This window comes from Ruegeria sp. J8 (genome assembly GCF_056531925.1).
The window spans coordinates 57,672-173,014 of record NZ_JBQFMR010000004.1 but is presented as its reverse complement, the minus strand read 5'-3'; the positions used below and the strand labels follow the sequence as shown (position 1 = coordinate 173,014).

The following is a 115,343-nucleotide window of genomic DNA, read 5'->3' as shown; positions in this document are numbered from 1 at the left end:
CAACCGCGTTCTCAGAAGCCTGGGCAGAGCTACCTGTTGGTGTCGATCGTAAGGCCCCGCTGGGTGATCTGTACGAACAATCCATGATCGACGAAATCGTTGGCGGCCTGGATGTGGCACAGCGCTGGGGTGTGGCTGAAGGCCAACTGGCGTTGGCGTCGAAGATGATCAACAGCCAGGCCATAAACCGCGTCGTGCGCCAGTATATCGACGACGAGATCGACGCGGCCGCAGCCATCGCGGCAATGAACGACGAGTTGGGCAAGGTTCAGTAACCACCCCGGCACCTGCAGCGGCGTGCGCGCCGCTGCCCCTAAACCCTTCGAGGTAAACTATGACTTCGGCCACCCCACCGACCGGAACCGGGGCGTTAGCCAAACGCGAGGCGCGTCTGGCCTGGACGCTGCTGGCTCCGACCATCATCAGTGTGTCGCTGGTTGTGATCCTGCCCCTGCTGGCGATCTTCTGGATCAGCTTCAAACCCTTCACCCTTTCTGACCTGCGCCCTCCTGCGCCGGTCGTGCGTGAAAGCCTGCGTGGATCGGGTGATGATCTGCGGATCGAATACCGCCTGCGCAACTCCAGTCAGGATATTGCGATTGATGGCGTGACCGTCCGGGATGTCCTGCCCGATGGCGTGATGCCACTCGGCGACGTTGCAGCCCCTTGTGCGTTAACCGGGCAAGAGCTGTTCTGCGACTTTGGTACGCTGGAAGGTGGCCAACGCGAGCGTATTCGCGTCCCTGTTGCGGTCGATGGTGACCCGGACGCGTTCGAAGATCTGGTTGAAGGGTCAGAACCAACAGTCACTGGCAGCGGCCCCAGTGTTTTGACGAATTTCGAGTTCAGCCTGGAGAACTTCGCCCGTGTGTTCGACGGCGACGAGTTCTGGGGCGTGCTGTGGGTTACGCTGTTTTACACGGTTTTCGGCACCATCGGCGCACTTGTCATGGGGCTCTTTGCAGCCCTGCTACTGAACAAAAGTTTCAAGGGACAAGGGTTCATCCGGGGTCTTTACCTGTTTCCCTATGTGGCCCCCGTAATCGCCGTGGCGTTTACTTGGGTAACACTGTTCGACCCCTTCTCAGGCTCGGCCAATGCGCAGCTTGTGCAGATGGGGCTAAGCAGCGAGCCGATCAACTTCTTCGGGGAACGCCCGCTGGCGCTGATCATGGTCACCGTCTTTGAAATCTGGCGCTACTTCCCGCTGTCCTTCCTGTTCATTCTGGCGCGGATGCAGTCCATCGATAGCAGCATGTATGAGGCAGCGGATATGGATGTCGCTTCACCGTTCCAGAAGTTTTGGCTGCTGAGCATCCCGCAACTGCTGGGCATCTTGTCGGTCCTGTTCCTGCTGCGCTTCATCTGGACGTTCAACAAATTCGATGACATCTTCCTGTTGACCGGTGGCAATGCAGGAACCCGCACGCTGACTGTGAACGTCTATGAACAGGCCTTTGCGGTGTCGAATATCGGGGCGGGCGCGGCTGTGGCCGTGGTCATATTGCTGTGCCTGATCACCTTCAGCTTAGTCTTTTTCAAGTTCATTAGCCGTGAGGAGGGTCTGTGATGCGACAAGGTTATTTCACTGGCCCGATCCTAGGCGCGCTTTGGCTGGTTGTAATCGCTACCACCATCGCGGTCACAATGTCCTTCGCCACGGGTGCTGCTTTCCGTCCGCAGGTTCTGCTGAGCGTCATCTGGGGCGCACTTGCGGGTTTGGCGTATGTCCGCTTTCCGGCCCGCCATGCCTCTGCGCGTCTGGGCGTGTCGGCTCTGTTGGGTCTAACCTGCCTGACCAGTTTTGGCCCGGTTCTGATTGGCTCGGACACCACATTGCAGGCCGTGCTGGTCACTGTGGTGGCGATTGCTGCCGTCATGCACCTGTCGATGGCGGAAATCCTGAAAGAACTGCCCTTTGGCGAACTTACCCGTCATGAATATGAAGACGCTGTGATCCGGTTCTGCACTGGTTTTGGATACATCTTCTTCACGGCCATCGTCGTCTTCCCCTTCTACGTGATGGTGATGACCAGCCTCAAATCTCAACAGGCCCTGTTGCAGAACCCGCTGGATTTCTCGCTGGATTTGGATCAGGGCTGGGCACTGTTTCGCAGCTACACAGAACTGTTCCGCGACTTCAATTTCGGCTCGTACCTGTGGACGTCCTTCTACGTCTCGGTGCTGACGGTCTTCATCACACTGGCTTTCAGCATTCCAGGGGCCTATGCGGTCGCGCGGTTCCGGTTCAAGGGCCAAAAGGCATTCTCACGCTCGATCCTGCTGATCTACATGGTGCCGATGATCGTTCTGGCGCTGCCGATTTATATAGCATTCTCGCTCACTGGGTTGCGGAATTCGATCCTTGGCATCGTCATGATCTACCCGGTCACCACTATCCCGGTCGCGCTATACATGCTGCAGGGGTATTTCCGCGGTCTCCCGACCGAGGTGGAAGAGGCCGGTCTGATGGATGGTCTCTCGCGCCTGGCAGTGATCTGGAAGATCACCCTGCCGCTCAGCCTTCCTGCGCTTGCTTCGGTGTCGCTCTATGTCTTCATGATCGCTTGGAACGAATTCCTTCTGGCCTTCATGCTGCTGGACGATCCCTCGAAATTCACCCTAACCCGAGGCGTCACAATGCTGAACTCCTCGGAAATCCCACGCCAACACCTGATGGCCGGCGCGGTGATTGCCACCGTTCCGATTATGGCCCTGTTTCTGGGGCTTGAACGTTTCATGACCAAGGGCCTGACTGCAGGTTCGGTCAAAGGATGACAGACATGAACCACTTTACTTCGCCGACGGATTCCGCGCGCAATATCCTGATTGCCAACGATCGGGGCGGCTATACGATCCCAACCAGCGGGCTCTATCCCTACCAGTGGAACTGGGACAGCGCGGTCGCCGCGCTGGGTTTTGCCGAGTTCGATATCGACCGTGCCTGGACTGAGCTTGAGACGCTGTTCTCGGGCCAGTGGGATGACGGAATGCTCCCACATATCCTGTTTCACAAACCGGATCCGGGCTATTTTCCCGGGCCGGATGTCTGGGGCGGAACTGGGCCAATTGCCTCGTCTGGCGTAACCCAGCCACCGCTGGCGGCCACCATGGCGCGGCGGATATGGGAGAAAGACCCCGCGGCTGGTGAAGACCGCCTCCGCGCCCTGTTCCCGGCCATGTTGGCTTGGCATCAGTGGTTTATGAGATGGCGTCTTGATGATCAAGGCGCGGTCTGCACCACCCACCCGTGGGAGGCAGGGCGTGACAATGCACCGGACTGGGATGGCGCGATGGCGGGCATTGATGCCTCGGACGTGGGGGAATACCAGCGCCGCGACACCAGCCACGTGAACAGCGCCGACCGGCCCACCAAATACGACTATGACCGCTACATCAAACTGGTGCAGATTGGGCGTGAAGCGGGCTGGGATCAGCAGCAATTGCTGGAGAAGAACCCGTTCCGTGTTGCCGATCCGACCATGAGTTTCACAGCCCTACGTGCCGCCCACGATCTGCTGGCGATCAGCAAGGAATTGGGGATCAGGGCTGAAGGCCTTAGTGCTGACGTGGACCGGCTCGACGCCGGTGCAAAGTCACTATGGAACGAAACGTTGGGAGCCTTTGATGCCCGAGATGCGCATACGGGCCAGTGGGCTGAAAGCGTCTCAAATGCAAGCTATCTGTGCTGGTATGCAGGCATCGAATCCCAGCAAATGTTGGACCGGTTGAAAACTGTTCTGACTACGGTTCCGCACCCGATCCCCAGCTATGATCCCACATCGCCCAAATTCGATGAACGTCGATATTGGCGCGGGCCAACATGGGCGTTCATGAACATGCTGGCGGGGTTCGGTCTGAAGGATATGGGCCACGGGGTTGAGGCCGAAGCGCTGCGCCTGAAAACCGGTCGTCTGATCGCAGGCCACGGGTTTGCCGAATACTACGATCCGATTACCGGGAGTCCTGCCGGTGGCAATTCGTTCACATGGACCGCCGCCGTCTGGCTACATTGGGCAGGGAGAAACTGATGGGCAGCATCGAACTCAAATCCGTCGAGAAATGGTTCGGCGAAGTGCAGGTGATCAAAGGCATCGACCTAAAGATCGAAGAGGGCGAGTTTGTCGTCTTCGTTGGCCCGTCGGGCTGTGGTAAATCAACCCTGTTACGGATGATCGGTGGGCTCGAGGACATCTCGCGTGGGTCACTTTTGATCAATGGGGATGACGTCACCGATAATCCACCTTCAAAGCGTGGGCTGACCATGGTGTTCCAGTCCTACGCACTTTATCCGCACCTGACCGTGGCTGAAAATATGGGGTTCTCGCTTAAAGTGGCTGGCGTATCCAAGAACGAGATTGCCGAACGTGTGGGAAAAGCCGCCGAGGTCCTCAAGCTCGAATCCTATTTGGAGCGCAAACCCAAAGACTTATCCGGCGGCCAGCGTCAGCGAGTGGCGATCGGTCGGTCGATTGTGCGTGACCCCACCGCCTTCCTGTTCGATGAGCCGTTGTCAAACCTGGACGCGGCCCTCAGGGTCGAAATGCGGTATGAGATTGCCAAGCTTCACCAGAGCCTCAACCGCACCATGATCTATGTGACTCATGATCAGGTCGAGGCGATGACACTGGCTGATCGCATCGTGGTGCTGGAATTCGGCAAGATCGCACAAGTCGGTACTCCACGCGAACTATACGAACGCCCCGCCAACCTGTTCGTGGCGCAGTTCATCGGCAGCCCGAAAATGAACGTCATTCCTTGCACTGTGTCCGGCGATCAGTTTCAGCTGGAAAACGGTGGAGGCGGCCCGTTTGATCGGACTGGTACAGCTACGATGCTGGGCATCCGTCCGGAACATATAAGTGTCGTCGAACCTGGCTCTGGTCACAGCGACGGCAAGGTTGAGGTGGTCGAGTATCTTGGCGCCGATATGTTCATCATCGTCGATTGCGGGTTTGAAGAGAAAGTGACGGTTCGCCTTGGCGGGGACACACAGATTAGGGCCGGATCACAAATCGGCTTACATTTTGCACCCGAGAAACTGCAATTTTTCGACGCGGCAGGGCAGACGATCAGTCCCGATGACCGGACGTAGCAATTCTGAGGTGGTCAGTCCGGGTCGGCCAAAAGATCGCTCTGCCCGGTTGTCAAGCCGATGCAGTCAATAGGCCGTTCCTGGCAGAATCAGAGATCTTCAGGCTGCCCGGCGAAGGGTTTTGTCGCGAGTTTCTTCGAAGGCAATGTAGGTTGAGCAGGAAAGGTGACTATCCTGCCAATTGCGCGAACCGTTGAAACGGATGATATCCGGGCGTGGATTGACCTTTGCGGATCATGTTGACCAAGTCTATGACTGTCATTCCTAAGCTTAGCATTGGAGGCGATAAGGTAGTTGGTATTGTCGATCTCGATCCAGTGGCCGGCGAAATAGACCAACACCGCATCGGCCCCCGCCGCCTTGTCGGAAAAATCACGAAGAGCCAGCCGCATGTGGCGATAGTCCAGATCGTAGAGCTCGGTCACATCAAAGTGGATACGCCCCAGTGCTGCGGCGACGTCCTGCGCGTTATTGGATGTGTTGGGAAGGTTCGAAACATAGTCATATTGTGCGTTTCTGATCACAGGCGCCATGCATTTGGCGCCCAAGATTTCCGCCAACGCAATAACCGGTCCGCATAACAAAAAAAGGCCCAGCAAAAGCGCGAGCGGCGAAAATCCAGAAAAAGCAATACGCAGCAACCAAGGTCCTGACCCTAGCACAATTTGCACCGCCGCGCGACCTTGGCGCGATGCTGCCTTGGGCGGTTTGACCAGCAAGAAGATGCGCTACCAAAACCGATCAGCGATTACTGTTTATCAAGGTTTTCACGCGCTTTTCCGGACAAAGATGCTGCGCGCAGACAAAAATGACGGGCCTAGAAGTTTTAGCGACTACGAAAGGCTCCGTTCTGTCGCCCAGCAATTCGCCCCAAAACAACCGCGCTCAGCAAGCCATTTCCTGACAGATATCCGCTGTCGCCCGTACCCGAGACACCGCAGGCGGCGCCTCCTCCAGCATAAAGGTTCTGGATCGCAGCACCATTTGCACGAAGCACCCGAGCTGAGGCGTCGATCTTCAAACCACCTTGAGTATGAAACAAGGCACCGGTGACACGTACGCCCTTGTAGGGCGGGGTCAGAGGGGGTGAACTGAAAGTGCGGCCAAACCTGTCTGTACCGCCTTCCGATATGTCCCGCAGCGTTTGTGCCAGGGAGTCAGCAGGCATGGCGAGGCGGGTCGCGAGGTCCTGAATTGAATTTGCCGAATGGATGGCCCCAACTGCCTCGGCTTGTTTGAAATCCTCAAACTGGCGCGCTATCGCCGCGATGCGCTCGTCGAAGATGGCAAAGGCTTCACCACCGGGTTGAGACAGCACAGCACGGGCGGCTTCGGAATAGCCCTGCGCCTCGTTCCAGAAGCGTTGGCCGTCGCGGTTCACCTGGACGCCACCTTCGGTGATGACGGCCCAGGTTATCAGGATGCCATGTGGATGGGCGACATTGCCGTGGCCCTGAAAGGCACCGAGGTTCTGCAAGTCGGCCCCCATTGCTTCACCCCACAAAACGGCCTCACCCCGGTTGCCGCTGTGGCCGAACCACAAGGCTTGTTCGATCTGGGGCATATGTTGGGCGACCAGTTCGCGATTGCCGCCGTACCCGTTGCAGGCAAGGATCAGACGGTCGCATTCGATGGTTTCGACGAGGTCATCCGGGCCGGTGACAGCGATACCGAGGATCTGGTCGTCGTCTCGATACAGCACCGTTGCGCGACGGTCGCAGATGATGTCCAGACCCGCGTCTTCGCAGGCGCTGCGCAGGGCATTGATCAGTTCCTCGCCCGAGCGGGTCGGAAGGCCGTGCATCCGTCTGCGGGAATGTCCGGGATAGTCGAAATCCGTCACAACCGAAAAGGGTAGGCCGTACCGATCGGTCAGCCAGTCAATGACCTCTGCGGCAGTCCCTGCCAGCAGATCCACCAGTGCCTGATCGTTCTGATGATGGGCTTTTGCCTGAATATCGTTTGCAAACAGCGCGGCAGAATCGGTGATCCCCGCGGCCTGTTGCAATCGGGTGCCCGCAGCTGGGATCAACCCCGCGGATAGGGCGGTTGAGCCGCTGGGGACCGGGTCAGCCTCGATCACTAACACATCTTGCGCCTGTTCAGCGGCAGACAGGGCCGCGACCATGCCGCAAGCGCCAGCGCCGACAATCAAAGTGCCGGTCTTCAGATCAAATTGGTCGGGCAGGGCGCTTTCAACTCTGGGGGTCGTCATAGCGCGCCCCGGCTTCCAGCATATCGGCGGTTCCGATAACTTCGTTCAAGCCACCGAAGTCGAACATGCGATCCGCAAAGGGTTTGTTGGAGCCGTTTGCGGCAAGGCTTTGGTAATAAGCCTGTGCCGTCTTGGCCAGCGCCCTTACGATACCGCCAGGGAAGATGACGATGGAATAGCTCTGCTCCTCCAGATCGCTGGCCCCGAGTATGGGGGTCGCGCCCCCCTCGACCATGTTCGCCAAAAGGGGCACGCGGTGGGCGAATTGGTCGGCAATGGCGGTGAGTTGCTCTCGGCTCTGCGGAGCCTCGATGAACAGCACATCCGCGCCTGCCTCAAGATAGGTTTCGGCGCGGTCGGTCGCGGCGGAGAAGCCTTCGACCGCGATAGCGTCCGTTCGCGCGATGATCAGCGTATCGGCACTGGCGCGTGCATCGGCCATGGCGGCGATCTTTCCGGCCATCTCCTGCGCCGGGATCAGCGATTTGTCCGACAGGTGCCCGCAGCGTTTGGGATAGGTCTGGTCTTCAACTTGTAGGGCCGAGGCTCCGGCGCGTTCGTAAAGCCGCATGGTACGCTGTGCGTTTAGCGCGTTGCCAAAGCCGGTATCCGCGTCGATTATAACCGGCAGCCCAACCCGATCCGCGATCAGGGTCATGGTGTCGGCCATTTCCGAGGCAGTGGACAAGCCGATATCGGGACGTCCAAGCCGCGTATAGGCCACGGCGGCCCCGCTGAGATACAGCGCCTCGAACCCCGCCTTTTCGGCAAGCGAGGCGGTCAGCCCGTCATAGACACCGGGCGCGACAAGAATTTTTTGCTGTTGCAGGCGGGATTTCAGGTTCATGCTGCGCCCTCCAGCCAGTTCAGTACCTCGGCGCAGGTGCGTTGATGTGTGACCGTGCCCAGTGACAGGATCGTGGCCTTATGAACTTCATCCCGGAAGGCCGCACAGCCGTCGGTCAGCATCACAGTTTCAATATTGCGCAGATGCGCGTCGCGCAGGGTCGAGGCAACGCCGCCGTTGGTAACTATCCCGCCAACGATCAGGTTTTCGATCCCCACGGCGCGCATCAGGTATTCCAACCGGGTCTGGTAGAAGGCAGAGTAGGCAACCTTTTCGATGACGAAGTCGCAAGGTTGCAGCGCGTCGACCAATGCGTGACCGAACCCGTTGGGGGCAAAATCGCCCTTGGTCAGAAAGGGGCGCAACTGTTTCAGGTGTGGGGCGATCAGCGGCTCGCCATTGCGATCGGGCACCAGCGTGAACTGGGCCGAGAAATAGCGCCCTCCGGCCTCTTGCAGCCGCCGTGCCAACGGCGCGATGCGGTCGGGCAAAGCCGCAATGGCGGGGGCCGATTGCCCGGCGCGACCGTATGCGCCCTCGGGATGCAGGAAGTCATTTTGCAGGTCGATGGTCAGAAGGGCCGTCTTTTGCGGGTCCCAGGTGATTGGATCGCTCATTCACTCGGCCTCCTTCGGTTCAATGATCGTGTTACCATAGGCATCCACGCAGCCTTGCAGATGCGGTTCGATCAGTACGGTGGTGTCGGGCTGCGTCAGGATCGCAGGCCCCTTGATGACAGCCCCGACTGGCAGGGACAGACGGTCAAAAATGGCCGTGTCGTACCAGTTTTGTGCAAAGTGAACCTTTCGTGTTGCCATTGGTTCTACCGGGCCTCGCGTTGAAGGGGCCAGCGTGGACAGTTCGAATTTGGGCCGTTTGCCTGTAACCGCGCTGCGCAGGTTCAGGATGCGGCGCATACCGTTTTTCAGAAGTCTGCCATAGGTGGCGTTGTAGGCCGCGTCAAAAGCCTGTTCTATGGCCGCGCTGTCCGGCGGATTGACCTTTCCGTCCGACACGGTGACAGTCAGCGGCACCGGTACCGTGTGCGTTTGTCCCACATAGGCCATGTCGAGCTCGAACGAGATTTCGCGTGCCTCGAACGTGGTTCGGGCGGCGTCCAGCAAGGCCATACCCTGATCGACGTGATCCTGCATGAAAGCCCCCATCGCGGTGCTGTCCAACTGCGATACCAGCGTGTTGATCGTTTGTACGAAATCCTGCCGCATATCCGCAATCACGCAGCCCATCGCCGAGGTTACGCCGGGATAGCGCGGAACGATGGCGCGGGCGATGCCGACCTCAGCCAGCATGGCCCCGGCATGCAGTGCTCCACCACCGCCGAAGGGCATAAAGACGAACCGCTTGGGATCAAACCCGCGTTCGATACTGACCAGTCGGATCGCGCCTGCCATGCGAGAATTGGCGACACGCAGGATGGCCTCGGCGGCCTCAACCGTGGACAGGTCAAGTGGCTGACCCACATGAGTGTCAATCGCCTGACGGGCCGCCTCGACATCCAGTCTTTCCAGTTTGCCGCCAATGGGATTGTCAGGGTCGATCCGGCCCAGCACCACGTTAGCGTCGGTCACAGTCGGGCGGTCATTGCCCAGCCCATAGGCCACCGGGCCGGGGTTCGAACCGGCACTTTCCGGGCCGATATTCAGCAACCCCCCCTTGTCGACCCAAGCAATTGACCCGCCGCCTGCGCCGATGGTCGTGATCTCGATCATCGGGTTGCGCACGACCATGCCAAAGTCGATTGAAGTCTGGGCCGACAGCATCGTCTGCCCTTCGGCAATCAGCGAGACGTCAAAACTAGTGCCGCCCATATCGCCGGTGATAACATTGTCGAACCCCGCCGATTGCGCGATGTAACCGGCTGCGATGACCCCTGCGGCTGGGCCAGACAGGGCGGTGCGCACCGGCAATTGGCACGCGGTACCAACGCCCATGACACCCCCGTTGGATTGCACGATCATGAACTCACCATCGAACCCGCCCGAGTGCAGTGCGTTCTCAAGCCGGTTCAAGTAACCCGAAACCTCGGGCTGAAGATAGGCGTTCAGCGCGGTGGTCGAAAACCGCTCGAATTCCCGGATTTCCGGCAGGATTTCGGATGAGGCCGAAACATGCGGGTTAGGCCAGATGTCGCGCACCGCTGCCACGGCGGCGGTCTCGTTTTCGGGGTTGGCATAGGCGTTGGCGAACAAGATCGCGACGGCCTCGCATCCCTGATCGCGCAGTTGATTGGCCGCCGCGCGCACGGCGTCCAGATCGACCGGGGTGCGGATGCTGCCGTTGGCTAAGGTGCGCTCGGACACTTCCAGCCGGTCGCGCCGATCCACGACGGGTTCGAAATCACCGCGCAGGCCCCATGTGCGGGGGCGGTCGCGGCGGCGCATTTCCAGCACGTCACGCAGGCCGTGGGTGCAGATCACGCCGGTTTTTGCGCCCTTGCGCTCCAACAAGGCGTTCGTGCCCGCGGTGGTGCCATGCACGACCACTGCAATTTCGGACAGATCTGATACCTCGCGTCCGATCCCGTCTAGGAAACCACTGGACTGATCCGGTCGGGTGGTGGGCACCTTGGCGACGGTTGCGGTGCCACCTTCTTCGTTCAACACGAAGACATCCGTGAAGGTACCGCCAACATCGACGCCAATCATATGTCCGGTCATTGCACCACCTCCCGCCAGGCGGAACCATAGGCCTGATCCGCCTGATCGGGGCTGACCAAACCGCGAGAAACGTCTTTGGCGATGTCTTCCGGCGCACGGCGTTTCGTGGCACCATATCCCCCGCCACCGGGGGTTTCCAACCGGACGGCTTGCCCTTGGCGCAACTTGATCCCTCGCATTTTCGACACCAAAGGCGGCGCTTTCCAACCATCATCCTGTTCGTAAGTGAAGACGTTCATCGCGCCATCCTGACCTTCGACGATCCCCTTGGGCGCAAAACGTCCGCGTTCTCCGAACAAAAATGCCTCGGCCCCGTTTTCTTCCAACACTTCGATTTCATAGACAGCCCCAAGACCGCCGCGATGCGCCCCGGCCCCGGCGCTGTCCGGGCGCAGGGCCCATTGCCGGAACATAACGGGATAAGCGGCTTCAAGGATTTCCATCGGCGGGATCGTGGCGGTGGAAATTGGCGCATTGCCGTGATTCAACCCGTCGCTTTCGATCGAGCCGCCGTGCCCACCCCCGTAAAAGCTGAACATTACCCAAGGCTGCCCGTTCGACCGTTTGCCCGCAATCGACAGAGCGTTGATCGTGCCATAGGCATTGGCCACCACCCGGTCCGGCGCGGCCTTGGCGAAGGCGGAAAAGACCACGTCGATCATTCGTAAGATGGTTTCAGTATATCCGCCGGTCGGGGCCGGGAACTTGGCCGAAAGCAGACTGTCATCGGGCACAATGACCTCGATGGGCCGCATCACCCCGGCATTGGCGGGCAGGGATGGGAAGACATGCTTGATGGCGACATAGGCCGTTGCGACAGTCGTCGGCAGAGCGATATTTACCGGCCCTGCACATTGCGGCGAGGAGCCGCTGAAATCCAGAACCATCCGGTCGCCCGATATCTCAAGCGCCATATTGATGCGCAGGGGCGTGTCCGTGATGCCATCATTGTCGAGGAAATCCTCGGCCTCCCACCGGCCATCAGGCAGGTCCTGCAACTCGGCTCGCATCAGTGCCTCGGCCCGATGGCCGAGCGCATCCAGCGCGGCTGATACGGTGTCCGCGCCGTATTCGTCCAGCAGCTCATCCATTCGCCGAACGCCCAGATCAAGCGCCCCCAACTGGCCGTTTAGATCGCCCATGGCGGATTGGGGCAGGCGGGTGTTGCGTAGCAGGATGTCGATGATGTCCTGATTGACCTCGCCCTTCCGCGCCAGTTTGACTGGCGGAAGAACGAACGCTTCCTGAAATACATCCGTTGCGGCGGGGTTGTAGTTTCCGGGAACCGCTCCGCCCACGTCATGCCAGTGCCCGACCGAGGCGAGATAGCAGAATAGCTGACCATCGCGAAAATAGGGCCGCACCAATCGCATGTCCGACAGATGCGTGCCGCCGATATGCGCGTCGTTGAAGATATAAATGTCGCCGTCTTCCAGATCGCCATCTGCAGCAGCTTTTTCGATCACAGCCTTCACCGCAAATGACATCACGCCCACAAAGATCGGCAGGCCGGATTTGCCCTGAACCAATGTGTCGCCAGTTGTGGCCGAATATAGCCCGTGGCTGGCGTCATGCGCCTCGGCAATGATGGGGTTGAAAGCCGCGCGGAACAGGGTTGCGTCCATCTCATCTGCGATCTGTTCCATGCGACCTGCCAGAACCGAAAGAGTGATCGGGTCAATCTCGCTCATGCCTGTGCCCTTGTTTCTGCGATGTCGTTCCAGACATCCTGCTGCGTGATCAGATTGTCGGCGACCTCGAACCGGTCGATAAAGCGGATGCCTTCGAAAGGGGTCCCATCGGGCCATTGCCCGGACAAGGTGCCCCGGCAATAGACAATCGCGGCGTCGCTTACGCCTTGCATTGCATCGAAGCCTTCATAGCTCTTGGCGATGCTGCGATAGCGCGGCGCCGCCCAGTCCATCAACTCGGACAAGTCGTGCATCGGTTGTGCTCCGGGGAAGTGCATCACGAAACCCGGTGCCAGTCGGGTCTTCGCTTTGTCGAACGCGCGTTCACTCATCTCCGCCAGAAAAGCCCGGACGATCTTTTCGGGGTCATCCTTCGCTGGCGCGGGCTGTCTGGTCTGGCCACCCCGGTAATAGTCTTCAGGTGGGAGGTCATGGATAAGCACCGTGACGAGATCAGGCGGAGCAGGCACGACGAATCGCACTGCGTCAGTCAATGCTTGGCCAAGTCGTTGTTTTTCCTTGGCGCTATAGCCTTCTATCACATGTAGCTCGACAATTGGCACGCCGCTTACCCCTCACAATTGGTATTATTTGTAATACAGCTTTGCCATCAATGGTAAGACTATTTTTGAAAGACCCATAATACTAAAGCTTGATTTTCGAAGTGTCCCTCTTACGATTGCCAATGCTGGGAAAGGGGAATCATCGGGTGAACCAGATCAAAGCGGCCAATCTTCCGGACGGAACCAAGGCGCAGCGCGTCTACCTGTCTCTGCGCGATCAGATCACCGAGGGGCAGTTGTCGGCAGGGGAGACCCTGCCGGGCGAACAGCGTCTGGCTGAGAAGTTCGGCGTGTCCCGCGTAACCATCCGGCGTGCGCTTGAGGCGCTGGCAGGCAACGGCCTGATCGAACGGCACGCGGGCAGTGGCACACGGGTATCGGGCCGGTCGCCGCATGGGGCGCGGGCGGCGATGGACTTCAACACCTTGATGCCGCAGCTTGTGGAAATGGGCCAAAGCACGACGGCCCGGCTCTTGTCGTTTTCCTATGGGAAAGCGCCCGAGGCGGTGGCGACAGCGATGGGTCTTCAGGACGACCGGCAGGTGCAGATTGCTACGCGGGTCCGCCTGACAGACGATGTGCCGTTTTCTCACCTGACAACATATGTTCCTGCTGAAATTGCCCGGAATTACTCGGAAAGCGATCTTGCCACGACACCGTTGTTCAAACTGCTGGAACGGGGTGGCGTGCAGATCGAAGAGGCGCACCAGACGGTGTCGGCAACGCTTGCGGGCCCTGACGTGGCCGAGGCTTTGGGCGTCGCGGTTGGCTCGGCGCTGCTGTCGTTGAAACGGATTGTGCGGGATGTCGAGGGCAATGGGGTCGAATACCTGTCTGGTCTTTACCGGCCTGACATGTTCCGCCTTGAGATGCCTCTGGCGCGGGTCGGAACCGGGTCAGCCCGTCATTGGGAACCCGCCATCGGCCGCAGCGAGGCCGAGGAATGACCGCCCCGCGTACAATGCTCGACAAGCTATGGGCCTCGCATGAGGTGCTGCGGCGCGATGATGGCGTGTCGCTGCTGTGGGTGGACCGACATCTTGTGCATGAAGGCTCGCACCATGCCTTTGCCAAGCTGGCAGAGCGCGGGTTGCACGTGGCCGAACCGGATCTGACCTTTGCGGTTGTCGATCACTATGCGCCGACGCGCGATCGAGGCCAGATTTCTGATCCAAAGATTGCCCGCATGATCCAGACGTTGCGCAGCAACGCTGCCCGGCACAATCTGCGGATTTTCGATCTGGATGATCCGACACAGGGTATCGTGCATGTGGTCGGGCCGGAACTTGGGCTGACACTGCCGGGTCTGCTGATTAATTGCGGAGACAGCCATACATCTACGCACGGCGCCTTTGGGGCTTTGGCTTTCGGGATCGGCGCGACCGAGGTTGCGCATGTTCTTGCGACGCAAACCGTCTGGCAACGCAAGCCCAAGGCGATGAGGATTACATTGAATGGTCAGTTGGGTCCGGGTGTCTCGGCCAAGGATATCGCGCTGAACTGGATTGCGATGCTGGGCACAGGTGGTGCGCAAGGTCACGCAGTGGAATATGCGGGGCAGACGGTGCGGGACTTGTCCATGGAGGGTCGCATGACCCTGTGCAATCTGTCCATCGAAGGAGGCGCGCGTTTCGGCATGGTGGCCCCTGATGAGGTGACGTTTGCCTATCTCGAAAACCGCGAACATGCGCCGAACGGCCCGGATTTTGAGGCGGCCTGCCGGACGTGGCAAAAGCTGCCCACTGATGAAGGTGCGGTATTCAACAGCGACGTTGCGCTGGATGCGTCCGGCATTGCTCCGACCGTGACATGGGGCACAAGTCCGGAACAGGCACTACCTGTATCAGCATCGATCCCGAATCCGGACGTGATGGACCCTGCTAAGGCAAATGCCGCCCGCGATGCGCTGGACTATATGGGATTGGCAGCGGGGCGCGCGCTGGACGGCATCCCTGTAGATCAGGTGTTTATCGGATCCTGTACAAATGGCCGCATCGAAGACCTGCGAGAGGCCGCGTTGGTCTTGTCCGGACGCGGTGCGAAAGTGCCGGGTTTGGTCTCGCCGGGATCTGCGCGTGTCAAAGCACAGGCCGAAGCGGAAGGGCTGGACCGTGTTTTCATAGATGCCGGATTGGAATGGGCCGCATCCGGCTGTTCCATGTGTGTCGGGATGAACGGCGATCTGGTAGGCGAGGGCAAGCGCTGCGCTTCGTCGACCAACCGTAACTTTCGCGGCCGGCAGGGGCGCGGTGCGCGTACGCATCTGATGTCTCCGGCAATGGTGGCTGCAGCTGCTGTGACAGGTACGATCACGGATGTTCGACCATTTTTGCAGGGCAGGGCTGCGTGATGGCCGGGTGGAGCAAGCATACGGGCCGGGCCCTGGCGTTGGCTGTTGACAATATCGACACCGATCAACTGATCCCAGCGCGGTTCATGTCGGTTCCGCGTAGCGATGGGTACGGAGGGTACCTGTTGCACGATATGCGGCGCAACGCTGATGAAGAATTGCACCCGGACTTCCCGCTCAACCGGCATGAAGACATCAGTATTCTGGTGGCAGGTCAGAATTTCGGTAGCGGTTCATCCCGCGAGGCAGCGGTATACGCTCTGGTCGATGCTGGGATACGCGCCGTCATTGCGCCCAGCTTTGGCGACATCTTCGCCAATAATGCAATCAACAACGGTTTACTACCCGCACGGGTAAGCAATTCGACGCACGAACGCCTTGTTCAGACACTGACAGACGCGCCCGCAGAGCTTTCGGTTGACCTGCCCGAAGGCCGGTTCACTTTGGAAGGCCGCACTGAGAAATTTGAACTGGACGAAGGATGGCGCGTCAAGCTGATCAATGGCTGGGATGACATTGACCTGACCCAACAGCACGCGCAGACAATCCGTGCTCACCGACACCACCGCAGTCAGACCGCGCCTTGGGCATGGCCTGCACTTTGCGAATAAGCCACGTCGCGCAAAGACGACGCAACAGGCCAAAAGGCCACGAAAACAAGGGGCGCATTCAGAAAACTGCCCCAACAACATGTGGAGGAAGAACCATGAAACTGAACTCATTGGCTGGCCTGTTCGCCGGAGCCGTGATGGTTGCCGGAGCAGCCAAAGCGGAAGAAACAATCTCTGCCGTGCACGCCTTTCCTGAAACTCTGATCTACACCCAGAGCTTTCTGGATTTTGTTAATAAAGTGAACGAGGCGGGTGAAGGTGTCATTCAGATTGACGTGCGCGGTGGCCCCGAGGCCATCGGCATGTTCCAGCAACCCGACGCGGTGCGCGATGGCATTGTCGATATGGTTTATACGCCGGGCTCTTTTTACGGCGGTGCGCTGCCTGAAAAAGACGCGATGGTAGCCTCAAACCTGACCGCGATTGAGACCCGCCAGAATGGCGGGATAGCGCTGATCGATCAGATTCATCAGGAAAAAATGGGTCTGAAGTATCTCGGCTGGTTCGACAGTGGTGTTTGCTACAACCTCTGGACCCGGAATGAGCCCAGCTTTGACGCCGATGGCAATCTTGAGGTCGAAGGGCTAAAGCTGCGCGGCAACAACGTGTATAATGCGTTCTTCACCAACTATCTGGGCGCGCAGGTAATCGACTTGCCAACGGGTGAGGTCTATTCAGCCCTGCAACGCGGCGTCGTGGACGCGACCGGCTGGACCCAGATCGGTCTGATCGACCTGAAATGGAACGAATTTTTGAACTACCGGATCGAGCCCTGTTTCTTCTCGACCGATCTGGGCGTCATTGTGAATCTGGAGCGCTGGAACTCGCTGTCGGATGAGGCCAAGACGATCCTTCAAGACGTGGCGATCCAGCATGAGAAAGACAGCGTCGAAGCCCTGCGCAGCAAACGGGATGATGATTTCGCCGCACTGGATGCTGCAGGCATGACCGTAGTCAGCTTGGAAGGTGAAGCCAAGGCGAACTACCTTGCCGCTGCGCGCGAAAAAACGTGGGAGCGGATGAATGGCCTTATGGCAGAACAGCCGGGTGGAACCGACAACTATGATCGCCTGATCGAGTTGTTCTACGATCTCGACGCAGCAAACTAAGACCAAGGACAGGCCCGCGGAAACCCTGCGGGCCTGACCGGAATTCGGGGCAATGCAGGCATGACCATGAAAAAGGCCTATGATGCGGTGCTTTTTGGCATGGCCATTCTGGCGGGGCTGTTGCTGGTCTGGCTTATGCTGTCTGTTATTACCTCGGTGCTGATGCGCAATGCAGGGCTTCAGCCTTTTGCGTGGCTGTTCACCTCGGCCGAATACGGGCTGTTGTATATGACGATGCTGGGCGCTCCCTGGCTGGTGCGCGAAAAGGGCCATGTACATATCGAGCTGGTTACGGCTGCTCTGCCATTGCACCTGCGCCGGATCGTCAGCCGTTCGGTCGCAGCTGCCTGCGTGCTGGTCTGCCTGATCCTTGCGTGGCAGGGGGGCGATCTGGTTCTGACTAATATCGAACGCGGGGACTATGATACGCGCGCCTACTACTTCCCCCGCTGGATGCTGACCATCGCCTTTCCTCTGTCCTTTGGGCTGATGGCGATTGAATTTTCACGCTTTGTGTTTGGCCCTAACCTGATGCACAGCGGCGAAGCAGGGATACATGAATAATGGAATGGTACGAGGCCCTTGCCCTGCTGTTGGGCTCGATCGTGTTCCTGATGGCCATCGGAATGCCGGTTGCGCTGGCCTTTCTGGCCGCGAATATTCTGGGGGCGTGGGTATTCATGGGCGGCGAGCGCGGGGTGACACAGCTGCTCAACAACGGGCTGGGGGCGTTGACGAAATACGCCCTGATGCCCATCCCGCTGTTTCTGCTGATGGGTGAGATTTTCTTTCACACCGGCCTTGGTGGGCGAATGTTCAACGCAATCGACAAGCTGCTTGGCCGATTGCCCGGGCGGCTCAGCTATGTGACTGTTCTGGGGGGAACGGCCTTTTCTACTTTGTCCGGGTCGTCGATGGGGTCCACCGCGCTGCTGGGGTCGCTGATGGTGCCCGAGATGAAGCGGCGTGGTTACAAATCGCACATGAGCATCGGCCCCATTTTGGGCACGGGCGGCCTTGCGATCATCATCCCACCCTCGGCGCTTGCGGTTCTGCTGGCCACGCTGGCGCAGATCGACGTCGCTGCGTTGCTGATCGCGGGTGTCATTCCCGGCCTGATCCTGGCCGGGTTCTATATCGGAACGATCTGGCTGCAGACCCGGATCGACCCGACCGCCGCACCGGCTTATGACGTCGAACCGATGTCGATGGGGTACCGCCTGAAATTGCTGATGACCGAGGTGGTTCCGATGGTCGGCGTCATGGTCGTGATCATCGTTCTAATGATCAAAGGCTTTGTCACCCCGTCCGAGGCGGCGGCTTTCGGGGCATTGGGTGTACTGATCCTCGCTGCCGTTTTTCGCTGCCTGACATGGGAGGCGATGAAGAAGTCCGTCATTGGCGCGCTCAAAGTAACGCTGATGGCTTACCTGATCGTCTTTGGTTCGGCGACGTTCAGTCAGCTCTTGGCCTTTTCCGGCGCGTCCCGAGGGCTGGTCAATTGGGCGATTGCGTTCGATCTGGCCCCTCTGGCGATGCTGACGGTGATGTTCGCCGTCCTACTGCTGCTGGGCATGTTCATGGAGCAAATCTCGATCATGCTGCTGACGGTACCGATCTTTTTCCCGCTGGCCCAAACGCTCGGGTTCGATCCGATTTGGTTCGGCCTGATCATGTTGTTGTCGCTGGAAATCAGTTTTACGACGCCGCCCTTTGGGCTGCTGCTGTTCGTGATGAAAGGCGTCGCCCCACCAGGCACTACGATGCGCGAGATCTATACCTCGGCCTTCCCGTTCATTTTCTGCTCGCTATTGCTTGTGGTGCTGCTGATCGCCTTCCCAGGGATCGCGTTGACCTTGCCGTCCTTGTGACATTTTGCGCGTAGGCTGACACTGTTTTGCAGGGCGCAATCACATAGATCACATCATCTCGAATCCGGTATCGGTTTGCCCCACAACCAACATTGTCGAGGTCTCGGCAACTTCGGGAAGGTTTTGAACCGTGGTGGTAATGAACAGACGCAGGTCCTCGATATCCGGAAACCAGGCTTTCAGGATATAATCCGCCGCACCGGTCACCATCAGGCATTCCGAGACCTCGGAACTCTGTTTTACAGTTTGTTGAAAAACCGCATGGCCGTCTGGGTTGTGTTTCGCCAGTTTCACTGAAATCAGCACACAGATTTGTTTCCCAAGATTTTCCGGCGAGATGTCTGCGTGATACCCGCGAATAATCCCGGCCTGCTCAAGCTTTCTGACCCGGCGGGCGCAGGGCGTCGGTGAAAGCCCAACAATTTCGGCAAGATCACTTATGGCAAGGCGCCCATCGCGCCGTAGTTCCGCCAGTATGCGTTTGTCGATACTATCCGGGTCGAACATTAACGTTTTCCTCTATTTTAATGCTAAAAATTAGCATAAATCATCAATATTGACAGGGATAAAAGCGAAGAACGCCGAGAAAGCGCGCGCGACTTTGGCTATCCTTCCGAAGAACCGATCAGGAGACTTAATGTGAAGTTGGAAAACAAACTGGAACGTGTGGGCGAGCCGGTTGTCGAGCCCGCAGCCTTTGCCGGTTGGTTGTCTGAGACAAATGAAATCACACGAGCTTTTCTCGCGGCCGGTCAAATTCCCGGTCTGCTCAACATAGCTGGGGGGCTACCTGAACCTGCGACCTATCCCGGTCCCCAGATCGCAAAATTGGCCCAAAGGGTTATTGAGACCCACCCGACCGAGACACTGGGATATGGTCCGATCGAAGGCCTCCCGGAATTGCGCAATGCCATTGCGCACCGGTTTTCTACCAAAAACGTAAAACTGACTGCCGCAAATGTGTTGATAACAACTAGCGGCATGCAGGCGCTCGACCTGTTGGGAAAGGTCTTGCTGAACGAAGGGGATCTGATTGCGGGGCAGTTTCCGACCTATCTGGGAGCTCTTGACGCATGGCGACCCCGTCGCCCGCGCTTTCGAAACATGGATCTGAATGCCGCCGCGTTCGACCCGTTTCAAGCCATGAAAGGCGCAAAGTTTGCCTATACTGTGCCCAATTTCTCTAACCCGACAGGACGATTGGTCGGATTGGAGGCGCGCCGCACCTTGCTGGCCGCGTCCCGTCAAACCGGGGCATGGCTTGTCGAGGACGATCCCTATGGCAGTCTTTGCTACGACGGTCCTTTGCCCCCGAACCTGCTTGATCTAGCGCTTCAGACTGGGGAATTGTCCAACACCGTCTATCTGGGCACGATGTCGAAGCTGATCTCCCCTGGTTTACGCGTGGGCTGGGTGATTGCGAGGCCCAAGATGATCTCCGCACTGACACTTGCCAAACAAGGGTCGGACATGTGCACAAGCGGTATCACCCAGCGTATTACGTATGAAATCCTGAAATCCGACTTGATCAAGGCAACACAATCGCAGGTCCTGGACATGTATTGCAGGCGACGAGATGCCCTGTGTGCGGCTCTGAATTCCTATCTGGCGGAGTGGTTCGAATGGGAGGTGCCCGCAGGCGGCATGTTTGTCTGGGCTCGTGCGCGGGATGAGAGTATCGACACGGACCGCTTGTTTGAAATTGCGCTGGACGAAAAGGTTTGTATTTCGCCTAGTAGCGTTTTTGATGCCCATGGGGAAAACAGGCAGGGGATCCGTCTGAATTTCACCTTAAACGACGAGGCCAAACTGACCGAAGCCGTCCAACGATTGGCGAAAGCTGTTCAGCGTCAACTTGCCGAGAAAGGGTAAAGAATGTCGGTAACCATACATCCCGAAAACATTCCCTTAAGTCAGGACCAAGTCGAGGCGTGGCGGGGTGTGCCCGCCAGTATCGTGGCCGACTTGCAGCCTTCCAGTCTGATCGATCCGGCGATTCAGGTAAGAAACTTGGATGCCGGGCCACTGCATCTGCTGGGGCGGGCCCGGACTGTCTCGGTTTCGCCACCTGATTTCGGGGGCGTCATTCACGTTTTAGACCATGCAAAGCCCGGCGAAGTTGTTGTGATTGCCGCCAACGGTGAAACAGAATTCGCCATGATAGGTGAAATTCTAGGCGGGCACCTGAGGGACCTCGGCTGCAAAGGGGTTGTTGTAGATGGGGCCGTACGTGACATAGACACGCTGGGTTCATGGGAGGATTTTCCTGTCTTCGCCCGAAGCATTACGCCCCGTGGCCCCACCAGCGCTAACGATGGAGAAATCAATGCATCAGTCTCTTTCGGCGGATGCAAAATAGCTTCGGGTGACCTGATTTTGGGTGACCGTGACGGACTTGTGGTCCTTTCTCCGGTTTCTGCCCGTGATCTTCTATCCGACGTGAAGGACAAAATCGGCAAAGAAGCGGAATGGGTCGCAGGGCTCAAGGCGGGTAAGAACGCCATGGATGTGTTTGGCCTTTGAACTTCTGGGCCGTTCCGAAACTGAGACGCTCAAACGGCGTCGCGAAGACGGGTTCAATCTAAGGAATTTTATCTCTCTAACTCGTTATCTTATGAAAGGAGACGCATGCGCTCGTTAGCGCGCCTTGCTTCAGTAGTAGATCTTGTAATCCATGTTATGTTAAAAACATTGTGTTATTTAACGCCAGCAAAAAGTTCACTGGTCAAACAGCTGAACACGACCTTACTGATCTTATCTTCAGGCTCTCAGCGACAATACCCGTGTCAGTCAGTGGCGGTGAAAATGGTAGTATCCGTTTCCATAGAAGGGATGATGCGGTTCAGGCTGATACAACCGGTTCGGATCATGCGGTGGATAGTGACAGGCTGGGTCTTGTGGTGAATGGTAGCAATACGGCCCGGGGACTGGGTGATAAGGATGGTAGTAGCGGTTCCAATACGCAAACCAGGGATAGGCTTGATAGTGGTTTTCCCAATAGGCCTGGCTGAACTCTACAATGGCAATTCCCAATGCGGCTGCGATGACGGGGTTCATCACCTTGGTCTGTCCCTCGCTATCAACCAAAATGTAGTTCGAAGCGATCCAGCCGCGCGCCGAATTCCAGGAGACGTCGCACCAAGTATAGCCCGGTTGACAGCCATAAAGCTCGATCGTTGCGTCTTGCGGTAATGTAGCCACCACGGGATAGTTTGTGCCTGGCCCTGCGCGCATATGAACTGAGGTGGTTGTGTGCGCTTGAGTTTCGGCAAGTGCCGCGCTCAGCGAGAATGCCAGAAAGAAAGTGGCCGCCAGAAAAGGCACAAAAATTCGCATAATTCGATCCAATCCAAATTCGTCTTTTTGCACTACAACCGTCAAAAAGACGCTCGTCAAGTTAACCTTTCAGGCGATCACGAAAGCGGATTTTCTCAAGGTTCGGACCCCGTATTTACGCCTGTCCTTGCAGACAAGTTTGAGTCTATTCTGCCGAGCGCAGTAACTTACCAATTCAATTGATCGGACCTGTTTATGCCAACGCTTTTTCATGCCCCATTCACATGTTCATTGGCTGCGCGGTTCGCCGCAGCCGAAGCAGGTGTCGAACTGGAAATTGAACCGTTGCACCTGCGCAGTAAAAATCTGGCGGCAGGTGGTTCACTCTATGACGTGAACCCCTTGGGGCAAGTGTCGGTTCTCAGCTTTGACGATGGAACCAAACTAACCGAAACCTCGGCAGTCATTGCCTGGATTCAGGCACAGTCCAAAGACAATGATTTCCGGATATCGCCTGACAGCCCGGAGTATTTTCAGATGCTGCGCTGGCTGGCTTTCTGCGCGACGGAACTGCACAAGGGGCTGTTTCGTGTGGTGTTCTACAAGGAAGCCACGGATGAAGTGAAAGATCGTGTACGAGCTCTGGCACCGCTCAGGTTTCAGATAATTGAGGATCATTTGAACGGGCGCGATTATCTGTTGGGTAACAGGTTTTCGGCGGCGGATGCCTATCTGACGTGGTTCTTCGTTTTGTCGGATCATGCAAAAGTTGATCACTCGGCCTTTCCAAATCTCAACGCCTATCGAGCCCGTGCCTTGTCGCGCCCGACTATTGCCGCTTTGATCGATGACGACCGGGCGCTGGATCGCAGGCTAAAAGAACTGTTTTCCGCTTAAGTCTCCAAGTTTGAAACCAAGGGAAATTGGTTAAATTGCGAGCGAACTGAATCGAAACCAATCTGGTCTTGGCAAAAGCCAGTCAGGAGTTATGAAAACCCCATCCCCGACCAGAAGGCGTACTTCAATCAGGACCAGCTCATAGCCTGCAGGGCAACTGATCCAAGATCATGAAGGTGATCGCCAGAAGTCGGGGATGGGCATCGCGTCAGCCGTTATTAGGGAAAACTTCGACGCGATATCGCTTAGATTGACGAGGAATTTTCAAACGTGTTCGGTCGACCCCATTCTGTGAAGCAACCTGTCGCTAGTTGACCGGAGAGCCACATCAACCGAAGGTGCCAAGTTAAAGACGAGGATATACAAGCCAAGTCAACTCGACAGAACATTGGCCTGCCAGTACGTCTCAATTGCCTGACAAAACGTGTCAGAACCAAGATCTGATCAAGGAATTTAGGATAGAAAAGGTCTAGACGCCGCTGTCTCGATATGCCGATGCTGTCATTCCGGCCTGCTCGCGGAAGAACCGACCAAAGGATTCCGGGGTTTTATAGCCGCAAAGATGGGCCACGATCTGGATCGGCATGTCTGGCTGGTTCACCAAATAGGATTTTGCCAGTTCGAATCTTGCGCGACGGATATGATTGCCGAACGTGTCGTTGTGGTCTTGAAACGCGCGAAACAGGGACGATCTGGAACATTGGATTGCATCCGCGACCGAGTCGGCCCTCAGATTTTCGTCCCCAAGATTTAATGCGATGTAACGCGTCGCAGCAGTATGAAGGGCGTGCGTTTGCGCAGGGGCGCTCGCAGGTGGCGGATCAGAACCCAGGCGCGACAAGGCCCCCAGAGCCAGGCTTTGCAACGAGTCAATCAGATGCAGAGTTTCAACTTCAGAAAGCTTGGTGCACTCCTTGGCCATCATATGCAACTGACTTTCCAGGAAGGGGGCCAACCCATTGGGTGCCATTTGGGCAACCCCCCTGCCCGCGGGACGGACCTCGCCCCCTAACTGATCCCGGATCAGCTCCATCGGAAGGGTCATGTAGACATGCGAATGATCTCGCGTGCGGGTTGAAACTGGGACTGAACCGTCCAGAACAACCAGGTTCGACCCCGCCGTGACCGTCTGGCCGTCGCCATCCTTGGTTTCAAGACGAACGGCCCCGGAAATTGTCGAGCTAAGAACCAAATAGTCCCCCGTCGGTTGACCGAAATAAGTGGTCGTATCGTCTGAACGGGTAAATCCGAAGGTCGCGCCCGAGGGCGCGCTAAAATAGGAAAGCTGGCCTTTATAGTTGGCCTCGCGCGATCGGTCCGACGCGTCCATAGAAACCCACGGGTGCAGGCTGCGCCAGAATTCAAACTTTTCCTTGGGGCGGAATTTTTGGGTCGAAAGATGGACGAACCGATTTTCGGCTGCGTTGGCGTTTCCGTCTGAAATGGCACGCTCCTTCGATCCTGCGGGTCGAACCGGGGATCGACCAAATTACCTTTGCGAATTCCCAAAAGCTAGGCTGCGCAACAAGAGGTTGTCTACCCTTTGATACCGGGTTCGAAATTCAAAATAGCTTTCTCACAACTATGATTTAGTCGTTCCAAAAACCTCAAACAGAACTCGGTCGGGCGGCACGTCCGCGTTCTCAAGCCCCGATTTCAGATCGGTTACAAACCCAGATGGGCCGCACAGCATGTAGTGGGCATCGCGTCCGACACCCAACGCCAGAAGGTCGGTGGCCGAAATCCGACCTGTCGCGTCAAAGTCCTGTCCCAGCTGGTCTGTGCTGTCGGGTGTGCTGTAGAAGATGCGTTTTCTAAGGGTGCGGTTTGTAGCCACAAGCTGTCCAACCTCGTCCGCCATGGCGTGGTGGCGCCTGTTGCGCGCGGCATGCACGAACCAGACCGGGCGTTGGCTCCCCTGCCCCGCGAGCTGGTGCAGTATCGCCAGCATCGGCGTTAAACCGACGCCTGCGCTGACCAGAACCAAAGGCGCATCACCTTGGGGAATGATGAAATCCCCGGTGGGCGGCTTGGCTTCGACAACATCTCCGATGGCCACGTTATCATGCAAGAAACGTGAGGCGACACCACTGGCCTCGCGTTTGATAGTTATCCGGTAGTGGTCGCCTCCTGCTGTTCCTGACAGGGAATAGGTGCGGCGGACCTTTTTGTCATGCGACGGGATATCCAATGCGATGGGCAGGTGCTGACCGCCTTGAAACAACTTCAGCGGATCGCCGTCGGTTGCCGCAAGATGGAAGGACGTGATCCCCTCAGCCTCGACAACCTTGTTGGTGACGATCAATTTCCGGGATGGTGTCGGTTGCGCTGACCATCTGAGCGTCAGCGCCTCGGGCCGGTCGATCACGGCGTCGAGCTCGACTTCTATCATGCGCAGAATGTTCGGATCGCGCGCTTCTTCGGGAGACCAGTCAATCGTGGCGCGCCCGGTCAGATGCAACAGTCCACCGGTTTCGAAATCGACAAACAGCAACCCGACGCGAGGGTCCTGCAGCAAGTTGCCAATCGTATTGAAAAAGTTGTTGCCCGAGTAATCGGGGATGCGCAGACGGTTTGGGCTGATCACGCGAACAAATCCCGGCTCGCCCCCCCTGTGAGACGCATCATACCCGTTCGAGGCCGCCCCTTGTTGTCCTTGCTGACCAGAGCCAATGAACAAAGTGTCGGCGGCTTCAATCCGCTTGATCTGTGCGGAATTGAGGCTTTCCGATGTTAGTGGCCGGACGGGCTGGTTGCGTTGAACCCGCCACCAGTCCCGTTCGTTGATATATTGGGGGCAGTTGCCGAATGTCTGACGGATATCTATGGCGAGCCCACTATCGGTTGGCCGCGTTCTGCCGCTGAACCGGTTGCGTCGCCTTGTTGCAAGCTCGATCCCGACCACGCCAATATCGGTTCCGGCTGTCAGTGTCTGCGCCAGCGGGTCAGATGGATCCGGGGTTGTGTCCAAGGTTATTGTGTGGGCGTCAGGGGACCGGACAAAGCCATCGCGCCCTTCGATAATACTCGCCCAGACCCGGCCTTTTGTGTCTGCGGACGCAGCAACCAGAAAGGGTTGCGCCTGATAAAAGGTGCGGTGCTGGTCGGGCATGAACTCTCGGATGAAAGGCGCACCTTTTGTGGCGATATAGCCAACGCCCGCGCGTTGCTGCGCGGCAAGTTCGCCTGCGTGGAACGGAGTTGCGGCATCGGTCATCGTCCTGATCCCTTCGGTTGCTAAAAGTCCCAAGGCCAGACATGCCGACCTTGGGGCGGGTTTGGTTCAGGCCACAAGGCCAGCGGCGGTTGCGGGCATGGCTTCGAACCCGTTCAGCGCCTCGAACCGGGCAATCCAAGCGCGCACGTTCGGATAGGGTTCAAGCGAGACATTCCCCTCGGGCGCATGGGCGGTGTAGGAATAGGCGGCGACATCAGCGATGGTGGGTCGATCCCCGACCAGCCAATCGCGGCCTTCCAGACCCGTTTCCAGCTTTTGCATCGCCTTGGCAGCGGTGGTTGCCGCGAAGTCAACGTCCAGCGGGGCGCCAAAGACAGTAATCAAGCGCGCCGCGCATGAGCCAAAGGCGATTTCGCCCGCAGCCAGGGTCAGCCATTTCTGGACTTCAGCTTCCCCGACCGCATCGCTGGGCATCCAGTCCGGCGCGTATTGACGGGCGAGATACACCAGAATTGCATTCGAGTCCGAGACAACCACATCGCCATCTTCCAAAACCGGTACTTGGCCGTTGGGGTTCATCGCCAGAAACTCGGGCGTCTTATGCGCACCAGCGACCAGATCGACAAAGACAGCCTCATGCGGGATATCCGCCAGCTTGGCGAAAACCAGCGCCCGGTGAGCATGGCCTGACTTTGGGAAATGGTGAATGCGAACTGGGTTAGACATGTTGTGGCTCCGATCATTGAATAACTGTGAACTGGAGCGACAGATAACGCTTGCACGGGTTGATGATAATTGCCACTTTTGGTGGATGATTAAGCCCTGAGAGGGCGCAATAACCATGGATAAGATAGACCGAATGCGCGCATTTGCGCTGGTGGCCAAGAACGCCTCTTTCACCGCCGCCGCCCAGCGGTTGGGCAAATCTGCGCGACTGGTCAGCAAATACGTGGCTGATTTGGAGGACGCGCTGGGGGTGCAATTGCTGAACCGGACCACACGCAGCGTGTCTCTGACTGATGCGGGCGCGACCTATCTGACTATGTGTGAGCCGCTACTGGACGGGTTTGACGAGTTGGAGGAAACGGTCAGAAATGCCCAGACATCCTTGCAGGGCGTTATTCGAATCTCGGCGCCGACCGGGTTTGGCTCTGTCCGTCTTGCGCCGTCTCTGGCTGCTTTCGCCACCCTACATCCCGAGGTCGAGATTGATCTGCAACTATCCGACCGTCGCGTGTCGATCATAGAGGAAGGGCTAGATCTGGCCGTCCGCATCGGTCCGATGCGCGATAGCTCGCTAAAGATCCGGCAGTTGGGGCCGATGCCCCTGATCATCTGTGCGGCGCCCGCGTATCTGGCGCGTGCTGGCGTGCCTCAACATCCATTGGAGTTGGCAAACCATGATTGCATTCTGGACGGCAACATGTCCGAACCCGCCTTGTGGCCGTTTAGTATTGATGGAGAGGATGTGGCAGTACAGGTGAGTGGGCGGTTGAAAGCGAATGCTCCGGCCGCGTCAGCACAGCTTGCGGTCTCTGGCGCGGCAATCGCGCGATGTCCGGCCTATACGGTCGCCAGAGAACTGCAATCAGGTGCATTGGTCGAACTGTTCTCCGACCATCGCGTCACCCCCTATGTCGTCGCCGCCTTGTTCCCTCAGAACCGCCGCCTTACCACCCGAGTCCGTGCTTTGATCGATCACCTTGCCGGTGACGAGTTGATCTGCAACGCGGGCGTCTGACAGGTTGCAGATCGCTACTTCGACATCGAGTTCGACAAGATGCGCCTTTTTTCCGCCATGGCTTCTCGACGCCGCCTTTCCAGACCGAGTTTGAAGGATTCCTCGACGAAATCGATGTGATCGTGCGCGGCTTTCTGTGCACGGGTTTCGTCGCCGTCTATGACGGCCTGCCCCAGTTCGCGATGCTGTTCCATCAACTGTTTGCCGGTTCCGTCGATGGTTTTCAGAAAATCGCGATTGTAAAAGACGCCTTGGCGGGTCAGTTCATAAATTGACGCCATCATGTGGATCAACGTTGCGTTCTGGCTTGCGTCGACAATGGCTGCGTGCAGCGCGAAATCCGCCTCTCGCGAAGCCAGAGCATCCCCTTCACGCCAAGCGCGTTCATCCTCGGCCAGGATTTCAGAGATCCGCTCCTTGTCTGCCGAGGTTGCACGACGCGCGGCCAGACGGGCGGCAAACCCTTCCTGTTCGCGGCGGTATTCCAGATAATCAAAAAATGCCGGTTCGTGCCGTTCATAGAGCGCCAGCAAAGCGGGCAACATGGCGCTTCCGGTCAGGGCGGCGACAAAAGTGCCTTCTCCGTGCTGCGTGGTGACAAGACCGCGTTCTTCCAACGTATGCAGCGCTTCGCGCAGTTTTGGGCGTGAAACCCGCAGCATTTCGGCCAGCTCTCGCTCGGATGGTAGCCTGCGACCCTGTTTCAACACGCCCGAGGCAATCAGATCTTCAATCTGCGCAACCACCGCGTCCGCCAGTGATTCGTGGCCAATCGGTTCAAAAATCGCAGTTGGGGTCATGTCGGGCCGCCTTTCTGATCAGGGTCCTGTACATAGCACTTGGTAAAATAAGTTAACCTTTGAAACCTTAGTATTCAACTTAATATTTGCCGCCAGGTTGTATTCCCGGAAAGTACACTTTTCACTGTTTTGAAAGAGAAAAATCGCAAAGAAACTGAAGCCGGGTGCTCTTGCACTCTTTCCAGTTGTGAAAAATTTCAAACCGATGGGCAGTTGCGTGACCAAACCAGTGGTAAATAAAGTTGTTGACTGATTGCTATGGTAAACTTTATTGACCACTCAAGGCGCCAGACAACCTTGCGTCACAGATTGATTGGACGTTGCGTCCGAAACATCCCGGAGGAGAATTCATGAAAAAGACCCTGACGAGCCTTGCGGTTGCTGCCAGCCTGATGGCTGCACCCGCGCTTGCCGCTGATAAGTTGCTGTTGAAAACCCCGATCGCATTCTCGACCGAATTGCCCGGTCTGGGCTCGCCTATTCCGCGCGTGGCCGAACAGCTTGAGCTGATGTCGGGCGGCACGTTGAAGATGAAGGTCTATGAACCCGGCAAACTGGTCCCGCCGTTTGAAATTCTGGACGCGGTGTCGACTGGCAAGATCAACTCGGGCTACACAACCGCCGGCTACTGGGCGGGTAAAATCCCGGCTGCACCGCTGTTCTCGGCGGTACCTTTCGGCCCCGAAGCCGGCGAATACATGGCGTGGCTCTACTATGGCAACGGTATGTCGCTGTATCAGGAAATGTACGACCAGGCGGGCTATAACGTCCACGTCATCCCCTGCGCCGTTATCGCGCCTGAAACATCAGGCTGGTTTGCATCCGAGATCAACAACCCCGAAGACCTGAACGGCCTGAAGATGCGCTTCTTTGGTCTGGGCGGCAAAGTCATGCAGAAACTGGGCGTTGCCACTTCGCTGCTGCCCGGTGGTGAGATCTTCCCGGCGCTGGAAAAAGGCGCGATTGACGCGACCGAATTCTCGATGCCTGCAATTGACGCCCGTCTGGGCTTCCACAAGCTGGTCAAGTACAACTACTTCCCCGGCTGGCACCAGCAAGCGACTGTGTTTGAGCTGATGATCAACAAGGACGTTTGGAACGAAGCCAGCGATCAGCACAAGGCGATCATCGAAAATGCCTGTAAGGCCTCGATGACCGACAGCTTTGCCGAAGGTGAGGCCATTCAGCACGCCGCACTGATCGACAACGTTGAAAACAACGGTGTCACCATCAAGCAATGGTCGCCCGAGATGTTGGACACGTTCCGCGCGACCTGGGAAGAGGTTGCCGCTGAAGAGGCTGCGAACGACGCCTTCTTTGCCAAGGTCATGGATGACATGACCCAGTTCCGCGATGGCTATGACCTGTGGAAAACCAACGCGTTCCTCCCCCGTCAGTAAGCTGAATTGCTGACGCTGCCGGGGCGGCGGCCTTCCTCTGCCGCCCTGGTTCTCTCAGGATTTATACCTGCAATCCCTTGACCGCGGTTAAGCCGGTCAACCGAGCGAGGATTACACATGGCCACGCCTAAAGACCTCAATGATCCGGTCGAAGCCTATGAAGGCCTCCTGGAGCACCCCGATACAGACCGCCAGAAAATTGCCGTTGCCATCGACTCGGGCGTAAAGGCCGTTGGGCATGTCGTGATGTGGGCGAATGTGCTGCTGGTGGCAGCGATCTTTTCACAGGTTTCGCTGCGCTACCTTTTCAGCCAGAACTATCCCAAGCTGGATGAGATCCAGTGGCATTTCTACGGCATCGTCACGATGATCGGCATTTCCTATGCCCTGATCACCGACAGCCATGTGCGTGTGGACGTGCTGCATATGCAGCTTTCCCGACGCGCCCAGCGAGTAATCGAAGTCATCGGCATCCTGACCCTGCTGACCCCGTTCATCTATCTGATGATCGACCAGGGGTTTGACTATTTCTACGAAAGCTTCCGCGTCAACGAACGCTCTGACAGCCCGACTGGCTTGCCGGCACGGTGGGCGTTCAAGGCCGTCATTCCGATCAGCTTCGTGCTGCTGGCGCTGGCCGCCCTCGCTCGGCTGATCCATGACGGCCACGCGCTGATCTACGGCCCCGAAAGCGAACGTGAGGGCGCTTCCCTGCGCCGCATTCTGCTGGTACTGGCCGTCTTTGCCGCCGTCTGCGTTGGCCTGACCTTCCTGGTGGAGACCACCGAAGAAAAGCTGGTCATCGCCATGTTCCTGACCTTCATCGCGCTGCTCTTCACCGGCTATCCGGTTGCATGGGTGCTGGCGGGTGTCGGTGTCGCTTATTGCGGGCTGGCTTATTTGTTCGACAACGACCTGATGCTGTGGACGGGGCTGGAAAGCACCTTTACCGGGCTGGACTATCTGACGCTGGGTGCGGTGGTGAACCGGGTCTACGCGACCATGTCCAATGCGGTTCTGGTCGCCTTGCCGATGTTTATCTTCATGGGTCTGATGCTGGACGAATCCGGCGTGGCCGAGCGCCTGATGTCTTCGATGCAGCGCCTCTTTGGCACAGTACGCGGAGGTTTGGCGATCACCGTGACCCTGATCGGGATCATCCTTGCGGCTTCAACCGGGATCATTGGTGCGTCTGTCGTGTTGCTGGGCGTGCTCTCGCTGCCCTCGATGATGCAGCAGAAATATCAACCTACGCTGGCAGCGGGCGTCGTTTCCGCGTCGGGCACGTTGGGTATTCTAATCCCGCCCTCGATCATGCTGGTCATTATGGCCGACCAGATGGCCCTGTCGGTGGGTGATTTGTTCATGGCCGCCGTCTTCCCCGGAGTGATCATTGGTGGCCTCTACCTGACTTACATCTTCATCTTGGCGCTGGTGAAACGCGACGCGGCCCCTGTCCCCGAGGGCGCTACGGCCCCCGATTGGGCAGCCGTCAAAGACGTGTTGATCGCTGTCATCCCGACGCTGCTGCTGATCCTCGCGGTGTTGGGTTCGATCTTTGCAGGCCTGACCACGCCAACCGAGGCCTCAGGCATCGGTGCATTGGGTGCGACCCTGCTGGCCTTGGGCTATCGCAAGCTGACCTTCCAAAAGCTGTGGAACGTGCTGGTGTCGACCTTCAACACCACCGCCTATATCTTTGCAATCTTCCTAGGCGCGACCGTGTTCTCTTATGTACTGCGCGAACTTGGCGGCGATGAACTGATCGAACATGTGGTTCAGTCCACCGGCTTTGGAGCCAATGGCACGATCCTGTTCATCCTGTTCATCGTTTTCCTGCTGGGCTTTGTGCTGGACTGGATCGAGATCACGCTGATCGTCCTGCCCCTGATGCGCCCGATCGTGAATGGGCTGGGCATCGACATCCCCGGCTTTGGCGTTTTGGACGAACCCGCGCTGGTCTGGTTCGTGATCCTAGTGGCAGTCACGCTGCAAACCAGCTTCCTGACACCTCCGGTTGGCTTTGCCTTGTTCTATCTCAAAGGCGTTTGCCCGCCAGAGATTAAACTGACCGACATCTACAAGGGCATCATCCCGTTTGTCCTGCTGCAACTGACCGGGCTGGCGTTGGTCTTCTTGTGGCCCACATTGGCCACCTGGCTGCCATCCGTCGCGTATTGATAGGAGGAAGAGACATGCGTCTGACCGATTGCCATAACTTCCACGATTTCCGCCAACTGGCCAAGCGCCGCCTGCCGGGACCGATCTTCAACTATATCGACGGCGGTGCCGATGACGAGGTGACGTATCGCGAAAACACCAACGCCTTTGATCGCTGCGATCTGCTGCCATCGGTGCTGCGCGGGGTGAAAGACGTGGACATGTCCGTCACCGTCATGGGGCAAAAGCTGGATATGCCGATCTATTGCTCTCCCACCGCACTGCAGCGCCTGTTCCACCATCAGGGCGAGCGCGCGGTGGCGGCGGCGGCCGAGAAATACGGGACTATGTTCGGCGTATCCTCGCTGGGCACCGTTTCGCTGGAGGAACTACGCCAGAAACACAAAAACCCGCAGGTCTATCAGTTCTATTTCCACAAAGACCGGGGCCTGAACTCGGCCATGATGCAGCGCGCCAAAGAGGCGGGCGTCGAGGTGATGATGCTGACCGTGGACTCCATCACCGGCGGCAATCGCGAACGTGATCTGCGCACGGGGTTCTCGATCCCGTTCCGGCTGACGCTGGGCGGCATGATCCAGTTTGCGATCAAGCCGATGTGGGGCATCAACTATGTCACGCACGAGAAATTCCGCCTGCCGCAACTGGATGAACACGTGGACATGAGCGGCGGGGCTAGTTCCATCGGTGGCTATTTCACCGAAATGCTGGACCCGTCGATGAACTGGGACGATGTGGCCCAGATGGTGCGCGAATGGGACAGTCAGTTCTGCCTCAAGGGGATCATGACCGTCGAGGACGCCCGCCGCGCGGCCGAGATCGGCTGCACCGGGATCATCTTGTCGAACCATGGCGGACGTCAGCTGGACGGCTCGCGCACACCTTTCGACCAACTGGCCGAGATCGTGGATGCGGTGGGTGACAAGCTGGACGTGATGATGGACAGCGGCATTCAACGCGGCACTCATGTGCTGAAGGCGCTGTCTCTGGGGGCCAAGGCGGTTGGTGTCGGACGGCACTATCTGTATCCGCTGGCGGCTGCTGGACAGCCCGGTGTCGAACGCGCGTTGGGGCTGATGCGGGCCGAGATTGAGCGCGACATGAAGCTGATGGGCGTCACGCGGGTTGATCAACTGTCGCGCGCCAATCTGCGGTTTCGTGACCCGGTGACGGTTCAGGGGTTGGCGCATCGGAACGCGGCATGACCAACGATGCCCTCATATCCGACTTCCGCGCAATCGTCGGGTCACGCCATGTGCTGACCGGCGCACGCGCCACCGAGCGGTTCCGCCGTGGGTTCAGGTCGGGTGAAGGCGAGGCGCTGTGCGTCGTACAACCCGGCACCCTGCTGGAACAGTGGAAGGTGCTACAAGCCTGTGTTGCAGCCGACAAGATCGTCATCATGCAGGCCGCCAATACGGGCCTGACCGAAGGGTCAACACCCTCAGGCCGCTATGACCGCGATGTGGTTCTGATCAACACCCGCCGCATGGATACTCTGGTGCCGCTGAACAACGGCGAACAAGTCGTCAGCTTTCCGGGTGCCACGCTCTTTGCATTGGAAAAGTTGCTGGACCCAATGGGGCGTGAGCCGCACTCGGTGATCGGATCCTCGTGCATCGGGGCGTCGATTGTGGGCGGGGTCTGCAACAACTCGGGCGGTTCATTGGTTGAACGCGGGCCGGTTTACACCGAGCTGTCGGTCTATGCCCGCATCACCGAAGACGGCACGTTAAAGCTGGTCAACCACCTGGGCATTGATCTGGGTGAGACACCGGAACAGATACTGTCAAATCTCGATACTGGTCAGTTCGAGCGCAATCCGGGGGCCACGAATAAACGCGCCTCGGCCAGTGACTATGCGCAGATCGTGCGCGACGTGGATGCCGAAACGCCCGCACGATACAATGCGGATAAGGCGAAGCTGTTTGAAACTGCGGGTTCAGCCGGAAAAATGGCTGTGTTTGCCGTGCGTCTGGACACTTTCGCCAAGAACGAGGCTGAACAGGTTTTCTATATCGGAACCAACTCCCCAGACGATCTGGCCGAGTTGCGCCGGCATATCCTGTCGCAATTCGCGTCCCTGCCAGTCTCGGCCGAGTACATGCAGCGCGACGTGTTCGACATCACTAAGGCCTACGGTAAGGACACGGTGTGGATGATCGACAAGTTGGGCACAGATCGCTTGCCGATGTTCTTTGCGCTGAAGGGCGCAGTGGATGCACGTTTACGGCGCATTCCTTTTCTGCGCAATTTCACCGACCGGTTCATGCAGGCCGCAGTCAGCCTCCTGCCGCAGGTCCTGCCCAAGAGGATGATCGAATACCGAGAGGCCTATGAACATCATCTGATCCTGAAGATGAAGGACGATGGCATCGAGGCGATCCGCAATTGGTTGCCCGGCTTCTTCGAAGGGCGCGATGCAGGTTTCTTCGAATGCACCCCCCGCGAAGCCAAGATCGCGGGTCTGCACCGGTTTGCAGCCGCCGGTGCTGCGGTGCGCTACATGGCGATTCACGCAGATGAGGTCGAGGACATCATCGCGCTGGACGTAGCCCTACGCCGCAATGATCGTGATTGGCTTGAGGTTTTGCCGCCCGAGATCAGCGATCAGATTGTTCACAAACTCTACTATGGCCACTTCATGTGTCACGTGATGCACCAGGACTATGTGGTGCGCAAAGGGGCGGATCCCAAAGCACTGAAGGCTGCGATGCTGAAGCTGTTCGACGCACGTGGTGCTGAATATCCGGCGGAACATAATGTCGGGCATCTCTATAAGGCCAAACCCGACCTTGCGGCGCATTACACGTGTTGCGATCCGACAAACTCTTTCAATCCGGGGATCGGCAAGATGTCAAAATCCCGCAACTATGGCGAAGGGATCAAGTAAATCGCCCAAGGCTATGCGTGGCGTTTTTCAGATAGTTTAACGTTAAACTTTTCCTGAGACGCATAGCTGGTATTCCGCTCAGGCCTATCCGTACGCTGAAAATTACGCTACGTAACAAAGTGAGTTAGGTCAAAGTTTCTGACTAATTGGAGGAATTGAAAATGACACGTACTGCACTTGTAACCGGTGGTAGCCGGGGTATCGGCGAAGCGATTTCCAGAAAGTTGAAGGCTGAAGGATATAATGTAGCCGCGACTTATGCAGGCAACGATGAAAAGGCCGCCGCCTTCACCGCCGAGACAGGTATCAAGACTTACAAGTGGAATGTTGCCGATTACGAAGCCTCGGCCGCAGGTATCGCGCAAGTCGAAGCGGACCTCGGACCCATTGACGTTGTCGTGGCCAATGCAGGCATCACTCGCGACGCACCATTCCACAAGATGACCCCGGACCAGTGGAAAGACGTGATCGACACCAACCTGACCGGTGTGTTCAACACCGTCCACCCCGTCTGGCCCGGTATGCGCGAGCGCAAGTTTGGCCGTATCATCGTCATCAGTTCGATCAACGGTCAGAAAGGTCAGTTCGCGCAAGTGAACTATGCCGCAACCAAGGCGGGCGATCTGGGTATCGTCAAATCTCTGGCGCAAGAGGGCGCGCGGGCTGGCATCACCGCCAACGCGATCTGCCCCGGATATATAGCAACCGAGATGGTCATGGCTGTACCCGAGAAGGTGCGCGATTCGATCATCGCACAAATCCCGGCGGGACGGCTGGGCGAGCCTGAGGAGATCGCCCGCTGCGTGGCCTTCCTAGCCTCGGATGACAGTCAGTTCATCAACGGTTCGACCATCTCTGCCAACGGCGCGCAGTTCTTCGTCTAACGCGCGGACACACACAAAAAAGGACCCTGCCACATGAAAGACCTTGAACCCGACATCGACCCAATCGAGTCTCAGGAGTGGCAGGACGCCATCGAAGACGTCATCGAACGGGACGGCGCCAATCGCGCGCATTTCCTGCTGGACAAAGCGGTGCAAAAGGCGCGCGCCGCCGGGGCGACTCTGCCGTTTTCGGCAACCACGCCATACCAGAACACCATTCCTGTCGATGATCAGTATGCCTTTCCCGGCGATCAGGACATGGAATGGCGCATTCGGACGATCAACCGCTGGAATGCGATGGCGACCGTTGTGCGGCGTAATAAGGTCAGCAGCGAATACGGTGGGCACATCGCCTCATTCGCCTCGTCGGCGGTCATGTATGACATTGGCCTGAACCACTTTTGGCGGTCGAAATCAGCGATTCATGGCGGCGATCTGGTGTTCTTTCAGGGCCACGTGATCCCTGGCATCTATGCCCGGTCCTTCATGGAAGGTCGCATCAGCGAAGAGCAGTTGGAAAACTTCCGCTCGGAAGTCAGCGGAGGAGGTCTGTCCAGCTATCCGCACCCGTGGCTGATGCCCGATTACTGGCAGTTCCCAACCGTTTCGATGGGTCTGGGCCCGTTAATGGCGATCTATCAGGCGCGGTTCATGAAATACATGCACAACCGGGGCCATATCGACATGGCCGACCGCAAAGTGTGGTGTTTCCTGGGCGATGGTGAAATGGACGAACCCGAAAGCCGGGGCGCTATTGACCTTGCCGTGCGCGAAGGTCTGGACAACCTGATCTTTGTTATCAACTGCAACCTGCAACGCTTGGACGGCCCTGTGCGCGGCAACGGAAAGATCGTGCAAGAGCTTGAGGGCGACTTCCGCGGCGCAGGTTGGAACGTGATTAAACTGCTCTGGGGTAAAGGCTGGGATCAGCTGTTGGAGAAAGACACCACCGGTCGTCTTCGCCAGTTGATGGATGAGACGGTCGATGGGGACTACCAGACCTTCAAATCCAAGGACGGCGCTTATATCCGCGAACATTTCTTTGGCAAATACCCCGAAACCGCCGCTCTGGTCGAAGACTGGACCGACGATCAGATCTGGGCGCTGCGTCGGGGCGGGCACGACCCCGAGAAGGTCTTTACCGCGTTCAAACGCGCAACCGAGAATGAAGGCACGCCAACTTGCCTTCTGGTTAAAACAGTCAAAGGCTATGGCATGGGCTCGGCTGGTGAAGGTCAGAACACCACGCACCAGCAAAAGAAACTGGCCGAAGATCAACTGCGCGCCTTCCGCGACCGGTTCCAGATCCCGGTCAGCGACGAAGATCTGCCAAACGCGCCGTTCGTGTCGCTGAACAATGCACAAAAGGCGTATCTCGCAGACCGGCGCAAAGCGCTTGGGGGTGAGTTTCCCAAACGCGACAGCACCGCACCCGCGCTGGAAATCCCGGACCTGTCCAAATTCGAAGCGCAGCTCAAAGGCACCGGGGATCGTGAGATTTCGACCACAATGGCCTTTGTCCGTATCCTGACCACGCTGCTGCGTGACAAGGGTATCGGCAAGAACGTGGTGCCGATCGTACCGGATGAAAGCCGTACCTTCGGGATGGAGGGGCTGTTCCGCTCGGTCGGGATCTATAATCCGGCGGGTCAGAACTATACCCCCGAAGATGCCGATCAGATGATGTTCTACAAGGAAACGACCAACGGTCAGGTCCTGCAAGAGGGCATCAACGAGGCCGGGGCCATGGCCGACTGGATTGCGGCGGCGACGTCCTATTCCAACCACGGCGTGGCGATGATCCCGTTCTTCATCTACTACTCGATGTTCGGGTTCCAGCGGATTGGCGATCTGGCCTGGGCCGCAGGCGACAGCCGCGCGCGGGGCTTCATGCTGGGCGGCACTGCCGGTCGGACCACGTTGAACGGCGAAGGGTTGCAGCACGAGGATGGGCACAGCCATATCCTTGCGGGCACCATTCCGAACTGCATCACCTATGACCCGACCTTCAGCTATGAGGTCGCGGTGATCATCCAGAACGGCCTGCAACGGATGTATGGCAATCAGGAGGATATCTATTTCTACCTGACCCTGATGAACGAAAACTATGCCCATCCCGATATGCCGATGGGCGCCGAAGAAGGCATCATCAAGGGGCTCTACCGGTTCCAGGAGGTCAAAAAGCCGGGCAAGAAGCACGTCAATCTGATGGGCTCGGGCACCATTCTGGTGCAGGCGATGAAAGCGGCCGAGATGCTGAAGAAAGATTTCGGCGTGACCTCGGATATCTGGTCGGCAACCTCGTTCAACGAACTGGCTCGCGATGGTCAGGACGCGGCGCGCGCGAACCGTCTGGACCCGCTGGCCGAAGAACGTGTGCCGTATGTGACCGAGCAGCTGTCCAAAGCCAAGGGCCCGATCATCGCGGCCACCGACTATATGAAGAACTACGCCGAGCAGATCCGCGCCTTCGTGCCCGGTCGCTACACCGTGCTGGGCACGGATGGCTATGGCCGCTCGGACAGCCGGGTGAACCTGCGCCGGTTCTTTGAGGTCGATGCCAACCACATCGCGGCGGCCGCCATGGTCGATCTGTACCGTGAAGGTGCTGTGACCAAGGCCGAGCTCGAGAAAGCGCTCAAGACATATGAAATTGACGGCGACAAGCCGAACCCCCGGTTGGTTTAAGGCCACGGGGCACGAGGAGATATAGAAATGGCAATCGAAGTAACAGTCCCGGATATCGGGGATTTCTCGGACGTTCCCGTCATCAGCATTTTGGTTTCGGTCGGTGACACCATCGCCGCCGAAGACCCGCTGATCGAGTTGGAAAGCGATAAGGCAACGATGGAGGTTCCCTCCCCGGCCGCTGGTGTCGTCAAGGAAATCAAAGTGGCCGAGGGCGACAACGTGTCTGAGGGCGCGCTGATCCTGCTGCTGGAAGGCGAAGGGGCCTCTGCCGCCCCGGCCGAGGCTGCGCCCGCACCTGCTGCCGCTCCGGCACCGACCGCAGCGCCTGTTGCCCCGGCACCTGCGCCCGTTGTGGATGGGGGATTCGGCAAGGCCCACGCCTCGCCATCGGTGCGCGCCTTTGCGCGCCAGTTGGATATCGACCTGTCCAAAGTCAACGGTTCGGGCCGTAAGGGTCGCATCCTGCGCGAAGACGTCACCAAGTTCCTGAAAGCCTCAACCGCGGCGGCCCCGGCTGCTGCCGGTGCGGCGGGCGGCATGGGCATCCCGCCGATCCCCGTTGTCGATTTCTCGAAATTCGGCCCCGTGGAAGATGTTGAAATGCCGCGGATCAAAAAGCTGTCGGGCCCCGCCCTGCATCGGTCCTGGCTGAACATCCCGCATGTGACGCATAATGACGAGGCGGACATCACCGATCTGGATAAGTACCGCAAGGAAATGGACACGATGGCCAAGGAAGAAGGCTATCGCGTTACACTGCTTAGCTTTGTCGTCAAAGCCTCGGTCAGTGCGTTGAAACAGCATTGGGAATTCAACTCGTCCATCCACCCTGATGGCGACAAGTTAATCCGCAAATCCTACTACAATATCGGTTTCGCCGCGGATACGCCCAACGGGCTGGTGGTTCCGGTCATCAAGGATGCCGACCGTAAGGGGATTGTCGAGATTTCCAAGGACCTGATGGAGCTGTCCGGCAAGGCCCGGGCGGGTGAGCTGAAGTCAAACGATATGCAGGGCGCGACCTTCACGATTTCGTCGTTGGGCGGTATCGGCGGCACGCATTTTACCCCCATCGTCAATGCACCCGAGGTGGCAATCCTGGGCCTGACCCGCTCGAAAATGGCGCCGGTCTGGAATGGCGAGGAGTTTGTGCCGCGCCTGATGCAGCCAATGTCGCTCAGCTATGACCATCGTGCCGTCGATGGCGCCTTGGCCGCGCGCTTCTGCGTGACGCTCAAGACGCTGTTGGGCGATATGCGCAAGCTGATGTGGTAAGGAGAGATCAGATGGACGTCAAAGTACCCGATATCGGTGATTTCTCCGATGTACCCGTGATCAGCATTCTTGTCTCGGTCGGCGATACTGTCGCCGCCGAGGACCCACTGATCGAACTGGAATCCGACAAAGCTACGATGGAGGTCCCCTCCCCCGCCGCAGGCAAAGTGGTCTCGATTGCCGTGTCCGAAGGCGATAACGTCTCAGAAGGTGCGTTGATCCTGACATTGGAAGCCGCCGATGGGGCCGCGCCCGAAGCTGCCCCGGCAGAAGCACCCGTCGCCGCGCCGCAAGCCGTGGCCGCCACCGGCACGGCGACTGGTCAGGGCGATGTGCATGCCGAGGTGGTTGTGCTGGGCTCTGGCCCCGGTGGTTACACCGCCGCTTTCCGTGCTGCCGATCTGGGCAAGAAGGTTGTCATGATCGAACGCAACCCGACGCTGGGCGGCGTCTGCCTGAACGTGGGTTGTATCCCTTCAAAAGCCCTGCTGCACGTAGCCAAAGTTATCACCGAAGCCGAAGAGATGGGCGCACACGGCGTTAGCTTCGGGAAGCCCAAGATCGACCTGGACGAGCTGCGTGCCTTCAAAGACAGCGTTGTCGGCAAGCTGACCGGCGGTCTGGACGGTCTGTCCAAAGGCCGCAAGGTTCAGATCGTGCGCGGCTATGGCCGTTTTTCGGGCCCCAACATGATCGAAGTTGTAGGTGATGATGGCATGACCACCGTTTCCTTCGACCAGTGTATCATCGCTGCGGGCTCTGAACCGGTTGAATTGCCTTTCATCCCGCATGACGACGATCGCGTGATCGACTCGACCGGGGCGTTGGAACTGGCGGATGTACCCAAGCGGATGCTGGTTCTGGGCGGCGGCATCATCGGTCTGGAAATGGCCTGTGTCTATGACGCTTTGGGGTCGAACATCACCGTGGTCGAACTGATGGATCAGATCATCCCCGGTGCCGACAAGGATATCGTCAAACCCCTGATGAACCGCATCAAGGGCCGGTATGAAAACATCTTCCTCAAGACCAAAGTGACCGCGATTGAGCCTCAGAAAAAGGGCCTCAAGGTCACGTTCGAGGATGACAAGGGCCAAAGCTTCACCGACACGTTCGACAAGGTGCTGGTCGCCGTGGGCCGCAAGCCCAATGGCAAGCTGATCGACGCAGAAAAGGCGGGTGTTGCGGTGGATGAACGTGGCTTCATCGCCGTAGACAACCAGCAGCGCACAGGCGTGCCGCATATTTTCGCCATCGGTGATCTGGTCGGCCAGCCCATGCTGGCACACAAGGCAGTGCATGAAGGTAAGGTCGCCGCCGAAGTGGCCGCCGGTCACAAACGGTTCTTCGACGCCAAGCTGATCCCCTCGGTCGCTTATACCGACCCCGAGGTGGCATGGTGCGGGTTGACCGAGACCGAGGCCAAGGCCAAAGGGATCAAGGTCGAGAAAGGCGTGTTCCCTTGGGCTGCATCGGGCAAATCCCTCTCCAATGGCCGGTCCGAAGGCATCACCAAGCTGCTGTTCAATCCCGAAGATCAGCGCGTCGTAGGGGCATGTATCGTGGGCACCAATGCAGGTGATCTTATCGCCGAAACTGCGCTGGCCATCGAGATGGGTGCAGACGCAGTCGATCTGGGCCACACGATCCACCCGCACCCGACGCTCAGTGAGACGGTGAACTTTGCCGCCGAGATGTTCGAGGGTACGATCACAGATCTGATCCCGCCCAAGAAACGTCACTAAGACCCGGGCAGCGAGGTCAAAAAGAAGTTGAGCGGTATGCGCTCAACTCCCTCCCTTTGCCGGTAGGTGCGTGGCTAGAAAAGCGGTTAGTGCCGCCCAGTATTCGGCCCCATCCGCACTGACGAGAGCCGACGCCCCGTGCCGACCCCGCCCGTCTGGTTGAAACCCGGTGACGGGACCGGCGATTTTGGACGCGAAGGGCTTCCACTGACCGGCCTCATTCCGGGCCGAGGTCAGAAAGACCGGATCTTTTAAATCACCCAGCCGTTTGGTGACATAGGTCTTGCCACCGAAATACTCACCCGGCGAAAAGGCCATGACAGCATCGGCGAATTTGCGATCCTGCGCGGCGAGGACAAGAACCAAACCCGCGGAATACGAGGACCCGAGAACTCCGACGTGACGCGCGCCCGCGTTCTTACGCGCCCAGGCTGACGCCGCCTGCATGTCGGGGATCGCTTCGGTGTATGCCACGTTGCCGCCTGCCTTGGCGGCGGTTTCGTTCTTTACGCCGTTGAACTTGCCGCCCGAGCGTTGATCGACGGCCAGCGATGCATAGCCAAGTTCGTTCAGCCGCTTGGCAATATCACCATATTCGCCCCGGCTGGCCCCGGCCATGTGATAAAGGACAAGGACGGTGTCATAGGCGGCACTGGGCTTTTGAAAATCGGCGGTGACAACAACTCCGTCCGCCGCCGTGAACCGCACGGTTTCGGCAAACGCGGCGCTGGTGGCAAGAAAAAGGGCTGCAAACGCAAGAAGCAGTCTGGTCATGGAATTCTCCCAACTCGGTCGCGAGAACTCTAACACCCCTGCCCCATGCGCTGCGGTCACGTTTTCAGGATCAGGCTATTCGACCGCGAAGCAATAGAACAGGCCAGCGCCGCCAGACCGGGGCAGATCGCCCTCGCCACACCCGCGCGAGCCGTGGGACGAATTCCACGACACCATGTTGCGCGCATCGTTCAGCCCAACGCGATCATGATGCCCGACAATGGCCGATCCGTCGGGGCTGTTGCTAGTCCAGTTGCTGCATGTGCTGTCTCCACCCGAGGTCGAGAAATGCCCCGCACTGTCCGAGCCGGTCAGAATGTCATGCCGGTTGGGCTTGCTGCCCCGCCCGTTCACCGGATTGCCGTTTTCATCCAGCGCGGTTTGCAGGCTGATATTGACCGCGTCCGAATGCAGGCTGTCGACATCCTGCGCAATCATTTCCCCCTTGGCATTATACCACGGGCCAGTCCCGATCCGGTCCCGCGCCGATATACCGTTGGTGATGGTCATCGGGTCGGTGCTGCGGTCGATCATCATGCTTGTGCTCAGATATGCCGCCCAAGTCTTAGATGAACCGGCAGCGTTGGCCAATGCGTTGCAATGGGCATCAGCCCCTTCCAGACCGCCAAGATTGGCACCATCCCCTTTCCCGACGCTGGTGATGAAGAATGACATCTTTTCGGTATCGGTGTCGTCTGCCTGAACGGTCCCCGCGATGGCGGTCGATGCGATCACAAGAAGCGGGAGGATGGATTTACGGTCTGGGAACATTGCATTTCACCTTTTCTGTAAATTTCTACCCCATGCTAAAATTGAAACTGCCGTGGGTCTATGCAGTTAATCACACGAAAACGTCATCATCGCCTTTAGCGACCCCACACCCGCCGTGGCTTGCGGATGGACGCATTGTCGGGAATGCTCTACCACCTTTCCAACAACAGCCCGGATCCGAATAACCGGGCAACGTGTCAGAGGAGGAGCATCATGGCTGCGCAGGGTCAGCAGATCTCGGTACAGGAGGCGTTTTCGTTGGCTATGGCGCAGTACCAGAAGGGTGCGCTGGCACATGCCGCGCCGCTTTTATCCAAAATCATTGCCGCCGCCCCCAAACATGCAGACGCGCATCACATATTGGGCCTGATCGCGTTCCAGACCGGACAAACCGTTGCAGCCATACAGGCGGTTGAGCGCGCGGTTCAACTGCGCCCCGACAGCGTTCAATACCTTGCCAACTACACAGAAATTCTGCGGAGTGCAGGGCAATTGGATCAGGCCCGCGCCGCCGGGGAACAGGCAGTCCGTCTGGCGCCGGGGCATGCGGCGGCGCAGTCCAACCTTGGTCTGGTTTTTTATGACCTTGAAGACCTTGAGAAAGCCCGCGCCGCACAAGAACGGGCGTTGGCTCTGTCTCCTGATTTGGATAGGGCTTTGAACAATCTGGGCAGCATTGCTCGTGATCAGGGGGACCGCGCCAAGGCAGCCAAGCTTTACCGTCAGGCGCTTCGGCTTCAACCAGCATCGTCCGAGACCGCCAACAACCTGATCTCGGTCCTGATTGAGCTTGAAGATGTCGCCGCCGCCCGCTCTGTGGCAGAAGCACATGCCGAAACTGCGCCGCGCGATGCTGAGCTGCGCCGCAATTTTGGCCGTATCGCGCTGTTGGAATGCAATTTGGATGAGGCCGAGAAAGCCTTTCGCGCCGCCATCTCTTTGGATGGGACAAAGACGGAAAGCTACGTGGGTTTGTCGCAGGTCCTGTTTGAAAAGAACCACCCCAAACTGGCGTTGATCGAGGCTGAACAAGCCTTGAAGCTGGACCCCGAAAGCGCGGTGGCTTGCCATCAAATGGCGTTGGTCCAAGCGCATTTGGGGGACGAGAATAGCGCACGTGCGCTTTATGCCAAAGCGCTTGCGATCAAGCCGGACATGACCTCCAGTCGGTTGGCGCTGGGGCATCTGGCGATGGAACAGGGCGATTTCGACGCGGCGCGGGATGCGTTCACCGCCGCCGCCGAAACCTCGGATGATCCGCTAAGCGCGCAAATCGCCTTGGCGCGGCTGAATAAGATCACCGAGGATAGTCCGGTGTTTCAAGCTTTGGAGGCGGCTTTGACAAAGGCCGCCGAGATGTTGCCGCAAAAGGCGGTCTCGTATCGGTTTGCGATGGGGGAATGCTACGAGAAGCTACAACGTTATGACGAGGCCTTCGCGCAATTCGAGGCAGGCGCGCAGTTGAAGCGGTCTTTGATCTCCTACGATGCGGCCGAGACGGACAAGCTGACCGACGATCTGATTGCTACCTTTACAGCCGACCGGATCGCGCAGCTTCGCCGCCACGGCGTTTCTAGCGCAAAACCGATTTTCGTGCTGGGAATGCCTCGGTCGGGCACCACGCTGACGGAATCCATTCTGGACGCCCACCCGCTGGTGGCCGGGGCCGGAGAGTTGAATGAAATGCAACAGCTCTTTGGCGCGCTGCCTGACGGGCGCAACAACGTACCGCACGCCCTTAACGGTCTGTCGAGCGCCGATCTGACCCGCCGCGCCGAAGACTACGTGGCCATTCTGTCCCGTTTGGGCGGTGAAGCGCCCCATGTGGTCGACAAGATGCCAGCGAATTTCCAACTGGTGGGCCTGATACATGCGTTGATGCCCAATGCCCGGATCATTCACGTTACCCGCGACCCGCTGGATATCTGCCTGTCCTGCTACACACGCCTGTTCGAACGCAGCCAGTTGCACAGCTATGACCAAGTCGAGTTGGGGCGTTACTACAACGCCTACACGCGGTTGATGAGGCATTGGCAGACGGTGTTGCCGCAAGGTGCCTTTCATACGATCCGGTATGAGGCGCTAGTGGATGATATCGACACAGTCGCGCGCGGGCTCATCGACTATTGCGGGTTGGACTGGTCAGAAAGTTGCCTTGAATTCTATACCGGCAAACGCCGGGTCCGCACCGCCAGCGTGCAGCAGGTGCGTCAGCCTCTCTATGCGACGTCTAAAGAGAAGTGGCGCCGGTACGAAAAACACCTGCAACCTTTGATCAAAACGATCTTAGAGAACCGCCCCTGAACGACCCTGTCCGCAACTCTTGTGGTTCGCAACAACGCATTGGGCTAAACAAACTATGAACAGTCGCAAGTTCTGCGGCACCGGCGGCGCCCCAAATAACGATCAGAGATCATGCTAAAACAATCTATTGGGACTTTTTGCCTTTTTGTCTGCATGCTTTTGGTGACTTCTGCGCAGCCGCGCGCAGATACGGATGCGCTGTTTAATTCCATCAACGACCGTCTGTCATGGATGAAGGGTGTCGCCGCGTGGAAGTATCGAAACGAGGTCGACGTGGAAGACCTCGCGCGTGAAGCGGTGGTTCTGCAAGCCGCTGTGGAAGCTTCCCAACAGGCCGGTCTGTCCGGCCCCAGTGTCCAGATGTTTTTTCGCGCTCAGATCGAAGCAGCGAAGGCTATCCAGCGGTGCTGGATCAGCCAGTGGCAAGGCGGCGACTCTCCGGTACCAAACCCGCCTGATCTTGTGGCTGATATCCGTCCTGAATTGCTGCGGTTAGGTCAAACTATCCTGATCGAATTGGGCAACGAAGTTTCTAAAAACGGTAAAATTGACGATACAGACCACGCAGATTTTGATATGGCATTGTCCGTTCCCTGTCTGAGTGAAAATGCGAAATCTGAAATTTTCGACGGGCTCAAACAAGTGACCTTGGCGCAGTGATCTAACCGTCGGCGATCTGCCTGCTATTGGACAAACGATCCCATGCGTACTTCCGGTTTCACGCTTGATACGACTGGCTCAGAGGCAACATTGCTTTGATTCTTGCAAACAATGCAGCCGCCACAGCCCTATCGTCGCCGAAATCCGGAGTAATCAGCTGAATTTCAAAGGTTTGAGAGTCAGGGCACAACAAAACCACCACATCTGCGCTGGTAGTTTGCTTCGTGGCCAAAAGGCTGCGGAGTCTTTTTTGGAAAAGCTTCTCCAATCGCGTGCAAATCGGCGTAACATCATGATTAAAAGGCCATTTTATAAACCTGAGTGTTGACCTGCTGCCAAGCGCAAACAAGGTTCCAGCAACCTTGCGTCTACTTCAACGACTATTTCAAATTAACGATTGTGGCCAAATCTTGTCGGAATTTGTTCATTTTGGGTTCATCATTGGTTCATTTTGGTGTAAAGTTCTGTTTGTTTTCGACGTTTCAACGGTTCCAACACTTAATGAGTTGTTCAGGTGGGTATGAGTTTTGAGGATTTGAACGAAGGGCAAAACAGAGCACCTTCACACAAGAAACCACACTGCGATCTAATGAATTCCGGTGGCCTGCCTGAGCGGTTTCGGCGCGACACCAGAGGCGGTGTTTTGGTTCTGGTTGCGATAATGTTCATCCCGATGATGGCCTTCATCGGATATGCCTTCGAATTAGCGCTGACCGAGGACGCACGGGTTAAGCTGCAAAACACAACCGATGCAGCCAGCCTGGCGGCAGCTGATTTGGAGCAAACGCTCGATCCCGAGGATTTGGTCGAAGATTTTTTCGCCAAGGCAGGTTTGGCAGACAATCTGGATAACGTAACTGTTGTCAGCGGCATTGCGGAGAGAACCGTATCGATCGAAGCCAGTGAACGTCTCCCGGCATACCTGTCCCGTGTTGTCGGCAACGAAGCTTGGGATGTGGCCGTCGCCGGCGCCGCTACGGAATCGCGTCAGGATTTGGAAATTGCCGTGGCGCTGGACAACTCAGGATCAATGTCTTGGGCACCGGGCGCGACGTCCGGCCCAGCGTCAACGCCGTCTCGGATGGATCTTTTGATCCCTGCTGCTCAGGCTTTTGTTGATGCGGTGCAACCCAGACCTGGACAGCCGGGGCGAACAACGATATCGCTCGTACCCTTTGCGACACAGGTTTCGGTTGGCGAAGCCCTGTTGGGCAATTTCTCGGTTACGGCAGAGCACAACCTGTCCCATTGCGTGACGTTCAGCGACGAGGTTGATTATCAGACCACGGCGATTTCAACGACGGATTTGTTGAACCGGACAGCACATCATGCTCCAAGTACGGGGGCTCGTTCGGTCACCAGTGGTACGGTCGCCTGCCCTACAGATTCGGCGACCCGTGACATTGTACCGTGGTCAGAAGACCCCGAAGTCTTGAAAGCGCGCATCAGAGCAATGCAGCCGGGCGGCTTTACCTCGATTGAAATGGCGACGAAATGGGGGGCCGCTTTGTTGGACCCTACGTTGCGACCGGTTTTGTCATCTCTGTCGACTGAGCCGGGGTTTGAATATCTGTCTGGTCCGGCCGTGCGCGGTGTCCCCGACGAATTCACCAGCGATGAGACAGTCAAGTATCTGATCGTCATGTCGGATGGAGAAAACACGCAGAGCTATGACGTCAAGCCGCCGTTTAGGACCGGTAATTCACCTGTGGTCCAGGTACGTGGAACAAACAGGTTCTATTATTTCCAGAACCGCCCCAGAACCCGCAACGATTTTTTCGAAATATCTACAGCCCGGTGGGTGAGCCGACCGAACGGAACGCTGGTTCAATTGACTTGGCCAGAGGTATGGGCCCAATTCCCGGTATACAGATTTGCCGAGCTTGTTCTCGCCAGAGTTGACAGACGCAGGAGCGCTGTCGGCCACTACAACCGGATTATCGACCAAACGGTAAACACCTCGAAAAACCCGCGCACGTCGGCAATCTGTCAGGCAGCGAAAGATAACGGCATCACTATCTTTACCATTGGTATGGATACCTATGCCCAGGGTGACGCAACTTTGCTGGATTGCGCTTCGTCCCCTGCCTTTTTCTATGACGTAAATAGCTTGGACATCGACTCGGCGTTTCAATCGATTGCGCGTCAAATCAACCGCCTGCGCCTTACGCAGTAGTTGAGTTGGAGTGTTTGAATCATGATGAATTTCGCAAAAATCCCCACCCCTTCTGCTGCAACGCACGGGCGTGCAAACGGGACCTTTTTTCAGCGCATCCGGGTCTGGCGCAAAAACGAAGATGGTGCAGTCCTGGTCGAATACGCGCTCTGTCTGCCATTGCTTTTGCTGATGCTCTTTCTGACGCTTGAGTTTGCCCATCTGAAGATGCGGCAGATCTCTCTCGATCGGGTAACCGACCAGACATTTCGCGAATTGCGACTGGGTCTGATCCCCAACCCAGACCACGACAGCGTCAAAGATGCGATGTGTGCCAAAACGCTGGCCCGGATCATTCTCTGGGATTGCTCGGAAAGCCTGTTGTTGCAGGTGCGCGAAGTTGAAAGATCGGTTTGGAATCTGGATCTGGGTCAAACCAATTGCCTGGATACGACTCCCGAGGACGGCTATATGCCGCCGATTGATTTCACGGCAGGTATCGAAAATCAGTTGATGATTGCACGCGCCTGTTTGATCCAGCGCTCTCTGTTTCCCCCGATAAACGCTTTGCGGTCTTTGCCACGCTATGATGAGTTCGGCAATTTCGCCCTTGTTTCAAAATCTGCCTTTGTGAACGAGCCCTTCTGATGTTTTCCAAACTCAAGACACATGCCCGCGCTATTCATTGTGCAATCCTCCGCTTTAAAGATGACACAAGCGGCGCAGCACTTGTGGAAATGGGGATGGTGCTTCCTTTTTTGATTCTACTGACCTCTGGCGGCCTTGTGGTCCAGGACGCGATCCGGGTGTCTTATATCCAGTCGAAGGCGACCTATACGGTATCCGACATGGTTAGCCGTGAAGACAGTTTTATTGATGCCAACTATTTCGACGGGATGGACAGTGTCTTCAGGTTCCTGACTGATAACGGCTATCCAACCGAGCTGCGCATATCGACGGTCGAATGTACCGAAAATTGCGCGGATGAATCGCAACGGGTGCTGGAGTTCTGTTGGTCCGAATCCACTGACGGGCTGTTGGACCTGACAAATGACGAAATAGATTTGTACGCAAGTCGCATTCCGTTATTCGCGCAAGGCGACACGATGCTGATGACCGAGTCTTTTTTGGACTACACTCCTTTGCTGGGTGATTTTATCATCTCGCCAAGCAGATACGCCTCGATTGCCTTCACGCGCCCCCGAATCGCGCCTCAAATCAAATTTGATGTAGGCGCTGTAGATGTGGACGGGAACCCCATTGTTTTGGATTGCTTCAACAACTAAAGACGTATTCGACAACTTGAAGTGGCCTTTGTTCAGCCGTTTTCGGACCGCAAGCAAACACACAAGCCATGCCCTTGGCTTTTGTTTTCAGCTGCTTGTGTGGGCTCGATGACGAGTAAGGAAACCCGAAAAACGTTCCAGCCCCAGCTTCAGATCTGCCGTCGGATTAGTATAGCCCAGCCGCAGCCAGCCTTCCATTTCCAGCGCGCTGCCTGGGGTCAGCATCACGCCTTCTTCTTGCAATAGCGCGACGCATAGATCGCGCGATGTCATCGGCAGATCGTATTTTAGCAGCGCGGTGGTGCCGGACATAGGCTTGACCCAGCTCAACAGAGGTTCCGACGCGATCCAGTCCTTTACAATCTGAAGGTTCTCGCGCGTGATCCTTTGGCTGCGGGCCAGTATCTTGTCACGGTTTTCCAGCGCGATCGCGGCCAGAAACTCGTCCACGACACCGACCGAGATGGTGTTATAGTCGCGATGGATCATCACCTGGTTCAGCATGTCTTTTGGTCCGGCAATCCAGCCCACGCGCAGCCCCGCCAATGAAAACGTCTTTGAGGTGCTGGCTGTGCTGATCCCCTTTTCGTAGATATCCGCGACCGATGCGGTAAACCCGTCGCCGGTCTGGTCGGTGCCGCGATACACCTCATCACATAGCAGCCAGGCGTCCACGCTTCGGGCGATATCCACGATTTGGTCCAGCAACGCACGATCCATCAGCGCGCCGGTTGGATTGTTGGGGTTATTGATCGCAATCAACCGCGTATCTGGGCGGATCATCGCGCGCAGCTCGTCCAGGTCGGGCAGGAACGCGTTTTCTGACCGCAGGTGCAACAGTTGGATGTCTGCGCCAATGCTTTCGGGTATCGAATAATGCTGCTGATAGGTCGGAATGACCGAAATCACGTGATCCCCACGCGACACCAGCGTTTGATGTACCAGTGCATTGGCACCGATGGTGCCATGGGTGGTCAGGATATTGTCACGGTTCAGGGTTTCGTACATGCCGCTGATTGCATCGCGCAACCGATCCGACCCTTCGATTGCGCCATAGGACATCTTCATCGCCGACAGGTCATTCAGAATGCTGTTGTGTTGACTAGACATCTCAAACAACTCGCCCAACGTGATGGATTCCACACAGGTTTCGGCCAGGTTGAGCTCGCAAGTTGTCTCGAACTCGTTCATCCACATTTCAACGCCGAACGGTTTGATGTGCATTGTCGCCTCGTGGTTTTAGTTCGTCGCTGTCCAAGGGGCGCGTTGCGCGGCCCCTATAGTGGTTACTCATCGGCCTTGTAGTAGCCGATGACATCATTCTCGGTCGTTGCACCAAGCCCGTTGAGCAATCTGTTGGAATAGTTGAAATAGGCGCAGACCTGATTGACCTCGAGGATCTCTCCGTCAGAGCAGCCTGCGATTTTCAAAACCTCAAAGTCCGATTTCACCATTCGGCCGACATCGGTGGTCAATTTGCCCGCGTATCGCAGCAACGCCAGTTCTTTGCCCTCGAACTCATCCTCGGGGCGGTGCGCCTTCAGGGCAGTAAAGATGCGGTCGCTGCGGGGTTGGTCTTTCAACAGGTTGCGCACATTCATGAAGTGATGGGTCAGCGAATAGGTGCAATCGTTCAGTATCGAAGTATAGCTGGCCACAATCTCAAGAAACCAAAACGGCAGCTGGTTGTCGTCGGAATGCAGAACCGAGCGGTACAGCGTGACATGCCCGTTCATCGTTTCGGGCCGCAGGGAATGGACGCGCATGACGGTGTCGACCGTGCCATGCGGGGTGCGAGCCTTGTCCAAAAGCTCTTTCAACCGGCCTTCGGCCTGATCATCCGAAACCATTTCGATCCAAGCGCTCATGCCGGGGCCTCCTGTCTAGAACGACCTCAGGTTATGGGCGAAGGCAACGCGGGTGTCAGCAGATATTTTTCCTGCACAGTCATTTTTGCTAGATCACAGGATCGTGAGCGGGATAGTCTGCACTGTGACATCGCGCAGGAGCCACCATCATGATTCGTCCGAACCAGAAAGCGGGCGCTGAAAACCTGTTGTTCAACTGCGCCGGGCTGTCGTCAGGCGACCACCTTCTTGTGCTGCGCGAAGACCCCGACTACGCCTATTACGATTCCGAGATCGCTGATGTTATTGTGGAATGCGCCCGTCAGAACGGCGTCAGGGCGTCGGTGCAAACCATACCCTTTGACCCGATGAAAGCGCGATTGCCGCAGTCCGTCGTAGCTGAAATGAAGGCAGCCGATCGCACATTGTTCCTGTCGCGCACGGGTGATCAGCTTCGCTTTAATCCCGAGATTTCGAATATCCGGCCTATCATGTCCTATGCGCTGGATGTCGAGATGTTGGGATCGGGATTTGGCTCGGCCGATTACGCGGGGTTTGTCGCGCTCAAGAATGCGGTGAACACAGCGCTGGCGGATGCGACGCACATTCATGTCACCTGCCCGCTTGGCACCGATTTCTGCGGACCGGGCGCTGCATTCCCGACCGCCAGTGCGGCGGATGTCAGCGTGACCCGCTTTCCAATGTCGGTCTTTGCGCCGGTACCTTCGGCGGGGTTTTCGGGCGTGGTCATACAGGATGGGTTTCTGGTCGGGACCGGGTCGAAATTCTACGAGCCATATGGCTGCGATTTGCAGGAACCGCTTGCGGTCGCGTTTGAAGACAACAGGTTAACGGGCTTCTCGGGCCATCCGATGGACGTGCATTGCGCGCAGATGCACTACGAGAAGGTCGGCCAGATGTTCGACCTAGACCCGATGACAATGCATTCCTGGCACGCAGGCATTCACCCTGGCTGCGCCTACCCCACCCCCGCGCATGAGAATTACGAACGCTGGAGCGGCTCGGCCTTTGGCAACCCCCGTTTGATGCATTTCCATACCTGCGGAAACTATGCGCCGGGTGAGATCTGCCTGAACGTGCTGGATCCCACAATCCGCGTCGACGGCGTGGCCGTGTGGGAGCACGGCGTATTCCGGCCCGAGCTGATTGAGGGCGGCTCCGATATTCTTGAGGCCTATCCCAGCATCCGGGCCGTGTTCGACGCCCCTGCGCAACAGGTCGGTCAAGGCCCGAACGGCCGGTTGTCAGCCGGCTAGTCGCGCGGCCTCTTCCCCGGCGATCAGTTTGGCGACACGGGCCCGGAACCGCATGGCGCCTGCGTCCAGCCCCAGATTGATATACCCTGTCTTACGGCGCGCCATGCCGGTCTGGACATGTTCCAGAACCTCTTTGTCCTCGTTGAACGCCATGACTGCACCGTCAAACATACGCTGAGACATGGCCGCGTCATCCGCATGCATGTTGCGATGCTGGAACCAGAAATAGCGTGAGTTCTCACCATCGACCGGCGTGATGAAGTTGTACGAAATATTGACAAACGCGTTTGCTGAAAAGGGTCGGTCCGCCCCGCCCTCGCCCATTGGAGTATAGACGGACATATTAATCGCCGTCGCGGGCAGGCGGCATTCATAGTGCTGCTTGCGGTCACAGCTTGGACCAAAGGGCAGGATCGGCGCGTAATAGGGTGGCGCGGGCTCATCCGCGATCCAGCGCGAGACGATGACTCCGTTCTCTGTTTCCTCCAGATCCAGCGGGCGGTTGTCGGTTCCGGCCCCGGCGAATGAGGTCAGGTGCACCCAGGCCACATGGCTGGGGTCAAGCAGGTTGTCGATAATATACAGGTAGTGACATGCCATCTCCATCGCGCCCTTTTGGGTTTTGCCCCAGTCCGGGTTGTCGAAATTGGGGATGTCGATGATGTCATCTGTGCTGGCCTGCTCCGGGTTGCCCATCCACAGCCACAGAAAGCCCCAGCGATCCTCGGCTGGATAGGCATGCACTGCGGCACGGCGGGGTGGATTGTCCAACTGGGTTGGCGCACTGACGCATTCGCCGCCACAGCCGAAGGTCAGCCCGTGATAGCCGCAGACCACGTGGTCGCCCTCGATTGTCCCTTGGGACAGGGGCAGTTTGCGGTGTGGGCAGGCATCTTCCAGCGCGATGGCTTTGCCAACGGTGTCGCGGTAGATGACAATCTCTTCGTCCAACATACGCAGGGCGGTCAGGTTGCGCCCAAAATCTTCGGACCGTCCGGCGACATACCAGGTGTTGCGAATGTAGCCTTCAGCTCCGGCCAGATCAGGGCGCATGGGGGTTACTCCGAAAATTCGTCAAAGGCTTTCAGTGCTTTGGCACTGTAGGCAAAGGATGGGCCGCCGCCCATATAGGTGGCCATGGACAGGGCCTCGCACAGTTCGTCGCGCGTGACCCCCAGACGGACCAGGGACTTGACGTGGAACCCGATGCAACTGTCGCAGCGAGTGGAGATGGCAATCCCCAGAGCAATGAATTCCTTCGTCTTTTCGCTGAGGACGCCGTCGGTTTTCGCCGCCTTGCCCATGATACCGAAGCCGCGCACGGTGTCGGGGATTTCTTTTGACAGGGTGCCGATATTGGCCTCGGTCTCGGCCATGAAGTCTTTCCAGTCCATTACTGTTTCTCCTTATCCGCGCTCATCCGCGCCCATGCGGCGTTCCAGCCAGCGTACGCCCGCGCTGATGATCAGAACCAGGATCAGGTATTCGAAAATCAGCAGCGTATAGATCTCCAGCGGGCGGTATTCCGTCACCACCAACTCATTCGCGCGGCGGGTCAGTTCCTGCATCCCGATGACGCTGGCAAAGGCGCTCATCTTGACGATGTAGATGAACTGGTTGGCCAGCGGCGGCAGAATGCGCCGGATCGCCTGCGGCAGGATCACATAGCGCATGGTCTGCACATAGTTCAGCCCGATGGTCTGCGCCGCCTCGCGTTGGCCGCGCGCGATGGATTGAATGCCCGCGCGGTAAATCTCGGCCGTAAAGGCGCTGTCGGAAATCGCCAGCGTGATAATCGCGCCCCAGAAAGGATCGATTGGGATGTTCAACCCCATGGACTGGAACACGATGGGCAGGCCGTAAAACACCCAGAACAGCATCGGCAGCAGAGGAATCGCGCGAACGAATTCGACATAGATCCGGTTGACCCAGCGCCAGCCGCGTTTCTCTGACAGGCCGGGCAGCGCGACCATCAGGCCGAGTACGATCGACAGCACGGCGGCGATCAGCGAGATCTGGATCGTCGCCCACATGCCCGAGATCAGGAATTTCACATTCGTCCAGCCCGATTGCGTGGTCGGGTCGATCACATACCAGCCCCAAGTCTGGGACGAAGAACAGCTCGCCAGCAACAGCAAGGGCACGATCAGCAGAAGTTTTTTCATCGGCCTCTCTCAGTGCTGTAGAATCTGCGACAGGAATTTGCGGCAGCGCTCGGATTGCGGGTTGGTGAAGAAATGTTCGGGGTGCCCTTCCTCAACAATCTCACCGGCATCCATGAAGATCATCTTGTCGGCCACTTTGCGGGCAAAACCCATCTCGTGCGTGACGACAACCATGGTCATCCCCTCTTGCGCCAGTTCGACCATGACGTCCAACACTTCGGAAATCATCTCGGGGTCCAGGGCCGAGGTCGGTTCGTCGAACAACAATACGCGCGGCTCCATGCACAGAGAGCGGGCAATTGCGACGCGCTGTTGCTGGCCACCCGAAAGCTGAATGGGGCGCTTGTCGGCCTGATCGGGGATATGGACGCGGTCCAGATAGTGGCGGGCTTTTTCCTCGGCTTCCTTGCGGGACAGGCCTCGCGCCTTGATCGGGCCGAGGGTCAGGTTTTCAAGCACGGTCAGATGCGGAAACAGGTTGAATTGCTGAAACACCATGCCAACCTCGGACCGGATCGTGGCGACGGATTTGGGATCGTCGGTCAGCTCGACCCCATCCACCCGGATCGCGCCTTTCTGGTGCTTTTCCAATTGGTTGATACATCTGACAACCGTGGACTTGCCCGACCCGGAAGGGCCGCAAATGACGACCTTTTCCCCGGCATTCACGGTCAGGTTGATGTCTTTCAGAACATGAAAGTCGCCGAACCATTTGTTTACGCCCGCAAGTTCTATGGCGGCTTCTGACATTGGCCGACCTGCCCCTTTTTGTTGATATTAGAATATTTTCTTGAGGTTATCTTTGGCTTTGCGCTTAAATCAACCACGAAAGCGGCCACGAAGTCGAAACACCACCAACAGGAGAAGTCCATGAAGAGTATATGCAAAGCCGCCGCCATTGCGGCGCTTAGTCTGGTCGTGACGGGTGCAGCCAACGCGCAGTCGGCCCTGAACGAGGTGCTGGATTCCGGCGTGCTGAAGGTGGGTACCACGGGGGATTGGAACCCTATGTCGCTGCGCGATCCGGCGACCAATAGCTACAAGGGCTATGACATCGACATCATGAACGAACTGGCCGCCGATCTGGGGGTTGAGGTCGAGTATGTGCCGACCGACTGGAAAACACTGGTCAATGGCGTCGTGGCAGGCAAGTACCACCTGACGGGCTCGGCCTCGATCTCACCGCCGCGCATGAAGGTCGCGGGGTTCTCGGACAGCTATATCTCGGTCGAACTGTTCCCCTACACAACCAAGGACAAGGCTGACAAGTTCGACGGGTATGACTCGATCAACCAGTCGGGCGTCAAGGTCGCCACCACTTTGGGCACCACCTTTGAAAAACGTGTGCGTGAATGGTTCCCGAATGCCGAGATCAAAGTGGTCGAGGCCCCGGCCCGCGGCTTTCAGGAGGTGATCGCCGGGCGTGCCGACGTGTTCATCACCTCGAATATCGAAGGCTCAACGTTGGAAGAAAAATTCCCGGTTGTGCGAGTCAAGAATGCGGGCCCACGGTCACCCTCGCCGATTGCGATGATCCTGCCGCAGGGCGATCAGGTCTGGATCAACTATGTGAACAACTGGATCGAAGTCAAAAAAGCCCAAGGGTTCTTCGACCAGAACCGCGAGAAATGGGGGCTTTGAGCCGCTCATAACTCAAAAGCCCGGCTGCATAAGCTGGGCTTTTGTTTCGGTGCGCGCTCGGCGCTGGCAACGCCAGAAGCCGGGCATTGATTGTTTGAGGTCAGAGGCCGATCGCGTCGAGTCCGGCCTTGGCGCATTGCACGTCCTCTGGCCCTGCTGCGCCAGATACGCCAATCGCGCCGATCAGAACTCCATTCTCGTGAACCGGTATCCCGCCCTCCCATGCGCAAATATTGGGGCGATTGACCATTCCCAGTTGGAGCTCTGGCCCGGACAGCATGCGTTTTGCGAAATCCTGGGTGGATTTGCCAAGAACCGCGGTTCGGGCCTTGTCCAATGCAAATCCAGCAACAGCCGCAGGCGCGTTGTCCATCCGCCCCGCCGCCAGCATGTGACCGCTGGCATCAACGACGATTGCGGCAACTGCCCAGCCATTTTGCTGAGCGTACCCTATGGCCGCCTGAACGGCTGTGGACGCCGCGCTGCACGTGATCATCTTTTTCGAGATCGAAACCGACATCTCTTCCCCATCTATAAGTCAAAGATCAATTCGTTGGTACCCTGCTGAACCCGCTGATCATCCTGGTTCAGAACATCGAAGTGGAACGCGATGATCCCGCGCTTGCCAGACGCGGTGATGCGTTTTGCCGTCACCGTCAGAACGGCTCGTATCCTGTCGCCCGCAAATACCGGGTTTTCAAAACGCCAATCCCAACCCAATGAAGCAAGACCACCCAGTTTTGCTTCGGCCTGGAACTTCAGCCCATCGACCACCGAAAGCACCAAAAGTCCATGGGCCACCCGAGATTTGAAGCCGCGAGCGCGCGCGACGTCATCATCCAGGTGCAGCGCGTAACGGTCCCCGGTCAGGTTCGCAAAGCTCGTGATCAGGTCCGCCGATATCTCGGCCGTTTCGGTATGTATAAGATCACCGGTTTCCAGGTCATGAAACCCGTAGGTGCCGGCCTTTAGGAGCCCAGTCATGCGGGAACCGGAGCGTCCTCGCGCAGCAACCCTTTGGTTTTCAGATCGGCCCAGAAATCGGATGGAATGTCGTGGCTGAACCAGTTGAGGTTCTGGTCCAACTGCTCGACCGTCCGTGTTCCAGCCATGAAGGTCGGTACCGCCGGGTGGGCGACGACAAATTGCAGCGCGGCTGCCGGCAGTGGAACATCATACTCGGCGCAGACGGCTTCGATTTTACGGACCTTTTCCATTATGTCTGCCGGGGCTGGCGCATAGTTGTACTTGGCCCCTTCTTTGGCGCCGGTCGCCAGAATGCCTGAGTTGAACCCCCCACCCACGACAACGGCGGCGCCGCGCTCTTCACACATGGGAAGGAATTTATTCAAAGCATCCTGTTCCAGTAGCGTATAGCGTCCGGCCAGAAGAAAGCAGTCAAAGTCGCGCTGTTCCAAGGCGGCGTGGCAGACTTCCCATTCGTTGACGCCTACGCCAATCGCCTTGACAATGCCTTGATTGCGCAGGCTTTCCAGTGCCTTCCAGGCCCCATCCATTGCCTGCTTGAACACTTCGGGCTGTTCGTCGCCACGTGTGAACACGTCGATATCGTGGATAAAGCAGATATCCATCCGTTCCAGCCCCATGCGTTGCAGACTGTCCTCGAACGAGCGCATCACACCGTCATAGCTGTAGTCGAAATGCATGGTGAAGGGGGCAGCATTGGTCCAAGGTTCAAAGTTGATATCCTGACGGCGCGCCGGTTTCAGAACACGCCCAACCTTGGAGGACAGGATGAAATCGTCCCGATTCTTCCAGCGCAGGCTTTGACCGGTGCGCAATTCGGACAGGCCGTGGCCGTACATTGGTGCCGTGTCGAAATAGCGAACACCAGCATCCCAAGCGTGCTGAATCATCGCGTCCGAGGTTTGCTCGTCAATTTCGCGAAAGATGTTGCCAATCGGCGCAGTGCCAAAGCCGAAGGTGGATACTTCAAGATCTACGCGGCCGAATTTGACCTTGGAATTTGGTGTCATGCAAACCTCCCTTGCGCAAACCGGGGTGGTCCGATCTGCCTTCTTTTAAGTAACTGTTTGGTTATTTATATCAATTCACACTCTCGATCAAGCCACTTGACGCGGGCACCTAGGACATCATATTAGTAACTGATTAGTTACATTTGGGGACGCCACCATGTTTCTTACCGAAACACATATCCAGGTCCGCGATATGACCCGCCAGTTCGCACAGGATGTCATTCGCCCCGCCGCGGAAGAACTAGATCGCGATTCTCGTTTTCCTTCTGAAATCTATGACCAAATGGCTGAACTCGGCCTGTTCGGTATCGGCGTACCTGAAGAATTGGGAGGGCCCGGATTCGACACTTTGACCTATGCCTTGGTGATGGAGGAATTATCTCATGGATACGCCTCAATCGCGGATCAATGTGGCCTTCTTGAACTAGTGACGACCCTACTGGTGCGCCACGGGACGGCCGAGCAACAAAGCAAATGGTTGGGGGAATTGCTGGCCGCAAAAATGCGCCCTGCCTATTGCATCACGGAACCCGAAGCGGGCACCGACGTGTCTGGCATCCGCACTACGGCGGTACGTGATGGCGACGGCTGGGTGTTGAATGGCGGTAAAATCTGGATTCACAACGCGCCCGTTGCGGATGTGGGTTTTGTTCTGGCTCGAACCGACCCCGAGGCCAGGCATCGCGGCATGTCGATTTTCATGGTCGACCTGCATGCTGACGGTGTTACGCGCGGCCCGAAAGAGATCAAGATGGGCCAGCGCGCCAGCCAGGTTGGCCCGCTCTCCTTCGACGATGTGCGCCTGTCCGCCGATGCGCTGCTGGGCACAGAAGGGCGCGGGTTCCACATGATGATGAGCGTTCTGGACAAAGGCCGCGTAGGCATCGCTGCTCTTGCAGTGGGGATCGGTCAGGCCGGTCTAGAAGCCGCAACGGATTATGCGAAGCAGCGCAAACAGTTCAACAAGCCGATCTCAGATTTTCAGGGTGTCCAGTGGTTGTTGGCCGATATTGCCAAAGACGTCGAAGCCGCCCGTTTGCTAGTTCATTCTGCCGCTTACAAAATCGACGCAGGTCAGGATGCAACCAAGGCATGTTCTATGGCAAAATGCTTTGCCGGTGACATGGCTGTGCAGCGGTCCTCGGATGCGGTGCAAGTCTTTGGTGGATCCGGGTATATTCGCGGTTTTGAGGTTGAACGGCTTTACCGCGACGCCAAGATCACCCAGATTTATGAAGGCACCAACCAAATTCAACGTATGATCATCGCACGGGAACTGCTTGCAAAAGGGGCTGCTACATGAGCAGACAGGTTGCATTGGTGACAGGATCGTCCCGCGGGATTGGTCTAGCGGCTGCCATAGCCTTGGCAAAACAAGGGTTTGCCATCGCTGTGAACGGCCCGGAAGCGGACGCAGAGTTGCAGGCCGCGCTGGACAGGGTTCGCGACCTTGGTGTTCCGGCCGTGGCGGCTGCGTTCGATGTCTCGACCATCGACGCTCATGAAGCGCAACTGTCGGCCATCGAAGACCAGCTGGGCCCTCTGACGACCTTGGTCAACAATGCCGGCGTTGGCGTTCTTCAGCGCGGAGATCTGTTGGAGGTGTCCGAAGAAAGCTATGACCGCTGTATGGAAATCAACACCAAGGCAATGTTCTTTCTGTCTCAGGCCTTTGCCAAACGTCTGCTGGCGCGGGATCGCGATGCAAACGCGTTCCATTCAATCGTCAACGTGACCTCGTCAAACGCGTCCGCAGTCGCGGCGCCGCGCGCGGAATATTGCGCGTCAAAAGCGGCGGCGGCGATGGTGTCGAAAACCTTCGCCGTGCGGCTGGGTCCCGAGAATATCGCGGTCTACGATGTGCAGCCCGGACTGATCGCGACCGAGATGACCGCCCCGGTGATCGACAGCTATGAACAGCGCGCCAAGGATGGGTTGACCCTGTTCCCGCGTGTCGGTCAGCCCGACGATATGGGCAATATCATCGCCTCGCTGGCCAGCGGCAAACTTCCCTATACCACCGGACAGGTGATCTCGGCCGATGCCGGGATGCTGGTCCCCCGTTTCTGAGGTCGACTGATGAAGATCAAACTGCCTGATACGGCCGGAACGCTGCATGACTATGCCCTTGTCGGCACCCCTGTTGCGCCGTCGAAGCTGACGCCCAATTCGGCCCGCGTGCTGTATTCCGCTGCCCATGTCGTGGCGGACCCGTTTGGTGATCACGACCCTACAGGTCCCGCTCATGTGGATTGGGCCAAGACCATGGAATTCCGCCACTATTTGGCTGGGATGGGTATGGGCATCGCCGAAGCGATGGACACCGCCCAACGCGGCATGGGGCTGGACTGGACCGGCGCATTGGAGCTGATCCGGCGCACGAAAGAAGAGCTGCCGGATGCTCTGGTCGCCAATGGCTGTGGGACGGATCATCTGGATCCGGCAGATGCCACGTCGCTGGACGATGTCCGCCGCGCTTATCTGGAGCAGGTCGAAGCAATCCAAAAGCTGGGCGGACGCATTATCCTGATGGCGTCTCGGGCGCTGGCCAAGGTGGCGACGGGGCCGGATGACTATATCGCGGTTTATTCCGACGTGCTGGAGGCCTGCGATCACCCGGTCATCCTGCATTGGTTGGGCGAGATGTTTGACCCGCAGCTTGCTGGGTATTGGGGTGGCGCAGGTTTTGACGATGCGCTGGACACCGTACTGACCGTGATCCGCGCTAATCCGGACAAGGTCGATGGCATTAAAATCTCGCTATTGGACGCGGAAAAAGAGATCATCATGCGCCGCCTTCTGCCAGACGGCGTCAAGATGTATACCGGCGACGATTTCAATTACCCCGAACTGATCGAGGGTGATGAGCAAGGCTTTTCGCACGCCCTGCTGGGGATATTCGACCCCCTCGCCCCGGCGGCGGCCTATGCGGTCAGCAAACTGAGCGAAGGTGATACCGCGGCCTTCCGCGCAACGTTGGACCCGACCGTTCCGCTAGCCCGGCACATATTCCGCGCGCCCACGCAATACTACAAAACCGGCGTGGTGTTTCTGGCTTGGCTGAACGGGTTTCAGGATCATTTCGTGATGCTGAACGGCGCGCAGGCGACCCGGTCTTTGCCCTATTTCACCGATTGCTTCAAAATGGCAGAAAAATGCGGCTTGTTGCGCGACCCTGATCTGGCGGTTGCGCGCATGGGGCATATGCTGAAGCTCTACGGGGTCTGATTTTGCGCGATTTCTCTGACGATCATTCTGCGCTGGCGCTGAATACGGCTACGTTGGGCCATAATCTCGATGGCTATGGTGCCGGATGGTCGCCCGAGCAGGTGATCGACGCCTGCGCGGCGCGCGGCTATGGCGGCATCACCTTCTGGCGGCGCGAGTTGAGTGGACGCGAGGTAGAAATCGGCGACCGGGTGCGCGCGGCAGGGATGCAAGTGGTCGGTCTGTGCCGAACGCCATTTCTGACCGGGCCGCTGGCCTTGCCCTCGGACCAGCAGATTATGGATGATTTCTACCTGTCCATTGATCAGGCCGCAGGCCTTGGGACGAACGTCCTGACTATCGTCACTGGCGGACCAGAGCCCGGAACCAAAGGCGTTCTGGACAGTCAGAAAATCCTGGCCGACCGGGTGGCGCGGGCGGCGCCTTATGCAGCGGACCGAGGCGTTAACCTAGCGCTGGAACCCCTGAACCCCGCGACAGCCGGGAACCGGACCTGTCTGATGACAGCGGCTGATGCGCTGAATGTTTGCGATGCTGTTGGAGCAGAAAATGTGGGCGTTGCCATCGACGTTTACCATGTCTGGTGGGACACTACGCTGGCCGACACGTTGGCCCGCCGAGCGCAAGGCCGCATATTGGGATATCACCTGTGTGATTGGCTGGCCGACACGACCGACGTCTTACTCGATCGCGGTATGATGGGAGACGGCGTCGCCGATCTGCGTGCCCTGCGTGATGCGGTAGAATCTGCCGGCTATTACGGGCTGTGCGAGGTCGAGATTTTCTCGGCTGAAAACTGGTGGAAACACGACCCCGATGAGGTTCTAGACACGATCGTCAGCCGCTTTCGCGCCTGTTGCTGAGCGTCACGCAAGCCCTGCCACGGCGGACTGACCCGCGCTGTCGGGTGCTACATCTCGATGTCGCAGACAAAGACGCTGTCCGCGCCGCCCTCCAGTTTGGCCACAATCCGTCCGCCAATTTCTTGATGGGTGGGGTCCACAAGGTAAGCGTCACGCACCGAAATGTCCCGAAAATCAAACCAGAACATGTCGTTGAACCCCCGCACCAGGGGCGTTTCGACCGAGATATTCTTACGGTGCTGAAAATCCAGAATGCCGTCGATATGGCCCGAAAGCGCGGCCAGATCATCGTAGAGCGCTTGTTTTTCACCCTCTGACACGGTGTCAGCAAAGCGCAGGTGGACAAGGTGGCGGATCATGCTTGTGTCCTTTGGATGTTACTTCCAGAAATCTGCTTTTTTGCGGGCCTTGAAGGCGGCCAACCCGGTCTGAAGCTCGGGCTGCATAGCGGCAGCGCGGCCAGCCAAAACTTCGAAAACGCGTTCACGCTCTTCGCCCTCGGCGGCGTTGATCAGCATTTTGACCAACTCGGTCGCAATAGGCCCACGATGGCGCAGCGTTTCGGCCAGTTCGGTCGCGGCAGCCAGACCTTGGCCTTGTTCAACGACTTGATCCACCAACCCCAGACGCTCGGCCTCGACCGCGTCGAACTGAGTTCCGAACAGTGCCATGCGGCGCACGGTTTGCGCTCCGAAACGACGCACGGTGCGTTGTGTACCGGACCAGCCCGGAATTATGCCCAAGGCGGGTTCGGGTTGGCCAATTCGGATATGCGCCTCGGCGATGCGCAGATCGGCGCAAGCAGCCAGTTCCAACCCACCCCCCAACGCATGACCGTTCAGCACAGCGATCACCGGCTGCCGCAGCCGCGCCAAAGCGTCCAAGGCCTGGTGCCCGTCGCGCAGCCAGTGCCGCGCAAATCCATCGGGCGTATGATCGGCCCAGGCATCAATGTCTCCGCCTGCGCAAAACGCCCTGCCTTCACCGGTCAGAATGACAACATGTGCATCCTCTGCCCTTTCGATCTGACGACACAACGCCAAAAGATCATCCATCATCGCTTCGGTCAGCGCGTTCAGCCGGTCCGGGCGGTTGATCGTCAGCCGAGCTATGCCGTTTTGGATATCGAGCAGGAAATGGTCCATCACGCCGACTGCAACTCCAATCCCATCAATGTCGGATCAAACAGATCGGCATCCATGGTTTTCAAATCCTCCGAGACCAGCAAGGGAGTTGCTGCCTGATCCAGAATATCCCGCTGCAAGTCTAGGCCCGGTGCAATTTCGGTGATCATCAGCCCATCATCGGTCAGTTTGATCACACAGCGCTCGGTCACATAGGTCACGTTCTGCCCCTGCATCTGCGCGCGCTGGCCCGAGAAGGAAATCTGGTCAACCTCGTCCACAAACTTGGCCACTTTCCCCTCTTTCAGGATGGTGATCTGCCCATTCTCGACCGTCATTTTTGCGCCCGCATTGAAATTGCCCGAGAACACGATCTTGCGCGCCCGCGCCGTGATATCAACGAATCCTCCGGCCCCCGCCGTGCGGTGCGGGATGGCCGACAGGCGCGAAACATTGACCGAGCCGTGTTTGTCCACCTCAAGGAAGGACAGAAGCGAGGCATCAAAGCCACCCGCCTGGAAGTAACAGAACTGATGCGGTGACGGCACGAACGCCTCGGCATTGGCCGAACAGCCAAATTTGAAATCCAACAGCGGCACACCGCCCACTGCGCCCTGCTCAATCATCCATGTGACCGAGCCATGCAGCCTTTCTTCGACCAGAATGCGCGGAACGTTGGCTGAGATGCCGAAACCGATATTGACGGCCCAGCCGTCTTTCAGTTCTTTCGCGACGCGGCGGGCAATGACCTTGCCAATGTTGAACTCGGCCGTGCGAAAGCTTTCGATGGGACGGGTCAATTCGCCCGAGATTGCGGGGTCGTATTCTGTGGCAGTGGTCTGCAACTGATCGGGCGCTTCGACAATCGCGTCCACCAGAATACCCGGCACATGTACGTCATGGGGACGGATACTGCCCGCCGCCGCGATCCGCTTTGCCTGCGCGATGACCACACCGCCATTGTTGCGAGCCGCCAGTGCCATTTCCATCGCGCCTAGATAGGCTCCTTCATGCTCAAAGCTCAGGTTGCCTTTTTCGTCAGCTGTGGTCGCGCGGATAATGGCAACGTTGGGGGCCATGGATTTGAAATACAGCCAATCTTCGCCCTCAAACTCCATTCGTTTGACAATGGGCTCGGCCCGCGCCGCTGCATTCATGGCGCAGCCTTCGATCTGAGGATCGACAAAGGTGTCCATTCCCACTTTGGTCAGAACACCGGGCCGTTTGGCCGCCGCTTCGCGCAGCATGTCGAAGATGATGCCTGAGGGCACGTTATACGCCCGCACCTGCTCGCCCGTGATCATCTGCCAGATCAAGGGCGGTTCAGCATTGCTGGGACCTGACGGATACGAGCCACCAATGATCCGCGTCAGCAGACCAGGTTTGGCAATATGATCGACCCCTTTGGTGCCAAAGAAATCTCCGGCCGCGATGGGATGAATGGTGGTCAGGTTTGTCGGCGCGTTTTCCTCATCGAATCGTTCGCCCAAACCCTTCAGAACCGCATCGGGACAGCACAGACCGCTGGACGAATTCACCGCCACAGTCGCCCCATCTGGTACGAGATTGGCTGCTTCGCGCGCTGTCATCTGCTTTGTCATGCGATCCTCACGAAAGTAACTAATTGGTTATAAGTTTATGCCTTGGCGGGCGTCAAAAGGCAACTGAAATTACCAAAACGAAGGAATTGACCAGAATACAAGTAACTATTAGGTTACTTGTAAACTTATCCTTTGGGAGGATCATCGTGAACATATACTTTCAGAATACCAATCAACGTACATTTGGCACTTTTCCACTGACCGAGAAAGAGCTTCGCGACGCAATGGGTATCGCGGCTGAGGTTGGGTATCGTTCCTTCGATACAGCACAAATGTATGGAAATGAAAAAGAAACCGGTGACGCGCTGGCCGATCTGGGATTGCCCCGCGAAGAGATCTGCGTGACAACTAAAGTGCACCCCGACAATTTTGGCGCAGCAGAGTTCTTGCCTTCGGTCGAGGAAAGCCTCAAGAAACTGCGTCTGGACTATGTCGATGTTCTGTTGCTGCACTGGCCGCCGATCGGAGGGGATATCGCACCTTCGCTGCAACTGCTGGAGCAAGCTTATGAAAAGGGGTTGGCGAAGAATATTGGTGTATCGAACTATACCGCCCAGATGATGCGTGACGCGGTAAAAATCATTGATGCGCCGATTGTCTCGAACCAGGTCGAGTTTCATCCTTTGCTGAATCAGGATGTCCTGCTAACCGCAGCCACCGAGACAGGTATTCCGCTGTCGTCTTATTGCTCAGTCGCGCGCGGCGAGGTGTTCAAGCATCCGCTTTTTGCCGAGATTGGCGCAGGCTATGGAAAAACGGCGGGGCAGGTCGTGCTGCGTTGGATTCTGCAAAAAGGGGTGTCGATCAACACCATGTCCACCAAACGGGCCAACATTCAGGCCAATTTCGACGTTATGGATTTCACGCTGTCCAGCATCGACATGGACCGGATCGACGCGATGACCCAAACCGGATACCGGATTGTAACCGAAGATCTAGTGCCGTGGGCCCCCGAGTGGGACTAAGGAAAAAAAGCGGTGCCGGGATACGGCACCGCCAGTTTGGGGAACGCTTTCAAGTTCAGTGATTGCCCCGGATCATGTCCGATGCTTTTTCGGCCATCATGATTGTCGGTGCGTTGGTGTTTGATCCGATCAGGCTGGGCATCGCCGAGCTATCGCAGATTCGCAGCCCATCAACCCCGCGCACCCGCATTTGCGGATCGACCACCGCCATCTCATCCACACCCATTTTGCAACTACATGTTGGGTGATAGGAAGTACGGCCATATTGGCGGGCATAGGCTTCGTATTCCGCCTGTGTTTTCACGTTGTCACCGGGGAAGTGAATTTTGCGGATGTAGTTTTGAAGGCTTTTCTGCCGAAAAATCTCGACGCTGTGCTTCACTCCTTCGACCGAGATTTTCAGATCATCCGGGTGACCCAGGAAATTGGGATCGACCAGCGGCATATCCTCGACCTTGTTCGAACGTAGACGTACGGTGCCGCGCGCCTTGGGACGGACAGTATACGAATTCAGCGTAATGCCCGAACTGCCTTTGGGCACACTGGGAACCCCGGCCTCGGCACCGGCCCCCGCAAGGAAATGAAATTGCAGATCCGGCACCGTGGCCGTGGCGTCTCCATACCAGAACGCCCCGCCTTCAACCACGTTCGAAGTAACAGGCCCTGAGCCGAACAGGTAATACTGTATTCCAGCCCAGGCCGCCCAATGGGGCTTGTTGTATTTGTCCAAACTATAGTGCCCGTTCAGTTCGGCCACGATATCGATGCCGAAATGGTCGTTCAGGTTCTCACCCACACCGGGCAAGTCTTGTTTCACCTCGATCCCGTGCTCGCGCAGATGCGCGGCGGGGCCGACACCCGACAACATCATCAGCTTGGGTGTTCCAATAGCGCCCGAAGTGATCAGCACTTCCTGATCCGCCGATGCCGTCTCAACCTGTCCGCCCTGATCGAATTCAACACCGGTCGCCCGGCCATTTTCGATGACAATCCGATGCACCTGACACCCAGTTTTGACCGTCAGGTTCCCGCGCGACATCGCCGGTTTCAGATATCCTACAGCAGCCGAGCAGCGTTTCGCATTCCAAGTGGTCGTCTGGTAAACGCCTGCACCTTCCTGAACCGCCCCGTTGAAATCCGGGTTATAAGGGATGCCCGCCTCTTGGCACGAGCGTACAAAGGCGCGGGTCATCTCTTGCGGGTCTGGGATGTTGGACACACCCAAAAGCCCTTCGGTCCCGTGCCAGTCTCCGGACAGGATCGCATTGCGTTCGGAGCGAATGAAGTATTTCTGGATATCCTTGAAGGCCCAGCCCTCGCACCCTTCCTCATTGGCCCAACGGTCATAATCGACCGGGTTGCCGCGCGTGAACACCTCGGCATTGATTGAGCTTCCACCACCGATCACCCGGCCCTGAGCATAGGGGATTTCGCGATTGTTGGCGTTGACTTGCGGGACGGTGTTAAAACCCCAAGTATGCGGCCCGTCCGTCATCTTGGCAAAGCCCACAGGCATGTGGATCAACGGGTGATTGTCCTTTCCGCCCGCCTCTAGCAGCAGCACCTTGACAGCGCCGTCTTCGGTCAGGCGATTGGCCAAAACACAGCCCGCTGATCCGCCACCAACGATGATATAGTCAAATCCGATTGCCATTACTCTACCCAATGCGACCGTTTGCCGATCTCGACATGGATCGACTTGATCTGCGTATATTCCTGGACGCCGTGCATCCCGGCTTCGCGGCCCCAACCAGATGCCTTGAATCCGCCAATCGGCAGTTCGGGTCCCCCAGCCAGGGTTGTGTTGACCCAGAACCGTCCCGCCTGAACACGGCGAGAAATCGTCAGCGCCTTGTCGATATTCTTGGTCCAGACACTTGCCGCCAGACCGTATTCAGTATCGTTGGCAATCGAGATCGCTTCGTCAATCGTGTCGAAAGGGATGACGACCAGAACCGGTCCAAAAATCTCTTCCCGCGCGATGGCCATGTCGTTGGTCGCATTGGTGAAGATAACCGGGTCGATATATTGCCCACCCGCGATTTCGGGCGTTCCGCCCCCGATCAGCAGGGTCGCGCCCTCTTCCTGACCCTTGGCGATGTAGGACAGGATGGTGCGGTTCTGCGCGTCTGTCGTGATCGCGCCCGCCTGGGTGCGCTCGTCCAACGGATCGCCCACGCGGACCTTGCGCAGCTTGTCCGCGACCATACCTGCAAACTTTTCTGCAACCGAGCGTTCAACGAGCAAGCGGGCGCCGGATACACAGCACTGGCCCGTGTTGAATGCGATGCCGAAAGCTACGCCATCGGCTGCGTCTTCTAGGTCGGCATCGGCAAAGACGATCTGAGGGTTCTTGCCCCCCAGTTCCAAGCCTAGCTTTTTGAAATTGCTCTGCCCCGCCGCTGCAACGACCGAGCGACCAACAGCGGTTGAGCCGGTAAAGGACAGCATATCCACATCCATGTGTTCCGCCAGCTTCTGGCCGATCACGCTGCCTGATCCGGTGACCACGTTGAACACACCATCCGGCAATCCTGCTTCCGACAGAATCTCGGCCAGCAATAGGGTCGTGGCACTGGTCACCTCGGAAGGTTTGGCAACGATCGTGCAGCCCGAAGCGAGGATATAGGGCACCCGTTCGCAAAGGATCAGGAAAGGGAAGTTCCAAGGCGTGATCAGGCCAACCACGCCAACGGGCTCGCGTGTGACAATCCCCATGGCGCCGTCGCCACTGTTGTTAAAGCTGTCACCGTGCAGAGCCCGAGCCAGACCTGCTGCAAATTCGAACATGCCAACGCAACCGCTGACCTCGCCCCGCGCTTGGCTGATGGGTTTGCCGTTCTCCAGCGTCTCCCAATAGGCAATTTCATCGGTGCGCTGGCGGATCAACTCAGCGGCTTTAAGCAAGACCGCCGCGCGGTCGGCCCCGGACAACCCACACCACCGGCGGTCGTCGAAGGCCGTGCGGGCCGAAGCGACAATGATGTTCAGATCGTCCTCTGTACAACGCGGAATACGTGTAACTGGCACGCCATGTCCGGGCGAAGATCGCTCGAACAGATCGCGGTCTCCGGCAGGTACCCAGCGGCCCTCCATGAAGAACCCGAACTCACGAGGTTCGGAGGGTGGCGTCAGTATCTGTGCGTTTTGGTCCATCATCTGGTCTCCGAAATAAGCGCGCGTCAGGCCGAGGCGTCCAGCCCGTCGCGGAAATCATTCCACCCGCCATCCACAGAGGACGGCGCATCATGCCATTGGTGCAGGATATCCCCGGATGCGGGGTCCTTGTCCGGGATAGGCAGCATCATGATCCGCTTGGCGGCCGCCTGAAACATCTCGGGCGTCAGGAAGGCTTCCTGAATGTTGTCCCAGTCACGACCCCCGGCGTAGCCGCCGACCATCATGATATCGTCGGAATGACCCACCATCTCGTGGCTGACACCGGCGGGCATGACGATGACATCGCCCGCCTCGATCCTGACCCGGGTCCAGCCCTCGACGGACAGGTTGAACTCCATCCAGCCAATCGCGCAGCCGAGACTTTCATGCGAAGTCGAGTGGAAATGGGCGTATTCATAGACACCTGGATATTCCCAATTGTTCCCCCAGCCATTGCTGCGAAACCTGGCCTTGACCGCATCCACGCCGCCACCGGGTATTGCGCCGCGATGGATCAGCAGGGGAAACCGGCTGTTTGGGATCATGCCTTCGGGTTTGGATGTGTAAACTTCTACAGTCATGTGCGCTCCTCCCATTGCGGCTAGTCTGTTAATGCTATCTGCGTCTTGAGGTCCTGCGGACGGTCGACAAAACTGTCAAAAGCGGCCTGTATCCGGTCCAGTGGATAAGATGCGCCGGTAAAGTGACAGGTTTTGATCCGCCCATAGGTCAACAGCGTCAACGCGTCGTGCATATCCTGCCCCATGCCCGCGACCGAACCCTTGATCGAGTTCTCTTGTAGAATGGTTTGAAGAATATCGACAGGTAAGGTCTCACCCGCCCCGGTGATACCGAAAGCCGCGATGTGACCGCCTTTGCGGATCAGGCGCGTCGCTTGTTGGTAAAGCGCAGGCAGTCCCACGCTTTCGATCACCACATCCGCACCGCGTCCATCTGTATGGTGCAGAACAGTGTCTTTCAGCTTTGTGGGGTCGCTGACACCCACGTCTGCACCGGCCTCCAGCGCCATTTTGACGCGCTCCTCGGACAGATCGGCCACGATGATCGGTGCCGCTCCTATTGTGCGAAGCAGTTGTACATGCAAGTTGCCGATAGGGCCCGCGCCCAGCACGACAACCGATTGACCGAAACTGATGTTCGCCTTGCGCGCGCAACGCACGACACAGGCCAGCGGTTCAGTCAGGGCAAGAACCCCGGCGCTTACATCACCGGGCGCAGGGATCACCAAGCGCGCGGGCACCAAGATATATTCGGCAAAAGCCCCATCCATCGTGATGCCCATTTGTTGCATATTGGGGCAGTTCAGGATCTCATTGCGGCGACACCAATAGCAGGTACCGCAACCGATATTCATATCGACCACCACAGGCGCGCCGATGGTCAGCCCCGTGACACCCTGGCCAAGCTCTGCAATCGTTCCGGTGAATTCGTGACCGGGAATCATGGGCAGGTTCTCGGCCGCGTAGTGCCCGTTGAATATGTGCATGTCCGTGCCACAGATCCCGACCCGAGAGATGCGGATCAAAACCTCGTCGCGACCTGGGACAGGACGGGGAACATCCTGAACTTCGAACTGGCCGGGTTTCACCAAAACGGCCGCTCTCATGGTTCCGGTCATTTCACGACCCTCAGCTTTGTGCGGTCGATGGTCAGCGCGATAGCCGTGATCAGGATCAGGCCAAACACCATCTGCTGCTGGGTGGCGTCCACTTCGAAATACAGCATCGAGGATCGAATTACCGCCACGATGAGTGTACCGATCAGCGTGTTGATCACCCCGCCTACTCCTCCGGTCAGTGGTGTGCCACCGACCAGAACCGCGACGATTGCTGGCAGCAGGAACCCGTTCGCCAGAGTGGGAGAGCCTCCGGAGAGTTTGACCGAGAACAGCAAGCCTGCAATCGCCGCAAGTCCACCGGACAGGGCAAAGGCCATGATCTTGATGCGGTTAACATTCAGCCCCGAGGCAACAGCAGCCGGTTCCCCTGCCCCGACAGCCTTGAGCGCGCGCCCAAAGGTGGTGCGCGACTGCAGGAACCACGCGCCCAGAACCAGCACTGCAGCAATGATCAATTCCGCGGGCAAACCAGCGACCGAGCCGGTCATCCAGCCAAAGGTCGAATCCCGCATCTCTGCATCCATGAACAAGGCCCGTTGCCCCGACATGTATTGTGCGGCCGAAAAGGCGATGCCGCCCACTGCCAGGGTCGAGATAAAGGACGGCACAAATAGCCGAGTCGTCACAAAACCAGAGACAGCGCCCAGAACAATGCCGGCCAGAATACAGATCAACGCCGCGCCGATACCAAAAGTCGGCAGGGCAATTGTCGCCACAACCGTGGTCATATTGGCCACCGACTGTGCCGACAGGTCGATCCCGCCGATATAGATCGCGAAGGTCATCCCAAGCGCCATGATGAACAACGGCACAATGTCGGCCATCATCGAAATCAGGTTCGCCGGGCGCAGAAAATTAGCATCCGCAGCCCCCACGACCAGCACAAGCGCCAGCAGCGTGATCCAGGGCAGATGGGGTTTGATGCGTTCAAAGCTCATGGGGTCGGCCTCAGATCATGTGGTGGACAAGGTCATAAAGCGACGGCTTGTCCCCTGGGCTGCAATCGAAACGTTTTTGGGCAACACCGTCTTTGAGAACGATGATCGTGTGGCTGAGGCCGATGGCCTCTTCCAGCGTATCTGCCACGAGGATGATGCCGACGCCGTCATCCGACATCTCACGCACCATGTCATAGACATCTTCCTTGGCGCCGATATCCAATCCGCGCGTCGGGTGATCCAGCAGGATGATGTCAGATCCGGCCGAGCGCCATTTGGCCAAAACCACCTTCTGCTGGTTGCCCCCCGATAGCCCGCCACAATCCTTGTAGACATCCGGTGTCTTGATCGCCAGACGGTCAATCCACTGATTGGCCAATGATTTTTCTTCACCAATTCGCAGCACGCCGGAATTGGCGTAGTTCCCCATCTGGCTGAGCGTCATGTTCTCGTAAACATTCATCCCGGCCACGATGCCTTCAACTTTGCGTTCACGCGGGATGTAGCCGACGCCATTGGCAACTCCGGCCTGCGCATTGAACTTGGCAACCGTTTCCCCTTTGAGCGCGACCGTTCCCGAAGACGGGGTTTCCAGCCCAAAGATCGTGCGCAGGATCGCCTCACGCCCCGATCCCTCTGTACCGACAAGGCACAGAACCTCTCCTGGGCGCAGGTCGAATGAAATATCGGAGTATTTTCCGGCCACAGAGACATCGTTGAAGGCTACCAACGGTTTCGCCTCGGCCTGATAGGGCTTTTGCTTTTGTTCGCGGTAATATTCCTTGTCGACGTCGCGGCCCACCATCTTGTGCTGGATTGCATCCACATCGGCGTCATCATGGGCGACAACGTCCACAACCTCGCCGTCCTTCATCACATAGATACGGTCTGACAGGTCCAGAACCTCGTCCATGCGGTGGCTGACAAAGATAAAAGACGCCCGCTTGGTGAGTTCCCGCACGAGGCTGAACAGCAGCTCGACCTCTTCTTTCGCCAGTACGCTGGTCGGTTCGTCCAGCAAAATGACCAGATCGCCGTCGATCCGCTCTTCCAGTGTCAGAACCTTGGCCAATTCGACCAGCTGACGCTGTGCAAAGGACAGTTTCGAGGTCGTGGTCGCCGGGTCGATATCCAGCTTGACCTTGGCCAGTTGCTTGCGCGCGGCCTCGGCCATGGCTTTCCAGTTGATCACTCCATAGCTGACGAATTGCTGCTCGAACCCCAGAAAGATGTTTTCCATCACGGTCAGGTTGGTGATCAGAGACTGCTCCTGAAACACCATGCCGATGCCGTGATCCATCGCCTGACGCGGGTTCTGGAACCGCACTTTGGTGCCGTCGATGGTAATATCGCCTCCATCGGGTTGATACGCCCCATAGATGACCTTCATCAGGGTGGACTTGCCCGCGCCGTTTTCACCAACAAGGCCCACGATCTCACCGCGACCGATCTTGAAGTCCACGGATTTCAGCGCGTGGACGCCTGGGAATTTCTTGTCGACATTGATCAGTTCGTACATCTGCCCGCCCCTATTTCACGAAGGTTACGGATTTACGGTCGGTCGACAGTACCACCGCGGCGATCACCAGAATGCCCAAAACTCCGTCCTGCACGTAGCCGGGCAACCCGATCACAACCATGCCGTTGTTGATGACGTTGACGATCAAGACCCCGATCAGAGTGTTCCACACACCCCCGATCCCGCCCCACAGCGCGGTGCCGCCAACCACAACAGACGTGATCGAGACAAACATGAAATTCGACCCGGTCGCGGTTTCCGCGATCCCGATCCGACCCACAGCCAACAAGGCCCCAACCGCATAGAAAATACCGGCTAGTGCAAACCCCATGATCCGCACGCGATTGACGTTCAGGCCCGAGGCATGGGCCAGTTCCTCGCCTCCGCCGACAGCGTAGAAATTCCGACCCAGCGTGGTGCGGGACTGGATGAACCAGGCGATCAGCAGGAACAGCAGCGCGACATAGCACATGATAGGAAACCCGAACCAACGCTCGGTCAGCAGGGACCGGAACAGGTCATCCTCGACTCGAATACGGTCACCGCCCGTCAACAGCAGCGCGAACCCAGTGCCAACGAAACCCATTGCAAGTGAGGCCATGAACGACGGGATTTTCAGCAGGACATGGACCAGCCCGTTCACGAATCCTATGGCCCCACCAACCAACAGCGCCAGCGGGATCGCCAGCCACGCCCACGACGCCAACGTGCCGCCCAAGGCGATAAAGGCAAAGGCAAACACCACAGCGCAAACCGACACCGTGCCCTCCATCGACAGGTCAATCGAGCCCATGATGATGATGAAGGTCACACCGATTGCGACCATCAACGCCGGTGCGGACGAAATCCCGATCCGCGCGAAATTGCGCAGCGAAAAGAAACGGGGTTCCATCATTGTGAAAAACAGGACCAGAACCAAAAGGACAATCAGGGGCGCCCATTTGATCAGAACATCCCGTGTCAGCACATTGCTCACGTGCTTTCTCCCACTGAGTGAATTGGTGGGGGTCGCTGTCACCGCAGACCCGTGTGAGCGGGCCGGATCACGTCCGGCCCGCCATCACTTTATTTATACTGAATCTGGCCGTTCGACGTGGACCAGAAATCCTTCCAGTCATAAGTCGGGACGCTGTCCAGATATTCAGCCTTGAACGCCTGTGCGTCTTCAGGGCGGACCATGATGGTCGGGCCGTAGAATTCGCGGTGCTCGTTGGGCTCTTCGGACGGCTTGAAGTGACCGGTTGCGGCATAATAGGCCAGCGCTGCCGTGATGCCGCCACCCCAATGCGGGTTGGTAAAGACAGTGGCCAGAATCTTGCCTTCGCCGACCAGTTCAACCGCCTGCGGGTTACCGTCATAAGATACGATGGGCATATCCTCGATACCTTCCGCACGCAGCGCTTCCAGCACGCCATAAGCAATGGTGTCGTTGGCGCAGTGCACACCTTTGATGTCGTCGCCATAGCGGGTCAGGAAAGCGCTCATGACCTGATTGGCTTTCTGAGTATCCCAGTCGGCAGGCTCGGCTGCCAGCAATTCTGCGTTGGGGTAGTCTTTCAGCGCGTTGTTCAGTCCAGCCAGACGCTCGATCGCAGGGTTGTTTGACGCGATACCGCCCAGATGAACAACCCCACCGGAACCGCCCATTGCATCCAGAAGAATTCGCGCCGTCTGTTCGGCCGGGCCTTCATCGGACCAGCTCATGTGGCTGACATAGTTGTCGCCGAAGTCCCAGGGGTGCAGGTCGTCGGTCTTGTTCCACAGCGTGGATACATAAGCACCTGCCTCGACACAGCTTTCCACCACCGGACGCGCATTGGGCGCATCATTGGTGTCGATGGCCAATGCCAATTCACCATTGGTTTTGGACAGCAACGCCTTGACGTCCGCCAAGGATTTCTCGGAAGAGCCCTCGTTGATCAGGTGAGTCAGGAAGTCCTTGGGCTTGCCGAGGCTTTCGACAAACGCCTCGCCGCCCGAAACAATCTCGTTCCAGTATGGGTTGGTGCGGTTGCGATAGGACCATGCAACTGTCGGGTCGGTAATAGCCGCACGCGCCATGCCCCCCAACATGCTGGAAATCGCAGCACCACCAACGCCATAAGCCGATGCAAGCAACAGATTACGACGCGTGATCGTCTCTTGTTCGATGTATTTTTTGATAAATGACATTACGTCCTCCCGTTTGGATCCGCAGTCAGAAGCAAAGACACGCGCGTGCCGCTCCCCCTCGGCGCAAGCTACGCACCCTCTCAGGTGCGAATTTTATGCACTAACTAGTTACTTCTTTACGAGAGCATGTGTCAAGCGTTAAGAAAAGGAAACCCAGATGGCAAATTGGGCTGCGGTCGACTGCAATATTGCGCGGCTGGATGGTTTCGCTGGAACAGGATTTGAAATATTGAAGTTGCAGAGAAGCCAGTAGCAAAAAGTATTGAGGACCAAGGACGTGGGCGAACCAGAAAAGAAGGGTAGAAAGCGGGATGCCCAGGCGACCAAGGCCCGAATACTAAATGCGGCCAAAAAAGAATTCGCCAAACACGGATTGGGTGGCGCGCGCGTTGACGAAATCGCCGAGCGCGCAGATGCTAACAAGCGGATGCTGTACCACTATTTCGGCAGCAAAGAGGACTTGTTCCGAACCGTTCTGGAAGAGGCCTATCTTGATATCCGCAGCGCCGAGCGCAAGCTGAACCTCGAAAGCTTGTCGCCGTCAGACGCACTGGAATCCCTGGTGCGATTTACGTGGAAATACTACCTCAAAAATCCCGAGTTCATTACTTTGGTCAACAGTGAAAACCTGCATCGCGCCCGACATATCAAATCGCTGACCAGCTTGCAGGATTCGACCCGAGGACTTGTCGATATGGTCGAGTCGATCCTGAAGCGCGGCCAGGAAACCGGCGAGTTTCGCGCGGGCATTGATGCAACCCAGCTCAACATTACGATTGCGGCTATTGGCTATTACTATCTGACCAACCGCTTTACGGGATCATTTCTGTTTCAGCGCAACATGATGGACGAGCAAGCTTTGGAAGAACGTCTGAATTTCAACGTCGAAAGCATTCTCAGGATCGTTCAGGCACCCTGAGACAATCGATGTCGATGATCAGGCCGAACAGGAATTCAAATTGCGGTACATCCGCACGGCTGAGCGCGGCCAAACGTAGCTGACGCCCGATCGGCCAGAGTCGGGCGCCAAGGTTCTGTCGTCGGCAGACAAGAACGCCTTTCAATTTACCCCGGCCAGGGCAAGGAATAGGTTTTGACGTTGGTGAAGAATTTCATCGCTTCGATAACGCCTTCTTTGACCCCGTTGCCGCTGTCCTTAATACCACCGAAGGGTGACATTTCGATGCGGTATCCGGGTTGTTCCCAGATGTTGCAGGTGCCGACGTTCAACCCGTTAATAAAAGCGATGGCGCGATTGAGGTCGTTGGTGCAAACGCCCGAGCTGAGGCCAAAATCGGTCGAGTTCGAAATGGCCATGACCTCTTCGTCGCTGTCTGGCACACGGACGATGGGAATGATCGGGCCGAAGGTTTCCTCCATCACCAGCTCGCTGTTATGGGGTACCTTGTCTACCACGATGGGCGGCAGCAGCGCGCCTTGGCGACCAGGGTGATAGAGGATTTCTGCGCCCTCGTTCTCGGCCTGATAGACGCGATTCTCGAACAGTTCAGCAGCCTTGTCATGGATGACACAACCAAGTTCGGTATCCGGGTCCTGCGGGTCGCCAAACTTGATCTTCTTTGCCTTCTCCAGCACCAGCGGCACGAACTTATCCGCCACGCTGTCCTGCACCAGAATGCGCTTAATCGCGGTGCAGCGCTGGCCTGAATTCCCAGTTGCTCCGGCCACGGCGATAGTTGCTGCCTTATCCAGATCGGCGTCCGAGAGGTCATTCAGAACGATCAGCGGGTCATTGCCTCCCAGTTCCAGCGCCTGTCGTTTGTATACTGCTTTGGACGCAATCAACTTGCCCACCGGTACGCCGCCCGTGAAGGTTATGATGTCGATGTGGTCATTGGTGATCATCTCATCACCAATATCCTGCGGCCAGCCAGTGACCACCTGGAACATTTCGGGCGGCAGACCGGCGTCATAGAGGATATCAGCCAGCGTCAGGCACGTTAGAGGCGTCAATTCGGTCGGCTTGCACACCATGCAATTGTTGGTGGCGATTGAGGGCGCAATCTTGTGGCTGACCATGTTCAGCGGGTGATTGAAGGGCGTGATCGCGCTAATCGCATTCACCGGCTCGCGCGTTGTAAAGATCTTGCGGTCCTTGCCGTTGTGGGTCAGGTCACAGGAAAAAATCTCACCGTCATCCTTCAGTGCCTCGGCGGCGGCGAATTGATAAACGTCCTGCGCGCGCTTGGTCTCATAAATCGCGTGCTGGTGGCAGATGCCAAGCTCCAGCACCAACCACTTGGCCAGGTATTCGCGGCGCTCACCGATCAGCTCTCCGGCACGCTGCAGGATTTGGCTCCGCTCATAGCGGGTGAGTTTCGGTTTAAAGGCAGCAGCAATCTCGAACGCCTTGCGGGCATGTTCGGCCTTGCCTGCGGGGACGTGCCCAACCACCTCGTTGGTGTAAGGGTACAGAACTGGCACCGTCTCGTCGGTAAAGACTATCTCACCGCCGATACGCATCCCTTCATTTCTGATCTCGGTCATGGGCTGATCTTTCATAACTTATTGTGCCGCCGCTGTAGTGGCGTAGAAAAACGCATCAAAGTTGCGCAGATCGGGCGCGTTGCCCAGATCAACGACCCGGTTGACGATGAAGGGCACCTCTTGCTCGGTCAAGCCGCCATGGCTGCGCAGCGGCTCTTTCAGCGCGGCCAGATCGTGACGGTCGGCCGAGGTGCCGATGGTCATGTTCTCGCCCGAGATCATCACGATGTCACCAATCCGGTCGGCGGGCAGCTCAAAGCGTTTGATTGCCTCTTCCTTATCCACCACCAGAATCAACTCGTCCCTTGCGTCCAGCTTGGCCATGATCTCCGCGCGATCCGCGCCCTCGGGCAGATAAGCGGTAGCAAAGGCGCCAAGCGCGCCGTGATGGACCACATAGGGGTCAGTAATCGGCAGGATCACGCGGGCCTGACCTTCGCCCAGCCATTCATCCATCAGATCCTGCGCGTAGATCACATTGGGCTCACCCGCAGCGTTGTGCTTGGGCTTCATGCCGTGGTCCGCGGTGACGACAATGGCCGCGCCCATCTCATCCAGCTGCGCTAGGTATTTGTCGAACATGGCGAAGAAATCCAGTGCGCCCTGCTGTTCGGGGGCGAACTTGTGCTGGATGTAGTCCGTGGTCGAAAGATACATGATGTCGGGCTTGAACTCTTTCAGCAGCTTGACGCCTGCGGCAAAGACGAATTCGGACAGATCCGCCGAGTATACCTCGGGCACCGGCATGCCCAGCCATGCACTGGCATTGTCGATGCCATGCTCGGCCTTGGTAGTCTCGCCCGAACGTTCTGAAGAAAAAGCCACCGCGCGGTCTTCGTCGAATTTCAGGCCCGCGCCCAGCAGCGCGCGCAGCTTGTCCTTGGCCGTGACCATGGCAACACGATAGCCCGCATCATAGAATTGCGAAAAGATGGTCGGCGCGCGCAGAAAGCGCACGTCGTTCATCATTACCTCTTCGCCGCTGTCAGGGTCGATCAGGTAGTTGCCGCAGATACCATGGACAATCGGCGGACGACCGGTGGCAATGGACAGGTTGTTGGGGTTGGTAAAGCTGGGGATCACCGAATGGGCCAGTCGGTCGGTGCCAGTCTCGCGAATACGTTTAAGTGTCGGCATCAGGCCCTTGGCAATGGCCACTTCCAGATATTCCGGCTCACACCCGTCCAGGCAGATGGCGATGGCGGGGACTTTGGGGGACGGGTAGACGCGCTCATTCGCGGTCACGGGAGTTTGAATGGTCATAGGCGTGTCCTTGTCTCTTATGCGGCCAGTTTGGCGCGTTCTTTCAGAGCCTGCGCCGGAGGTGTCGCGCTGGCGACCCCCATTTGGGTCAGACTGTCTTTGGCGGCGGCCACAACCTGCCGCATCACATGTTCATCCATCTGTCCGATGCAGCCGACGCGGAAACTGTCCACTACAGTCAGCTTGCCAGGATAGATGATAAAGCCCTTGCCCTTCATCAACTCATAGAAGCGGTCAAAAACGAACTTCTCGTCCGCAGGGCAAAAGAAAGTCACGATGATCGGGCTCAACCAACGGTTCTGCAACAGCGTCTCAAACCCCAATGCGCGCATACCCTCAACCATCGCATCGCGGTTGCGGCTATAGCGAGCGCCGCGCGCGGCAACACCACCTTCGGCTTCATGGGCTTTCAGCGCTTCCAAAAAAGCAGAAACCACATGGGTGGGCGGGGTAAATCGCCACTGGCCGGTCTTTTCCATATGCGCCCATTGCGCATGTACATCCAGCGATAGTGAGTGGCTGTTGCCTTTCGCCGCCTCAAGCTCGTCCTTGCGGGCGATGACAAAGCCAAAACCCGGCACGCCTTCGATGCATTTATTGGCCGATGACACGACAGCTTCATACCTGATGTCCGAGGGCTTCAGCTCAATTGCGCCAAAAGCAGACATCGAGTCGATCAACAACTTGCGCCCCGCTGCGTAGACAGCTTCGGAGATTTCTTCGACCGGATTCAAAATGCCGGAACTTGTTTCGCAGTGGATGGCAATCACGTGGGTTATCGAAGGGTCATGCGCCAGAATCTCGGCCACTTCCGCGCCACGCGGCGGCAGGTAGTCGCCCTTGTCCAACACCACATGTTCGCGCCCCAGATAGGCGAGCGTCTGCGCCGAACGCAGCCCATAAGCCCCATTCGCCAGCACCAGCGCTTTGCCTTCTTTCGGAATGAACGAGGCCAGCATCGCCTCGACCGCGAATGTGCCGCTGCCTTGCATGGGAACGCAGTCAAACGCATCCGCACCTTCGCCCAGCAGCGCCAGCAACCGACGACGCATTTCACGCGTCATGGCACGGAAATCTTCATCCCAGCTTCCCCAATCCCGCAACATCGCCTGTTTCACCGCGTAAGAAGTGGTCAGCGGGCCGGGTGTCAGAAGATAGGGTTCGCCCATTTGCGGCTTCGGGATCGCTGTGTCGTGTCCGGTCATATCAAGATCCTGCACCAGGTTTTCACGACTGATTTGCAACGAGGTTTGCCATATGTAAAATTGCTATTATCAATCTATCAATAAATTTGGCCTATATATCGAGCTTCAGTAGTTCCTCATGCGTTACAGTCAACTTCGTGCCTTTCATCATGTGGCCTTGCACGGCGGGTTTTCTCGCGCGGCAGAAGCGCTGTTTCTAACTCAGCCTGCTGTCTCGGAACAGGTCCGACGGTTGGAACAGGACCATGACCTGCTTTTGTTTCAGCGTGAACGCAAGCAGGTGGTCTTGACCACCGCCGGAGAGCGTCTGTTCCGGTTCACAAAGCAATATTTTGAGACCGAGGCGCAGATCGAAGATTTCCTGTCGGAATCTCGCGCAGCCATTGATGGAGAGTTGCGCATAATCGCCGACTCCGCGCATCACCTGACTGACTATCTGGGGCAGTTTCGGGCCGCGTACCCCAACATCACGATCACCGTCCGCAGTGGGAATACGAACGACGTTTTAGACGAACTGCGAGCCTATAATGCGGAAATCGGCATTGTTGGCAGCCCCTCCCCCGGAAAAGACATGACCTTGCTGGACCTTGGTTCAGCCCGGATCGTCGGATTTGCCGCACGCGAACGTGTCTCGGATGATCTGCTGTCTCTGTCGATGTCCGAATTGCAGAACCATCCTTTGGTCTTTCGCGAAAAAGGGTCCAAAACCCGTCAGAAACTGGAGGATGAAGCCCGGCGCGCCGGATTCACATTGAAGCCTGCCATTGTCGCTGAAGGGCGCGAAGCCGTGCGCGAATTGGTCGCCTCGGGGGCAGGTATCGGGTTCGTTTCCCAGGCCGAATTTGGCCGGGATGATCGCATCCGGCAGATCCCGCTAGAAGGAGTTGATCTGCAAATGGGAGAAAGCATGATTCATCTGACGCAGCGGGCAGATGTCCGTGTGATCCGCGCCTTCATGGAGTTTGTTGCACGCATCAGAAATGAAACTTCTGTGTGAATGAATGGCCGGGTTTTGCTACCCGACCTCAGGAGTTGGTCTCAATTTCTGCGCCTGTAACCCCCGGGGCTAGATGACGCAGCGCGCGCGCGCGCGTCTCAGCCCTGCGATTACGTGGTTCTGACCCCGTATCTGCGACCGCACGGTGGTGATGTACGCGGGCAAGGTCGTTGAAAACTGCGACACCGCGACCCTGCTGAATGAACCGCTGCACCCCTACACGATGGGGCTGAAAAACGCGTTTCCCGATCTGCAATCCGCCGGAACCGGTGTTCTGACCCCTATCGCGGGCAGCCCGCCGGACCTGATTGATCCGCCCAAAGGCTGCCGCTTTGCCCCGCGCTGCCCCTTCGCCACCGAACTGTGTCGCAGCACAGAGCCACCGCTGACCGAAGCCGCCGCAGACCACCACGTCGCCTGCCACCGCGCCGATGAGGCCGCCACCTTGCGCGAAGTGGCGCTGGATCCTGCGACATGGGGGACCGCCGCATGACGCACCCGATGATCCAGATGGAAAACGTGCAGTTGCACTACAAGATCGGCAACGCGATCTCAGCGATGATGGGGCTGCCCTCAACCGTGAAGGCAGTGGATGGCGTGACGCTGACCCTGAACAAGGGCGAAAGCGTCGGTCTGCTGGGCGAATCCGGCTGCGGAAAAACCTCGATGGGTCGCATCCTTGTGCGGTTGGAGGAGGTGACGGGTGGCTCGGCCCGGTTTGACGGGCAAGAGATCAAGGATCTGTCGGGCGATGAGCTGCGCGCCTTCCGCAGCCGGTCGCAGATGATTTTCCAGAACCCGTTCGATGCGGTGAACCCGCGCTATTCCATCCGAAAGACGCTGGAAGAACCGCTGGCCAACGCCCGCATTCCGCGTGACGAATGGCATACCCGCGTCATCGACGCGCTGGAGTTGGTCGGGCTGGGCGATCCTGAACAATTTCTGGAACGGTATCCCCATCAACTCTCGGGCGGACAATTGCAGCGCGTTGTCATGGCACGCGCATTGATCCTTCAGCCGGAATTCGTGGTCGCGGACGAACCTGTCTCGATGCTGGACGTATCGGTGCGGGCAGGCGTGCTGAACGTGTTCCGCGATGTGCGAGATAGGCTGGGGCTGACGGCGATCTACATCAGTCACGATCTGGCGCTGGTGCGCTATGTCTGTGATCGCACCATCGTCATGTATCTGGGCCGGATCATGGAAGACGGCCCGACAGAAGATATCGTGCATGCCCCACTGCACCCTTACAGTCAGGCGCTGGTCGCGGCGGTGCCTACGCCCCATGTGGACCAAAGCCATGATCCCCTGCCCATAGGCAGCGGTGCCCCGGACCCGCGAAATCCGCCTTCGGGCTGCGTGTTCCGCGACCGCTGCCCCCGCGCGCAAACTCGATGCGCCGACGAAGTCCCAATACCCCGCCCCATAGGAACGCGCCGCGTCGCGTGTCACTTCGCCGAAGAATGACTTGGGCAGCCACATATACGCGCACGGTCTGCGTCACCGTGCATTTTCTCAGCTCACCAGATGGGAGATGACCATGAACAAGCCCTCAACGCTTAAAACAGCAGCGCTGTGCGATCCGGTCTCGCTCGAAATCATCCGCGGGGCCATTGCCGCCGCGCAATCCGAGATGGAGGCGCTGATCGAGCGCACGGCCATTTCCGCCTTTATCCGCGAAAAGAAGGATTTCTATACGGCGCTGTTTGACGGCAATGGCACGATGGCCGTGGGGTCGATGGTGCCGATCTTTGGCGACATGACCCGACCCGTGCTGGAAAAATTCCCGATTGAGACGATGCAGGACGGCGACGTCTACTGGTACAATGACTGCTACGGCTCATACGGCGCGATTTCCCATTCCAACGATCAGGTCCTGCTGGCCCCGGTGTTTCGTGAGGGCCGTGTCTGCGCTTTTGTCATGAGCTGGGCGCATTTCGCCGATATCGGCGGCTTGCGTCCCGGCTCGATCAGCCCTGATGCCACCGACATCTTTCAGGAAGGCGTCATGATCCCCGTGACCAAGATGGTCGAGGCGGGCCGCGTCAATCAGGCTGTGCTGGATATCTTCCACCGCAATTCCCGCTATCCAGAGCAGAGCGAAGGCGACATGCGCGCGCTCATGGCCAGTGTCGAACTTGGCGTGCGCCGAGTGGGTGAAATCCTCGACCGTTTCGGGCCGGACGTGACCGAAGACGCGTTGGCGCAGTTGCTGGAACGCACGCGAAATCTGGTGCGGGACAAGATGGCCGAGACTTTCGACTACGGCACCTATTCCTTCACCGACGCGATTGACACAGATGGGCACGGCAACGGTCCATTCCACATGCGCTTCTCGCTAACTCGCGCAAAGGGCGCAGATGGTGCGGATCATTTCACTTTCGACGCCCGCGACAGTGACGATCAGGCCCCCGGCCCGATCAACTACCTGATGAACAACGGCGTGCCCGGTATGGCACTGGGTCTGTTTTATCTGGGGGGTGATCCCAGTCAGGTCTGCAATGCAGGGGGGCCCAATGCGCTGGACGAGGTCCTATTTCGCAAGGGCAGCTTTCTGCAACCAGAATACCCCGCCCCACTGGGTCTGCGCGGCCTGACCGCGATGCGGATGATCTCGGCCATGTGCGGGCTGTTGAACGCGGGCGGTGGTGAAGCCCCGGCGGCGAACTCGGCCTATGTGGTCAACATCATGCGCGGGAAGTACCGCACCAAGGATGGGACGCTGGAACCCTACTTGTTGGCGGATGGGATCGGCGTTGGCTATGGCGCACGGTCCACGGCGGACGGAATAGATGCGGTCTATTTCGTGGCGCAGGAAAACTATCCGGTCGAGTTTCTGGAAGCGGGCTATCCCGTGACCATGCGCAGCTATGGCATCGTTACGGATTCCGGCGGAGCGGGTCGGTATCGCGGCGGGTGCGGGATCGTCCGCGAATATGAAATTCTGGCCGAAGAAACCATGGTCGCCATCCGTATCGACAGCGTTCAGAACCCGCCATGGGGCATTCACGGCGGCAAATCTGGTCGCCATGGCATCGCCATCGTGAACCCGGGCACGCCGCAAGAGGTGCGCCTTGATCCGCTGTCGGATGGTAACATGCTCAAACGCGGCGACATCCTGCGGATCGAGACCGGGGGCGGTGGTGGCTACGGCCATCCCTATGACCGGCCCGCAGAGACCGTGTTGCAGGATGTTCTAAGCGGCTTTGTCACCGTTGATGCCGCCCGGTCCGAATATGGTGTGGTTGTCGCGAGCGACACGCTGGACGTGCAAGCCACGCAGACCCTGCGCGCCAACAGGCCCGAAACCCGCCGCTTTTACCGACAGGAGTATGTCGATGCCCTCGTCTGATATGTTCTTTGACCCGTCCTTTGCCGTGGCCGTTGATATAGGCGGGACTTTCACGGATATCTCGTTGCTTGACCGCAGCTCTGGCGCGGTGTGGCGGTCCAAGACCGCCTCGGTGCCCAGCGACCCGTCGCAGGCGTTTATGACCGGCGTGAACATGGTGTTGGAGGATGCGGGGCTTAGCGCCGCCGACCTGTCGCGCGTTCTGCACGGTACGACGGTTGCCACGAACATGATCCTCGAAGGCAAAGGCGCGCGCACTGCCCTTGTGACGACCCGCGGATTCCGCCACGTGCTTGAGATCGGGCGACAAGACATCCCGCGCCACGCCAATCTGTTCACTTGGGTTAAACCCGCAAGGCCCGTTCCGGCAGACCGCATTCATGAGGTCGATGAACGGATCGGCACCGGCGGTCATGTGGTCGAAAAACTGGACGAAAGTAGCGTGACCGCGCTGGTGGACAGCCTGCGCGTCCAGCAGGTCGAGGCCATCGCCATCTGCCTTTTGCACGCCTATGCCAACCCCACTCATGAAAAACGCGTGGCCCAGCTGTTGCGCGCAGCGCTGCCAGATGTCGCCATCACCTGCTCTACGGATGTTCTGCCTGTGGTGCGCGAATTCGAACGCTCTCTGGCCACCGTCTTAAACGCAAATGTGATGCCGGGGGTATCAACCTATATCTCACGTCTGGAAAACCGGCTGGCCGAAGCGCAGGCGAGCTCGCCTCTGTTGCTGATGCAATCCAATGGCGGTGTCGCGGGGACCGAAGCGATCCGCACGGCGCCCGCTTTAACCGCACTGTCTGGCCCTGCCGCAGGCGTGGTGGGCGCGGTCGATGCGGCGGCGGCCTGCGGGATCAAGGATATCATCACTGTGGATATCGGCGGCACATCTGCCGATATCTGCCTGATCCGCGACGGGCAGATCAACCTGACCCAACAGGGCAAAGTGGGTGAATGGCCTTTATCCCTGCCGATGGTGGATATGGTGACAATCGGCGCCGGGGGCGGGTCTATCGCTGCGGTGACCCATAACACCCTGTCGGTCGGGCCAAACTCGGCCGGGGCGCGGCCCGGACCGGCGGCCTATGGGCATGGCGGGGCCGAAGCCACCGTCACCGACGCGCATGTCACTTTGGGCACCCTGCCCCATGCCCTGCTGGGTGGCGCGATGTCTTTGGATGTTACGGCCGCCAAAGGCGTCGTCACCGACAATGTCGCCCGCCCGCTTGGCCTGACACCCGAAGAGGCGGCGCAGGGCATTCTGGCCATCATGAACAACAACATGGTGGGCGCGGTTCGCACCGTTTCCGTCGAGCGCGGCCATGACCCGCGCGACTTCACCCTTGTTCCCTTTGGCGGGGCTGGCCCGCTGCATGGTTGTGCTTTGGCCGATTTACTGGGGATCAACCAAGTAATGATCCCCGCCGCGCCTGGGCTACTTTGTGCCGCAGGGTTGTTGGCCGCCGACATGAAGGCCGAATTCACCCGGGCGTTGCCCAAGCCTGGCCCGGTCGATCAGGATTTGGGAGACAGCATCGTGGCGGAATTGACGCAAGATGCCTCTGATTGGATGGATCACGAAGGCATTGCACCCGAGCAGAGGGCGCTTAAGGCCCGCGCCTTATTGCGCTTTCACGGACAGGGTGGGGAAATCGCGATCGATTGGGCCGAAACACCTAACGATACGGAAACCCGGTTCCGCGAGGCGCACAGGTCTCTGTACGGCTTCGTTTTGGATGCTCCGATTGAGCTGGTCACATTGCGGATCGAGGCCGTCGGCAAGACCGCTCCGGTGCAAACTCCGACGTTGGACAAGACTGACCAGCCCGCACCCTTGCAGATGCAACAGGTCTATTGGCCAACCGGGCTGGCCGAGACGCCTATCTATGACCGCGCAGCGCTTGGAGCCGAGGCCACAATCACCGGACCGGCAATCCTGACCCAGTTGGACACCACCGCCTTGATCGCACCCGGATGGGCCGCGACGGTCCACCCATCGGGCGCTCTATTGCTTATGAAAGACACAGAATGACCCAAGCCCTTTTCGACCATATCGACACGCAGGCCGACAGTTTCATCGCGCGGGTGATGGATTATGTGCGCCACCCGTCGATCTCGGCCCATGACATTGGCATACGCGAGGTCGCGACCATGCTGGTCGGGTTTCTCTCCGATCTTGGGTTCGATGCTGGTTTGGTCGAAACACCGGGACATCCCTTCGTGCTAGGCCACGCCACCGTTGATCCCGAAAAGCCCACCGTGCTGCTGTACGGTCATTATGACGTGCAACCCCCTGACCCCCTGGACCAGTGGGTCAGCCCGCCCTTCGAGCCAACGCTGCGGGATGGCCGCATCTGGGCCCGCGGGATTGGCGACAACAAGGGGCAGCACTTCGCGCAGCTTCTGGCGATTGAGACGCATCTGGCCGTGAATGGCACCCTGCCCTGCAACATCATCTTCCTGCTGGAGGGTGAAGAAGAGATTGGTTCACCCCAAATCGCCGAGTTCGTGCAACAGAACGCGGATCGGCTACAGGCCGATCTGGTTGTCACCTCGGACGGGCCCCTGCATGAAAGCGGCGCGCCCGTGATTACCTTTGGCGTGCGTGGCGTGGCCTCGTTCGATCTGGTGGCCAAAGGGGCGGCCCGAGATGTGCATTCCGGCAATTACGGCGGCGTGGTGCCCAACCCGATCTGGACGCTGGTTCACTTGTTGGCCACGATGAAAGACGCCGACGGCAACATCACGGTTGAGGGTCTGACCGAACCGGTGATGCCGCCAACCAATCTGGAACGCGACGCCGTGGCTCGCCTGCCTGACGACGAAAAGGCGGTGATGGAAGATCTGGCACTGGATCAGATGGACGGTCCGCTCGAGCGCCCCTATTGGGACCGGCTGATGTTCCACCCGACGCTGACCATCAATGGCCTGCATGGCGGCTATGGCGGACCCGGCGGCAAGACGGTTCTACCGAATGAGGCATTTGCCAAATGCGACGTGCGTCTGGTCGAGCCGCTGACGCCAAATTACGTTTTCGAGCGGATCGAGGCTCATGTCGCCAGAAATGCCCCGAACGTTCAGGTGGTGCGCCACAACGGGATGCTGCCGTCGAAGACACCCTTGGACAGCCCATATGCCAAACCACTGCGCGACGCGATTGTCGCGGCCCGCGGGGTCGAGCCTCTGATCTATCCCACGGTAGGGGGATCCCTGCCAGATTACGTCTTTACAAAAATATTAGGCAAGGACGCCTTCGTTATTCCTTATGCCAACGCAGACGAGGCTAACCACGCACCAAATGAGAATTTGGAGATTGTCAGATTTCTGGATGGAATTAAAACCGGCGCTGCCGTTTTGGACGCGTTGGGGCGGATAAACACTCCAAAGGTATAGACTAAACACAAAAGAAACCAAAAATTCGTTGAGTTTTGCGCGCAAAGATTTCAAATTTGTGCGAAGTTATAAGTGTGATCGTTACCAAGTGCTGTCGCAAATCTTGTTTACCGCCAGCACCGTCGCGTTTTCTTGCGCTCGGGGGAGGCATAGAGATGGCATTGGACAAGACAATAGTAAAAGACCTCAAAGGTCATATTGCTGCGGCCCGAAAACGGGATCTCAATTTCGCTATTTGCTTGGGGAAGAAATCTGACACTACCGTTTTCCTGCTGGACCGCATCAAGGCCCCAGACCTGTTGGGCCGAAACGCGAAAAAGGCCGGAGAAACTCCCAAGGTCGCCTTTGGAACCTGTAACGCTGACGGCAATACGCTAAACTTGACCCTTCTTTCCGATGAATTGGGCGGGCTGTCCAAAAAGACCCGCGCCTTTCTGACTTTGGCCAAGCTGCCTATGAAAGTGTGTATCCTGGATGCTCAGGGAAACCTGATCGAACAGGATGGCGAAGATGCGGATGCCGAGGGCGATACCGCGGAAACCCAAGCTCCCGACCCGCTTCAAGCGAAATGGGAACAGCTGAAATCGACCGTTGAACCCAAAATACTGCAATTCCTCAAGACCTCGACTGGCGATGTATCCAAGATTAGAGCCGCTTGGACCTATGCGGTGCGGATCGGCGATGAAGAGACCGACTATGCCGGGGCGATCAAGGTCGCCAAACGGGTGATTCAGTCGATGACCGCTGCAGACCAGCAACCCGAGGAAGCGCCTGCACCTATCGATCTGAACGAAAAGAAATGGCAAATTGGCTCGGCCAAGTTTGAGCCCGTTCTGAAAAAAGCGATCGATGCAGGCCGGATCGACGGCGGCAAAGCCAACGCGGCCTGGGTCAAGGCGGTGGCCGAAGCGGATGCGCGCAATTTTGAGATGGCGTTGAAAATTCTCAAAGCTCTGTCCGGCCAGATTCAAGCGGGGAGTACTGCGGAGCCCGAAACCCGGCAGACTGACGCTCTGGCAGGCAAGCAGAAATACGAACAGGAGCGCGCCCGGATTGCACCGATTCTGGCGGCGGCCCTGAAACGGGACGCGGCACAGTTCGCAAAGCCCAAAAAGATATATGCGCAAGCGGTCACTCGGGCCGAGGCCGGGGAATACCCGATTGCGCTGAAAGCGCTGGCGATGATCGAACAGGAATTGGCCAGCGCTGATGCGACCCCCGCAGGCCTTGACCCCGGTCCGACTGGTCGGGAAGCCGCCAAACGCGTGCGCGATATCTGGGACGCGGCTTGCACTCAGGCCAATGGTCAGATCGAATCCTTGCGGAAAGAGTTGGCGGGTTTCTCAGACCCCAATTGCCAGATTTTGGCCGATAACGGCCTGACCGGATTTTCCGACAATCTTTATACCCGGTTGAATGCGGCCTTTCTGGGCCTTGACGCCGCGAATGAGGACAAGCTGCCCAACGCCAAGGCCGAAGCGCAGAGCATTTTTGACGAAATGGGCCAGTTCCTGAACACGAACGAGGCCATTCAGATCATGGATGGAAATGATCTGAACGTATCGATGACTTTGGCCGAAACGCTGGGTGGGGCGGTCGAACAGATGAAACAGGCCTTGAGCACCAGTTAAAAGGTCTGTTGGGGGGAAAGCAAATGCCTGAAGGCGCAGAAGTTCAGGAACTGGACGACACTGTAGATCCGAAAAAAGCCGAACGGGCGCGCGATTTTGCCGCCAAGTTGATGGCAGCCCTAAAACTGAAATCCGTAGTGGTGCCCGACCGGCCCGATGGGACGTCCATCGAAGAGAAAATCAGTCAGGCGGCAGCTCAGCTTTATGGTATGACCGAAGAGGGTGCCGATCTTGATGAGTTCGACCCCGAGCTGTTCACTTTTACAGATCGGGAACTAGAGAAGTTCGAGCTGTCCTCGCAAGAGGTCAAGCTGCTGAGAGCATGGCGGCATCCGATTGATTTCCGTGACCACCAAAAAGACAAGAAACTGCGCGACAAGAAAGTTGCGGCGCTCAAGGCCTCGATTGACCTGAAACTCAAGACCGTGCGGGGCGATCTGGCCGATCTGCAAGACCAAAAGGCCGAAAAGGGCGATCAGGACAGCGATCACGACAAGCTCGCCCGTCGGGGTCAGCGCGTGCTGAAACGGGCTGCGAAAGTGGCCGAGAAACTGTGCACCGATGGGGATTATTCCAAGGCTCAGGCGGTTCTGAATGGTTTGCTGTATCTTGAGACACTCGAAAAGTTGGCCCTGTCCGAAAACCCGGCCGCCGATGCCCCGAAAGGCGAGATTTTGAGGAATGAGGATCAGGATCTGGAACAGGCGGTCGCGGGCCGGAAATCGACCAAAGAACTGGCCGACGAAGCCGATGCCAACCGTCTGGATCGTCTGGCCCGCGAGGTGGTCGATACCACTCGGCATATGAGGGACATGCGCATCACCGCAAGCAACATGCGCAAGAAATACGCGGCAAGATACAAGGACAAAAAGAACAAACCCTACGAGGCGCTGGCCAAGTTCAACGACACCATGCCCAACTATGTGCACCTGCCAAAGCTTGAAGACGCCAAGGACCATTTCGAAGAGGATGTCGACAAGATCCTGACCTGGCAGAAAAAGGCGGTAAAAGAAGTCGCCGCCGGCGAAAAACTGCTGGCAGCCTTCTTCAAGGAATGCGCTGAATTTCATGAGAAAAAGCTGGCCAAATATCTGGCTATCTCGGATCACGAGATCAAACAGGAAGGCGCGGATGCGACGGGCCACGGCGAATTGCAGACCCGCCGCTCGATCCCGTTGATCCGGCGCGGTCTGACCGGATTACCGCAAGAAGTGCTGCGTCCGCTGGCCGCAAATCTTGAGGTTATGCAGTTGATTGCGGGGTCAGAGGAACTGGGCCGCGCCGATCTGGAGCTGTTGGAAACATTCGAACACGAGATGGCAGTCGAACTGAAAGTTCTGGAGGATAACGTCGACGACTATGTCGAATATGAAAAATGCGCCCAGAGGTGGCAGACCCAACTGGATAAGGGCGTTCTGAAATACACCGCTACTGGCAAGCAGTTTTATAAAGATCAGTTCGACGGGGCGAATGAAAAGGTCAAAGACCCCAAAAATCTGCCTGATTGTCTGAAAACCCTGAAATCGCAGGAAAAGAAGTTGGAAGCTCAGGTGGAAAGCGCGGAATATTATCGCACGCTCTACAAGGATTTCGAAAAAAGATTCAATTCGGCGCGCAAGGACCTGACCAAAGCCTATGTCAATCAATTCAAGGCCACGTTAAAGGCCTTTTCTGACAAGCTGGACACCGGCAATGACAACAACATGGCCGAGGGGCTGAAGATTGACGCCGCGATGCTGAAACGGCTTAAGTCTGCCGCCGACCGCAAAGACTACGTCGGAAGTTTTGAGGGGAAATTTGCCAAGCTCTGGGGAACCATCGAAATTGGCGACAACACAACCTACGAATTCAACGGTGAACTGGCCCTGAAAAAACTGATTGCCGAGATTGGCCGTGAAACCCGGTTGCTAAAACAGGCCGAAGACGCGTTCAAAGGGCTGAAGGGCAAGAAAGCGCCTTCGGCGCTGATTGCCGGCATAAAGGGGCATGGTAGCACGGCGTTTAAGGACGCACTTTCCGATATGGACACGTCGGGCGACAAGAACGAAAAGACCGCAGAAGCCAAGGCGCGGTACAAAGAAGCCCGCGACCGGTTCGACAATCTGATCTCGGCGGAAAAGAAACACCTCAAAGGGGCGGCACGGGACAGTTTCGAAAGCAACGAGACCCTGCTGAAAGCGCTGAAAAGCCGCGCAAAATCTGCGGCCTCGGTTGAGGATTGGGTCGAATTGCGCGACGAAGCGCTGCGGTTGATGGACGAGGCGCGCGAGTTTGCCGATGCAAATGTCACGCTGGACCTGAAAGGCAAACCGCCCGCTGAGAAGTTCGAGATGATCCTGAACCGGCTGATCGACAGTCTGTCGCCTTATTTCAAGGGAATGGATGAGTTCTACGGCAAGCACGTGAAATCCGTCGCCGCCAAAGCGCGCGACTCGGACGCAGATGAAACGGCCCGAAACGTCTTGGCTCTGATCGACAATAATGAAAAAGCAATCAAATCCGTTGCCGAACAGGTCGGCCTAAAGATGGACCTTTCGGCCGAATGTTTCAAGCTGATCACCGCCGCCAAGGATGCGGACATGCCCGAGCTTATTGCGCTGCGCGAACAGGCCTTTGCCATGATCCGCCGCAACAGGCGGTTTCTGGACGAAAGCAAGATCGGCGGGCTTTACAAGACCAACCCGTTTGACGGCGGGCGCCCGGTGCGCAGGTTCCTCTACTTCCTCGAAAAAACCGAAGCCGACCTTCTGGCCGAAGTCAAACAGTCGTAACCGGGGACAAAGATCATGGCATTTGAAAAAGAACATGAATGGCTGAAACAGGTCTGCGGTGAAAATGATACTCTGGCCCCTGAACTGGCCAATGAGCTGCACGATTTCGAACAGCGTCAGAGTTTCATCGACGCGACGTTGAAGACCGCAGAATTCGACAAGATCAAATCCGACCTCCAGACGCATTTGTCCGATATGGATTTCGTCGTCATGACTTACGACAAGAACATCGAAAGCACGATGTCCCTGAACCCTGCTGCCGGACTTGTGTGGAAAAAGATGGGCATCAAAACGCCCAAGCGCATTCAGGTTCTGGCCAATGTGGGCGACAAGAAAATCCCGGTCGAGATCGAGAACGCCGAATGGGACAGCTATGCCGACCGCGCGGGTGAGTTCAAGAAGTTGAAAAAGGGCGACGAGGAATTTGCCTTTTCCTCGCCCGAGGCCGCCGCTGCAATCCGCGAGATGTATGCCAAGCTAGAACCGCTGATCGAAAAATCCAACGATCTTGCCAAGCTGCAAGGCAAGGATGGCAAGCGGCTGTTCAGCGACCGCGACATCGAAAAGGAACTGTGGACCCCGCTGGTGCGCGAAGGGGTCATTCCGTCCAACCTGGTGCCCGACAGTTTTTCCGAGGGGCTGAACGTGTTCAGCAATGCCACCGCGATCTATACCCGCCTGATGGCGGAAGAAGAGGGGCAGGAAATGGGCGGCTCCAAGCTGGGGTCGGGTCTGCGCAACGCCAAATTACTGATTGGTGCGGCGAATTTGGCAAGTTCGCAGGCCCTCGACTACGCCAATCTGTCGATCACCGAGGCCAGCCGCGACGATATTGCGGAATTCATGAAGTTCAAGGGCGCGGATGTGATCGAAGGCGATGTCGTCCCGTATGATGAAATGCCCGACGAATATGACGATCTGGTAATTGACGGCAAAACCATCGCCGAGATCAAGAAGATGGACGAAGAGGACCGCCCCAAGATTTCGCAATCTGATCTGACCGAAGCGCGCTATGCTAAGGCCCACCCGGAAGGCGCGACAAGCTACAAGGATTGGCTGTCGCAGGAAGAAGAAACTCTTGTTGCGCAGATGGAGACGGAAAAAGACGAAGAAAAGCTGATTCAGCTGCGCAATGAGTTGGACGGCGTGTCGGTTGAACAGAACAAGCTGGAATATGCGAACCTTGAGATCAAGGACGGCATGACCCTGTCAGAACTGGCTGATGACGAGGCCAAGGTCACGCAATTGCAATTGACGCAGGCACAGTTCGACAAATTCAAAGAGGACGGCGGTAAAGGCGACTACGACGACTGGCTGGCGGGCGAAGAAAAGCGGATTCTGGCCGAGATGGAAACCGCCTCAGTGACAGACAAGGCCGAGCTTGAGCGCGAGCTGGGAAATATCAAGGCCGCCAAGATGACCCAGGCCTATGGGGAATACGTGCGGCAGGACGCTGCCCGCAAATGCGCAGTTGCAGCAGCTCTTGGTGCGGTCGAGGCCGTTGAAGGCGCGCGGGACAAGAAGAAAAAGAAACGCGAGGTGGCGATTGGTCTGGCCGGGGCGATGGCCGATGCCTTCGCGGCAGGCATGACCGCCGGCAGCACCGCCAAGGAACTGACCAGCGACGCCGATACGCAAAACCGCGAACACAAGACCAAGTTCGGGATTCTGGCCGGAAAGGCCGGGCTAAAAGCAGTCTCGAAGCTGAGCGAACTGGCTGAGGCCAAGGCCAAGGGAACCTTGCGCGATCCGCGCGAGCTGGTGGTCGAAGCGGTCGCCGATCTGTGTGACGCGGCAGGCGAAAGCATGTCGGCCAGCGGCACCAAGGGTGAAGATGGCGGCTGGGGCGACACCGGCAAGGACAGCCGGGACGAGGCCGCCTCGTGGGGGATGCTGGCCAAGGCCATCGGGATGTCGACCCAGATGATCGACAAGATGGTGGCGGCCGCCCAGAAAGGTGATTGGGACACGTTCGTCAAGGAACTGGCCCTGTTGCCTGTGGCGGCAAGTTTTGCAGGTACCGCCGGTTTGCAGGGGGATGCGGTCCGCGTCGACAAGGACGCGCGCGATATCGAGGCCGGTTGGGGCGGCCACGGCAGCGACTCGCCCTTTGCAACCAACCCGTTCGAGGAAGAGGCCCATGCCGGGGGTCAGACCGATTTCGGCATGAGCGGCAACATGGCAACCGTCGCCGATCAGCGCGGGGTCATGGACGAAGCGCGCGAGTTGTCTCAGCAAATCGCGGACGAAAGCTTTATGACCGACCGGGTCAAGGTGAAAAAGGCGATGGATAAATGCCGCGCCATGGTCAAGAAATACAAGCTGCCCGAGGACCAGAAGGATGTGAAACTGTTCCTTTCGTTGGACCCGGACAAGGCCGATCCGACTGCGGTTATGGGCGCGCTCAAAAAATTGGGCGAAATTTACGACAGCATGGTTTCGCAGGATGCGCGCGACGTGGCCGAGCTTAACCTGTCACCCGAAGATGAGAAGGCGCTGGACGATAAACTGGACTCGATGATCGACAAGATCGATGAGATTGAAAAACGACCCACACGTAATAACAATAAGCTCGAAGCCGAGGTGCGGGTTCTCTATGACGACGTGACCGCCACTTTGCTGAAGGATCCCAAATTCGTCGCCTCGGTCGAGGCGGATATCGATGAAGAGGACGAGTGGCTTGAAAAACTGAAAAAACAGGCCGATTTGACGCGGTTGGACCAATATTCCGACCCGAAAATCTATGCTGAAGAGTATGAGCGGGCGATGTCGGCGGTCGAGGAACTGACCCTGCAGGTCAAGAAAACCGACCAGCGCATCAAAATGATTGATCAAGCCACCAAAGGGGCTACCGGCATTTTGCTGGCCGCCATGCCGGGCGCGGCACTGTTGGGCAAGATCCGCACTCTGATTGCCGACAGCATCAAGCTGCATCGCCGCCGCAAGTCGCTGAACAAATGGAGCCGCGAGATGAATGCGATACGTGGCAGCTACAGCCCCTATGAACCTGCCGTGGTGGGCGAGCGGGACGTGCTGATCGCAGGCACCGCCCATGATGCTGCGCAGGTCGCCGCCGATTCAGCTGGCGTCGGGGCCGAAATTGCCCGGCTGACCGATGCCACGCATATCGGCGCGGCTGTTCTGACCAGCATCGAGAAGATCGGCAAGTTCCTCAACAGCTATTGGTTCGGGAAACATGGCCGCGAACAAATCCAGAAGGGTTGGGAGCTGTTTGTTTTGGCGCGCGAGCAGCCCAAGAACCGCCGCCTCGCCCGTGAAGCGATCAAGGTCAACACCACGCTTGGAAAATGCGTTCTGGCCTATGGTGCCTGTATCGATGGCGACGCACAGGCCCGCCGCGCGCTGCAAAGCTGTGGCCTGACGCCCGAGGCGTTCGAAGACAGCGCGGACGTGTGTCAGGGCGTGGTCGCCTATCTGCGCGCGGCCCTGCAGGATAAAGAGTTCGAAACCATTGGTTCGCACGCGGATGTGGACTGGTTGCCCTGTGATGTGGAGCCCGACGTGAAAGCCTGGTCGCGGATCAAGGCCAGCGCGGTGAAATCGAAACCGGGCATGGACTCTCGGTATTTCAAGACACCGGAAATCAACAAATTGCTCGAAAACTATGTTGTCCCCGACGACTCTGCTGATCACGCTATTCTTTCCAGCTTTGCGAAGCGCACCAAAAAACTGTCTGAGGCGCTGAACAGCTATCGCCCGCTGGACACCGAATTGAACCCGCATGCGGCGATGATTGTTGTGGCACAGGAGCTTAAGCATCAGGTCGACGTTGCCGGGGATCAGGCTGCCAAACGGCTGGCAAAGGAACGGACAAGCTAAACTGTGTCCCAGGCGGCAGGCGCGGCCTAGCCCGCGAATTTAACGTCGTGCGGGAAAACGAATTGTGGTCATTCGATTCTTTGCGGTAATGTGAGTATATGAATGTGATCCGCCTGATTGCTGGCCGAGTTGCCCTGTTTTTCTGCGCGGTTCTGTGTGCATCTCCGCTACTTGCTTCGGACCGTGTCGCGTTGATGATAGGCAATTCGGACTATGCATCGCCGGATATGTCGCTGCGCAACCCCGGCAATGATGTCTCCGCCTTGAGCGACGCGTTAAAGGAGCTGGGCTTTACCGTCATTCAGGCCTTAAACCAGAACGCCGCAGCCATGGAACGCGCGGTGGATCAATTCGGTATCGCGGCGCAAGGGGCGGAAATGGCCGTGTTCTTTTATGCCGGGCACGGGGTGCAAATCGGTGGGGCGAATTACCTGATCGGCACCGATTTCCAAGGGTCAGATCTCGGCTCGCTGCAGCGCAGTTCGATGACGCTGGACCGGGTGCGGGACGTGATGGCCAAGGCAGGGCCGGATGTTGGCATCCTGCTGTTGGACGCCTGCCGCAATAATCCGTTTTCGGATAGCGGGTTAGTGGAACAAGGGCTGGTCCGAATGCGCGGCGGCGCTGGTCTGTTGATCGCCTATGCCACGGATCCCGGCAATGTGGCCTATGACGGCGAAGGTCAGAACAGCGTGTTCACCTCGGGGCTTTTAGACCATATCTCAACCCCAGATCTGGACGTTCGACTGATGCTGGGTCGGGTCCGCCAACAAGTGGTTCTCGAGACGGAAGGGCGCCAGATCCCTTGGGTTGAGGAATCGGTTCTGGACGAACATAGCTTTGCGCCGGGCTTGCCGGGCAGCACGCCCCAAGACGACATCGCTGCCGATCTGGAACATTGGAGGCAGATCGCCTCGAGTTCAGACAAACGGGCGTTCGAAACCTATTTGCAGACCTTTCCAGACGGATTGTTCGCAACTTTCGCGCACGAGAAACTATCGGGGCTGGACGGTGCGACAGCTCTTATTGCCGATCCAATCCCCACCACGATGACCGAGGCAGACCCCGAGCAACTTGCCTCGGCCCTGATGGCTTTGGGGCATTTGACTGACCCGCTGACCCGTGATCTTGGCCCGGCGTTAGACAGGTATCGGCAGGGACTGCCAATGCCTGAAAACGCTTCGGCCGCGCAATTGTTCGAGGATGCGGCGCAAGTCTCGGTTTTTCTGGCAGCCACAACGATGCAACGGCTGCGCACTGATATCGTAGCCTTGCGCAGCGTCGAACGCACACTGACCATTGCCGAGGATGCCCTGCGCCAAATCGAAGATATTGCCCGCTCAGATGACAGCGCTCTGCCCGTTTTGCAACAGGCGCGAAACGATATCTACGACATCTACCGTTCACGCGGGATCATCCTGCGGCGGCTGGACCAAAGTCGCAGCTACTACGACGAAGTGCTACGCCGCGCCGTCGTGTTTTTCCCGCCCGACATAAATATTTCGATTGTAAGTGCCGCGTCGGAGTCGCGTGATCTGAATTTTGCCGACGCGCAATTGCGTCGGGATGCCGCGCTGTTCCTCCGGCATGTGTCGCAAGCAGATGATAGCAGAAAAGGAAGTTACCAATGGCTGGCCGATTTTATCCCACCCGAATAGGCGCAGGTCTTGTTACACTGTCTCTGGTCCTGTCGGCTTGCGGCGACAGCAGCCAGAGTTCGGCCCCGGCGACAGCGCCAACTGGGTCAACGCAGGCCGAGGCAGATCTGGTCAAACAGGCCGCTGCCATGCAAAAGACCATCCTTCAGGGTGCCGTCGCCGGAGGTGTGATTGGCGGCGGGATCGGCTTTGGGCTGGGTGGTAGCGACGATGCGGGAAGCGGGATTTCCATCGGTTTGGGGGCTGGCGCGCTTGCCGGCACCTATGTGGCCTTTGTTCAGCGCAACTATGCCGGCCGCGAGGCGCGACTGCGCCAGATCCGAGAAGATCTGGACCGCAATGCCGCCGAGATGCAGACAACGCTGACTGTCATGAACCAGGTACTGGCCGCGCAGAAAGCTGAATTGGACGCGCTGAACGCCAGCATCGCTGCGGGCAAGGCGGACCCGGCGCTGATCGAAAAAGAACTGGCTGAAGCCAACGGCAACCTTACCCAGATGGAATTGGCCATAGACGGTGCCACCAAACGACAGGCCGAGTTCACCGAGGCACGAACGCTGACAATTGCCCGTGGTCAGACGGCATCGCCCATTGATGCAGACCTGACAGCGCTGTCGAACCAGATCACCCAAATGCGCGGGATCGCAAGCGATCTGGCGTCGTCGTTGTAATGGGGGACAGAATGATCCGCTTTGCCGCCCTGCCCTGCATTGTGCTGGCCGCATGTCAGACCACGACCGACCCGGCGGATGGAGGGTTCTTTGCCGGGGTTTCGGGCATTGCCACCGGAGCCTATGACGACCGGATCGCCGCCGCCGAGGGTGACGTTGCATCGGCGCAGGCTCGAAATGATGCGTTGGCCGCGCAAATTCGCACGTCCGAAACAGAATTGGCCCAGCTAAAACTGAAAATACTGCAACAGCGGGATGCGATTGGAGGAGGTGACGCGGCAACAGCCGCACGCATTGACCGCGTCCTGAACGACGCCCCCGGCGGTGCAACGCCAGATGCCCGGCTTGCAGCCCTGCAAAAGAGCATCGCGGATGCACGCGCGCTCAGCGCTGATCTGGCGAAATTGTCGGGCTAGGACCCTAGCCCTGACATCCGCCCAATGCCCATCGGCGTAGGTTAACCTTCAGACCGCCGCCAAAGGGGTGCTGTTTGGCGACATTCCCGGCCTCGGGGCGATTGACATAGGTCTGGGCCTGATTGCACAGGTCCTCGGGCGTCCATTGGTGGCAGTTCGAGCAAGACTGGTCTTTCCACAGCTCATCCGGCAACCCTTCGATCGGGGGAAACAGTGGCGCGCCTGCCACCAGCTGATTGATCGTCTGTCCGCGCACATGGTCGTTTCCGAAATCCAATATCGAGTCCAAAGTCATCGGGGTATCGCCCGATGGCGCGATTTCTGACACCTCGGCCTCTGGCTCGGTCTTGCGGGTGACGGTTTCCTCGCCGTACTGCAAGGCAGCAAGACGTTCAGCGGCTTTGCCTGAAAACGCCCCCTCGGGGAAGCTCTGCAAATAGACCTCATAGGCGTGGACCGTGTCATCAGCTAGCGCCAGTTCATACATGAGGCGTTCAGTTTCGTTCGCTTCGACCACTTTTTGCGCCGGCACTTTTGGTTGCGGCACGGTGCCGAAGGATCCGGCCAGTACGGTTTGCAACAGCTCGCTGGCCTCGTCAGCATGAATACTGTCTGGATAGGCGCGCATGAACAGCATGATTTGCACCGGATCACGGTTTGTGATCGCTTCCTGCCACAGCTCATCTTCGCTCTGGGTTTGAACGATGGGCGTTTGAGTTTCGGGTGAGAACGCGAAATCCTGCGTCAGCGACGAAGTATCCCACGGCGTTTGCAGCCCTCGGGTCTGTTCCAGCACATCCACGCGGACTTTCTTGAACAATTGTTCGATGGCCATCCCCGGTGTTTCGATATGGCTCGCCAAACTCAGCGTGAAGGGGCTGTTGCCCTTTTCACCGTCCAGCGCGACGCCGCCGGGGTCAGTGGCATAGGCCAGAAACGTGCCCGTGGGAGCCTTCATCTCAGCCAAACCGTTGTCATCCATATCGGCGAGATTTTCGAACGGGTTGTTCCGGCAGGCATCCAGAATGACGATATTTGTTTTGTTATGCGCCGAGGCCATCTGATGCAGGACCGAGCGCGCCTCGACCGCCATCAAATCCAGATCGGCGGGATCGCTCAGCGAGATATCAACCGGCAACAAGTAGTTCGACCCAAAGGACTGCACTCCGTGACCCGCGTAGTAGAACAGACCCACCGCATTCTCGCCCCCCTGCCGCAGATCGCGGCCAAACTGGGCAATGGCACGCTTCATCTCGATCTGGGAACTATCGGTCAGGTTACGAACCTCGAACCCCAGCTCGGTCAACTTGCCGGAAATCAGCGTCGCGTCATTGACCGGATTGTCCAGCGGCGACACCGAGCCATAGGCCGAATTTCCGATCACCAGCGCAATGCGGGGCTCGGCCCAGGCGAGGCTGGTCCATACCAGGCTGATTATCGCAATCAGAGGGTAGAAAATGCGAAACACATCGGATCCTTTATCGCCGTTCTTTTATCACACCCGTGACGCCGTAGCATCATGCCAATCTGAATATATCTAAATCTATCGTTTGACTTTATTGTGGCCATCGCCTGACATATCCCGGATTGGCGATCAAGCATAGGAAGAGGGTCACACATGCCGCGTTCAAACCTGATGCGAAGCTTTTTTGCCATAGCCAGCCTTATGCTGGCCAACGCGACATGGGCGCAAAGCGCTGATCCGTTTGAACACGGCTGGACGCTGGATGGTGCCGCGTCCGAGTTGCAATTCCTGTCGGTCAAGAAAAGCTCGGTCGCGGAGAATAGCGGGTTTGCCAGCCTGTCAGGCGTGATCGGCCCGGACGGTGCCGCCGAGATCCGGGTACAGATGGACAGCGTGGATACCAAGATCGACCTGCGCAACGTGCGGATGCGGTTTTTGTTCTTTGAAACCTTCAAATACCCCGAGGCCATTATCACCGCCCAGCTTCCGCCCGAAAAGCTGGTCGACCTGCATCAGGCCCGGCACAAGATCATCGACCTTCCCTATTCTCTGTCGCTACACGGTGTGACCAAGGATGGCGACGCGCAGGTCGCCATCACTTTGGTCGACAATGACCGCGTGGCGGTGGCCAATACCACGCCGATTGCCATCGCCCTGCCCGATTTCAACCTCGAAGAGGGTCGCGGCAAGCTGCAAGAGGCCGCGGGCGTCGACATCCTGCCCTTTGGCTTTGTCAGCTTTGGGTTTGTGTTCGACCGCGCCCAGGCGGGCACCCCGCCGCAATTGATCACGGCGGCGGCCACCCCCGGCGCTGCGGCGCTTGAGACCAAGGGTGATCTGGACCGCGAGGCTTGCGAAGGCCGGATGGAGATCCTGTCCCGCACCGGCAATATCTATTTCAACTCGGGCAGCGCGCGCTTGTCCGACGCCTCGATCCCGCTGCTAACCAACCTGCATGACATCGTGAACCGCTGCCCGGACCTGACGATCGAGATCGGTGGGCATACGGATAGTGATGGATCAGATGCGGCCAACCGGGTGCTCAGCGAACGGCGGGCGCAGGCGGTGAACGCCTATCTGGTCGATCAGGGGATTGCGCCGGAACGTCTTGTAACCGTGGGCTATGGCGAAAGCCGCCCCGTGACCTCGAACGACACGGCAGAGGGCAAACGCCGCAACCGCCGGATCGAATTTGTGCCGGTGAACTAGAGGCGTCAGTTCGCCGCCAGGATGATCGGATCGAACCCGCCGCTGCGCCATTGTTGCAGGGCCGAGATGAAATTCGGCCCCGGCACACCGTCGATGGTGCTGTTGTAGTACCCGGCCTTTTGCAGCAGCTTTTGCACTTCCATCACCGTCTCGCGCGTCCACTGGTCCGAGGCCAGCGACAGTTGGTTCATGATCGCCCCGTCATCCTCAGCCGCGCCACGCAGCAACATGCGCGCGGCCTCAAGCGGATCGCGGGGCACGCCGCGCCCTTCGTCCAGCAGGATCGCCGCTGCCAAATAGCCCTGATATTCGCCTTCACGTGCGGCGCGCTGGAAATAGCCAAGTGCCTGATCGGGCGAACCTGTAATTCCATCCTGCGCCAGAACGCCCAGATTGAAAGTCGCCTTGGCTGACCCCCCATTCGCTGCCTGTTGCAACAGCGCAATTGCGCGCGCTTCGTCCTTGGGGACGATCTGACCTTCAAACAGAGTTACGGCAAGATTGATCATCGCATCAAAGCTGCCCCCTTGGGCGGCTTGTTCATACAGAGATAGCGCAGCGGCCTGATCTTGCGGAACACCGGTGCCGCCCTCGTGCAATTGCGCCAGAGAAACCATGGCCCGCAAGTCCCCCGCTTCGGCTGCCTGCTTGTAAAGCGTCACCGCCCGGTCCACATCCCCTGCCGCAATCGTAGCCCGCGCCAGCAGGGCCACGTAGTGGGACAGGTCAGGCGTCTGCGCCGCTGCAGCACTGCACGCCTGAATGGCGGTCAGGGCGTTTTCCTGAAGACGGTTGAACGGCACGCCGGGGATGCTGGCCGTGCGGTCGCGCGGGTGGGTAGCCAAACGTTCACATATGCCGCCGGGTGTGCTGTCCTCGGGGCGCGGGATGGATGCAATCAGACGCTGCGCCTGTGCCGCATGGGCTCCGTCGGGATATTGCTCAAGATAGAACTCCAGCAGCGGGCGCATCCGGCTGCGCTGCGCCAGCTTCCACAGACGCTCAGCCTGTTCGTCTTTGTCCTCGACAGCCACCGCGCGGGTCAGTGTCTGCCCCTGCCCGGCCCGGTCCAAAAAGGCCACAACCTCATTCACATGTGCGCCCTGCGGGTAGCGATCCATATAGAGCTGCATCAGGGACGCATCCTGCGCATTGGCGGCAACCTGCCACAGCAGCGTCTCCTCAGACGCCGTGACAGGGCTATTGTCGAACCGGAACTGCCGCGTCAGGGACGAGTTATCCCACGGAATCTGCCTTCCCCCTGTCGAGGCCAGCACGTCCTTGCGCACCGAGATCATCAGATCCGAAATATCCTGCCCGGGTGTGTAAATATGGCTCAGCAGCGCCTCGGTGAAAAAGCTGTTCCGGCCGGTGCCGTCATAGGCCACGTTGTCCGGCTGCGTCGCATAGGCAAACATGAAGTCCGCCGCGCTGCCAACCCGTGCCAGACCCTCGCCACCAACCTCGAGTCCCGTTCCTTCGAACGGGTTGTCGCGGCAGGCATCCAGAAACACCAGACGGATGCCGTCCGAGCGTTCCATCCGGTTGACGAATTCCTCCATCTGGATTGTCTGCTCGGGGATGTCTTCGGGCTTGGTGATCTGCGCATCAACAGGGACCAAATAATTGCGCCCGTTCACCTGAAACCCGTGCCCGGCGTAGAACAATAGCGATACATCGGAATCCGCAGCAGTCGTGCCATAGGACTCTGCCAGCGACAGCATCTCATCCCGAGTCAGGTCGGTGCCCAGAAACACCTCGAACCCCAGCCCTTCCAGCGCGATAGCCAGATCCGAGGCATCGTTGATCGGGTTGCCCAGCGGGCTGACCGACACGTAATCGGAATTGCCGATGATCAGCGCAACTCGCTTGTCCGCCAGCACCATGGTTGCGCTGAACAACATCAGGATAAGCGCTGCGAAGCAACGTTTCAGAGACACAGGTCCACTCTCCGACGTATCAAAGCCCGATGGCGCGGGTCAGTCCGATTTCCGCTTGACCGACCGCAGCCACAATCGTTTCTACCTGCTGGTTCTGAACGATGGCAAGCTCGGGATCGGTTGCTCTTATCAACGTGATGGCCTTGCGGATCTCACGTTGGGCCTGACGGATCTGCCGACGGGCCTGTTGAACCGCCTCGCGGCGGATGGCGTTGCGCTCTTCGGCGGTAGTGGCCAGCGACAGGCGGCGATTGGCTTCGTCACCAGCCTCGCGGATACCCGCGCTGGCACCGCGAATGATGTCACCCACCGACTCCAGACCCGGCGGCAGGCCTTTCACGATACCGTCCAGCTCAGAGGCATAGTCGTCCATTGCCTCGGCTAAGCAGGCCAAATACTCGCTGACGTTGTCACCGCTGCTTGCGCAAGAGGCGATCTCTCCTCCAAATTCCTGCGAGGCATTGTCAACCGTTCCAAGCGCGGTTTCGGCCTCGGTCACGGTTGTCACGGCAGTCCCACCTCCGCCGCCGCCGCCGGTAATGGTTGTGTCAACGGTTGGCGTCACCTCGACCTCGGGCGTTGGCGGCACCGGGATTGGGTCGATAACGGTAACGACCGCGCCGGGAAGGGATGCCACCTGATAGCCAACATCTGCAGCACTGGACAGGAAGTCCGTCGTCAGGAAGAAGAAAGTCTCACCCCCTTCGGTTTCGAAAAACTCCAGCCCCTGGAACACGGTCGAGGTGTCCAGTGAATCCGACTCGGGGCCAAACAGGTAAACCGAGGGGCCGCCATTGATCGTGCCGGTGGTGAAGTTTGGTGGCTCTTCGCCATCCAGTACCGCGATATTATCGGGGATAGCGAACACAACCGGCGAGGTGGTGTAATTCGCCGGGCCGACTTCGCCAACACCGGGTGCCCATGTATTGGTGAAATCCCACCCCGCAGCCGAAGCGATGGCAAAGAAGGTTTCCGTATCACGCAACTGGAACGTGGTCAGACCGGTCCCACCGGCGCTGGTTGCCTGACCCGAGTTTTCCGTATCCCAGAACGAGGCTGAAACCGACCCGGTGTTGATGCCGACCAGCCCGCCGAGCGAGGGGAAATCGCTGCCGGAAAAGTCGACAAACCCGTCGGAATAGCTGCGTATGACCGAACCACCATTGTTGAACCCGACCAGCCCGCCGACCGCTACCGTGTTGGCAGGTCCCGAGAACTGGCTGGTGCCATCGACATTCGAGTTCGAATAAGAATCCACCACGGTGCCCGAGTTCTCACCCACCAGGCCGCCCATAATGAAGTCGCCGAAGCCAACTCCCAATACCGGGCCGACACTGTGCGAACGCCGGATCGCGCCCGAGTTCTCGCCAACCAAACCGCCTGCAACGACGAAATCGGCCTCGATCTGTTCGACCGAAACGGTCGCGGTCGAGAAACTGTCGACAATCGTGCCGCCGTTGTTGATGCCGACCAGGCCACCTGACACGTCGTCACTGCCGTTGAACCGCCCCGAGACGCTGACGGCTGAGATTGTGCCGGTGTTTTCACCGGCCAGAATACCGCCGCCTTGTGCCGTCACGTTGGCGTTGCGGATGCTTAGGTTGCGCACGGTGCCATTCAAAGTTCCAAACAGACCGCCGAATACGAAATCGTTGTTCACAAACAGGTTGTCGATCGCAAAGCGGTTGCCTTCAAGTGTACCTGAAAAGTCGGCAGGCACGAAGCCGAAGGACCAGCTGGACGTCGGCGATGCGTCGATGTCGTTGGCCAGTGCAAAGGACTGGCTGGAGCCGTTCAGGCCCTGCAACCCATAGACATCGGTCAACTGAAACGGATTCGCGCCAGATCCGTTGCCGCCCGTGGCGCGCAGGAATGTGGCGTTGGGCGAGACGATGAAATCCCCCGCGAAAAAGCTGGGCAATGTGGCCGAGACCTGGTCCCAGAAACCAGCCACCAGGTTGAACGTGGCCACATTGATGCTACCGCCCGGGCCGGTGGTGATCCGGCCAACGCCGTCAACCGCTCCCATTGCGTTCAACAGCAACCCTCCGCTGACCGCGTTGATCGCACCATTGATCGTGATCATGTTATCCGCGACCAGGAACAACGTATTGGCCGCCATCCAGTCGATATCGGCGTTTATCGTAATATTACCCGCATCCGGCCCGGCCATCGACGTTGTCAGAAACACATCCGCAGATTCAAGCTGGGCTTCCAGGCCCGCTTCGGTCAACGTGCCCGGGATCGTTATGTTCACCGGATCAATCAACAGTTCGCCGGTTTCCCCGTTCGCGGCGCGAAGGTCGGTAAAACCCCGATAAACCAGATCGGTCTGGCCCGAGACCTCGACAAAGCCGCCATCGCCCGAAATATCCCCACCACGGGCCGAAATCTGGCCATGGAATTCGGTCAGATCGTCGGACCAGATGATCACGCGGCCGCCATTGCCCTCATCCCCGCCATCGGCCGAGATCGTCGTACCCGCATCTACAAAGGTGGTCTGCGCGGTGGGAAGCGTGCCGCCGCCTTGGAAATCGCCGCCGACCAGAATGGTGCCGCCATCGCCACCCCCGGCCCCGTCGGCGGTCAACGTGGCACCCGCCAGTGTGATCGCTTCGCCGGTTATGGTGATTGATCCCCCACGCACTTTAGGCCGTAGCGAGGTTGCCACCAGCGTTTCCTGCGCCGAAGTGTCAATTCGGCCGCTGACCTGAACCGCACCGCCGCTGCCGCCAAGCACAACAGCGCCGGACACGCCACCCACTGATTGCGCCTCGATCACACCGGACATGTTGATCACCTGACGCGCCGCATCGCGGGCGCTGGCTGCCTTGAGGTGGACGGATCCGCCATTGGCCTCGATCCGGCCGGAATTGGTGACCAGCGCCTCCATCATCGCATCATCGCTGTCCGAGGGAACAGCAACCTGCAAAAAGCCGTCGCCGGAAATATCCAGCGTTACCTGTTCGCCCGCGCCAAGCCCGACCTTGCCCAGCGGCACCCGGATCAGACCCGAGTTCGAGACCTTGCCGCCGATCAGCGCCGCATAGCCGCCCGGTACGATCGAGATCGTGCCTGCGTTCTCCACAGCCGCCGAGGCCCCGTTCCCGGCAAAATTGTTGCGCCCGTTCAGGAAATCTTCATCAGTTATGTTCAAGGTCGAGGCCACAAAGCCGCCCGCGTTGACCGCACCATTCGGACCGATGAAAATCCCGTTGGGGTTGACCAGGAACACCTGCCCATTGGCATTCAACTGGCCAAGGATTTCACTGGTCGTGTCGCCCGTCACCCGGTTCAGGATCACACTCTGCTGTCCGGGTTGGAAGATATTTACCGTTGAATCGGCACCAATTGAAAAGCCATTCCAGTTAACAATGGCCGAGTTCGACCCTTGCGAAATGTCCAACTGCGTGCTGCTGGGCTGCGTGATCGTCACGGTGCCAGCTGCCACGGTCCCACCAGTTGGCAGCGATTGCGCGAGCGCCGTCGTGCCCCACAGCGCCGCCGTTGCCGACAGGATCGCGCCCCGCAGCATGCTGTTGCGGTACTTAGAACCTACGACTAGCAACAATACTGAAGCGGTTTTCGTCTTCCCCCAGGTCATCGCGTTCACCCCTCCCATATTCAACTCGTAATGATCCCGACTTGTAGGTCGAGTCTTCAATCGTAATCAGATCAGCCCCAATTCCGTAGGAATAGGCCGTGGTTGTGCTTTGTTCTAGAATCGTTGGCTCTTCAATACCCAATTCGCCATAGGCGCCAAACAGATAAGGCTTTAGAATCAGAGGAAAACCCGCCACTTCGACACGCTGGGACCGTCCGACCTCGGACCTAACCACCCAACCATCATCACCGCGCAGGGACCCCGCGTCAAAGGTCGACAGTTCGCTGGTGCCTGCAATGCTGAACTGTTCCGACGTCACCAGCGCATCGCCAAAGCTCGTCTGTATCCGGCCGTTCACATTAAGCGACCAGTTGGCGCTCAGGGGGCGCTGATACTGCCCCGACAGAACCAGTTTGGTGAACTCGGGTTCGGCATTCTGCCGCGAGAACGGGGTTTCGCCCGGCCCGACCGAGGTCCGCGCTCCGAGAATATCCAAACCGCGTGACAGCACCACACCGCCGCGCAGGAAGCCCCCATTGTCATAGGCGCGCGTGGCATCCAACGTCGCGCGCAGCACGCTAATATCGTCGTCAAAGATCGGAATTTCGAACGGGCCGATCAGCAGATCCTGCGTGTCGCTGATCCGATCAAGGATCAATTGCGACGACAAGTTGAGCTGCCGGGAGCGGATCCAGGGATAAAACAGACGTAGCGAAAACCGTTCGAATTCGCTTTCATTCGGCAAAAAATCGGTGTCGGGCTGTGCTGTGCTCGACGTGACCTCGGCGTTGATCGTCAGGCCATTGTAGCCAATGGGGAACACTGCACCCGCCGCCAGAATTCGATATTCGGCATCGTCCGAAAAGAACCGCGTGGGCGAGCCGCCGAGGTTGAAATAGAATGTCTCACCCAGGTCCAGAAGGCCGTTGAACTCCAGCCCAAGGCTCAGGTTCACGGGGCCAAGATCATCGGACAAGGTGTTGTCGAACCCGTAAGAGCCAGTGAATTGTTTGAACTCACCATCCAGTGTCAGAACAGTGCCGCCATTGGCCTGACCCGCCGACAGGGTCGAGGCCAAGCGGATGCCGAACGTGTCCCCCGCCAACAGCAAGGCCCGTTCGATTTGTTGTAGCTTAATGCCGCGTTTTCCGATCAGCGGCTCGGTAATTTTGACGACCCGATCGCGCACCCTTTCGGGCACTTTCGAAGCGTCGATGCGTTCGACAAACCCGTCAACCACGACGATCCGAAGCGTCCCGCCGTCGCGCAAGGTCTGTTGCGGCAGAACGACCCGGCTTAGGACGAACCCCGCATTGTTATAAGCACTTTCCAGACGATTGGTGGCAGCAAAGATCTCGGACGCGGGAACACGTTTGCCGGAGAGGCGCGCGATAAAGGCATCATTTGCGGCCTCCATCTGCGGCAGCGCACCTTCGATCTCGACCCTACCAACAGTCACAAACAGCCGGTCTGCACCTTCGGGGACCGGGGCACCGGGATCGCGTGCAACGGTAACGGGCCCGGTATTGCGTTGATTTTGCGGCTGAAACGTAGATGGCGCAAGGTTCGATGCGCTTTGTGCTAGCGCCTTATCAGAAAGCGCAAAAATACCAACGGTCACGAATACAAATATCATGCTGAGACGTGGAATTCGCGTGATCGTCCGATACATAGATCTTGGCATTCGCTACCCTTGCTGAAATCGTGAAACAGTACCTAGAAAAGCCCAGCCCCCAGGCCAAAGCAAGATTGTATTTCCCACCACCGGATACCCGTTTGGATTGCGGATATACATATCTCAGTTGATTCTATGGTTGTCCGTGTCCCAGTTCACAATACCGTGTGCAACACACAAAATTATAAAAGTCCTTGTTCCAGCCACTCTTCAATCTTGTTGCGGCTGACCTCGAAATGCATCGAATCCTCGCGCCCCCAGGCCGCGCCCCAGACCCAGCCCTCCTGCCGGAAGAAATCAGCCAGAATGGTCAGACCCAGCTGGGTTTTCCCGTCACCCAGCGTATCCAGAACCCCGTCGACGTTCAGGTCGACAGCCAGACCATAGGCATGCGCCGAGGCCGACGATGTCGCTCCGCGCACCCTACGCACACAAAGCGACCCGGCCGTGTTGATACGATCATAAAGGTCGGGGTCGGTTCGGCGGATATTGTCGAACACCGTGCGCAGAGATTCGATCGCGGGTTTCAGCATGCGCACACGAACCGGCCCGACCTCTTCCAGCACCAAATTCTCTTCAAGACGCGGATTGGTCATGGATTGGCAACTATCCGTCAGGTCTTCGCGCGGGAGTCCAAACGTCTCTTTCAGAAAGGATGAACTGGCAAGTTGCAGATCCTGATTGACGTTGTTGCGGTCGGCAATCAGCACGACCTGCGCATAGGCATCAATAATCTCGTTGGGGGTTGAGCTGTCATAGCCATAATCATCCGCTCCATCAGCCCCCTGCAACGGTGCCGCCGCCCCGCTTTGCGCGCGCGCAATTTCAAGCGAGAGCCGTTCGATTTCCGCGCGCATATCCTCGACTTGCTGGCTAAGCATCTCGATCTCGATCCGTGCGCCTGAATCGATGGCGGGCCCTTCGAAATTGTCATCAATTGGAACGATCAGCGGGAAGACATACCAGATGACCGGAGCAAGGATGATCGCGACCCCAAGAATGATCGCTGAAACAATGCGCATCTGCCTTATTTTCCTGTTTTGTCGTGCCTGTCGCACCAAACCTAAAAGCCGCCGGTCGGGATGTCACGCATTTGCCTGCGTTTCTGCCCCCTTTGTGTGACATTCTTCATTGCCGCGTCCCTGAGGCACGGATACTCTTGCCGTCAAACAGGGAAGGACTTTGGTAATGATTGCATTCTCGCCTAGGAAATATATCGCGGTGCCGTTTGTGGCGCTGATTTGTTCGGCGCAGGTTGTGCTGGCGCAGAGCACTGAATTGACGGAAGACGAGATCACCGACGCGTTCAACAAGCAAAAGACGCGTGGGCTGGTCATCGTGCCGTCCAACACCGATACCGCCGCCACAGCGGTCGAGGAAACCACCGTAGCCGCAGCGCCTGCGGAATATCAGCCTGTTGCGGCCGAAGATCAGGTCAATATTCAGGTCCGGTTCGATTTCGCATCTGCCGCGCTGCGCGACGACGAAAAGCCGAAGCTGTCGGCGCTGTGTAACGCGATGAAAAACGTGGATGTGAGCGTCTTCCAGATCATCGGTCACACCGACAGCGCCGGGTCTGCGGATTACAACCAGAACCTGTCGCTGCTGCGCGCGAAAGAGGTCAAACGTTTCCTGGTCAGCGATTGCGGCATCGCCGACGAACGGCTTGAGGTGCTGGGCGTGGGTGAGGCCGAGCCGCTGAATAAATCCGATCCGCGCGCAGACGAAAACCGTCGCGTCGAATTCCAGGCCCTCGGCTGAATCCGTAGCCTCTGAAGACAAAAGAATAACGAGGGCAGCATGACTGAATCCCGCGCAGGCGATCTGTTTCAGCCGGGCGATCTGGTGAACAACACATATCGGATCGAGGCGATCCTTGGGCGGGGCGGAACCTCGGATGTCTACCGGGCGCGTTCGGAAATTTCGGGGCGCTTGGCGGCGCTCAAGGTGCTGAAAGCCGAGTTCTCCAGCAATGACGACTATCTGGTCCTGCTGACCCGCGAGGAAGAAATCCGCGACATCCGCCATGACGCAGTGGTGCGGTATTCCGAAAACAACCGTACCGCCGACGGACATGTCTATCTGGTGATGGACTACGTCGATGGGCCGGGGCTGGACCGGAAACTGGCCGATGGCCCCATGCCGGCAGACGATATTCTGACCATCTGCAAACGCGTCTGCGAAGGGCTTGAGGCCGCGCATGCGCGCAACATCGTCCACCGTGACCTGAGCCCGGACAACATCATCCTGCGTGACGGTGATCCGGCACAGGCGGTAATCATCGACTTTGGCATCGCCAAGGACACCAACCCCGGTGCCGAAACCATCGTGGGCGGAGAGTTCGCGGGCAAATACGCCTACGCCGCGCCCGAGCAGCTGTCGGGCAAGACCGACCAGCGCACTGATATCTATTCGCTGGGCGCGCTGCTGCTGGCAAACTTCCGTGGCGAAAAGGCCAATTCCGGGCGTAACCTGTTGGAGGTTGTGGAAAGCAAAAAGCAACCGCTGGACACTGCTGATGTGCCCGAGCCTCTGAAAACCGTACTGGACAAGATGACCGCGCCGGACCCCGATGACCGGTATCAATCGGCCAGCGATGTTTTGCGAGCTCTGTCCTCGACCCGGTCGGGACAGGTGCAAGCCCCCCCTGCTGACACCGATGACGACGCGACGATCATCGTTCCCAAAAGCAAACCAGCGGCTTCTACCCCGCCTGAACCCGCCGCGGCCGCGCCATTAGCGCCACCCGCCAAAGCGCCCGAGAAATCACGCACCGGGCTGGTTGCTGCCCTTGGCGCGTTGGTCATTGTCGGCGGTGGTGCCGGTGCCTATTTCAGCGGCGCATTCGACAGCTTTACCGGGCCCCAATATCCCGTGGCCGCACCTTATACGCTGGTGGCGGACAAGCGCGAGGGCCTGCCGCCGCGCGCCGTCGGCTTTGTGCCCTCGGAAGACACTCGTGATGCCATGACCCGCGAGATCACCGATCAGGGCGGGACGGTTGATTTGACGCTGGCGTCCGGGGATATCTCGGAAAGCTGGGGCGCTGCGGTCAGCGACGTCATCGACACAGTGATGGAGCTGGATGAATGGCGGCTGGTCGTGAATGGAAACGACGCTCAATTGACAGGGCAAACCACAGATCAGGCGCTGCATGACAAGCTGGAACAACTTTACTCGGCAGGCTTGCCCGCCGGGCTGCAAGGCACTGTCGAGCTGGAACTTGAGCCGCTGTTCCTGCCCGCCGCAGATATCCGACCGATCCTGGCCGGTCTAGCCGATTGCGGCGCGCTAAAGCTGGAGAATGCCCCCACTGCCGGATACGGCCCCGAGACCCCGGTTCGGGTCATTGGCACCTTGGCCTCGCAAGACAGCCTGACCGGCCTGGACACTGCCCTGACAGCTTTGGTCGGAGCGCGACCGATCGATCTGGGCGGCGTGAATGTATTGAACCCGACTCTTTGCCTGATCGAGAATTTCCTGCCAACAGCACCCACCAGCGATATCTCAATAGCGTTCTATAACGGTGAACAGAACGACGCCCCCAATCCGACCGGAGACTACGTTGTCGGCCAGAACCCAGTGATCGACGTAGACCTGCCGCAGGATGTGCAAGACGGGTTCCTGTCTGTCTCGGTGCTGGATGTGTCGGGCAATGTGTTCCACCTGCTGCCCAATGTCACGCGTCAGGAAAATGGTATCGCCGCGCTGCGGGATGGGGAAAGTGGGCCATTGTCAGTGCGCGTGGCTTATTCCATTCCGGAAAGTCAGGAAAACGGCGGCATTGCCTTTCAGGTCGATGATAGCACCTTGGGCAAAAGCAAGGTGATCGTGCTGCATACCGACAATCAACTGTTCGACACGCTGCGCCCAACCACAGAATCCGCTGCCGGATATGCCGAGGCGCTGCGCGAACAGGATCGTAATGTGGAAACGCAGATTTTGTCGCTGGACAGCCGTATCCTGACCACCCTCGCGCAATAGCGCGGGGTTCAGGGAATATCGACCACGATCACCGAGATATTGTCAGCCCCGCCCCCGTCCAGCGCGATCTGTATTAACTGATCCGCGACGGTTTCGATCGGCATCTCAGACAGAGCCTTTTCCAGCATCGGGAATGTCGCGTATTTGCTCAGCCCGTCCGAGCAGATCAGGAACCGGTCGCCCGGCTGAACTTCGCCCCGGATCTTGTCCAGTTCCAGCACATCCCCGACCCCGACCGCTCGGATAATGGCGTTGGACTGCGGATGCTGCTCGGCCTCGTCCCAGCTCATCTGTCCGGCCAGCACCAGTTCGGCAACGACCGAGTGATCGGTGGTCAGCATTTGAATCTGGTTGTCCCGCAGCAGGTAGATGCGACTGTCGCCCGCCCATAGCCCGACGAAATGGCCATTGGCCAGCATCATGCAGGCCACGGTGGTGCCAATGGTCTTGCCGCCGCGCGCCTCGGCCTCGTGCACAATCGCGACATGGGCTTGTTGTAGCACATCGCGCAACGCGACCAGACGGTCCGCGGGTGGCAGGCCCGGCGGGATTGCGGCCACCATATCGACCACCAAACGACTGGCAAAATCGCCACCCTCGTGGCCCCCCATACCATCGGCGACCAACCACAGGCTTTCTTCGGGCAGGGCCAGAATGGCATCTTCATTGAGCTTCCGCTTGAGGCCCACATGGCTGCGGGCGCTGTACCGAACGCGGTGACTTGAATTCATATTGGCCGTGCCTCGGTCCAGACTGACGCGTGAAGATTGAATAAGCCTTGCATGTTTGCCCCTTGCGGTAAACCTTCGCAGACCATCATGCGGGGGACACCGGCAATTTCGGTGCTCCAGATTGTCGGAGTGTGATAGCGATGCGACACCAGCCCCGCCGCGAGGTCAGGCAACAGGCTGTCCGAGACCTCGCCCCGCGTCAGAACCAGCGTTTTACCCTCGGCCCGGACCGGGGATGTGGGTTCCTGCAATGGAACGGGCAGCGCCTCTAGCCCCTCGGCCAGCTTGTCGCGGGTCATGTCGTCCTCAAGCGCGGCCAGGGCCAAATCTTCGAGCTGGCGGTACACGGCATCCGCGCGGAAATGGGTCAGAATGGCCGAACCTTCGTTGGACACCCCAGCCACCAGGGTCAGCGGGAAACGTCGCCCGACCCGATCCACCGAGGGCATCAGTACACCCAGCATCTTTTGCGGCCCCGCCAGCCCCGGCGCCAGACAGAACCGCCAGATCGGGGCCGACATGTAGTGGGCATCCCATGACGCGCCCAAAGCCTCAGACGTGGCCAACATGCTGTGCTGTATCCACGTGTCCCACGGCTGGACGAAATCCTGCGTCACCCCCAGTCGGAAGAAATCCCCGACCGACGGCATTTTACCAAATGCGCCAAATCCGCTGCGCTGCATCAGAACGATTTGGGGCAGCTGAATTTTTGCAGCGCCGGAAGGGCAAAGGGATTGATGACCGAGCCGGATTGCAACTGGAAGATCGCAATGCGGCCACCGACGTTGAAGATCACCTTCTTGCGGTCCGATACATTAGTCCGCCGCACCTCGGCCGCGTCCAGCAGACGGAACCACGCCCATGGCCCGTCCTTGGACAGCACGCTTTCGATGTTGCGCTTGTCGGGCTGGAACGTGACCCGCGCCAACCCGACCTGCCCCGGCCACGTGACCGCCA

At 58.1% G+C, this 115,343-nt stretch carries 97 protein-coding genes (2 of these 97 cut by a window edge); 51 read left to right on the top strand and 46 right to left on the bottom strand.

Features of this window, described 5'->3' with window-relative positions; all coding sequences use genetic code 11:
- The 5 genes in view from ACR0L1_RS10455 to ACR0L1_RS10435 are tightly spaced (at most 59 nt apart) and all read left to right on the top strand, a layout consistent with a single transcriptional unit that may run on beyond the window.
- A protein-coding gene (locus tag ACR0L1_RS10455) for an ABC transporter substrate-binding protein (RefSeq protein WP_480504559.1) crosses the window boundary here: on the top strand, nt 1-275 show its end. The gene continues 1,081 nt to the left of window position 1, outside the view; 275 of the gene's 1,356 nt are visible here — the last part of the coding sequence; its start codon lies beyond the left edge, outside the window; the stop codon is at nt 273-275.
- Nucleotides 276-334: 59 nt separating this feature from the next.
- The gene (locus tag ACR0L1_RS10450; protein ID WP_480858679.1) at nt 335-1,570 is read left to right on the top strand and encodes a carbohydrate ABC transporter permease; all 1,236 of its coding nucleotides are present in this window, start codon (nt 335-337) and stop codon (nt 1,568-1,570) included.
- The gene (locus ACR0L1_RS10445; RefSeq protein ID WP_480858677.1) at nt 1,570-2,778 is read left to right on the top strand and encodes a carbohydrate ABC transporter permease; all 1,209 of its coding nucleotides are present in this window, start codon (nt 1,570-1,572) and stop codon (nt 2,776-2,778) included. The genes ACR0L1_RS10450 and ACR0L1_RS10445 overlap by 1 nt, the downstream gene beginning before the upstream one ends.
- 5 nt (nt 2,779-2,783) lie before the next feature.
- The gene (locus ACR0L1_RS10440) at nt 2,784-4,031 is read left to right on the top strand and encodes an MGH1-like glycoside hydrolase domain-containing protein (RefSeq protein ID WP_480858675.1); all 1,248 of its coding nucleotides are present in this window, start codon (nt 2,784-2,786) and stop codon (nt 4,029-4,031) included.
- The gene (locus tag ACR0L1_RS10435) at nt 4,031-5,095 is read left to right on the top strand and encodes an ABC transporter ATP-binding protein (RefSeq protein ID WP_170783456.1); all 1,065 of its coding nucleotides are present in this window, start codon (nt 4,031-4,033) and stop codon (nt 5,093-5,095) included. Before ACR0L1_RS10440 ends, ACR0L1_RS10435 begins: the two co-directional genes overlap by 1 nt.
- A gap of 89 nt (nt 5,096-5,184) precedes the next feature.
- Here ACR0L1_RS10435 and ACR0L1_RS10430 read toward each other — a convergent pair whose 3' ends face one another.
- The 7 genes from ACR0L1_RS10430 to ACR0L1_RS10400 all read right to left on the bottom strand — a co-directional run bounded on the left by ACR0L1_RS10430 (nt 5,185) and on the right by ACR0L1_RS10400 (nt 13,089).
- The gene (locus ACR0L1_RS10430; RefSeq protein WP_480858672.1) at nt 5,185-5,736 is read right to left on the bottom strand and encodes a caspase family protein; all 552 of its coding nucleotides are present in this window, start codon (nt 5,734-5,736) and stop codon (nt 5,185-5,187) included.
- Nucleotides 5,737-5,921: 185 nt separating this feature from the next.
- The gene (locus ACR0L1_RS10425) at nt 5,922-7,310 is read right to left on the bottom strand and encodes an FAD-dependent oxidoreductase (RefSeq protein WP_480858670.1); all 1,389 of its coding nucleotides are present in this window, start codon (nt 7,308-7,310) and stop codon (nt 5,922-5,924) included.
- Entirely contained in the window at nt 7,291-8,157 is an 867-nt protein-coding gene (locus ACR0L1_RS10420) for an isocitrate lyase/PEP mutase family protein (RefSeq protein ID WP_480858669.1), read from the bottom strand. Before ACR0L1_RS10420 ends, ACR0L1_RS10425 begins: the two co-directional genes overlap by 20 nt.
- Nucleotides 8,154-8,774: a cysteine hydrolase family protein gene (locus ACR0L1_RS10415; protein WP_480858667.1), complete on the bottom strand. Its 621-nt coding sequence runs from the start codon at nt 8,772-8,774 to the stop codon at nt 8,154-8,156. Before ACR0L1_RS10415 ends, ACR0L1_RS10420 begins: the two co-directional genes overlap by 4 nt.
- Nucleotides 8,775-10,835 (bottom strand): hydantoinase/oxoprolinase family protein, encoded by a 2,061-nt coding sequence (locus ACR0L1_RS10410; RefSeq protein ID WP_480858665.1) that lies wholly within the window; start codon nt 10,833-10,835, stop codon nt 8,775-8,777. It abuts the gene before it with no gap.
- Nucleotides 10,832-12,526 carry a hydantoinase B/oxoprolinase family protein gene (locus tag ACR0L1_RS10405; RefSeq protein WP_170789213.1) on the bottom strand — a complete coding sequence of 565 codons (1,695 nt, stop codon included), beginning with the start codon at nt 12,524-12,526 and terminating at the stop codon, nt 10,832-10,834. Before ACR0L1_RS10405 ends, ACR0L1_RS10410 begins: the two co-directional genes overlap by 4 nt.
- Nucleotides 12,523-13,089: a tautomerase family protein gene (locus ACR0L1_RS10400; RefSeq protein WP_480858662.1), complete on the bottom strand. Its 567-nt coding sequence runs from the start codon at nt 13,087-13,089 to the stop codon at nt 12,523-12,525. The genes ACR0L1_RS10405 and ACR0L1_RS10400 overlap by 4 nt, the downstream gene beginning before the upstream one ends.
- A 146-nt stretch (nt 13,090-13,235) precedes the next feature.
- Here ACR0L1_RS10400 and ACR0L1_RS10395 point away from each other — a divergent pair, with 146 nt between their 5' ends.
- From ACR0L1_RS10395 to ACR0L1_RS10370, 6 genes are all read left to right on the top strand, one after another.
- Nucleotides 13,236-14,036 carry a GntR family transcriptional regulator gene (locus ACR0L1_RS10395; RefSeq protein ID WP_331252110.1) on the top strand — a complete coding sequence of 267 codons (801 nt, stop codon included), beginning with the start codon at nt 13,236-13,238 and terminating at the stop codon, nt 14,034-14,036.
- Complete coding sequence (leuC, locus tag ACR0L1_RS10390) at nt 14,033-15,439, top strand: 3-isopropylmalate dehydratase large subunit (RefSeq protein ID WP_480858660.1); 1,407 nt, start codon at nt 14,033-14,035, stop codon at nt 15,437-15,439. The genes ACR0L1_RS10395 and leuC overlap by 4 nt, the downstream gene beginning before the upstream one ends.
- Nucleotides 15,439-16,050, top strand: coding sequence for a 3-isopropylmalate dehydratase small subunit (leuD, locus tag ACR0L1_RS10385; protein ID WP_480858658.1), 612 nt, complete (start codon nt 15,439-15,441; stop codon nt 16,048-16,050). Before leuC ends, leuD begins: the two co-directional genes overlap by 1 nt.
- A gap of 95 nt (nt 16,051-16,145) precedes the next feature.
- Complete coding sequence (gene dctP / locus ACR0L1_RS10380; RefSeq protein ID WP_480858656.1) at nt 16,146-17,159, top strand: TRAP transporter substrate-binding protein DctP; 1,014 nt, start codon at nt 16,146-16,148, stop codon at nt 17,157-17,159.
- 60 nt (nt 17,160-17,219) lie between these two features.
- Nucleotides 17,220-17,723 (top strand): TRAP transporter small permease, encoded by a 504-nt coding sequence (locus tag ACR0L1_RS10375; RefSeq protein ID WP_170783473.1) that lies wholly within the window; start codon nt 17,220-17,222, stop codon nt 17,721-17,723.
- Nucleotides 17,723-19,030 carry a TRAP transporter large permease gene (locus ACR0L1_RS10370; RefSeq protein ID WP_170772117.1) on the top strand — a complete coding sequence of 436 codons (1,308 nt, stop codon included), beginning with the start codon at nt 17,723-17,725 and terminating at the stop codon, nt 19,028-19,030. The genes ACR0L1_RS10375 and ACR0L1_RS10370 overlap by 1 nt, the downstream gene beginning before the upstream one ends.
- Before the next feature lie 48 nt (nt 19,031-19,078).
- On the opposite strand, the gene ACR0L1_RS10365 is transcribed toward ACR0L1_RS10370, so the two are convergent.
- Nucleotides 19,079-19,537, bottom strand: coding sequence for an Lrp/AsnC family transcriptional regulator (locus ACR0L1_RS10365; RefSeq protein ID WP_170772119.1), 459 nt, complete (start codon nt 19,535-19,537; stop codon nt 19,079-19,081).
- Nucleotides 19,538-19,669: 132 nt separating this feature from the next.
- Between ACR0L1_RS10365 and ACR0L1_RS10360 the strand changes: the two genes are divergently transcribed.
- Nucleotides 19,670-20,902 carry an aminotransferase-like domain-containing protein gene (locus tag ACR0L1_RS10360; protein WP_480504584.1) on the top strand — a complete coding sequence of 411 codons (1,233 nt, stop codon included), beginning with the start codon at nt 19,670-19,672 and terminating at the stop codon, nt 20,900-20,902.
- A 3-nt stretch (nt 20,903-20,905) separates the two neighbouring features.
- Entirely contained in the window at nt 20,906-21,553 is a 648-nt protein-coding gene (locus tag ACR0L1_RS10355) for an RraA family protein (RefSeq protein WP_480858653.1), read from the top strand.
- A 267-nt stretch (nt 21,554-21,820) separates the two neighbouring features.
- Here the strand turns inward: ACR0L1_RS10355 and ACR0L1_RS10350 are convergent, their stop codons facing one another.
- Nucleotides 21,821-22,426, bottom strand: coding sequence for an SH3 domain-containing protein (locus ACR0L1_RS10350; RefSeq protein WP_480858651.1), 606 nt, complete (start codon nt 22,424-22,426; stop codon nt 21,821-21,823).
- A 135-nt stretch (nt 22,427-22,561) separates the two neighbouring features.
- Between ACR0L1_RS10350 and ACR0L1_RS10345 the strand changes: the two genes are divergently transcribed.
- A complete protein-coding gene (locus tag ACR0L1_RS10345) occupies nt 22,562-23,203 on the top strand; it encodes a glutathione binding-like protein (RefSeq protein WP_170772125.1) in 642 nt (213 codons plus the stop codon).
- Between the two features lie 469 nt (nt 23,204-23,672).
- On the opposite strand, the gene ACR0L1_RS10340 is transcribed toward ACR0L1_RS10345, so the two are convergent.
- The 3 genes from ACR0L1_RS10340 to ACR0L1_RS10330 all read right to left on the bottom strand — a co-directional run bounded on the left by ACR0L1_RS10340 (nt 23,673) and on the right by ACR0L1_RS10330 (nt 27,107).
- Nucleotides 23,673-24,533 (bottom strand): AraC family transcriptional regulator, encoded by an 861-nt coding sequence (locus ACR0L1_RS10340; RefSeq protein ID WP_480858648.1) that lies wholly within the window; start codon nt 24,531-24,533, stop codon nt 23,673-23,675.
- Nucleotides 24,534-24,785: 252 nt separating this feature from the next.
- Nucleotides 24,786-26,420: an FAD-binding oxidoreductase gene (locus ACR0L1_RS10335; protein WP_480858646.1), complete on the bottom strand. Its 1,635-nt coding sequence runs from the start codon at nt 26,418-26,420 to the stop codon at nt 24,786-24,788.
- A gap of 66 nt (nt 26,421-26,486) precedes the next feature.
- Nucleotides 26,487-27,107 carry a glutathione S-transferase family protein gene (locus tag ACR0L1_RS10330; RefSeq protein ID WP_480858644.1) on the bottom strand — a complete coding sequence of 207 codons (621 nt, stop codon included), beginning with the start codon at nt 27,105-27,107 and terminating at the stop codon, nt 26,487-26,489.
- Nucleotides 27,108-27,222: 115 nt separating this feature from the next.
- Here ACR0L1_RS10330 and ACR0L1_RS10325 point away from each other — a divergent pair, with 115 nt between their 5' ends.
- Nucleotides 27,223-28,122: a LysR family transcriptional regulator gene (locus tag ACR0L1_RS10325; RefSeq protein WP_480858642.1), complete on the top strand. Its 900-nt coding sequence runs from the start codon at nt 27,223-27,225 to the stop codon at nt 28,120-28,122.
- A gap of 14 nt (nt 28,123-28,136) precedes the next feature.
- Here the strand turns inward: ACR0L1_RS10325 and ACR0L1_RS10320 are convergent, their stop codons facing one another.
- Nucleotides 28,137-28,922, bottom strand: coding sequence for a FadR/GntR family transcriptional regulator (locus ACR0L1_RS10320; protein ID WP_480858640.1), 786 nt, complete (start codon nt 28,920-28,922; stop codon nt 28,137-28,139).
- A 350-nt stretch (nt 28,923-29,272) separates the two neighbouring features.
- On the opposite strand from ACR0L1_RS10320, the gene ACR0L1_RS10315 reads away from it, so the two are divergent.
- The 8 genes from ACR0L1_RS10315 to lpdA all read left to right on the top strand — a co-directional run bounded on the left by ACR0L1_RS10315 (nt 29,273) and on the right by lpdA (nt 41,988).
- A complete protein-coding gene (locus ACR0L1_RS10315; protein ID WP_480858638.1) occupies nt 29,273-30,322 on the top strand; it encodes a TRAP transporter substrate-binding protein in 1,050 nt (349 codons plus the stop codon).
- Nucleotides 30,323-30,439: 117 nt separating this feature from the next.
- Complete coding sequence (locus tag ACR0L1_RS10310) at nt 30,440-32,503, top strand: TRAP transporter large permease subunit (RefSeq protein WP_480858636.1); 2,064 nt, start codon at nt 30,440-30,442, stop codon at nt 32,501-32,503.
- A gap of 14 nt (nt 32,504-32,517) precedes the next feature.
- On the top strand, nt 32,518-33,705 hold the full coding sequence (locus ACR0L1_RS10305) for an alpha-hydroxy acid oxidase (protein WP_480858634.1): 1,188 nt from the start codon (nt 32,518-32,520) through the stop codon (nt 33,703-33,705).
- The gene (dld, locus tag ACR0L1_RS10300) at nt 33,702-35,393 is read left to right on the top strand and encodes a D-lactate dehydrogenase (protein WP_480858632.1); all 1,692 of its coding nucleotides are present in this window, start codon (nt 33,702-33,704) and stop codon (nt 35,391-35,393) included. Before ACR0L1_RS10305 ends, dld begins: the two co-directional genes overlap by 4 nt.
- A gap of 161 nt (nt 35,394-35,554) precedes the next feature.
- Nucleotides 35,555-36,277: an acetoacetyl-CoA reductase gene (phbB, locus tag ACR0L1_RS10295; protein ID WP_170789190.1), complete on the top strand. Its 723-nt coding sequence runs from the start codon at nt 35,555-35,557 to the stop codon at nt 36,275-36,277.
- Nucleotides 36,278-36,310: 33 nt separating this feature from the next.
- The gene (aceE, locus tag ACR0L1_RS10290; protein ID WP_480858630.1) at nt 36,311-38,965 is read left to right on the top strand and encodes a pyruvate dehydrogenase (acetyl-transferring), homodimeric type; all 2,655 of its coding nucleotides are present in this window, start codon (nt 36,311-36,313) and stop codon (nt 38,963-38,965) included.
- Between the two features lie 27 nt (nt 38,966-38,992).
- The gene (gene aceF / locus ACR0L1_RS10285; protein WP_170789186.1) at nt 38,993-40,243 is read left to right on the top strand and encodes a dihydrolipoyllysine-residue acetyltransferase; all 1,251 of its coding nucleotides are present in this window, start codon (nt 38,993-38,995) and stop codon (nt 40,241-40,243) included.
- An 11-nt stretch (nt 40,244-40,254) separates the two neighbouring features.
- A complete protein-coding gene (gene lpdA / locus ACR0L1_RS10280; protein WP_480858628.1) occupies nt 40,255-41,988 on the top strand; it encodes a dihydrolipoyl dehydrogenase in 1,734 nt (577 codons plus the stop codon).
- Between the two features lie 42 nt (nt 41,989-42,030).
- Here lpdA and ACR0L1_RS10275 read toward each other — a convergent pair whose 3' ends face one another.
- Both ACR0L1_RS10275 and ACR0L1_RS10270 read right to left on the bottom strand, forming a co-directional pair.
- Nucleotides 42,031-42,762, bottom strand: a complete 732-nt coding sequence (locus ACR0L1_RS10275) for a CocE/NonD family hydrolase (protein ID WP_480504611.1) — start codon at nt 42,760-42,762, stop codon at nt 42,031-42,033.
- 75 nt (nt 42,763-42,837) lie between these two features.
- Nucleotides 42,838-43,533: a hypothetical protein gene (locus tag ACR0L1_RS10270; RefSeq protein ID WP_480858625.1), complete on the bottom strand. Its 696-nt coding sequence runs from the start codon at nt 43,531-43,533 to the stop codon at nt 42,838-42,840.
- Between the two features lie 213 nt (nt 43,534-43,746).
- On the opposite strand from ACR0L1_RS10270, the gene ACR0L1_RS10265 reads away from it, so the two are divergent.
- From ACR0L1_RS10265 to ACR0L1_RS10245, 5 genes are all read left to right on the top strand, one after another.
- Nucleotides 43,747-45,837, top strand: a complete 2,091-nt coding sequence (locus tag ACR0L1_RS10265; protein WP_480858623.1) for a tetratricopeptide repeat-containing sulfotransferase family protein — start codon at nt 43,747-43,749, stop codon at nt 45,835-45,837.
- Nucleotides 45,838-45,999: 162 nt separating this feature from the next.
- Entirely contained in the window at nt 46,000-46,497 is a 498-nt protein-coding gene (aroQ, locus tag ACR0L1_RS10260) for a gamma subclass chorismate mutase AroQ (RefSeq protein WP_480858621.1), read from the top strand.
- A 589-nt stretch (nt 46,498-47,086) separates the two neighbouring features.
- Nucleotides 47,087-48,673, top strand: a complete 1,587-nt coding sequence (locus ACR0L1_RS10255) for a TadE/TadG family type IV pilus assembly protein (protein WP_480858619.1) — start codon at nt 47,087-47,089, stop codon at nt 48,671-48,673.
- Nucleotides 48,674-48,694: 21 nt separating this feature from the next.
- Nucleotides 48,695-49,300 (top strand): TadE/TadG family type IV pilus assembly protein, encoded by a 606-nt coding sequence (locus ACR0L1_RS10250; RefSeq protein ID WP_480858617.1) that lies wholly within the window; start codon nt 48,695-48,697, stop codon nt 49,298-49,300.
- Complete coding sequence (locus ACR0L1_RS10245) at nt 49,300-49,938, top strand: TadE/TadG family type IV pilus assembly protein (RefSeq protein WP_170772167.1); 639 nt, start codon at nt 49,300-49,302, stop codon at nt 49,936-49,938. The genes ACR0L1_RS10250 and ACR0L1_RS10245 overlap by 1 nt, the downstream gene beginning before the upstream one ends.
- An 87-nt stretch (nt 49,939-50,025) precedes the next feature.
- On the opposite strand, the gene ACR0L1_RS10240 is transcribed toward ACR0L1_RS10245, so the two are convergent.
- Nucleotides 50,026-51,162 (bottom strand): aminotransferase, encoded by a 1,137-nt coding sequence (locus ACR0L1_RS10240; RefSeq protein WP_480858615.1) that lies wholly within the window; start codon nt 51,160-51,162, stop codon nt 50,026-50,028.
- 62 nt (nt 51,163-51,224) lie between these two features.
- On the bottom strand, nt 51,225-51,806 hold the full coding sequence (locus ACR0L1_RS10235; RefSeq protein ID WP_480858613.1) for a carboxymuconolactone decarboxylase family protein: 582 nt from the start codon (nt 51,804-51,806) through the stop codon (nt 51,225-51,227).
- Between the two features lie 149 nt (nt 51,807-51,955).
- Here ACR0L1_RS10235 and ACR0L1_RS10230 point away from each other — a divergent pair, with 149 nt between their 5' ends.
- A complete protein-coding gene (locus tag ACR0L1_RS10230) occupies nt 51,956-53,062 on the top strand; it encodes a hypothetical protein (protein WP_480858611.1) in 1,107 nt (368 codons plus the stop codon).
- Here the strand turns inward: ACR0L1_RS10230 and ACR0L1_RS10225 are convergent.
- The 4 genes from ACR0L1_RS10225 to ACR0L1_RS10210 are packed head-to-tail and all read right to left on the bottom strand — an operon-like array spanning nt 53,051 to nt 55,977.
- Complete coding sequence (locus ACR0L1_RS10225; RefSeq protein WP_480858609.1) at nt 53,051-54,115, bottom strand: aromatic ring-hydroxylating dioxygenase subunit alpha; 1,065 nt, start codon at nt 54,113-54,115, stop codon at nt 53,051-53,053. The genes ACR0L1_RS10230 and ACR0L1_RS10225 overlap by 12 nt on opposite strands.
- A gap of 5 nt (nt 54,116-54,120) precedes the next feature.
- A complete protein-coding gene (locus tag ACR0L1_RS10220) occupies nt 54,121-54,456 on the bottom strand; it encodes a carboxymuconolactone decarboxylase family protein (RefSeq protein ID WP_480858607.1) in 336 nt (111 codons plus the stop codon).
- 12 nt (nt 54,457-54,468) lie between these two features.
- A complete protein-coding gene (locus tag ACR0L1_RS10215) occupies nt 54,469-55,227 on the bottom strand; it encodes an amino acid ABC transporter permease (RefSeq protein WP_170789163.1) in 759 nt (252 codons plus the stop codon).
- 9 nt (nt 55,228-55,236) lie between these two features.
- The gene (locus ACR0L1_RS10210) at nt 55,237-55,977 is read right to left on the bottom strand and encodes an amino acid ABC transporter ATP-binding protein (protein ID WP_170772181.1); all 741 of its coding nucleotides are present in this window, start codon (nt 55,975-55,977) and stop codon (nt 55,237-55,239) included.
- A gap of 120 nt (nt 55,978-56,097) precedes the next feature.
- On the opposite strand from ACR0L1_RS10210, the gene ACR0L1_RS10205 reads away from it, so the two are divergent.
- On the top strand, nt 56,098-56,868 hold the full coding sequence (locus ACR0L1_RS10205) for a transporter substrate-binding domain-containing protein (protein ID WP_480504630.1): 771 nt from the start codon (nt 56,098-56,100) through the stop codon (nt 56,866-56,868).
- Nucleotides 56,869-56,968: 100 nt separating this feature from the next.
- On the opposite strand, the gene ACR0L1_RS10200 is transcribed toward ACR0L1_RS10205, so the two are convergent.
- Genes ACR0L1_RS10200 through ACR0L1_RS10190 form a run of 3 tightly spaced genes read right to left on the bottom strand, consistent with a single transcriptional unit; the run spans nt 56,969 to nt 58,865 of the window.
- Nucleotides 56,969-57,388: a GlcG/HbpS family heme-binding protein gene (locus ACR0L1_RS10200; RefSeq protein ID WP_480858603.1), complete on the bottom strand. Its 420-nt coding sequence runs from the start codon at nt 57,386-57,388 to the stop codon at nt 56,969-56,971.
- A gap of 11 nt (nt 57,389-57,399) precedes the next feature.
- Entirely contained in the window at nt 57,400-57,852 is a 453-nt protein-coding gene (locus ACR0L1_RS10195; RefSeq protein WP_480858601.1) for a MaoC family dehydratase, read from the bottom strand.
- Nucleotides 57,849-58,865, bottom strand: a complete 1,017-nt coding sequence (locus tag ACR0L1_RS10190; protein ID WP_480858599.1) for an aldo/keto reductase — start codon at nt 58,863-58,865, stop codon at nt 57,849-57,851. The genes ACR0L1_RS10195 and ACR0L1_RS10190 overlap by 4 nt, the downstream gene beginning before the upstream one ends.
- Nucleotides 58,866-59,022: 157 nt before the next feature.
- On the opposite strand from ACR0L1_RS10190, the gene ACR0L1_RS10185 reads away from it, so the two are divergent.
- From ACR0L1_RS10185 to ACR0L1_RS10170, 4 genes are read left to right on the top strand one after another with little or no spacing between them, the layout of a single operon-like run.
- Nucleotides 59,023-60,168: an acyl-CoA dehydrogenase family protein gene (locus ACR0L1_RS10185; protein ID WP_480858597.1), complete on the top strand. Its 1,146-nt coding sequence runs from the start codon at nt 59,023-59,025 to the stop codon at nt 60,166-60,168.
- The gene (locus ACR0L1_RS10180) at nt 60,165-60,935 is read left to right on the top strand and encodes a 3-ketoacyl-ACP reductase (RefSeq protein WP_480858595.1); all 771 of its coding nucleotides are present in this window, start codon (nt 60,165-60,167) and stop codon (nt 60,933-60,935) included. Before ACR0L1_RS10185 ends, ACR0L1_RS10180 begins: the two co-directional genes overlap by 4 nt.
- Nucleotides 60,936-60,944: 9 nt before the next feature.
- Nucleotides 60,945-62,093, top strand: coding sequence for a dihydrodipicolinate synthase family protein (locus ACR0L1_RS10175; RefSeq protein WP_480858593.1), 1,149 nt, complete (start codon nt 60,945-60,947; stop codon nt 62,091-62,093).
- Nucleotides 62,094-62,095: 2 nt separating this feature from the next.
- Entirely contained in the window at nt 62,096-62,956 is an 861-nt protein-coding gene (locus tag ACR0L1_RS10170) for a sugar phosphate isomerase/epimerase family protein (RefSeq protein ID WP_170789149.1), read from the top strand.
- Between the two features lie 47 nt (nt 62,957-63,003).
- Here the strand turns inward: ACR0L1_RS10170 and ACR0L1_RS10165 are convergent, their stop codons facing one another.
- From ACR0L1_RS10165 to ACR0L1_RS10155, 3 genes are read right to left on the bottom strand one after another with little or no spacing between them, the layout of a single operon-like run.
- Nucleotides 63,004-63,315 (bottom strand): Dabb family protein, encoded by a 312-nt coding sequence (locus tag ACR0L1_RS10165; protein WP_480504642.1) that lies wholly within the window; start codon nt 63,313-63,315, stop codon nt 63,004-63,006.
- An 18-nt stretch (nt 63,316-63,333) separates the two neighbouring features.
- Complete coding sequence (locus ACR0L1_RS10160) at nt 63,334-64,101, bottom strand: enoyl-CoA hydratase/isomerase family protein (RefSeq protein WP_170772202.1); 768 nt, start codon at nt 64,099-64,101, stop codon at nt 63,334-63,336.
- Nucleotides 64,101-65,681, bottom strand: a complete 1,581-nt coding sequence (locus ACR0L1_RS10155; protein ID WP_480858590.1) for an acyl CoA:acetate/3-ketoacid CoA transferase — start codon at nt 65,679-65,681, stop codon at nt 64,101-64,103. Before ACR0L1_RS10155 ends, ACR0L1_RS10160 begins: the two co-directional genes overlap by 1 nt.
- A 146-nt stretch (nt 65,682-65,827) precedes the next feature.
- Here ACR0L1_RS10155 and ACR0L1_RS10150 point away from each other — a divergent pair, with 146 nt between their 5' ends.
- Nucleotides 65,828-66,646, top strand: a complete 819-nt coding sequence (locus ACR0L1_RS10150; protein ID WP_480504646.1) for an aldo/keto reductase — start codon at nt 65,828-65,830, stop codon at nt 66,644-66,646.
- A 55-nt stretch (nt 66,647-66,701) separates the two neighbouring features.
- Here ACR0L1_RS10150 and ACR0L1_RS10145 read toward each other — a convergent pair whose 3' ends face one another.
- From ACR0L1_RS10145 to ACR0L1_RS10110, 8 genes are all read right to left on the bottom strand, one after another.
- Nucleotides 66,702-68,300 carry a GMC family oxidoreductase gene (locus tag ACR0L1_RS10145; protein WP_480504648.1) on the bottom strand — a complete coding sequence of 533 codons (1,599 nt, stop codon included), beginning with the start codon at nt 68,298-68,300 and terminating at the stop codon, nt 66,702-66,704.
- Complete coding sequence (locus ACR0L1_RS10140; protein WP_480858588.1) at nt 68,300-69,805, bottom strand: aldehyde dehydrogenase family protein; 1,506 nt, start codon at nt 69,803-69,805, stop codon at nt 68,300-68,302. Before ACR0L1_RS10140 ends, ACR0L1_RS10145 begins: the two co-directional genes overlap by 1 nt.
- A gap of 23 nt (nt 69,806-69,828) precedes the next feature.
- Nucleotides 69,829-70,386, bottom strand: coding sequence for a hypothetical protein (locus ACR0L1_RS10135; protein WP_480858586.1), 558 nt, complete (start codon nt 70,384-70,386; stop codon nt 69,829-69,831).
- Nucleotides 70,387-70,406: 20 nt separating this feature from the next.
- Nucleotides 70,407-71,444 carry a zinc-dependent alcohol dehydrogenase gene (locus tag ACR0L1_RS10130; protein WP_480858584.1) on the bottom strand — a complete coding sequence of 346 codons (1,038 nt, stop codon included), beginning with the start codon at nt 71,442-71,444 and terminating at the stop codon, nt 70,407-70,409.
- A complete protein-coding gene (locus ACR0L1_RS10125; RefSeq protein ID WP_170772214.1) occupies nt 71,441-72,382 on the bottom strand; it encodes an ABC transporter permease in 942 nt (313 codons plus the stop codon). The genes ACR0L1_RS10130 and ACR0L1_RS10125 overlap by 4 nt, the downstream gene beginning before the upstream one ends.
- Before the next feature lie 10 nt (nt 72,383-72,392).
- Complete coding sequence (locus ACR0L1_RS10120) at nt 72,393-73,901, bottom strand: sugar ABC transporter ATP-binding protein (protein WP_480858581.1); 1,509 nt, start codon at nt 73,899-73,901, stop codon at nt 72,393-72,395.
- Between the two features lie 10 nt (nt 73,902-73,911).
- Complete coding sequence (locus ACR0L1_RS10115) at nt 73,912-74,877, bottom strand: ABC transporter permease (RefSeq protein WP_170772218.1); 966 nt, start codon at nt 74,875-74,877, stop codon at nt 73,912-73,914.
- A gap of 89 nt (nt 74,878-74,966) precedes the next feature.
- Nucleotides 74,967-76,073, bottom strand: coding sequence for a sugar ABC transporter substrate-binding protein (locus ACR0L1_RS10110; protein ID WP_170783544.1), 1,107 nt, complete (start codon nt 76,071-76,073; stop codon nt 74,967-74,969).
- A 277-nt stretch (nt 76,074-76,350) separates the two neighbouring features.
- Between ACR0L1_RS10110 and ACR0L1_RS10105 the strand changes: the two genes are divergently transcribed.
- On the top strand, nt 76,351-76,992 hold the full coding sequence (locus tag ACR0L1_RS10105) for a TetR/AcrR family transcriptional regulator (RefSeq protein ID WP_170783546.1): 642 nt from the start codon (nt 76,351-76,353) through the stop codon (nt 76,990-76,992).
- 146 nt (nt 76,993-77,138) lie between these two features.
- On the opposite strand, the gene phnY is transcribed toward ACR0L1_RS10105, so the two are convergent.
- Genes phnY through ACR0L1_RS10090 form a run of 3 tightly spaced genes read right to left on the bottom strand, consistent with a single transcriptional unit; the run spans nt 77,139 to nt 81,049 of the window.
- Complete coding sequence (phnY, locus tag ACR0L1_RS10100) at nt 77,139-78,581, bottom strand: phosphonoacetaldehyde dehydrogenase (protein WP_480858578.1); 1,443 nt, start codon at nt 78,579-78,581, stop codon at nt 77,139-77,141.
- Between the two features lie 18 nt (nt 78,582-78,599).
- Complete coding sequence (phnA, locus tag ACR0L1_RS10095) at nt 78,600-79,844, bottom strand: phosphonoacetate hydrolase (RefSeq protein ID WP_480550552.1); 1,245 nt, start codon at nt 79,842-79,844, stop codon at nt 78,600-78,602.
- Nucleotides 79,845-79,861: 17 nt separating this feature from the next.
- A complete protein-coding gene (locus ACR0L1_RS10090) occupies nt 79,862-81,049 on the bottom strand; it encodes a 2-aminoethylphosphonate--pyruvate transaminase (protein ID WP_480858576.1) in 1,188 nt (395 codons plus the stop codon).
- A 118-nt stretch (nt 81,050-81,167) separates the two neighbouring features.
- Here ACR0L1_RS10090 and ACR0L1_RS10085 point away from each other — a divergent pair, with 118 nt between their 5' ends.
- The 12 genes from ACR0L1_RS10085 to ACR0L1_RS10030 all read left to right on the top strand — a co-directional run bounded on the left by ACR0L1_RS10085 (nt 81,168) and on the right by ACR0L1_RS10030 (nt 99,778).
- Nucleotides 81,168-82,046 carry a LysR substrate-binding domain-containing protein gene (locus ACR0L1_RS10085; protein WP_170789133.1) on the top strand — a complete coding sequence of 293 codons (879 nt, stop codon included), beginning with the start codon at nt 81,168-81,170 and terminating at the stop codon, nt 82,044-82,046.
- A gap of 151 nt (nt 82,047-82,197) precedes the next feature.
- A complete protein-coding gene (locus tag ACR0L1_RS10080; protein ID WP_480858574.1) occupies nt 82,198-82,539 on the top strand; it encodes an oligopeptide/dipeptide ABC transporter ATP-binding protein in 342 nt (113 codons plus the stop codon).
- Nucleotides 82,536-83,513, top strand: coding sequence for an ABC transporter ATP-binding protein (locus ACR0L1_RS10075; protein WP_480858572.1), 978 nt, complete (start codon nt 82,536-82,538; stop codon nt 83,511-83,513). Before ACR0L1_RS10080 ends, ACR0L1_RS10075 begins: the two co-directional genes overlap by 4 nt.
- A 73-nt stretch (nt 83,514-83,586) precedes the next feature.
- Complete coding sequence (locus tag ACR0L1_RS10070; protein ID WP_237217958.1) at nt 83,587-85,398, top strand: hydantoinase B/oxoprolinase family protein; 1,812 nt, start codon at nt 83,587-83,589, stop codon at nt 85,396-85,398.
- Nucleotides 85,385-87,430 carry a hydantoinase/oxoprolinase family protein gene (locus ACR0L1_RS10065; protein WP_480858571.1) on the top strand — a complete coding sequence of 682 codons (2,046 nt, stop codon included), beginning with the start codon at nt 85,385-85,387 and terminating at the stop codon, nt 87,428-87,430. Before ACR0L1_RS10070 ends, ACR0L1_RS10065 begins: the two co-directional genes overlap by 14 nt.
- Nucleotides 87,427-88,791: a M20/M25/M40 family metallo-hydrolase gene (locus tag ACR0L1_RS10060; protein WP_480858570.1), complete on the top strand. Its 1,365-nt coding sequence runs from the start codon at nt 87,427-87,429 to the stop codon at nt 88,789-88,791. Before ACR0L1_RS10065 ends, ACR0L1_RS10060 begins: the two co-directional genes overlap by 4 nt.
- 155 nt (nt 88,792-88,946) lie before the next feature.
- Complete coding sequence (locus tag ACR0L1_RS10055) at nt 88,947-90,422, top strand: hypothetical protein (RefSeq protein ID WP_480858569.1); 1,476 nt, start codon at nt 88,947-88,949, stop codon at nt 90,420-90,422.
- 23 nt (nt 90,423-90,445) lie between these two features.
- Entirely contained in the window at nt 90,446-93,193 is a 2,748-nt protein-coding gene (locus tag ACR0L1_RS10050; RefSeq protein WP_480858568.1) for a hypothetical protein, read from the top strand.
- A gap of 15 nt (nt 93,194-93,208) precedes the next feature.
- A complete protein-coding gene (locus ACR0L1_RS10045; protein ID WP_480858566.1) occupies nt 93,209-97,033 on the top strand; it encodes a hypothetical protein in 3,825 nt (1,274 codons plus the stop codon).
- A gap of 104 nt (nt 97,034-97,137) precedes the next feature.
- Complete coding sequence (locus ACR0L1_RS10040; RefSeq protein WP_480858564.1) at nt 97,138-98,691, top strand: caspase family protein; 1,554 nt, start codon at nt 97,138-97,140, stop codon at nt 98,689-98,691.
- Nucleotides 98,661-99,362, top strand: a complete 702-nt coding sequence (locus tag ACR0L1_RS10035) for a hypothetical protein (protein WP_480858562.1) — start codon at nt 98,661-98,663, stop codon at nt 99,360-99,362. The genes ACR0L1_RS10040 and ACR0L1_RS10035 overlap by 31 nt, the downstream gene beginning before the upstream one ends.
- Nucleotides 99,363-99,373: 11 nt before the next feature.
- The gene (locus tag ACR0L1_RS10030; protein WP_480858560.1) at nt 99,374-99,778 is read left to right on the top strand and encodes a hypothetical protein; all 405 of its coding nucleotides are present in this window, start codon (nt 99,374-99,376) and stop codon (nt 99,776-99,778) included.
- Nucleotides 99,779-99,782: 4 nt separating this feature from the next.
- Here the strand turns inward: ACR0L1_RS10030 and ACR0L1_RS10025 are convergent, their stop codons facing one another.
- On the bottom strand, nt 99,783-101,246 hold the full coding sequence (locus ACR0L1_RS10025) for a caspase family protein (RefSeq protein WP_480858558.1): 1,464 nt from the start codon (nt 101,244-101,246) through the stop codon (nt 99,783-99,785).
- 150 nt (nt 101,247-101,396) lie between these two features.
- On the opposite strand from ACR0L1_RS10025, the gene ACR0L1_RS10020 reads away from it, so the two are divergent.
- Nucleotides 101,397-102,452: an OmpA family protein gene (locus tag ACR0L1_RS10020; RefSeq protein ID WP_480858556.1), complete on the top strand. Its 1,056-nt coding sequence runs from the start codon at nt 101,397-101,399 to the stop codon at nt 102,450-102,452.
- Nucleotides 102,453-102,457: 5 nt separating this feature from the next.
- On the opposite strand, the gene ACR0L1_RS10015 is transcribed toward ACR0L1_RS10020, so the two are convergent.
- The 4 genes from ACR0L1_RS10015 to ACR0L1_RS10000 form a co-directional block, all read right to left on the bottom strand.
- Nucleotides 102,458-104,392 (bottom strand): caspase family protein, encoded by a 1,935-nt coding sequence (locus tag ACR0L1_RS10015; protein WP_480858554.1) that lies wholly within the window; start codon nt 104,390-104,392, stop codon nt 102,458-102,460.
- A 19-nt stretch (nt 104,393-104,411) separates the two neighbouring features.
- Nucleotides 104,412-107,996: a two-partner secretion domain-containing protein gene (locus ACR0L1_RS10010; protein WP_480858552.1), complete on the bottom strand. Its 3,585-nt coding sequence runs from the start codon at nt 107,994-107,996 to the stop codon at nt 104,412-104,414.
- A complete protein-coding gene (locus tag ACR0L1_RS10005; RefSeq protein WP_480858550.1) occupies nt 107,941-109,617 on the bottom strand; it encodes a ShlB/FhaC/HecB family hemolysin secretion/activation protein in 1,677 nt (558 codons plus the stop codon). The genes ACR0L1_RS10010 and ACR0L1_RS10005 overlap by 56 nt, the downstream gene beginning before the upstream one ends.
- Nucleotides 109,618-109,853: 236 nt before the next feature.
- Nucleotides 109,854-110,693, bottom strand: a complete 840-nt coding sequence (locus ACR0L1_RS10000; RefSeq protein ID WP_480858548.1) for a M15 family metallopeptidase — start codon at nt 110,691-110,693, stop codon at nt 109,854-109,856.
- Nucleotides 110,694-110,859: 166 nt separating this feature from the next.
- Here ACR0L1_RS10000 and ACR0L1_RS09995 point away from each other — a divergent pair, with 166 nt between their 5' ends.
- Nucleotides 110,860-111,432: an OmpA family protein gene (locus ACR0L1_RS09995; RefSeq protein WP_480858546.1), complete on the top strand. Its 573-nt coding sequence runs from the start codon at nt 110,860-110,862 to the stop codon at nt 111,430-111,432.
- Between the two features lie 39 nt (nt 111,433-111,471).
- Nucleotides 111,472-113,655, top strand: a complete 2,184-nt coding sequence (locus tag ACR0L1_RS09990; protein ID WP_480858544.1) for a serine/threonine protein kinase — start codon at nt 111,472-111,474, stop codon at nt 113,653-113,655.
- 8 nt (nt 113,656-113,663) lie between these two features.
- Here the strand turns inward: ACR0L1_RS09990 and ACR0L1_RS09985 are convergent, their stop codons facing one another.
- The 3 genes in view from ACR0L1_RS09985 to tssM are tightly spaced (each overlapping or abutting the next) and all read right to left on the bottom strand, a layout consistent with a single transcriptional unit that may run on beyond the window.
- A complete protein-coding gene (locus ACR0L1_RS09985; RefSeq protein ID WP_480504702.1) occupies nt 113,664-114,386 on the bottom strand; it encodes a PP2C family protein-serine/threonine phosphatase in 723 nt (240 codons plus the stop codon).
- A complete protein-coding gene (gene tagF / locus ACR0L1_RS09980) occupies nt 114,383-115,069 on the bottom strand; it encodes a type VI secretion system-associated protein TagF (RefSeq protein WP_480504704.1) in 687 nt (228 codons plus the stop codon). Before tagF ends, ACR0L1_RS09985 begins: the two co-directional genes overlap by 4 nt.
- Nucleotides 115,069-115,343: the end of a type VI secretion system membrane subunit TssM gene (tssM, locus tag ACR0L1_RS09975; RefSeq protein ID WP_480858542.1), read on the bottom strand. The gene runs 3,298 nt beyond the window's last position; the window shows 275 of its 3,573 coding nt (coding positions 3,299-3,573); the start codon falls outside the window, past its right edge; the stop codon is at nt 115,069-115,071. Before tssM ends, tagF begins: the two co-directional genes overlap by 1 nt.

Excerpts from the sequence above, each read along its gene's own strand:
- ACR0L1_RS10135 (WP_480858586.1), bottom strand. The coding sequence starts at position 70,386 with ATGACTGTAGAAGTTTACACATCCAAACCCGAAGGCATGATCCCAAAC.
- ACR0L1_RS10210 (WP_170772181.1), bottom strand. The coding sequence starts at position 55,977 with ATGTCAGAAGCCGCCATAGAACTTGCGGGCGTAAACAAATGGTTCGGC.
- ACR0L1_RS10365 (WP_170772119.1), bottom strand. The coding sequence starts at position 19,537 with ATGTTCGACCCGGATAGTATCGACAAACGCATACTGGCGGAACTACGG.
- ACR0L1_RS10325 (WP_480858642.1), top strand. The coding sequence starts at position 27,223 with ATGGATAAGATAGACCGAATGCGCGCATTTGCGCTGGTGGCCAAGAAC.
- ACR0L1_RS10050 (WP_480858568.1), top strand. The coding sequence starts at position 90,446 with ATGCCTGAAGGCGCAGAAGTTCAGGAACTGGACGACACTGTAGATCCG.
- ACR0L1_RS10035 (WP_480858562.1), top strand. The coding sequence starts at position 98,661 with ATGGCTGGCCGATTTTATCCCACCCGAATAGGCGCAGGTCTTGTTACA.
- ACR0L1_RS10160 (WP_170772202.1), bottom strand. The coding sequence starts at position 64,101 with ATGGACCATTTCCTGCTCGATATCCAAAACGGCATAGCTCGGCTGACG.
- ACR0L1_RS10195 (WP_480858601.1), bottom strand. The coding sequence starts at position 57,852 with ATGACTGGGCTCCTAAAGGCCGGCACCTACGGGTTTCATGACCTGGAA.
- ACR0L1_RS10220 (WP_480858607.1), bottom strand. The coding sequence starts at position 54,456 with ATGGACTGGAAAGACTTCATGGCCGAGACCGAGGCCAATATCGGCACC.
- ACR0L1_RS10225 (WP_480858609.1), bottom strand. The coding sequence starts at position 54,115 with ATGCGCCCTGATCTGGCCGGAGCTGAAGGCTACATTCGCAACACCTGG.
- aceE (WP_480858630.1), top strand. The coding sequence starts at position 36,311 with ATGAAAGACCTTGAACCCGACATCGACCCAATCGAGTCTCAGGAGTGG.
- ACR0L1_RS10075 (WP_480858572.1), top strand. The coding sequence starts at position 82,536 with ATGACGCACCCGATGATCCAGATGGAAAACGTGCAGTTGCACTACAAG.
- ACR0L1_RS10060 (WP_480858570.1), top strand. The coding sequence starts at position 87,427 with ATGACCCAAGCCCTTTTCGACCATATCGACACGCAGGCCGACAGTTTC.
- ACR0L1_RS10265 (WP_480858623.1), top strand. The coding sequence starts at position 43,747 with ATGGCTGCGCAGGGTCAGCAGATCTCGGTACAGGAGGCGTTTTCGTTG.
- ACR0L1_RS10435 (WP_170783456.1), top strand. The coding sequence starts at position 4,031 with ATGGGCAGCATCGAACTCAAATCCGTCGAGAAATGGTTCGGCGAAGTG.
- ACR0L1_RS10045 (WP_480858566.1), top strand. The coding sequence starts at position 93,209 with ATGGCATTTGAAAAAGAACATGAATGGCTGAAACAGGTCTGCGGTGAA.
- ACR0L1_RS10120 (WP_480858581.1), bottom strand. The coding sequence starts at position 73,901 with ATGTACGAACTGATCAATGTCGACAAGAAATTCCCAGGCGTCCACGCG.
- aceF (WP_170789186.1), top strand. The coding sequence starts at position 38,993 with ATGGCAATCGAAGTAACAGTCCCGGATATCGGGGATTTCTCGGACGTT.
- ACR0L1_RS10125 (WP_170772214.1), bottom strand. The coding sequence starts at position 72,382 with ATGAGCTTTGAACGCATCAAACCCCATCTGCCCTGGATCACGCTGCTG.
- lpdA (WP_480858628.1), top strand. The coding sequence starts at position 40,255 with ATGGACGTCAAAGTACCCGATATCGGTGATTTCTCCGATGTACCCGTG.
- ACR0L1_RS10085 (WP_170789133.1), top strand. The coding sequence starts at position 81,168 with ATGCGTTACAGTCAACTTCGTGCCTTTCATCATGTGGCCTTGCACGGC.
- ACR0L1_RS10445 (WP_480858677.1), top strand. The coding sequence starts at position 1,570 with ATGCGACAAGGTTATTTCACTGGCCCGATCCTAGGCGCGCTTTGGCTG.
- dctP (WP_480858656.1), top strand. The coding sequence starts at position 16,146 with ATGAAACTGAACTCATTGGCTGGCCTGTTCGCCGGAGCCGTGATGGTT.
- ACR0L1_RS10340 (WP_480858648.1), bottom strand. The coding sequence starts at position 24,533 with ATGGACGCGTCGGACCGATCGCGCGAGGCCAACTATAAAGGCCAGCTT.
- ACR0L1_RS10130 (WP_480858584.1), bottom strand. The coding sequence starts at position 71,444 with ATGACCGGAACCATGAGAGCGGCCGTTTTGGTGAAACCCGGCCAGTTC.
- tagF (WP_480504704.1), bottom strand. The coding sequence starts at position 115,069 with ATGCAGCGCAGCGGATTTGGCGCATTTGGTAAAATGCCGTCGGTCGGG.
- ACR0L1_RS10335 (WP_480858646.1), bottom strand. The coding sequence starts at position 26,420 with ATGACCGATGCCGCAACTCCGTTCCACGCAGGCGAACTTGCCGCGCAG.
- leuC (WP_480858660.1), top strand. The coding sequence starts at position 14,033 with ATGACCGCCCCGCGTACAATGCTCGACAAGCTATGGGCCTCGCATGAG.
- ACR0L1_RS10310 (WP_480858636.1), top strand. The coding sequence starts at position 30,440 with ATGGCCACGCCTAAAGACCTCAATGATCCGGTCGAAGCCTATGAAGGC.
- ACR0L1_RS10070 (WP_237217958.1), top strand. The coding sequence starts at position 83,587 with ATGAACAAGCCCTCAACGCTTAAAACAGCAGCGCTGTGCGATCCGGTC.
- ACR0L1_RS10345 (WP_170772125.1), top strand. The coding sequence starts at position 22,562 with ATGCCAACGCTTTTTCATGCCCCATTCACATGTTCATTGGCTGCGCGG.
- ACR0L1_RS10420 (WP_480858669.1), bottom strand. The coding sequence starts at position 8,157 with ATGAACCTGAAATCCCGCCTGCAACAGCAAAAAATTCTTGTCGCGCCC.
- ACR0L1_RS10320 (WP_480858640.1), bottom strand. The coding sequence starts at position 28,922 with ATGACCCCAACTGCGATTTTTGAACCGATTGGCCACGAATCACTGGCG.
- ACR0L1_RS10250 (WP_480858617.1), top strand. The coding sequence starts at position 48,695 with ATGATGAATTTCGCAAAAATCCCCACCCCTTCTGCTGCAACGCACGGG.
- ACR0L1_RS10030 (WP_480858560.1), top strand. The coding sequence starts at position 99,374 with ATGATCCGCTTTGCCGCCCTGCCCTGCATTGTGCTGGCCGCATGTCAG.
- phnA (WP_480550552.1), bottom strand. The coding sequence starts at position 79,844 with ATGACCATTCAAACTCCCGTGACCGCGAATGAGCGCGTCTACCCGTCC.
- ACR0L1_RS10205 (WP_480504630.1), top strand. The coding sequence starts at position 56,098 with ATGAAGAGTATATGCAAAGCCGCCGCCATTGCGGCGCTTAGTCTGGTC.
- ACR0L1_RS10245 (WP_170772167.1), top strand. The coding sequence starts at position 49,300 with ATGTTTTCCAAACTCAAGACACATGCCCGCGCTATTCATTGTGCAATC.
- ACR0L1_RS10165 (WP_480504642.1), bottom strand. The coding sequence starts at position 63,315 with ATGATCCGCCACCTTGTCCACCTGCGCTTTGCTGACACCGTGTCAGAG.
- ACR0L1_RS10145 (WP_480504648.1), bottom strand. The coding sequence starts at position 68,300 with ATGGCAATCGGATTTGACTATATCATCGTTGGTGGCGGATCAGCGGGC.
- ACR0L1_RS10090 (WP_480858576.1), bottom strand. The coding sequence starts at position 81,049 with ATGACCGGACACGACACAGCGATCCCGAAGCCGCAAATGGGCGAACCC.
- ACR0L1_RS10440 (WP_480858675.1), top strand. The coding sequence starts at position 2,784 with ATGAACCACTTTACTTCGCCGACGGATTCCGCGCGCAATATCCTGATT.
- phnY (WP_480858578.1), bottom strand. The coding sequence starts at position 78,581 with ATGACCGAGATCAGAAATGAAGGGATGCGTATCGGCGGTGAGATAGTC.
- ACR0L1_RS10270 (WP_480858625.1), bottom strand. The coding sequence starts at position 43,533 with ATGTTCCCAGACCGTAAATCCATCCTCCCGCTTCTTGTGATCGCATCG.
- ACR0L1_RS10240 (WP_480858615.1), bottom strand. The coding sequence starts at position 51,162 with ATGCACATCAAACCGTTCGGCGTTGAAATGTGGATGAACGAGTTCGAG.
- ACR0L1_RS10275 (WP_480504611.1), bottom strand. The coding sequence starts at position 42,762 with ATGACCAGACTGCTTCTTGCGTTTGCAGCCCTTTTTCTTGCCACCAGC.
- dld (WP_480858632.1), top strand. The coding sequence starts at position 33,702 with ATGACCAACGATGCCCTCATATCCGACTTCCGCGCAATCGTCGGGTCA.
- ACR0L1_RS10405 (WP_170789213.1), bottom strand. The coding sequence starts at position 12,526 with ATGAGCGAGATTGACCCGATCACTCTTTCGGTTCTGGCAGGTCGCATG.
- ACR0L1_RS10110 (WP_170783544.1), bottom strand. The coding sequence starts at position 76,073 with ATGTCATTTATCAAAAAATACATCGAACAAGAGACGATCACGCGTCGT.
- ACR0L1_RS10305 (WP_480858634.1), top strand. The coding sequence starts at position 32,518 with ATGCGTCTGACCGATTGCCATAACTTCCACGATTTCCGCCAACTGGCC.
- ACR0L1_RS10370 (WP_170772117.1), top strand. The coding sequence starts at position 17,723 with ATGGAATGGTACGAGGCCCTTGCCCTGCTGTTGGGCTCGATCGTGTTC.
- ACR0L1_RS10175 (WP_480858593.1), top strand. The coding sequence starts at position 60,945 with ATGAAGATCAAACTGCCTGATACGGCCGGAACGCTGCATGACTATGCC.
- ACR0L1_RS10355 (WP_480858653.1), top strand. The coding sequence starts at position 20,906 with ATGTCGGTAACCATACATCCCGAAAACATTCCCTTAAGTCAGGACCAA.
- ACR0L1_RS10080 (WP_480858574.1), top strand. The coding sequence starts at position 82,198 with ATGTACGCGGGCAAGGTCGTTGAAAACTGCGACACCGCGACCCTGCTG.
- ACR0L1_RS10235 (WP_480858613.1), bottom strand. The coding sequence starts at position 51,806 with ATGAGCGCTTGGATCGAAATGGTTTCGGATGATCAGGCCGAAGGCCGG.
- ACR0L1_RS10180 (WP_480858595.1), top strand. The coding sequence starts at position 60,165 with ATGAGCAGACAGGTTGCATTGGTGACAGGATCGTCCCGCGGGATTGGT.
- ACR0L1_RS09990 (WP_480858544.1), top strand. The coding sequence starts at position 111,472 with ATGACTGAATCCCGCGCAGGCGATCTGTTTCAGCCGGGCGATCTGGTG.
- ACR0L1_RS10065 (WP_480858571.1), top strand. The coding sequence starts at position 85,385 with ATGCCCTCGTCTGATATGTTCTTTGACCCGTCCTTTGCCGTGGCCGTT.
- ACR0L1_RS10315 (WP_480858638.1), top strand. The coding sequence starts at position 29,273 with ATGAAAAAGACCCTGACGAGCCTTGCGGTTGCTGCCAGCCTGATGGCT.
- ACR0L1_RS10415 (WP_480858667.1), bottom strand. The coding sequence starts at position 8,774 with ATGAGCGATCCAATCACCTGGGACCCGCAAAAGACGGCCCTTCTGACC.
- ACR0L1_RS10230 (WP_480858611.1), top strand. The coding sequence starts at position 51,956 with ATGATTCGTCCGAACCAGAAAGCGGGCGCTGAAAACCTGTTGTTCAAC.
- ACR0L1_RS10010 (WP_480858552.1), bottom strand. The coding sequence starts at position 107,996 with ATGACCTGGGGGAAGACGAAAACCGCTTCAGTATTGTTGCTAGTCGTA.
- ACR0L1_RS09995 (WP_480858546.1), top strand. The coding sequence starts at position 110,860 with ATGATTGCATTCTCGCCTAGGAAATATATCGCGGTGCCGTTTGTGGCG.
- ACR0L1_RS10190 (WP_480858599.1), bottom strand. The coding sequence starts at position 58,865 with ATGACACCAAATTCCAAGGTCAAATTCGGCCGCGTAGATCTTGAAGTA.
- ACR0L1_RS10410 (WP_480858665.1), bottom strand. The coding sequence starts at position 10,835 with ATGACCGGACATATGATTGGCGTCGATGTTGGCGGTACCTTCACGGAT.
- ACR0L1_RS09985 (WP_480504702.1), bottom strand. The coding sequence starts at position 114,386 with ATGAATTCAAGTCACCGCGTTCGGTACAGCGCCCGCAGCCATGTGGGC.
- ACR0L1_RS10020 (WP_480858556.1), top strand. The coding sequence starts at position 101,397 with ATGCCGCGTTCAAACCTGATGCGAAGCTTTTTTGCCATAGCCAGCCTT.
- ACR0L1_RS10185 (WP_480858597.1), top strand. The coding sequence starts at position 59,023 with ATGTTTCTTACCGAAACACATATCCAGGTCCGCGATATGACCCGCCAG.
- leuD (WP_480858658.1), top strand. The coding sequence starts at position 15,439 with ATGGCCGGGTGGAGCAAGCATACGGGCCGGGCCCTGGCGTTGGCTGTT.
- ACR0L1_RS10200 (WP_480858603.1), bottom strand. The coding sequence starts at position 57,388 with ATGTCGGTTTCGATCTCGAAAAAGATGATCACGTGCAGCGCGGCGTCC.
- ACR0L1_RS10450 (WP_480858679.1), top strand. The coding sequence starts at position 335 with ATGACTTCGGCCACCCCACCGACCGGAACCGGGGCGTTAGCCAAACGC.
- ACR0L1_RS10425 (WP_480858670.1), bottom strand. The coding sequence starts at position 7,310 with ATGACGACCCCCAGAGTTGAAAGCGCCCTGCCCGACCAATTTGATCTG.
- ACR0L1_RS10055 (WP_480858569.1), top strand. The coding sequence starts at position 88,947 with ATGGCATTGGACAAGACAATAGTAAAAGACCTCAAAGGTCATATTGCT.
- ACR0L1_RS10255 (WP_480858619.1), top strand. The coding sequence starts at position 47,087 with ATGAATTCCGGTGGCCTGCCTGAGCGGTTTCGGCGCGACACCAGAGGC.
- ACR0L1_RS10330 (WP_480858644.1), bottom strand. The coding sequence starts at position 27,107 with ATGTCTAACCCAGTTCGCATTCACCATTTCCCAAAGTCAGGCCATGCT.
- ACR0L1_RS10215 (WP_170789163.1), bottom strand. The coding sequence starts at position 55,227 with ATGAAAAAACTTCTGCTGATCGTGCCCTTGCTGTTGCTGGCGAGCTGT.
- ACR0L1_RS10000 (WP_480858548.1), bottom strand. The coding sequence starts at position 110,693 with ATGCGCATTGTTTCAGCGATCATTCTTGGGGTCGCGATCATCCTTGCT.
- ACR0L1_RS10155 (WP_480858590.1), bottom strand. The coding sequence starts at position 65,681 with ATGACAAAGCAGATGACAGCGCGCGAAGCAGCCAATCTCGTACCAGAT.
- ACR0L1_RS10140 (WP_480858588.1), bottom strand. The coding sequence starts at position 69,805 with ATGATGGACCAAAACGCACAGATACTGACGCCACCCTCCGAACCTCGT.
- phbB (WP_170789190.1), top strand. The coding sequence starts at position 35,555 with ATGACACGTACTGCACTTGTAACCGGTGGTAGCCGGGGTATCGGCGAA.
- ACR0L1_RS10375 (WP_170783473.1), top strand. The coding sequence starts at position 17,220 with ATGACCATGAAAAAGGCCTATGATGCGGTGCTTTTTGGCATGGCCATT.